The sequence below is a fragment of the Streptomyces sp. SID5469 genome (assembly GCF_009862865.1).
Taxonomy (GTDB): Bacteria; Actinomycetota; Actinomycetes; order Streptomycetales; family Streptomycetaceae; genus Streptomyces; species Streptomyces avermitilis.
The window spans coordinates 6,691,775-6,805,681 of record NZ_WWIN01000001.1; the positions used below are offsets into that span (position 1 = coordinate 6,691,775).

Genomic DNA, 113,907 nt, shown 5'->3' on the forward strand with positions numbered 1-113,907 from the left:
CGAGCTGCCGGACAACGGTGTTTGCGTCCTCGCGGATCACGTTCCAGAACGTGACAGCGCTCAGCCGGCCCCACTTCCACTCGGGGACAGCGATGTCGGGGGAGGCCGCGACCAGCCAGGGCTTGTCCTGGATGCTCTGGTCCCAGACCACACGGAGGTACACCCCGCCGAGGGCGGCCGACATCTCGGCGGCCTCCCGCAGGACGGCGTACGTCGTGTCGTCGGCGAGCTGGTCCAGGCGCTCCTGGGTGGCCGCGTCGTCCACGGTGAGGTTCAGCGGTGCCCCGAAGAGCAGGTTGGCGCTGACGGCGGCGATTGCCCCCGCGAGCGGCACATGGAGCTTGGAGGGCCGCTCACCCATCGGGGTGGGCTGACCCCAGAACCACCGCCCCAGACGGGCCAGGAGGCCCTTCCGGCGCGCGGCGGGCCTGTCGTTCGGGGCGTTGAGGTACGCGTCCGTCAGGCCCTCGGGGGTCCCGGCATACCAGGCGCTCCAGATGTCCTGTTGGGCGAAGACATCGGCGAGTTCCGGAGGAGGCCATGCGGTGCCCATCACGCCACCTCCTCGAAGTTGAGTTCGACGTGGGGACGCCAGATGTGCTGAGTCGTCTTGATCGCGTAGCGGAGGGCATCCACGCTGTGGTCGTCCTGCTTGAGGGGCTTGTCCTCGCCGAGGAGGGACGCCTTGGGGTCCCAGACGTACGAGGCCATCTCGTCCAGCAGGTGAGTGCAGCCGCGATGGATGCGGAGCTTGTCGGCGGCCAGCAGGTTGGCCACGATCCGGATGCCCGACAGGACCTTGTTGTGGGCCCGCATCGAGCCCAGGCCGTCTAGCTGGAGCTGCTTCCGGAGGGAGGCGGCCGACGGGTCAACGATCAGCCGGGGCGGCTCGATCCCCTTGTCCCTGCTACCGGGGACGGTGAGGGTGCGCATCCAGGTCCGGAGGCGCTGGGAGATCTGCCCGTCGCTGAGCTGCTCCTCGGTGTGGCCGTCATGACGCCACTCGTTCGTGACGTAGACGCACCCGTCGGAGCCGATGCCCACCAAGAGGGCGGCCGTGGCGTTGCTCGTTCCGTAGTCGAGTCCGACCCCGAGCCACTGCACGATCTCCGGGACGATGTCGACCACGTGACGTTGGTCGTCGAAGACCTCGTACACCGCGCCCTCGGCTATGCACCACTCACCGAGGATCAGCCGCTTGTACAGCAGCGGCGTGGCCGCGTACTCCGCCTTGCGCTGCTGCACGTACGTCGGCGTCAGGGTGGGGTTGTCGTCGATGACGAACGTCAGCCGGGCCAGGTCCAGGTCGTTGCCGGGCGTCCGGACCTCACCGGTCCTCGTCAGGTGCACCCGGGCCTTGTCGAGGTACTTCTTCTTCAGCCAGTGGTTGGCGCTGTCCGGGTTGCTCGTCCCGATCAGGCGCGGGTTCGCGTCCGACATGCGGGAGGTGAGCATCGAGAAGAAGCTCTCCGGCATGGTGGACAGCTCGTCCACGTACGCACCGACCAGGGAGAGACCCCGGATCTTGTCCTTGCTGCTCTCGTCGTTGCCGCTCGCGATGATGATGCGGCGGCCCAGGAGCGTCAGGACGCCCTTGCCCTCGTTGTACGAGCAGAGCTGGGTGCCGAGAATGCTTACGAGTTCGTCGATGCAGTTCTGGCGAAGGGTCCTGGTGGTCTTCCCCGCCATCAGCAGGTTGCCGGGCGGCCCGTTGCGTACGAAGTCCAGCCAGTCGATCAGGGACGTGATGGTCTTCGCGGAGCGAACCGATCCCTCGTAGATCGTGATCTGGTGCTGACGGCTGATCTGAACACCCAGGCGCTGCTTTGCGGTCAGCGGCTGGAGGTCCACGGCCTACTCGTCCTGCTCGGGACGCTCGCTCAGCATCGCTCCGAGGAAGCGGTCCATGGCCGAGAGGTTCTTGTCGTCGTGCTCCGCGTCGAACTGGGCGAGCTTCAGGGCGCGGTCCAGGGCCTGGGTCGCTGCGGACGTCAGGTCCTTGGTCTCCCGGGCCGGAGGCTCCTGGAGCCACTCGGCAACGGGCGCCCCGGTGTGGGTCCAGCCCGTCACCAGGTACCGGCTCTCGGCACGGTCGAGCTGGTGGTTGAAGAAGTCCATCAGGCGCTGCTGGGCCTGCTGACGCTGGTCCTTCAGATCGACCTGACGGGCGTCCGTGGCGGCCCTGACGGCCTCCCTGTCGAAGGAGAGCCCGAGGCGCCGCGCGTGGTTCGTGATGGTGCCGACGGCGAAGCCCATCTGACGGGCGATGGCGTTGCGGCTGACGCCGTCAGCGTGGAGCTGACGCAGAGTCGCTTCGTCTGCTTCGGAGAAGGTGCGGGCCATGGCCGGCTCACCCCCTCACGTGCGTGTGGTGACGGGTGACCGGTCAGGGGCTGACGGCCGTCAGGAGGTCTTCGCTCCAGAGATTGTTGATGTTCAGGCTCGGGTAGGTCCTGTTCGTAGGGCTTCCAGGAGGGGGCGTAGCGCCGGAAGCTCACCACTGCTCGTCAGACGAAAGGACTGACCGGTTCCTTCCGAGAGTCGGAGGAACCCAGTCGGGCGGGCGTGACCAAGGAACCCAGGCATGTACAGACGTGCCGGGATCTTGGCACGCCTGTTGGCCCAAGGTCCCGGGGAAAGGGACCAAGCAGTGCACACCCTTAACGCGGCTCTTGGTGCAGCCGCCGCAGCCCTCGCGCTCGGAGCCGAGGTCATCCGCTTCCTTCGTGACCGCCGGGACCAGAGGAGGTCCCAGGCGTCCGAGGAGGCTGAGGACGAGAGCTGACTGAGCCGGCCGTCTGGCGCTCCGGGGCAGGGCGTCAGGCGGCCGTCAGATGAGGGTGGTCTTCACGGGCCTGTCATGGCCCCAGGCCTTGAACTCGTCCAGGCTCTCGGCCTTCGCCTCGTCCCGAACCCTCTTGGCGAACCGGGCCAGCTCCAGGAGCGTGCAGGTGACCTTGGAGTCCAGAGGGGTCCGGCTGATGCGCTTGACCTCATCCGGGTACTTCAGCTCGATCTCGCTCACGCGGGCCGATTGGAGGAACTCGTACAGGTTCTGGTTCTCGACGGTGGCCATGGGGCCTCCTTGCTGTTCGCGGGCCGGGTGTGCTGACGGCCGTCAGACGAAACTCACGGCTAGATCACGACTCGGACGTATGTGTAGATCGCATGTATGTCTCATGCATACTCTGTGCCGCCCGACTCCTCGTGCACGACGTAGTTGCCGGTCAGGGCTCCAAGGAGGCTGTCGTGGAGAACCCGTCGCCACTTCCCCCGAACGTTCCCCCGCGCCCGTCTGGCGCTCCTACAGCGCACACCACGGCTAACTCGACGGACTCGCCGGACGGCTGGCGGGACGAGTACGAGAACGACCCGGAGTACCAACGCATCCTGGCGGGGGTGGAAAGGCCTTGGTGGAAGCGGCCGGTGGCCCTGTGGGGTGGCGTTGTCGCCGTTGCCGTTGGTTCGTTCTTCCTGGGCGGTGCAGTCCTGGGGTCCGGCGACAACTCGGGCAGTCCTTCCCAGGATTCCTGGGTGCAGGATCAGGTGGACGACCAGCCGCAGGGCAACCAGCCGGCCGGGATATCCCTCGCGCAGAAGAGTCAAATCCTGAGCAAGTACTGCAATCGGCAGGCTGGCGGTCCGTACAACGTGTCGGAGGCTGCGCTCCTGGAGTGTCTACAGAGCTACGAGGTGACGGACCAGGGCATGGTCATGCCGAAGTAGCCCAGGGCTCCTGGATCAGGCGGCACGGACCAGCACGCGTCCGGCCTTCGCCCTCGTGGCCATCTCGGCCCTCGCGACGTCCAGATGGCGGAAGAGCTTCTGGCCTCGGTGATCGAGGCCCTCGACTTTCAGGTGGCCTCTGCGGATCCACGAGTAGACCGTCTGCGGGCTGACGCCCGTCAGGTCGGATGCTTCTCGGATCGTCAGCCAAATCTCGTCCTCCACTGAAGCCCTCCCGTGCACATGCGAAAAGCCCCGCATCTCCAGAGGAGTCGGGGCCTGCATGAGGACGTACGTGTCCTGTTGATCGCGATTATGCGGTGCACTAGTACAAAGTGCAAGCACCCGTTCTGACGGGCGTCATGACGCCGGACCGTCGTCGTCGGCGTCCTCCTCGCGGGGGTCGACGTTGGCGGGGTCGGGGTCCTGCATCAACTCGAAGCGCCGCCGTTCGGCCAGCTCGTGCTGGGCGGCCCTGCGCTGCTTCTCTTCTGTCCGCTCGGAGAGCGACGGAAGGGGATCGGAACGGATGTAGGCCGACAGGAGGTCGGTCAGCTCGTCCGTCAGCTCCGCGAGCCAGCTCACCGCGAAGAAGTGCCGGACACCGGCGGCCCTGAACCGGCGCATGACGATCAGGAGGGACTTCACGCGGTTGCGGAGTTCCCGGTTCGGGATGCGGGCCACAGCCCTCTCGACGTTCTCCATGTGGCCGAACACGGTGTCCAGGTACGACGCCCGCTCGTCCGTGGGCATCGTGGCGACGTCGCTCCTGACCGAACCCAGGAACTCCCCGAGCGTGATCAGCTCGTTCAGGGCCTTGTCCGCTGCTTCCTGGCCGATCTCCGCGAGGCGGGCCTCCCGGGCCAGCTTCCTCTGGTGGGACAGGGTGAGCCACACGCCCCCGAAGGACGCCGCACCACCCACGAGGGCACCGCCGAAACCGATGAGACCGGAGAGCACTTCAGGTTGCATGACGATCATCATGCCGACGGGGCCAACCTCATGGGGCTGAACCCGTCAACTCCTCCACCGTCGGCCCAGTTGCCGAGGACGGGCCATTTGCACGAGGGACGTCGTGACGGTCAGAGTCGGCTGTCCGCGTCGTAGGCCCAGAACTCGCTGATGTTGCCGATGGCCGTTCTGAAGGCTTCGGTCTCCTCGGGGAGCCGGCGTGCTCCTCGTCGGACTGCACCTATGCAGTCGACGGCGTGTTGGAGTACCTCCCGGATCACCGGAGCGGATTCGGGATACTCGTGACCGCCAGGGCCATCGAAGACCACGTAATGCCAGTCCGCCAAGATGTCGACCGTGGAGTTCAGCCGCTTCCTCAAGTCCTTGTGGTGGAAGAGCGGGATGGTGAGCTTGAGGACATCCACTTGGTCTGTCATGTCGCTCTTCCAGGACTCGGGCGCGTCCCCGCTCACGTACTCGGGCTCCTTCCTGAACAGTCGGAGCAGGGTCAGCAGCGCTCTCCCGCACTCCTTGGTGGCGTGGTCGAGTTGCTTTTCCCGCTCCTGGCGATTTACCTGCCATCGGATGCCCAGGAAGGCCACCACCGCACCGAGGAGCGTCCCTGTGAGGCCCACCAGGGCGACGGTGTAATCCTTGTTCAACCCGAAGAGGGCGATTGTCATGTGATTCACGCCGTCATCATGCCGACGGTGGCACCCTCAAGGGCTGATCCCGTCAACTTTTCCGTACTGGCTCACCGGTTGGCCGACGAGTCCGTCGACTGACGGCTCGGGCGAGGTGCGTCTCATCCGAACGGGTTGCCGCCTTGGGCCTGGACTCCGGCGGTAGCCGCTGCCAGGTAGGCCGCGAAGGTCTCTCGCTGGTTCCACGTGAAGAGGACGGTTCGCGAGTTGTTCGCGATGGCCTTCTGTGCCTCGGCCGTGGCGATCCTGAGCTGTCCCCGGTCCTCCTCGGTGGCGAGCTGTACGTACCCGTTCACGAGTCGAGTCGGCTCCTTGGACTGCACCTTGATGACGTCACCGAGGGGGATCACGGCGTCTTTGGCGCCGGTCACCTTCCCCATGAGCTTGCGCTTGATCTGAGCGCGATCTGCGTAGAGCGTCACGGTCGCGACGTAGCCCTTGAAGATCTGTGCTTCGGGCTTGGGTGCGGGCGCACCCTTCGAGAGGTCGTATGCCATCGGGACAGTGTGCCGCTTTGCCTGTCGCGTTGTGGACGCTATGCCCGAAGCCCTGGCGTCTGCTGGCCGTTCACCCGTTCCTGGAGCGGTCAGCTCTGGTGCGGGCAGCCGGATACCCACCAGCCGCAGGAGGAGCAGTACTGGTACGTCGGGTCGGCTTCGCAGTAGGTGGGTGCGAGGCGGACGAGGATCTTCTTCAGCAGGTTCATCAGCCCTCCTCGTGCGCCTTGATCTCGTTCACGAGGTCCCGAAGCTCCTCGGGGCTCACGCCTCCGGCCTCGGCGGCCTGGGTGGCGGAGACGACGATCGTGTGGGCGTAGTCGGTGGAGCCGTCCGCCATCGCCTGGCGGTACATCGCTGCGTAGTCCATGAACTGTCCTCAGTCTTCGGTGGGCCGGACGACGGTCACGTGCGTCCGGTTGGGCTGTTGGGGGTCGGGGGTGAAGGTGGCCGTAGCCCCTCCCCCGAGGTCGCGGACGTAGGGCGTAGTAGCTGTAGCCGTAGCTGGGTTGACCTGCGGCTCTACGCCTTGGGGAGAGGGGCTCACAGGGGCGGGGGAGGGGCTGCCGGGGATGTCCTGGCGGTGGACCCCCACGGCCACCCCGATGCCCTGCACACGGACGCTGTGGCGCGTGGGGATCCCCGCGGCCTCCATGAGGCGCCGGACGTCCTTGACGCTCCAGGTCCTCCCCGGGGTCTCCTTCGTGAGCTGCTGGGCGACCTGGGAGAGGTGGACTCCCTTGCGGTCTCCGGCCAGCTCCCAGAGGAGATCCGCGAGGTCGTCGGGGTGGAGGTCGGGCTCCTTGGCCTCGGACTTTTCCTGGGCCGGCTGTGCTGCTCGCCAGGCGGCGATGCACCAGATGACCACCAGGAGCCACATGAAGGCCCGGGAGGCGGACAGGAGCCCCCAGAGGACTCCCCCGGGGATCGTGAGGAATATGACGCGGACCACGTAGTCCGAGACCTTCTCGCCCGCCTTGAGCCACGCGGTGATGCCTCGGGCCGTACCGACGGTCAGGGCCGAACTCCCCTTGGCGAGGCGCTCCATGACCTTCCGGAACCTGGTCACAGGACCACGCCCGTGATCTTGTCGCCGACGGTGTTCGTGATCGTCACGAGGGCGACCGAGGCCATCCCGCTGAACCCGGCGCTCAGGCCGAGCATGACGCCCGCCGTGACGCCTGCCGCGATCTTCCCCTTCAGGAGCTTCGCGCCGCTCTTCCACAAGGCGACACAGACCACGAAGTAGATGCACAAGAGTGCGCATCCGCCGGGCGACAGGGCCTTGAGGCCGGACCGCGTCACCTCGGGCGTCACGGTGCCCGTCGCGGCCGTCAGGGACCAGTTGCCGATCAGGCTTCCGGTGTTGAGCAGGAACCCGGCAGCCGTGCCGATCAGTCCTCCGGCAGCCGTGATCGCGATCATTCCGAGGGACATCGAGCTGAGCAGCGGGATCAGGGCCTTCGGGTCCCGGCCTCCTCCGCCACCGGGTCCAGGACCCTTCCCGCCACCGCGCCACCACTTCGTGAGGTGCCAGGCCAGGATCCCCAGGCCGATGGTGACGGCGCCGAGACTGACGGTCGCCGTGGTGACGCTGTTCATGCGGGGCTCCCGGTCATCATGCGGACGAAGGCAGAGAGCAGGGGCAGGGCGCCGACGGCCCCCAGGGCTGCGGTCCACACGAAGACGCGGGTGACGAACCGCTGACGGATGTGGTCGAACCACAGAGCCGCACAGAGGGCCGCTCCGGCCATGAACCAGGCGCCGGGCTGGCCCTGCTCCGTGCGGACGTCCCGGAGGGCTCCGGCCCACCAAGGGGCCGTGATGACGGAGACGAGCAGGCACTTGGTGTTCCGGCCGAGCTGGAGCCAGCGGAAGTCCCAGCGGCTCTCCTCGGGCTGCTCGGTGGTGAGGTGGACGTGGACCTCGGTCGGAGCGCACCCGGCGCTGTACGGCGGGTAGTTCGGGGGATCGGGGATCTTGTCGGTCATGGCGACCTCCGGGCAGGTGGGCGCGCGTGCTCAAGCTGATGGCGAGCGCAGCGCGCCGATGGGTGTGGTTCAGGCCGCGATGGCGTCCGGGAGGTCCTTCAGGTGGGGCTCAGCCAGCTCGACGCGCTTCCTGCTCTCGCGTGCGGTGCCTTCGCTGTTGGGGAGACCCGCGTCAGTCAGGGCCGCCACCATGTGACGGGTGGCCGGACGCCGGTTGCCCAGCTCGTCGTAGAGAGCCCGGATGACCTGGTCGATCCGGTCCCGCTGCGTCAGCTCCTGACGGGGCTTCTCCGGCTCCGTGACGGGCTCCGGCTCCTCCGTCACCTCGGGCTCGTCCTCGGGGGCCTCGTCGGCCTCCTGGGGCTCCTCCGAGGCCTCGTGCTCGTCGGCCTCCATGACGGGCGTCACGAGCGGGACTGACGGCACTGGCGGAGCCGTCAGGGCGTTCTGGCGCGAAGGTTCGGGCGCCACGGTCTCCAACGATTCCTGGACAGCCGGCGCAGGCACGCTGACGGGTTCCTCCACCCTCACGGCCTTGGGCGTCAGGCGCGTCGCGGCGGCCGTCAGGTGCAGCGTGTGAGCGGCCACCAGAGGAGGCACGGCGCTGACCGCCACGACGACGGCGGGGGACTTGTCCAGGTACCCGGCCTCGATCAGGTGGGAGGCGACTTGGGCCGTCATGGCCAGTGCGAGGGCGATCAGGGCACCGGCGTTGGCCTGCTTCCGCTCGGTGCTGCCCTTCGGGAGGGAGCCCGCGATGGCAGCGGCGACGGAGGCGTACAGGCTCAGGACGCCCGGCATGATCAGGGCGAAGCGCCAGTCCCACCCGGCCAGTACGGCGAGGCGGTACTCACCGGGGGCGCTGAGGGCGAGGGCCGCCGCGAGGACGGCAGGGCGTCCACCGGTGATGGCGGCGCGGACGAGTAGGGGTAACGGGGTTGTCGGAACGGCAGTTGACCCTGACGGCGTTAAGGGCGCCAGGGTAGGTTCGAGCTTGGGCACGGGAGGACTCATCTCCGGTGTCTAGGGGGCCGGGCTCAGCCGCCAAGCACGCGCCCGGCCCCCGCTGACGGTCTTCGGTTATCTGTGCAACAGATTAGCGGTATCCGCTGACGGGCGTCAGGGGTTGACGCTCAGGCCGTCAGGCCCTGCGCCTGGCTCTGCACCAAGAGCCGGTAGTCGCGCTCGTCCAGCCGGACCGAGGGACACAGCGCGCACTCAGCCGACCAGTCCCCGGGAAAGTGCCTGACGAGCGTCAGACCTTCGCATGACGGGCACGTGACGCCCCTAAGCAGCTCCTTGCGCGGCTGTGTCATGGTGATCCGCTGGACCGTGTGGACCAACGCCCTGATCTCCTCGGCGAACTCGACAACCCAGGGCTGATCGCAGATCCAGGGGAGGTGGGCCGTCAGCATGGCCGTCATGGCCGTCACGTTCGTCTTGACGTGGTCCAACGCCCTTTCCTCGGAGACCGCCTGGCACCACGATTCCAACAGCGCGAGGAACGGCGTCTCGCCCGTCTGGTCCCGGGCGTCAGTGACGGGCTGACGGCTCGCGGGACCGAGCAGATTCAAGACCCTCTCATCGCCCGGTACAGGGGCGTGCAGACGCTTCGAGGAGCGCCCGTCACCGCCACCGTTCTGTCCCCGCTGACGGCACCCCTCCAGCCCCCGGTACAGCTCGGGGAGGGCGGAGAGGTCACCGCGGATTCGACTCCGGCACCGGTCGCACGTCTTGGCCTCCTGCGGGGTGCCGCAGACGAAGCACTCGTACAGGTTCATGGGTGGACCTCCAGGACGGTAATTCGGGCGATTACACGAACGGCCTAAGCGAAGTGGCGGGCGTCGAAGCGGCTCGCAATCATTTTGACCATGTTCAACGCCGACATCCTGCCCATCTTCATTGCGTCGCCGAGTGATGTGAAGGAAAGGGATTACGTGAGGAGGGTGGTGGCGGAATGGAACGCCCGAAGGTGTTCATTGCAAAAAGTGGCATTCATTCCGATTGCCTGGGAGACGCACGTCTTCCCAGATCTAAGGACTCCCGGCCAGCGTGTTATTGATCAACGCTTGGTAGATACCTCCCATGCATGCGTTGCTCTGTTCTGGATGAAGTACGGCGGAGCCATCGACGGCACATCAGGCACAGAACATGAGATTGACCGGTTCTGTGCGGCAAACAAGCGAGTGATGGCCTATTTCTGCAGACGAAAGAGGGATCCATTCGATGCACATCATTACGCCGACGACATTCGGAGGGTAGAGGAACTGCGCAAGCGGATGCAGTCGCTCGGGATCACGGGAAAGTATTCGTCGCGGCAGGAACTCAAACGGAAGCTCCTTGACGCGCTTGACGACGTAGCGATCGAACATAGCCAACAGAAGGGCAGCAATTCCCCTTAGATGCGTAATGGGTGGACCTCCAGGACGGTCAGGCGGAGCAGGGCGGCGTACTCGCCCCGGGTGGCCCCCTCAGGGATCTCAGGGGTCTGGCTGAGGACCTCATGGATCCGAGCCGGCTGGCCCTGGGCGACCTGGTGGGCCAGGGCCAGGAGGACTCCGAGATGCATGGCGGTCTCCGAGTCCTCCAGCGCGAGGGCGTCAGCCACTGCGGTCAGGTTCATGCGGGTTCGAGGGCCTCGCCCGTGACGGCCTCGACCACCATGGCGACTAAGTCCCGGGCGGCCGGGGGCGTGACCCCGTTGCCGATCAGCTTGACCTTGTTGCGCTTGGACGTCGGCGTGAGGATGTAGCCGTCCGGCAGCGCCATCGCACGGGCGTACTCCGAGGGCTCCAGCATCCTGAACCTCAGGTCCTCGAAGTGCTCGATCTCTCCACCCGGCAGGACCGCGTGACGGTCCAGCGTGGTGACCGTGCCGAGCGGCTCAGCGGCCGGACGGGCCTTGCTCGTGGAGTAGTAGGGCAGCGTCATCGCCGGGGCCTGGACGAGACCGTGGTGAGTGCCGCCCGCACAGACGGCCGCCAGCGGCTCCGTGATGGCCCGGTGGGAAGACGCCCCACCCCGCAGCTCGACCATGTACCGCAGCGCGAGTCCGGTCTCGTTCCGGGTCGTGCAAGTCCTCAACGGCAGATGGGCCGGACGTGCCACCTTGCCCTGACGTCCCTCGACCGGGACGAGCAGGTGGTCGCTGGCGAACGCCTGGTACCCCGCCCTGATCCGTCGGAGCGTCGACTCAGCCAGAGGCCGCTTCCGTTCTCCGAGGGTCTTGGCCGGGAGGCTGAAGTCGATGGCCGCGGCAGCCGCGCGGGCCTTCGGCTCCAGGGCCTGGTCAGCACACGACGTGTACGGGCACCTGAAGGTGTACTGGGAGCGGAACTTCCCGTACAGGCGGTCCGGCCGTTTGAAGCGCTGGACGACTCGCACAGGGCCATGGGTCGGGCACTCGGCCTGGGGCCTCAGCCACTTGTCGAAGTCGGGGGCCCTCTCGCCGCTCCTCCAGAAGATCGCGTAGAAGCGGTCACGGCTCTGAGGAGCGCCGGGCCCGAGGGCCTGGGCGAACATCGAGTTCAGGAAGATCAGGCGGTGCTCGTACCCCCAGGCGCGGATCGAGTCGAGCCAGGCCTTGAAGACCGCTCCGGGCTTCCCCGGCGGCCCCCACTGCATGACCTCGACGACGTTCTCCACGATCATCGCGCGGTACTGGTGGGACTCGGCGAAACGGACGACGTCCCACATGGTCGCGCGGCTTTTGATCGCGGCCTCGTCGATGCCGCTCGTGGCCTTCACTCCGTCCACGTACTCGCCGTGGCCCTGCTTCTTGCCAGAGGCGAGGGAGTGGGCGGTGCAGGCCGGAGAGGCCCACAACAAGTCCGTCCTCGGATACCGGGTCGGCTCCACCTCGGAGATGTCGGCCAAGTCGTGATCGGCGTCCGGGTGGTTGGCCTGGTGGGAGTCGATCGCGTCCCGGGCGTGGTTGGCGGCGAAGGCCACCTGAACGCCCGGGACCATCGCGGCACCGGTGGAGGACCCACCGGCACCGCAGAACAGATCGGTCAAGCTCAGGGTCACCGGGCCCTCCGCATCTGGCGGACGACCGCGGCGATCAGGCCGGTGACGATGCCGAGGGCGAGGAGATGGAGGGCGTAATTGGCGTACTGGATCGCCTGGGTGTGGTTCGCGCTGAACATCAGCCCTGCGCCCCCTCATCCGGGTAGCGCCACTCGATGATCCCGTCCGGGGTATTGAACGGCTCGCCGTAGACCCCGTGCATGGCCCTGACGTCGGAGAAGTGGATAAGTTCGCTGGCGTTGAAGCCCCAGATCGGGTCCAGGTGATCGAAGGGGATCAGCTCCCGCTTGAACTCGTCCTCCGGGAACGTGGGGTCCTCGGGGCAGCCGAGGAGTTCCTTGGCGACCTGGTACGGCACGAGCGGCTCTCCGCAGACGCCGTCTCCGTGGTTCTGGTGGCAGCTCCACTGCTCAGCGACGACGGCATGTCCGACTTCGAGCCACCTGGCCTCTCCACTCGGCACCTGCATGACGCGGTGGTTGGCCCAGAGGTCCTCGGCGATCTCCTCGATCCGGGTCCGGATCAAGTCGTTCAGGCTGACGGTCGGCTGGTTCATCGGTCGTTCCCCCCGCTGATGTCGTTCAATTCGTTGAAGCGCTCGACGTCCTGCCAGAAGGCGGTCAGCGCGCGGTCCTTGTCCGGGCCGAACAGCTCCTTCAGGGAGCGGTCCGCCTGGTACTCGAAGACCCGGATCTCGCGGGTCGTGACGGCCTCGATGCAGCCGTCCTCCAGGACCACCAGGTCCTGGACCATCTCCGGGCCGGAGCAGACGAGGTACTGGTCCAGGGCGCTCACTGGGGCACCTCCGGCAGCCAGACGCCGTTACGCCTGCGGACCAGGCCCCGGTCCTTCAGGGCCCCGATGTGGTGGGAGACCGTGGAGTGGCAGAACCCGAGGTCATGACCGATGGAGCTGCTGTTCTGCGGCTCGGCGGCGACGTTCAGGTACGCCCAGACCAGGCGGGTGGACGGAGCCAGCTCCGTGTCCGTGAGGACCTCACGGATGGCCTGGGCGTTCACGCGGCCACGCCCGAGCCGGCTCGGCGGGCCCGCAGGGAGCGCATGTGGGCGCCGAAGTCCAGAGCAGCGCCCTTGATGTCGTCCAGGGTCATCACGCCGTCCGGGCACTGGAGGTTCAGGACCGACGTGATGTAGTTGACCCCGTCGTCCAGGGCCTTGAGCTGCTCCTTGGTCAGGAAGTCCTTGGCGACCTTCGAGGGCCGCAGATCCCCGGCCTTCGCGCTTCGGTACTCCCGCTTGTAGCGCTCGCCGCTCACCTGAGGCTGGCGCTCGCGGACCGTCTGAGCGGTCATGCCGAACAGCCCGAGGTAGATCATGTTCTGGACGTCCGCGAAGTCGCGGTCCTGACCACCAGCGTCCCGGACGGCCCGGATGATCGAGCGGTAGTCCTTGCGTTCCTGGAGACGGGCCTCCAGCAGCTCGTCGATGGTCTGCTCGACCAGGGGCTTCATGGTCTTGAGCTGCTCGACCGGAGCGCTCGCGTTGACCACGAAGCCCTCGCGCTCGATCTGCTCCAGGAGGTCGAAGACCTGGTCCCGGTACTCGGCGGCCTTCGGGAGGTTGGACCTCATCATCAGGTGGAAGGCCCCGCGCTTGTAGATGACCTTCATGGTCTGAAGCCCGCCAGCGGTCGGGATCAGCTCGTTGCCCACGTAAAGGGTCCGGGAATCTCCCGGACCCTTTACCAGGGACCGGATGAACGACTCGGCGTCGGCCTTGTAGTCGATGGCCTTGCCGAGGTCGGCAGCCACCACGAAAGCCGCCTTGTGCTCGGTGCTGAAGCCCATGCGGAGGGCGGTGTCCGGGAAGATCTCCTGGACCGCCCTGAAGATGCTGGGCAGGTGCGAAACGCTCATTGCAGAGAACTCATCTCGCTCGTAGAACGCCCGGCCGGTAGTCCAGTGGGCGGAGCAGTGATGAGTCAGTTCTCTGGCGGGAGATGCCGCTTGCGGCGACAAATGAAATGTAGCACTAACGGGCCGCCTATTTCTACCCGACCTACATTCTGGGGCCTCCGGGAAATCTCTCGGACTATTCTTCGCACACAGGAAAGTCCGAGTAATTCGGAGGTTCGCCAACGTGGTATCTGGGTGCTTATGCTGGGGCCCAGACGCGACGAAGCCCCCGGGGCTGGTAACCCCAGGGGCCGCGTCAGAGGAATTTAAATTCCTCGGGTCCAGGAGGCTCCTACACCTCTCAGGACCAGCAGTCCCCGCACACCTTCACGAGACGGGAACCACCTTGAAGAACGTTGCCAATTCTAGCGGCTCCTCCCCTTCGGGTCACGTTGACCTTGACGCCGTGAACTCCCTCCACCTCGTCGAGATGGCCGCGCGCTCCGTGGGCCGCTCCGAGACCCTGATCGAGCACCTGCTCTCATGGCAGATCGAGACCCGCCCCTTCCTGTCCGGGACTCGTGGACTCGCCCGTTGGACCAACCTCTCCGACAAGACCGTCCGGGCGACCGTCGGTCCCGAGGGTGGCCTGAGCGAATTTAAGTTCCTCTGGACCAGGACCCGTGGGTCCTCCTCCGCCCTCGCCGAGGAGCGCGACTCCATGGAGGTCCGCTTCCGCTCCAATAGCGGCGGTGACTACCGCAGTACTTCACCTAAAGACCTTCAGGCCCCTGGTGGCCCCCTGGCTGGGGGCCTGGGGGACCTGGACAAGAAGCAGGGGAAGGAAGGAGCTTGGTGGGGTAATGCGGTAGTCACCGCCGCAATCAGCGAGAGGGCCCAGGAGGTCCTGGCCAACGGCTTGAAGACCCTCTCGGAGCTGGACACGATGAAGGGCATGGAGCAGAAGGCGAGGACCCTGCGGGCCCTGGATGCCTCCCTGGACGTCTGGAGCGAGGTGCAGGGCCCGGACGCCCCGGAGTTCGCCCTCGGCCGCCAGGCGTGGAAGCTCGCGGTCCTGTGCGGTCTCCGGGACGTGACCCTCTCCACCGACGACATCGCCGGACTGCTGGGCCTGGCCCCCAAGAGCGTCCGGGACCTCCTGGCCCGGATGACCAAGGCGATCCCCGGTCTCGTCCGGAAGGTCCGTCAGGGCCGCTCGTTCGTCTACGAGATCGCCTGGGCGCAGGTCTTCGACGAGGCCATGGGGGACATGTACGACGAGCGGGTCTCCCGCCACGACATCCGCAACCGCAGGGCGGCCCAGGACAAGGCTCTCCAGGCCACGGCGGCCCGACGGGGCACGGGTGCCGGATACCTCGCGTACCGCCTCTCCATGGCTAATCCGAAGCGCGCCGAGTACCTGGAGCGCAACCCCCTCCCGGAGGGCGCTGACGGGGCCTGGAGGGCCCTCGTGGAGGCCGGGGACGAGCTGGCCCTGTACGAGCACCTGCGGGCCCAGGAGGCCGAGGCTGGACCGGTCCCGAGCACCCCGGCGGTGCTGGTCGAGGAGGCCAAGGAGGTCACCTCGTTGAACCCCCTTCTGGGACAGCCGGCTCAGGAATCCTTGGAGGCTCCGCAGCGGATCGACCCCGAGGTCCTGGCGGCCATGCGGGCCCGCATCTGCGCCAGTACGTACGCGTGAAACAGGGCGGTGACCATCGCTTCGGGAGATGCCGAAGTGATGGCCACCCCTTCCGTACGTAACTACGTAGCGAATTACGTATCGAGTAGGTATTCTGTACGTATGCAGACCTTCACCAGCACCGAGCTGAACCGCAAGAGCGGCGCCATCCTCCAGGCCGCTGAGGAGCAGGGATCTGTCAAGATCCGCAAGGGCTCCAAGGTCTACGTACTGCAATACGTACGTACGGAATCCGAGCCCTCTACGTACGTACGTAACGAGCCCACCCCGCTGGGTGGAGACGAGGTCGTGGAGCTGCTGCGGGAGCAGACGGCTCTGCTGCGGGAGCTGGTGGATCAGGGCCTGCGAAACACAGGCCATGCTCAGGCCGCCGAGGTTGCCACCTCCGGCATCGTGACGGCCCGGGTGGACGAGGAGCCCGCCGCAGAACAGGCCCGTGGTCATCCCGGAGGCCGTGAAGGCCCCGGAGCCGGAGAAGCCCGGCGAGCCCTCCCAGGACGAGCTGAGGGCCGCGTACGACTATCTCGGCCTCCGGGAGACGTCGGAGGGCCTGGAGGTCACTCAGAGGGGCGTCCAGAGCGCCCTGGGCACCGTGAAGAAGATCGCCCGAGAGGACCCCTCCTCGGCCGAGGCCCGGGTGATGGCGATGGGTGCAGCCGATGATGACCGCATCGAGTTCCTGCGGTGCGTGCAGCTCGACAAGCTCTCGAAGGTCATGGCCAAGAGGGCTGCTGGTGACCCCCGCTGGTTGGGCGTCGCGACTCCTCCTCGAATTTAAATTCCGCACTCCTCTCCAGGATTCCTTGGGGTACTAACGGTGACCTTTGAGGGGCACCAACAAAACCTGTACCCTGATTCCCGTAGACCCTCGCCCCACTTCCCCCCGGGCGAGGGTCTCGTGCGTTCCCAGGGGGTGGAATTTAAATTCGGGGAGGTCGTCATGGCGGAGGACCGCTGCGTCTGTGACACCGAGACATGCTGGTGCGGATACATCCCGCCGGGCGGCACCGCAGAACAGGCCATGGCGATGCTCGCCGACGACGAGCCCGAAGTATTCGACGGGGATTGGTGAACGATCGTGCAGCACGTAGCACCGTCCAACTCTCCGTACATCACCTGCATCCAGTGCGAGAGCACGTGGCTGACCGAGACGTACGAGGCGGCCAACGGAATCGGCGGTTCGTACTCCGATGAGTTCACGTACGAATGCCCGACCGACGGATACCACGTCCCGGAATGCACCTGCGCCTGTTGCGTGTACAGCGACTGCGGCCATGACAACGACAAGACCTGTTTCGACCCGAACCGAGAACTGAAGCACTAGGGGGCCGCATGAGTTTGGAATGGACGCAGAAGGCGTATTACGAGGCGAGCGGAGGGGACCGGGTCGGTCTCCTGTCGCTGGATGACGGCCACTCGGCGGTGGTGTGGGCGTATGCCGATCCGCACTGCTCGATGCAGGTGATCTCCTTCGACCCGGACAAGGCCCTGGAGGTCTTCGAGATCTCCCGTAACGGCGCTGAGAACCGCGAGGGTCTGCGGTACGACTCCCGCCAGGCGTGGGACGGGGGTTCCCTGTGAGCGAGCAGCTCTACACCGTCACCGCGTTCTCGAACGACTACGAGCACAAGCCGAGTCGGGGCGTCGTGTACCAGGTGGTCGACGCCACCGAGGAGTACGTGGAGAAGCTGAAGGCCCGCGAGGCCGAGGAGCACCCCGACCGCTGGCTGAAGGTGGAGGCCCAGGGGTGAGCGCCAGGTGCCCCGAGTGTCATGAGCCGGCGCAGGAATCCGCGGCGACCGACATCGCCCCGTGCTGGGGTGCCCCGCCCGCCTGGAGTCACGAGGACGGGAGCGCCTTGTGCCCGATCGTCGGTCCGAACGGATACGAGCCCGCTCAGCCGGAGTTCCTGACGTGAAGGGCCTCGTCGTCATCGACCCGGAGGCCCCCGGCGGCTGCCGGAAGGTCTCGTACGGCCCCGTCGTGAACGGCCGCCCCCTTCGCTCTCCGGCCATGCGGAAGCTCATCGGCAACCTGGTGAAGGACCAGGTCCGTTGGGCCGAGAGGGAGGCCAAGGAGGCCGCCTGGGTCGAGCGTCAGATGGCCACCGCGCCCCCGCTGACCATGGTCCAGACCCAGATGCTCCGCCGGGTGAAGACGGACCTCACCCGGGCTGCCCAGCTCTGAGTTGAGAGCCTTTGTCGGAAAAGGTCATGACGATGTCAGGGTCTACTCGTATCTTCAGACCATGACCGTCACTGCCCGCCGGGAGCTGGTGAGCGCAGCAACCCGTAACGCGTTCCGCTCTCTTGCCACGGATCTGACCATCCGGATCGTGGCCGAGCTGTGGGAGGACCATGGGTTCGCGCCCATCCCGCCCGAGGAGCTGAAGTACGACGACCCCGGGCAGCGGCGGACCACCTTCATGCTCTATGCGGAGGGCGTGGACTGGGGCGATCCTGAGCATGTCCGCCGGGCTCTCCTCGTCTTCGAGGACTTCATTCGCGCGTACCGAGACCCCGACCAGCAGGGCACCCCGAAGTGGCTTGAGGACATCGGTGTTCGACTGGAGCGGGACGGATTCCTGCTCGACAAGAGCGGCCGAATCTCATGGGAGCGAGCGCCGGTCCGTCTCCTGGATCGGGACCTGAGCACCCTGAGTGACGGCTCGGGGATCGCGGTCGAACTGGAGCGAATCAGGCGGGACCTGACGACCGATCCTCACGGGGCGATCGGGGCCGCCAAGCAGCTCATCGAGGCCACGGCGAAGACGGCTCTCCGGGAGCTGAGCATCGAGATCGACAAGAATGCCGCGCTCCCGACTCTGGTCAGCACCGTCCAGAAGGCACTGAAGCTCGACGCCGGTTCGGCTCCCGACGGGCCTGACGGCAGCAAGGCCGTGAAGAAGATCCTTTCCGGCTCGGTGAACATCGCCGTGGGCGTCGCGGAGCTGCGCAACCAGGGCTTCGGTAGTGGTCACGGGCAGGCCAGCGCGCCGTCCGGGCTGGGGGTTCGTCATGCCCGCCTGACCGTCAACGCAGCCGTGACCTGGTGTGAGCTGATCCTCGACACTCTGGCCGACCCGGCCGCGCCGTGGCGCAAGGGCCAGGTCTGACCTACTTCCAGAACACCTCGACCCGGTCCGGGTTCCAGACGTTGAAGGGCCGGGTCGCGGGGTGGATCAGGATCTCTCGGATCAGCCCCCGGTACGTCGACTGCTTCCGGGCGACGGAGTAGTCCTTCCACGCCTTCCGCAGCTCGGCCGCGCTGACCTCGGAGAGGTTGGCCTTGACCCCGTACTGAGCGATCTCCTTGCGGGCCCCGGCCATCCGGCCGTTCAGGGTGTCGATCGCGTCCCGGATCTCCCGGGCCGGGCGGTCGCCGTCCAGGAGTTCGTCCCCCAGCTCCTTCTTCCGCCGCTCCCAGCGGGCGAGCTTGGCCTCCAGCGCTGGGCGGGGGTCGTTGTCGTCCGCCTCGGCCGCCGCCTCGACCTCCTCCAGGCGCTTGAAGAGGAGCTTCTCCAACAGCGGCTCCAGGTCGGGGATCTGGATCGTCCGGCCTCCACAGCCGCCCCCGTCCTTCTTGCACGTATAGATGGGCATGTCCTTGTCCCCGCGCTGCCCCGTGCTCATCCGGTGGTGCTTCTTCCCCTCTTCCTTGCAGGAGCAGGGCTCGCCCGCGACGTGCGAGACCTTGCACGTGCACTTCACCAGGCCGCTCAGCGGGTACTTCAGGGCCGGGGTGTCCCGCTCGCCGTACTCCGCCTTGAACTCCTCGGAGCGCTCGGCGAGTAGGGCTCGGATCATGTCGCTGTCCTCGGGCTCGATGATCTTCGGCCAGACGGCCTGACCGTAGATCTCGCCCCTGTGCTCCTTGCGGCCCGAGATCCGGCCGGACATCAGCAGGAACCGCATGGCCTGGTACGACCAGGCCCCGCCGGTGGACGTCTTGATGCCCGCCTCGTTGGCCTCGGCCACCAGGGTCCCGAGCTTCTCGCCCTCCAGGACGCGGCGGGCCCACTTCTTGATGTGGGCGGCCTCCTCCTCGTTCAGGATCTCGCCCAGGATCTTCCGGCGTGAGCCCTCGCCGTCGAAGAGCCGGGTGTAACCGAAGGGCCGGTGGCCGGAGTTGTGGATCTTCCCGGCCTCGACCAGCTCCTGGATCTTGCGGAGGATGCGCTCCTGCTTGTGCTCGACCTCGTACTTCGCGATGGCCCCGAGCATCCGGGCGACCAACCGGCCCGTGGGGGTGCTCAGATCGAGGTCGCCCGCCTTGACGGTCGCGATCTCGGTCTTGTGGTCCTCCACGATGTTGATCAGGTGCTCCAGCTCCACGGGCTGGCGGTACACGCGGTCCGGGTGCCAGGACACGATGGCGTCGATGCAGCCCATCTCGATGTCGGCCAGCATCCGCAGGTAGTCCTTGCGCTTCTTCCGGCGGTCCGCGGCCGTCACGTCGTTGTCGATGTAGACCTCGATGACCCTCCAGCCGAGGGAGGCGGCGAGGAGTCGGCAGTCGTCCTCCTGGCGCTTGACGCCAAGTCCCCCGCCCTCGCGGTCATCTGAGATGCGGACATAGATCCCGACGCGGCGAACCCGATCTCTGGCGGAGGTCTTCATGCCCTTGACGGTAGCTGAGCTGGTGGGGTCCAAGGAAGGTGTGGCACCATGGCTCGGCCTACCAGGACCCGGAGCTCATACGCAGGGTGGCCCCACGGCTCGCGTTGATCTCGTGCGGCCGGGACAACCCGAAGACTCGTGACTTCCAGTTCTAGCACGTCGCCCCTGGTCAGCGCACTGCTTCGGCCACAGGGGCGGGGGTGCCGAGGGTCCGAGCGCCGCTCATTCACGCGACTACTGAAGTCCTCATCCGCGTAGCCTGATTGGGCCAGAAAGACAGTGCCCCGGCGGGAAGGGTGAAGGCTTCCGCACCGGGGCTTACCGACTGAATTGGAGTCGGCATGACGGAGCCTATCGCCGCTGGAAAGCCCGAGTCCCTGCGCCGCCTACCGTGGACCGGACCCGAGGGCAGCGCGGAATACGCAGCGCCCGAGGACGGCGTCGAGCAGATCGCAGACCGCACCGAGGCACACCTCATCAGAATGGCGCGCAACGATGCCGCCTACGCGCTGACCATGGCGGAGCGACCGGAAGTCTCGCGCACTGATCTCTGCCTGCTGGTACGGAAGTTGGCCGGTGCTGTGGGCGATGTTGCCAGCGTCGCCGAACTGCGCGGTGAACGACTCAACGAACCGATCTACGCCCCTGCGGTTCGGGCACTGGAGGAAGCCTTGCGCGCGGCTCTGAGCCAGCGCTGATCAACCAGTAGCCCCGCAGCGCTCCGGGACGTTCCCAGGGGCGCTACGGGGCCTTTTGCTGCGGTCAGTGCTTACGTGGCTGGACAGGGGAACGGGTGGAAGCATTGCGCCGCCACCACAACCCCTTGCACGTGGACGGAGAGAGGTTGAAGAAGTGCCCGCACTGTGCGCACCAGGGCAACCCGTTCTCGGGGTCTGTAGGGCACTCGGCGGCACAGCGGGGGCACTTCTCCACGGGACCTACTCTCAGGCGCTCAGATCGAACTCTCCGGCCTTGACAGCGTCGGTGAGCGTCACCCACTGGTCGGGCGTCATGGTGACGATGGTCTCGGGGCGCTCGCTGTCCCGCAATGCCACCACGCCCGGCAAGTTCACGGCCACCTGCGGGCAGTTGCCCACTTTCTTGTCACGGCAGGCAGCCGCACTGACGAATTCGTACTCGGGGATCGCGTTCATGGTGCCTATCCCTTCGCTGAACTGCTGCGGGGAAACGGTCCCCGTGCCGTCTTGCAATCCGCCCCGGTGAACGCTCGACCTGTCCGGCGCTCACTGGTGCGGAAGTCAGGCCCGGCGGACGTTGCGCGGGTCGTTCGGATGGCCCCACACCATGTGGACATGCATGGCGCGAACAGTTGCGGCAGCCGCTTTCGGATCACCCGTCTTGACTGCCTCGGTCACGCCCATCCGTAGCAGCGCGCAGACAGGGCACGTCTCCGGGTCGACCCTTCCGGGGCGGGGGGTCCGAAGATCAAAAAGGATCATCGGGGGCACTCGAAATGCCGATAGATAGCGGCCGGTGGACCGGATCGCCTCTCAATGCAGGAGCGGCGGCAGGGCTCAAGGCGGTTGATCGTCTGCTTGCAGTCAGCACACGTGGACCCGGCAGGGGCGTACGTCACGTAATCCGCCGTGTCTACCTCAGTCTTGGGCGCTGCGCTCGCTGCCATGCCGTCCCCTCACGTCGACTGTCCGGCGTTCAGCCTCCGCCTGGGATTGATCAGTGACTAGTGGCCCCCTGTAGGCCCGGTGTCGGCCAGAATTGAGGCATGACCAATGCCATCGGGGCCAACATCAAAAGGCTGCGGGAAGCGCGCGGCTACAGCCAGGCACGGCTAGCCCATGAGGTGTGCCGGGCAGCCGGGGTCATTGGTGATCCGGTCGGCCGCCAGGAAGTCAGCCGGTGGGAGACAGGGAAACGCACGCCGCGGGAATGGCTGCCGTTCATCGCTGCCGCTTTAGGCGTGTCCGCGGATACCCTGCGCGCGCCCCTGGCGCCCCCTGAGCCGCCTTTGCCGACGCTGGCCGACTTCCTGCCCGAGGGTGACCCACTGAGCCCGCTACAGGGCCACTCAGGGCGCCGGATCGGAATGGGCGCAGTGGAGGACCTACAACAGCGGGTGCATGGCCTACGGCTTGCCGACGACGTCCTAGCCGGTGGAGACCTGATCCGCCCCGCGCTGCGTGAACTGCGCTCCGCCGTGAAGCTGTACCGGGAGGGCAGTCACACCAGCGAGGTAGGGCGTCAACTCCTGCGGCAGATAGGGGAGGTGGCACAGATTGCAGGATGGATTGCAAGCGACGCTGGCCAGCATGCGGAAGCTGAGCGGATCTACCGGCTCGGAATCAGCGCTGCGAGGCAGGCGGAGGATCACACCCTTGCCGGGAACATTGCCGGAAGCCTGGCCTACCAACTCAGCAACACAGGCAGGGAAGTTGAGGGGCTGAAACTGGCCCGTGCGGCGGTCAATGAGACTGGTCCCGACGCTCCGCCAAAGGCTCGCGCGCTGTACCTGGACCGGGTGGCATGGGCGCACGTCAAGGCGGGCGGAATAGAGAACGGGCAACAGGCAATGCGGGCCCTGGGGGAGGCCGGGCAGGCACTCAGCGACGACAGCGCCGGTACGGAATCGCCCGCCTATATGTATTGGGTCGACGCTGGCGAACTGCGGGTCATGGAATCTCGCGTCTACACAGAGCTGCACCGGCCCTTGCGCGCCGTGCCATTGCTGCGGGAAGTGCTCAGCGGATACGACGCGACCCATACCCGCGAAATGGCCCTGTATCTGTCATGGATGGCCGTTGCGCTCGCTGATGCCAATGAGCCCGAGGAAGCGGCAGCAGTAGCCGAACGGGTTGTCTCGCTAGCCTCTGACATTCCCTCGGAGCGGACAGCGGAACGGGTCCGGGTGATCCTTCAACGCTTGCGCGAATACGCGGACGTGCCGGAAGTTGCAACGCTACTCGCTGAACACCAGGTCACTTAGCTTGTGCGCACGACGCTGCAACTCCACTTCCCCGCATAATGCCAGGTCAGAGCCACCGAGGGGCGCAGCCGGCTGAGCTTATGATTTCCAATTGCTAACATGTCGTGAATGCAGGAAAGCCCCGACCCTGGAATATCCAGGATCGGGGCACTTGCTATTCCGTCTCGGCCAACTCGGTCACGCGCTCATCAGCCTCAGCGAGTAGGGCATGCGAGTACAACTCAGGATCGGCATTCAGAACGCGACGGCGCGCACGCTGGACCAACGACACATCAAGCGGCGGGAAAGTCCACAGGGGAGCGCTCAATTCCTCAGCGGACAGGGACAGGTAGTGGCGTAGGTCGCTCATTCGCCACCGGCCAGCGCGAGGTACCGGCGTCCGGTCCGCTCGGACACGCTGTAATGGTCGGCCAGCATCCGGCCGGTAACCGGTCGGCCATTGTCCGCAGCGAGTGAGGCCATGACCGTGCGCACGTCCTCGGCGGTCGGGGGAGTGACCGGGTCATCCTGCGGAGCATCCGGCGCGCTGGCTTCGAAGTCCTGCCATAGGTCGGTGTCCGGCCAACTGTCCGGCAGGGGCTCAGTGGCCGCAGGAGCGACTATCGGGGGCGCAGGGTCCGCGGGGACCGGTACGGCCACGGCAGGCGCCTGAGCGGTCACCCATGGCCGGTGCATCCGGTACAGGGTCACGGGGAACACGGCGTGCAGTCCGGCCGAAACCCACGTGTCGACGCTGGCGAGTGATTCCGCGGTCAGCACTCCGGCCACGTTGGCGGACACGGCCACGGCCACGGCGAACAGGACGTCACGGCGTGACCGGACTGCCCAGACTAGGAACAGGTCGACGGCCACCGGCACGGCATAGGACGGCCAGCCTGGAACTCCGTGCGTTTCAGCGAGGTGCTGCTGTGTGGCGAACGATATGAGCATGGACGCCAACAGGGCTGCGTACCGGGCGTAGTTGGTTACTGAATGGCGAGTCAGCAAGAGGTCTCCAGGGCATTAAAAAGGTGCCCCGGCTCAGTGAGTCAAGGCACCTACCAGAACTGGTATGTGATCAGTCGGTGGGGAAGTCATTTAGGCGGCAGTGAAGACACCCTGAGCCCCCAGGCTGAATGCCGAAGTCATGGCGCTCGCAGATGACCCAACCGGCGCCGTCCCGGTCATTCCAGGGGCCGAAACTGGAACGTCTTTCGGAAGTGGCAGGGGCATTTCGCTGCGCTGCTGCTCGACGCCGAGCCTGGCTCACGTGGGCCACCCCTCAAGTGCGTAACCAGCGGCAGACAGGGAGCCGGGAGTCAGTAGAAGGGTCTCGGAAATGCGGCGAACCTCGGTCAGTTGAGCGGCATTCACGCCTGTTCCGAGCGCCTCAAGTTCCACCAAGAGGGCGACCATTCCGACGCATGCGTCATCCCAGAGATTTGCGCTGGGGCCCTTCCAGAGTGACGACCATCGAGACAGCATTCCATCGGTCCAATCCTCGGCTCGCTCGGGAGGCATGGGCACAGGCAGGCTGCATTCAGGAGGTAGAATCACGCGGCTGATACCGGGGCGCGAGCGGCCACGGCGAAGGTTTTCGCTATTCACGTTGAGTCACTTTCGGTTGGTTACTAAGGGGCGTCGCATGCGGTTTTTGAACACGCTGCGTATTTTTCCCCGAGCGCACCAGGCGGAGACCTCCCCTGCGCCTCGGAGGTCCAAGGGCCGAGTTGATCACCCCCCACCCCCCAGGACCCTTTCAGGCACACAAAGTGACGAGTGAAATGGGCCAGCGCTCACGTTCCGTTTCCCTGGTCGCGCATGGTTCGCCTGTTGTGGTGAGCAGTAGTCATTGCCCGGAGATTGGTCCAGTCATGGGCGCGGGGACCCAATGGGCCGAGTCCGTCAATGTGGTCAACGACCTGCGCCCTAGGCCTCAGGATTTCCGGGGTCAACATGCACTCGTCGCATTCACAGTGCCAGTGCTCGCGGAGGAATGCCGTTCGTGTCCGCTGCCATTCCTTGGACCGGTACGCCCTTTGATGCGCTGAGCTATTGCGGTGCCTGCCGTGCGCTCGCTTGCATTCCAGACACTTCCCCTTGGGCACCTGACACGGGCACCTCGGCACGCTGCACACGGACTTGCGGCCGGAGTCCGGAGGCTGGCACGGCTCATGCGCCACGTACTCACCCGGCTTGGCCGCTGGCTTCGCTGTATGGCTCTCAGCGGGCTTAGGTGGTGGCTTGGGTGCTGGCGTCGCATCCTCGGGCCAGACGCCATCAGCAGGCACCACCAAGCCCGTACGGAGCCACTGAGGGGCGCTCTCGTCCGACACGACGAATTCGTCTCCGGGGCCGTGTTCGGTGCCCTGGTAATCCAGGCGGCAGAACGAGCCGACACGCAGCCTCATTAGTGCATTTTCCTTTCTCGGCAAAGGGGCCCAGCGGGAATGCCGGGCCCCATGTCCAGTCGCTCAGTCAGCGGGCAGAAAGGCGCTCAGCGGCTCAGGCATCATCAAGTCGTGCAGCCACGCCAGCGCTGATCAGCTTCTCTGCCGTCTCGGCCGGTAGCTCTCGGATGCGATCGTCAATGCGCACACGGATAAAGTCGCCCGAGTCCACGCTGATGGTGTTGACCTTGAGCCAGTCACGGCCCAACCGGATCAGCGAGCCGTTATCGGCGGGACTGGACGTGAACACAGGGGCGTTGCCCGGCCTGCCTCGTTCCATGTGGTCGACGGCAGACAGCGCAGAGACAGCCGTGCGGATAGCGCCACGGGTTCGGTAGTACTCCCGCTCGGCCTCCTCGGCCTGCGCCTCCGAAGCCTTCAGCGCCTCTACAACCCGCTCTCGCAGTTCGGGCAGGCTCGCCACCCAGGCACGTTGCACGACAGCGCCAGCGGCCCGGATCTGCTGCTCTAGAGCCTCTATCACGCCAACGCCGGTGCCGCGCAGAGCAGTTACCCGGGAAACCTCGGACTCGCCCTTAGGGACTGGCTTACCGGCCAGCGTCGCAGCCTTAGCGGCAGCAGCGTCACGGGCCTGAGCGCGCTCCAGGTAGCCGTCATCGAGAGCGTCGGCGTATTCGATCTGCGCCTCGCCATAACGATCCCAGGCGGCATCTAGGGCAGCCTGCGCCTTCGCGACGGCGTCCGGAATTTCAATGCCAGCGGGTAGGGGAATAGTCATGAGTAATCTCCGATCAATGAAGGCCCCGGGTGATTCCCAGGGACACAATTAGTATTTGGGTCGTTAGGGAGCTAGGCGGACGTCGTGTACGTGCTGTCGGCGGGATTCGCCGCCGTTCCCCAGTCGCACACCGGTACGTCGGACAACTGCCTTGACCTCTCCCATTGGGGCGCTGAGTCCATAGGTGTTCAGCAGGTGGCTACGGACAGCCGCGAAGACGTCAGAGAAAGCGACATGCTCACCGGGTGCCGGTTCGAGCACCTCGGCTAGTGCGTAGGCAATAGCGGCATCGTCGTTCACGCGGAAGCCTTTCGATCACGCTGCACATTCAGCAGAGCCACATACGCAGCGAGTAGGCCCGTAAGTACCTCGACACCATCTAGGTCTATTTCCTCGGCCGAATCCAGCGCGTCGGCCAGGCTGACCACCAGCGCGGAAAGCGTGGTCCGTTCACGTGCGGTCGCGCTCAGCTTGGCGCCGGGCATGTTCGCGGGGGTCGGCACAGTGGCCACCTCTCGGGGTTTGCATTAGGAGAACGGTTGAGGGGGCGGGGCGCAGCGCGCTGATCAGGCACAATGCCCGAGCCGGCTGAGCCCGATCGTTTGCGCACGGAGACAGTGACTAAGCAGCGCGTATCCCGACGCGCCCCGGTTCGGTTAGCAGTGGCGACATGGGAACCTCCCTTTCAGCGGTAGCCGTGAATTCGACCTAGACGCGCGGCAGGCGCACGCACCTTTGCCTCATGCGCTCTCTGTTCATCGGTGACAGCGGACCAGGCGGCCTCACGTAGGCCCTTGACCCGCTTGCGTAGTAGGCACCGGTCGTAGCCGCTCTCGCGGAATGTGCGGTCTAGCTGCCTGTGATGGCGCTGGCACATGGGCCGGTAATGCGACGTGTCGGCGGACCACAGTTGGCGCGCCTCAGCGTCGAAATGCTCATCAGCGTCAGGGTGATGGGTGTAGCTCCAAGAATCGGCAGTGCGCCCGCACCAGTCACAGGGGTGCAGTCGCGCCGACCCATGGAGCCTGCGTAGTCGCTTGTGTACGGAACCGTAGCTGGGTAGGTGAGACATCCTGAGCCCTTTCGGGAATACAAAAAGGCCCTACGGCCTGAGGAACTGAGACCCGGCCGCCAGGACGGGTTACAGCTCAACTCAGGCCGTAGGGCCTTTGGTCTGTGAGCGTGCGCAGGATCGATGCTGGCGGCATCCGTAGCGCACTGCGAGGGGCGTTACCGCTGCCCTCTAATTAGGGTCTGTCGAGTCGATTGCATGGCCCCGCGGGAGGCTCGGTGACAGTGGTTGGGAGTGTAGAAGTGTAGGAACGGAGGCCAGTTTCAGTTTCGCCGCTAGTTATTACTGCGATATCTGATTTAGGTACTCAAACTACACTTCTACATTGAGGAAGTAAAAGACCAGGTCAGAGTAGGTGTGTCTGATGGTGTGTCAGATTCGGGGGTGTAGTTTGCGCCCTCTCCGCTGTCCCGCTACAGCGAAAAGCCCCGCTCGACCGAGTCAGTGACTGGCCGAACGGGGCTGTGTCTCGCTGGCTACGCGGCGAGTTGCTCGGGGAAGCCGCACAGTGCCTGCTGGAGGGCCTCAAGGCGCCCTATCCGCTGCCTGGTGTAGACGGAGGTGTCCCCGGCCCGCATGGCGCCGTACAGGGCTTCCAGTTGGCGCGTGATCCGCTGCCACTCAGCCTTGCGGAACCAGGCGGCCTCTGCGGCTTCCTGTGTCGTCTCCCACTGCTCGCGTGTCATGCTGGTGCCTTCCCATTCAGGGACACCGGTCCGTCTACTCGCCAAAGTCCGGCCGGACCGGTGCCATTCGTTTTCGGTGGTTCAGATAGAGTCAGCCGTTCGCGGCCAATTCGTCTCCCATGGACGTGAGTTCGCTTGCTGCCTCAGCGAAGAATGGGTCGCGGACTGTGAAGTCGACCCGCCGCTCATCCAGCTTGCGCCAGCCGCCCCGAGAACTGCGCTTGACGTTCAGATGCGCCCCGGCATCCTGGAGCATCTTGCGCTTGCCTGCGGTATCTGCACTTGCCCAGATTCGCGAATACGTTTTGCCGGACCGGATTTCCTCAACGCGTGGCGGAGTCTTTTCCCGGCTCTCAAGGTCAGCGAGTCGCGCGTCGAGGGAATCGGCGTGCCGTTGCCATGCCGCCTTGCCTGCGTTGGACTTTTGACGTCCCCTCTGCGCCTGGTGCTCTTCGAACTCAGCGAGGGTGGCGTCAATCTCGGGCTGCGGGTCGTATCCCGGAATGGTGCGGGTGTGCGTTACTTCCAGCGCGCCGAGCATCCATAGGAACTGACGCTCGACGTATTCCTCCGCCCATTCGCGCTTGATGATGGACGGGGCATCGCACTTTTGCCCCCTGGTGAGTGCGCCGCACTTGTACGTCTCCGTCTTGCTGGTGCTCTTGCTGTTGGCGGACGGTCGGTGCAGGTACATGCGCTGTCCGCAGCCTTCGCAATGGATGATGCGGAGCAAAAGCGCCATGGTGTCTACGCGGTCGACCTTTTTGTTATCGACGGATCGCTCGGACAACACTGCGCCGATTGCGTCGAATTCCTCACGGGTGAGGATCGGCTCAGCGGTAGCCATCACGGGCTTACCCTCGCTGTCCCTCACGGGCTTGTTGTCCTGTGTCTTCCAGCCCAACATGCGCTCAGAGGTGAGCAGTTCTTTGATGCTGCCGTGGCGCCACGTGAAGCGCCCACGGGTCACGGTCTCGCCTGCCCGGCCGCCTGTCTTTCCGCCTGTGTCGCGCCCTTTCTTGAGGCTCCAATGGTCGCGGGGGGACGGAATGCCATCCGCGTTAAGTCCTCGGGCGACGTCTGCTGCGCTTTTGCCGAGCACACTCTTACTGGGGTCTCCCATGAGCTCCAGGATGATGCGCTCAATGACTGCCACAGCTTCCGGGTCCTGAGCCAGGGTCCATCCTCCGCCGTCGAGTGGCGCGGGCATGTAGCCGTACGGCGGACGCGAACCACGCCAGCGCAAGGGCATGACTCGCATTGCATCCTGCGCGCTGATGACTCGCTCTCGGATGGACTGAGCCTCGAACTGCGCGGCGAAAGCGAAGATCTTCAAAATCAGTTCGGTAATGAGGTCGACACCGTTACGGAAATCGAGCGTCAACCGTCCGCCCGGTCCCTCGGCAAAGACGATCACTTTCTTGTTTTCTCGCGCCCACTTGACTAGGTCGTCCATGTCAGCCATTGACCGGACGGCACGGTCGAAACGCCAGAAGCACAGCGCGTCGAAATCGTCCGGACGGCGGAGCCACTTGCCCAACTCCGGCCGCTCAAAAGGCGTTGTCTTGCTTGCGCTTACTCCCAGGTCGACGGCTTCCCGGTCGCCCAGGTCGATACCGAGACCAGCGGCGGCAGCAGCGTTGGCAGCGCGCTGACGTTCGGGGCTGGTGGTCTCATCGGTCAGTACGGACAGGCGGAGGACGGACACGCCCCTGAGCTGAGTGGTCACGGGCGTGCTCTGTCGGGTCGATTGCGCGGGGCCGCTGACCTGCTGTTTTGCTGCCACGGTGGGGCTCTCCTAGAACTACTAGTCGAGAGCCTTCGGAAACCCGTACGGCCATCCCGCGCCGAGCACGGTCAAGGCGCTGCGGGACGAGGGCGCGCTGGTGCTGCGGACGGACGAGGACGGGGCGATCGCCGTCGCCGGTGCGGGCGCGGAGCTGCGGGTGGCGAGAGACTGATGCCATGAATTCCGCCCAGGCTGACGCCTACCTCCGTCGTATCGGCGTGACACACCCCGCGTGGCCCACCGTCGATGTGCTGCGCGAGCTTCAACTGCACCATCTGCGCACCGTGCCGTTCGAGAACCTGTCGATCCATCTCGGCGAGGAGATCGTGCTCGACGAGAAGCGGCTGCTGGACAAGGTCGTGGGCGCGCGACGGGGCGGCTTCTGTTACGAACTGAACGGGGCGTTCGGGGCGTTGCTGGAGTCGCTCGGCTTCGACGTGACGCTGCTCGCGGCACGGGTGTACGGGGAGGAGGGTCGGCTCGGAGTGCCGTACGACCATCTCGCGCTGCGGGTGCGGACGGTCGACGGCGGCGACTGGCTGGCCGATGTGGGCTTCGGGGCGCACAGTCACTATCCGCTGGCCTTCGGGGAGCGTGGTGAGCAGGTGGATCCGGGCGGCACGTTCCGGGTGATCGAAGCGGGGGTGGACGCGGCGGGAGCGCGGAGCAGCGGTGGGTCGGCGGCATCCGGGGACCTCGATGTGCTGAGGGACGGCAAGCCCCAGTACCGCCTGGAGACGCGACCGAGGGTGCTCGGGGACTTCGTGGCCGGGCTGTGGTGGCACAGCACGTCGCCGAAGTCGCATTTCACACAGTCGCTGGTGTGCTCGCGGGTCACGGAGGACGGAGGGCGGATCACGCTCAGCGGTCGCAGGTTCACGGTGACGGCGGCCGACGGCCGGAAGGAGGTGTCGGATCTGGGCACGGACGAGGAGGTGCTGGGGGTCTATCGGGAGCGGTTCGGGATCGAGCTCGATCAGGTGCCGACCGTGCAAAAGAGGGGCGAAATCGGGTAATTGGGGTACTCGGCGGAGGGGTGTGCAGGCTGGGGGGCGGGCCTCGCCGAGGTCGGGATGCGGATGGACCAGTAGCGGTCCGCGCCTGCGGCTTCCGTGGCCGACCCGGGCGTCGGTAATGCCGGGCGTAGCGGGAAAATGGCTCCGTGAGTGATGTGAGACATGTGCTGGTGCTGCCCGACCGTGATGCCGCTCAGGAGGCGGCGGAGGCGCTCGGGGAGCGGTTCGCACTCGACGAGGAGCCGCAGCTCGTACGGGATGCGCTCGCTGGTGAGGACGACGCCGAGGATGCCCAGTGGCTCCTCGTGCTACGGGACGAGAGGGGGCGGCTCGATCCGAAGGAGCTGGATGAGTTCGCGGGGGAGTGGGACGGGTGGCGGGAGGAGCCTTAGACCGGGCACTGAACGAGGTGCCCGTCGGCCCGGCGCTGGGCGACGCGGCCGTGGGCCCGGCGCCGGGCGAGGCGGCCGTGGCCCGGATTTGGGGTGAGCCGGGGGAGGTCGGGCGTGGGTGCGTTGTCAGTGGCGCGTGGGATGCTTGGCGCGATGGCCAAGAAGACCGCACATGACGACCCTCTCGCCCCCGTCACGCTTGCCGTGGGCCAGGAGGACCTCCTGCTCGACCGTGCCGTACAGGAGGTGGTGGCCGCCGCCCGGGCCGCCGACGCCGACACGGACGTACGTGACCTGACCTCGGACCAGTTGCAGCCCGGCACGCTCGCCGAGCTGACCAGTCCGTCGCTCTTCGCCGAGCGCAAGGTCGTGGTCGTACGCAACGCGCAGGATCTCTCGGCCGACACGATCAAGGACGTGAAGTCGTACCTGGGGGCGCCCGCGGAGGAGATCACCCTCGTGCTGCTGCATGCGGGCGGCGCCAAGGGCAAGGGCCTGCTGGATGCCGCGCGCAAGGCGGGGGCGCGGGAGGTCGCGTGCCCCAAGATGACGAAGCCGGCGGACCGGCTGGCCTTTGTGCGCGGGGAGTTCCGGGCGTTGGGGAGGTCCGCGACGTCCGAGGCGGGCCAGGCACTTGTCGACTCCATCGGGAGTGATCTGCGGGAGCTGGCGTCGGCGGTGTCCCAGCTGACGGCGGACGTCGAGGGGACGATCGACGAGGCGGTGGTCGGGCGGTACTACACGGGGCGGGCCGAGGCGTCGAGCTTCACGGTGGCGGACCGGGCGGTCGAGGGGAGGGCGGCGGAGGCGTTGGAGGCGTTGCGCTGGTCGCTGTCCACCGGGGTTGCGCCGGTCATGATCACCAGCGCGTTGGCGCAGGGTGTGCGGGCCATTGGGAAGCTGTCGTCCGCTCGGGGTGGGCGGCCGGCCGATCTGGCGCGTGAGCTGGGGATGTCGCCGTGGAAGATCGATCGGGTTCGGCAGCAGATGCGGGGGTGGACGCCGGACGGGGTGGCTGTGGCGCTGCGGGCGGTCGCGGAGGCCGACGCCGGAGTGAAGGGCGGCGGGGATGATCCCGAGTACGCCCTGGAGAAGGCGGTCGTGGCCATTGCTGGGGCGGCGCGGTCTCGACGCGGGTAGGGAGTACGGGGCTGTGGGGCCCGCCTCGTTTGGGGTGAGCGAGCCAGTCGTATGTGCGTGAGCGGGCCGGTCGTATGTGCGTGAGCGAGCCGGCGGCCGTGGTGACGGCTGCGCGGGATTCGCCCCCGCCGCCCCTACCCGTCCCATCCCGTCCCTGGGAGCTGCCGCCCCCAGACCCCCGCTTCGGCCTGCACGGCCTCGTCCTCAAACGCCGGACGGGCTGAAAGCGCCTGAGGCGGCCCGAAAAACGCAAAGGTGTCGGCGGACTGGGTGCAGGAGGCGGCCGAGCAGCGTCAAGGCGTCGGTAGCCCGGGTGGGTATGCGAAAAGCCCCGCGCCCGTCCTGGGGAAGGACAGACGGCAGGGCCTTCGGGTCAAGCTTGTGGGTCCGTACCCGCGTGGCGAACGCAGTCGCGTACAGACCCGGGGTGCTGGACGGGAGCGGATGAGAGGGCCCGCTCTGGTTCCTCCAGCGGTTGGATCAAGTGTCAGCCCTTGAGGGGCGCGACCTTGGAAGCAAGCGCCGACTTCTTGTTGGCGGCCTGGTTCTTGTGGATGACGCCCTTCGAGACGGCCTTGTCGAGCTGACGCGCGGCAGCGCGCTGGTACTCGGTGGCCTTCTCGACGTCACCCGCGGCAGCAGCCTCACGGGCCTTGCGGATCGCGGTCTTGAGCGAAGACTTGACGGCCTTGTTGCGAAGGCGCGCCTTCTCGTTCGTCTTGTTCCGCTTGATCTGGGACTTGATGTTCGCCACGAATGAGCCTTTTCAGGTTCAGGCGCGCGAGGGGATGCCTCACGCACCGTTTGATTTCTTCAGGAGTGCCTCGTGCAGAGAGGGCAGGAGACACAGCCACCCAGGCTACCAGTCCTGGTCCGACCGGCCTAAACCCGAGCTCGGACCCCCTTCAACCAGCCCAAACCGGTCGCACGGCCCCGCCCGTGGGACCATGGAGCCTACGTATCGATCCGACCCGAGGCGACAGGCGCCTCAAGAGACAGGACCCTGCGTGCCCGCGACCCCTAACAATGTGCCCGAGCCGAGCCGTACCGACCCGGCTCTGATCCGCAATTTCTGCATCATCGCGCACATCGACCACGGCAAGTCCACGCTCGCCGACCGCATGCTCCAGCTGACCGGGGTGGTCGACCAGCGGCAGATGCGCGCTCAGTACCTCGACCGCATGGACATCGAGCGCGAGCGCGGCATCACGATCAAGTCCCAGGCGGTACGGCTGCCCTGGGCGCCCACCCAGGAGCCGGGTAACACCCACATCCTCAACATGATCGACACCCCTGGGCACGTCGACTTCACGTATGAGGTGTCGCGGTCCCTCGCGGCCTGTGAGGGCACGGTCCTGCTCGTCGACGCCGCCCAGGGCATCGAGGCCCAGACTCTCGCCAATCTCTACCTGGCGATGGAGAACGACCTCAAGATCATCCCCGTACTGAACAAGATCGACCTGCCGGCCGCTCAGCCGGAGAAGTTCTCCGAGGAGCTCGCCAACCTCATCGGCTGCGACCCGGAGGACGTTCTCAAGGTCTCCGCCAAGACCGGCCTGGGTGTCGAGGCGCTGCTCGACAAGGTCGTCGCCGAGGTCCCGGCCCCGGTCGGTGTCGCCGACGCGCCCGCCCGCGCGATGATCTTCGACTCCGTGTACGACTCCTACCGCGGTGTCGTGACGTACGTACGAGTCATCGATGGTCAGCTCAACAAGCGCGAGCGGATCCGGATGATGTCCACCGGCGCGACCCACGAGCTGCTGGAGATCGGTGTCTCGTCTCCCGAGATGAAGCCGGCCGACGGCCTCGGCGTCGGTGAGGTGGGCTACCTCATCACCGGTGTGAAGGACGTCCGGCAGTCCAAGGTCGGTGACACCATCACCACCCTGAACAAGGGTGCGACCGAGGCGCTCGGCGGCTACAAGGACCCCAAGCCCATGGTCTTCTCGGGGCTGTATCCGCTGGACGGGTCCGACTACCCCGAGCTGCGCGACGCCCTCGACAAGCTCCAGCTCAACGATGCCGCGCTGGTCTACGAGCCGGAGACCTCGGCGGCGCTGGGCTTCGGTTTCCGCGTCGGCTTCCTCGGGCTGCTGCACCTCGACGTGATCCGCGAGCGGCTGGAGCGCGAGTTCGGGCTCGATCTCATCGCCACCGCGCCCAACGTGGTCTACCGCGTCCTCATGGAGGACGGGAGCGAGCACACGGTCACCAATCCGAGCGAGTTCCCGGAGGGGAAGATCAGTGAGGTGTACGAGCCCGTCGTACGCGCCACGATCCTCGCGCCCTCCGAGTTCATCGGCTCGATCATGGAGCTGTGCCAGACCCGGCGCGGCACCCTCCTCGGCATGGACTACCTGTCCGAGGACCGGGTCGAGATCCGGTACACGCTGCCCCTCGCGGAGATCGTCTTCGACTTCTTCGACCAGCTGAAGTCCAAGACCCGCGGCTACGCCTCCCTCGACTACGAGCCGACCGGCGAGCAGGCCTCCAGCCTGGTCAAGGTCGACATCCTGCTGCACGGCGACAAGGTCGACGCCTTTTCGGCGATCACGCACAAGGACGCGGCGTACGCGTACGGTGTGCGGCTGGTCGCCAAGCTGCGCGAGCTCATCCCGCGGCAGGCCTTCGAGGTGCCCATCCAGGCGGCCATCGGCTCCCGGGTCATCGCCCGCGAGACCATCCGCGCCATCCGCAAGGACGTCCTCGCCAAGTGCTACGGCGGTGACATCTCCCGTAAGCGGAAGCTGCTGGAGAAGCAGAAGGAGGGCAAGAAGCGGATGAAGATGGTGGGCTCTGTGGAGGTTCCGCAAGAGGCCTTCATCGCCGTTCTGTCCAGCGACGACAGCGGCGGCTCGGCCAAGGGCAAGAAGTAGCCACCCGGCACCCCCCGTATCCCGGCTTCAAGGGCCCGTTGCGCTCCGGCGCGGCGGGCCCTCGCGCGTCCGCCCGGTGGTTCTTGGGAGGAAGTGACAGGGCGTCGCCCCTTACGCACCGGCCGGACGCGCTCTACTCTGATCTCTGCTCGGTAGTTACTCGCGAGTTAAACAACAGCCGCAACCAGCCAGCCGCACAGCAGTCGATGCAGTCGATCGAGCCAGTCGCACGCACTGTCGCGGGCCCCGGAGGATGTCGTGAGCGACACACAGACCCTGATCGAGAACCGTCCGCCGTCCGTGGCGGCCCTCTTCCTGGAGCGCGTGGCGGCCACGCCGGACGCCGAGGCCTACCGCTACCCGGTACCGTCCCCCAAGCTCTCGGCTTCGCCCGAGCAGGGAGGCGCCCCCGCGGGCCAGGGCCCGGACGACTGGAAGTCGCTGAGCTGGGCGCAGGCCGCCGAACGGGTCTTCGCGGTGGCGGCCGGCCTCATCGAGCTGGGTGTGCAGCCGGAGCAGCGAGTGGCCCTCGCCTCCTCGACGCGGGTCGAGTGGATCCTGGCCGACCTGGGCATCATGTGCGCCGGCGCGGCCACGACCACGATCTACCCGCAGACCAACGCCGACGAGTCCGCGTTCATCCTCGCCGACTCCGAGAGCAAGGTGCTGATCGCGGAGGACGCGGCGCAGCTCGCGAAGGCGGTGGAGAAGCGCGCCGAGCTTCCCGCGCTGACCCATGTCGTGGTGATCGACCCCACGGGCGTGGAGAGCAGTGACTGGGTTCTCACCCTTGCCGAGCTGGAGGCCCGCGGCGCCGCCCACCTGGAGAAGAACCCCGACCTGATCAAGGAGAAGGTCGGCGCGATCACCTCCGACCAGCTCGCCACCCTCATCTACACCTCCGGCACCACGGGCCGCCCCAAGGGTGTCCGGCTCCCGCACGACAACTGGTCGTACATGGCGAAGGCCACCGCCGGGACCGGTCTGATCAGCGCGGACGACGTGCAGTACCTGTGGCTGCCGCTCGCGCACGTCTTCGGCAAGGTGCTCACGTCCGGGCAGATCGAGGTCGGGCATGTCACCGCCGTCGACGGCCGCGTCGACAAGATCATCGAGAATCTGCCGGTGGTGCAGCCGACGTACATGGCTGCCGTACCGCGCATCTTCGAGAAGGTCTACAACGGGGTCGCTGCCAAGGCGCGGGCGGGTGGCGGCGCCAAGTACAAGATCTTCCAGTGGGCGGCCGAGGTCGCCCGCGAGTACGCCAAGGTCAGCCAGGACAACTTCCGCCGTACCGGCGCGGCCTCCGTGCCGTTCGGGCTCGGCGCCAAGTACAAGGTCGCGGACGCGCTCGTCTTCGCCAAGATCCGCGAGGCCTTCGGCGGCAACCTGCGCGCGTGCGTCTCGGGCAGTGCCGCGCTCGCGCCCGAGATCGGCTACTTCTTCGCCGGCGCCGGCATCCACATCCTGGAGGGGTACGGCCTCACGGAGTCCTCCGCGGCCTCCTTCGTGAACCCCGGCGAGGCGTACCGCACCGGCACGGTCGGCAAGCCGCTGCCCGGCACCGAGGTGCGGATCGCGGACGACGGCGAGATCCTGCTGCGCGGCCCCGGCATCATGGAGGGGTACCACGGGCTGCCGGAGAAGACCGCCGAGGTGCTGGAGCCGGACGGCTGGTTCCACACCGGCGACATCGGCGAGCTGTCCCCCGACGGCTATCTGCGCATCACGGACCGCAAGAAGGACCTCATCAAGACCTCGGGCGGCAAGTACATCGCGCCCGCCGAGGTCGAGGGCCAGTTCAAGGGTGTGTGCCCGTACGTCTCCAACATCCTGGTGCACGGCGCCGACCGGAACTTCTGCACGGCCCTCATCGCCCTCGACGAGCCGTCCATCCTGGAGTGGGCCAAGGAGAACGGCCTGGCCGGCAAGTCGTACGCCGACGTGGTCGCCGCGCCCGCGACGGTCGCCCTGGTCGAGGGCTACGTCACGGAACTGAACGGTGGCCTCCAGCGCTGGCAGACCATCAAGAAGTTCCGCCTCCTGCCGCGCGACCTCGACATCGAACACGGCGAGATCACCCCGAGCCTCAAGCTGAAGCGCCCGGTCGTCGAACGCGAGTACAAGCATCTGATCGACGAGATGTACGCGGGGTCGCGGGAGGCTTAGGCGTCGGGTTCGGGTGGTCTCGGGGTCGGCTGGGGGTGCGGGGGTCGTCCCCCGCGGTGATGCAGCCGAGCACCTGATCGATGAGATGTACGCGGGGTCGCGGGAGGCCTGAGCGGCCCTGGAGGGGCGGGGGGTCACACACCCCGCCCTGAGCGCAGGTTCGTGGAGGGGCGGGGCGTCAGACGCCCCGCCCCTGGCGCATCCCCCGTAACAGCTCCTCCATCTGTTGCACGTGGTGGCGTAGCTCCAGGACCTCCTGGTGGTCGCTCGACGCCACCCGTGTCCCTATCTCTCTCAGGCGGGCCGCCAGCTCGTCGAACCGTTCCTGTTCGCGGGCGAGCATCCGTTCCAGTTGGCGGTTCTTGCGGTGCAGGTCGAGGAAGACGCTCACCTTGGCGCGCAGCACCCAGGGATCGAAGGGCTTCGTCAGATAGTCGGCCGCGCCGGTCGCGTATCCGCGGAACGCGTAGCCCGCGTCGGCGTCCGTACCCGTCAGGAAGATGATGGGGACGTCCTTGGTCTGGTCGAGCCGTTTGATGTTCGCGGCGGTCTCGAAGCCATCCATACCGGGCATGCGGATGTCGAGCAGGACGACGGCGAACCGCCGCCGCAGCAGCGCCTTCATCGCCTCCTCGCCCGACCGTGCGCGTATCAGCGGCTCGTTGAGGGACCCCAGGACGGCCTCCAGCGCCATCAGGTTGTCCTCCATGTCGTCGACCAGGAGGATGCTGGCGCGCTCGTCGGTCGTTTCCTCAGCGCTCATGGTGACTGTGCCTCACTCCGTCAGCGGCGGGACCGCGGGCTCCCCGGATGTGACCGGCCCCGGATCGGTGGGTTCGGCGAAGTCGTCCCGCTCCTCGGCGTCCGCGCCCTCGGGGTCCAGGAGCGCGCAGACGACGGTCAGCAACTGATCGACGTCCACCGGCTTCGGTACGTAGTCGTTGGCGCCGCGCGCGATGGACTTCTCGCGGTCTCCCGGCATCGCCTTCGCGGTCAGCGCGACGATGGGCAGGCCCGCCCAGCGCGGGGTGCGGCGGATGACGGAGATGGTCTCGTAGCCGTCCATCTCCGGCATCATGATGTCCATCAGGACGAGTTCGACGTCCGGATTGCGCTCCAGCGTCTCGATGCCTTCGCGGCCGTTCTCCGCGTACAGGACGGGCATGCCGACGCGGCCCAGCACATGGGTGAGCGCGAAGACGTTGCGGATGTCGTCGTCCACGATCAGCACCCGCCGGCCGGGCAGCACCTGCCCCGCGCGCCCCACCTGCCACTCCTCCAGCTTGGTGGGCGCAGGCCAGGAGTCCTCCGGATCGTGGGTGATGTACGACTCGGTGGACAGCTGCTCGGGCGTCGGCAGCGGACGTTCCTCGGGCGCCGGCCCGGTCGCCGCGTGGCCCGGGCTGACGACCGGGACGTACAGCGTGAAGGTGGACCCCTTGCCGGGGACGCTCTCGGCGATGATCCGGCCGCCCAGCAGACCGGCGATCTCCCGGCTGATGGACAGCCCGAGCCCCGTACCGCCGTACTTGCGGTTGGTCGTGCCGTCGGCCTGCTGGAACGCCTCGAAGATCACCGGGAGTTTCTCCGGCGCGATGCCGATGCCGGTGTCGGAGACCGCGAAGGCGATCACTTCCTCGCTGTCCTCGCGGGTGTAGCGGTGCTCGGGGTCCTTGACCCGGCCCACGCGCAGCTCGACCCGGCCGCTCGCGGTGAACTTGATCGCGTTGGACAGCAGATTGCGCAGGATCTGCTGGAGGCGCTGCTCGTCCGAGTACATCTCGCGCGGTACGTCCTCGCCGACCGCGACGTCGAAGGCGAGCCCCCGGTCGATCGTGAGCGGGCGGAACGTGGCGTGGACGTAGTCGAGCAGCTTGATCAGCGGGAGCTTCTTCGGGCGTACGTCCATCCGGCCGGCCTCGATCTTCGACAGGTCGAGGATGTCGTTGATCAGCTGGAGCAGGTCGGAGCCCGAGCGGTGGATCGTCGTCGCGAACTGCACTTCCTGGTCGGAGAGATGGCCGTCCGGGTTGTCGGAGAGCAGGCGGGCCAGGATCAGCAGCGAGTTCAGCGGCGTACGCAGCTCGTGCGACATGTTCGCCAGGAACTCCGACTTGTACTGGGACGATGTCGCCAGCAGGGCCGCCTTCTCCTCCAGTTCTGCGTTGGAGCGCTGCAACTCCGCCTGCTGGGACTGGAGTTCGTCCGAGCGGTCCTGGAGCTGGATGGCGAGGCGCTGGGACTCGCCGAGCAGGGACTCCGTGCGGGAGTTGGCGATGATGGTGTTGATCGCGACGCCGATGGTGTTCACGAACTGGTCGAAGAACGCCAGGTGGACATCGGAGAAGCGGGAGAAGGAGGCGAGTTCGATCACGCCGAGGAGCTTGTCCTCGAAGAGGATCGGGATGATGACGACGCTCGCGGGGGCCGCCTCCCCCAGACCGCTGTTGATCTTGATGTAGTCGGGTGGGGCCTCCTCCACCAGGATCCGCTTCTTCTCCCGCGCGGCCTGGCGGACGAGGCCGTGGACCGGCATGCCGCCCGTGTCGACGGTCACCGAGTGCGCCGAGCCGTATCCGGCGATGAACGCGAGCCCCTTCGCGGGGACGGTCGTGCGCAGAGAGGCGCCGTCCTCGTCGGGATCGGCCAGGAAGAACGCGCCGTACTGGGCGTTCACCAGCGGCGTCAGCTCGCGCAGGATCAGGTCCGCGACCTCCATCAGGTCCCGGTGACCCTGCATGAGCGCGGCGAGACGCGCCAGGTTCGACTCCAGCCAGTCCTTCGCGCGGGTGGTCTCGCGGAGGTTGGCCACCATCAGGTTGATGTTGTCCTTCAGCTCGGCGACCTCGCCACGCGTTTCCACGGAGATGGACCGCGACATGTCGCCCTGCGCCACCGCGGACGCCACCTCGGCGATCGCGCGGACCTGGGTGGTGAGGTTGAGCGCGAGCTCGTTCACGTTCGTCGTCAGGCGCTTCCAGGTGCCGTACACGCCCTCGACCCGTGCCTGGCCGCCGAGCTGGCCCTCGCTGCCCACCTCGCGGGCCACCCGTGTGACCTCCGAGGAGAAGGAGGACAGCGTGTCGACCATCGTGTTGATGGTGGTCTTCAGCTCCAGGATCTCGCCGCGCGCGTCCACGTCGATCTTCTTGGACAGGTCGCCCTGGGCCACGGCCGTCGCGACCTGCGCGATGTTCCGCACCTGCGAGGTCAGGTTGTCGGCCATGTAGTTCACGTTGTCGGTCAGATCGCGCCAGACGCCGGAGACGCCCAGCACCTGCGCGCGCCCGCCGAGCCGCCCGTCGGTGCCGACCTCACGGGCCACGCGCGTCACCTCGTCGGCGAAGGCGCGCAGCTGCTCCACCATCGTGTTGACGGTGTCCTTCAGTTCGAGGATCTCGCCGCGGGCGTCGACGGTGATCTTCTTCGACAGGTCGCCGTTCGCGACGGCCGTCGTCACCTGCGCGATGTTGCGGACCTGCGAAGTCAGGTTCAGGGCCATGAAGTTGACGTTGTCGGTGAGGTCCTTCCAGACGCCGGACACGCCCCGGACCTGCGCCTGACCGCCCAGGTTGCCCTCCGTGCCGACCTCGCGGGCCACCCGGGTGACCTCGTCGGCGAAGGCGGAGAGCTGGTCGACCATCGTGTTGATCGTCGACTTCAGCTCCAGGATCTCGCCCTTCGCCTCCACCGTGATCTTCTTGCCGAGGTCGCCCTGGGCCACGGCGGTCGACACCAGCGCGATGTTGCGGACCTGCGAGGTCAGGTTGTCCGCCATGAAGTTGACGTTGTCGGTGAGGTCCTTCCATACCCCCGACACGCCTCTGACCTGGGCACGGCCGCCCAGGTTGCCTTCGGTGCCGACCTCGCGGGCCACCCGGGTGACCTCGTCGGCGAAGGCGGAGAGCTGGTCGACCATCGTGTTGATCGTCGACTTGAGTTCGAGGATCTCGCCCTGTGCGTCGACCGTGATCTTCTGGCTGAGGTCGCCGTTGGCCACGGCCGTGGTGACCTGGGCGATGTTGCGGACCTGCGACGTCAGGTTCGACGCCATGAAGTTGACGTTGTCGGTGAGGTCCTTCCAGACCCCCGACACCCCGCGCACCTGCGCACGGCCGCCCAACTGGCCCTCCGTGCCGACCTCGCGGGCCACCCGGGTGACCTCGTCGGCGAACGCGGAGAGCTGGTCGACCATCGTGTTCACGGTGAGCTTCAGTTCCAGCAGCTCACCCGTCGCCTCGACGGTCACCGTTCGGGTCAGGTCGCCGCGGGCCACCGCCGTGGTCACCAGGGCGATGTCGCGGACCTGCGCGGTCAGCCGGGACGCCATCGTGTTGACCGCCTCGGTCACATCCCGCCAGCTCCCCGACAGGCCCTGCACCTTGGCGCGCCCGCCGAGCCGCCCCTCGGTGCCGACCTCGCGGGCCACCCGGGTCACCTCGCCGGTGAACAGCGACAGCTGGTCGACCATCTTGTTGACCGCCCGGCCCAGGCGGCGCAGATCTCCGCGCAACTGCCGGTTGCCGTCGTGCAGATCGACCCGCTGGGTCAGATCGCCGCCCGCCACCGCGTCCAGAACCCGCGTCGCGTTCGCCGCCGGAGCCACCAGCGCGTCGAGCAGCTGGTTCACATCGCTGACCCGGGCCGCCCAGTAGCCCTGCCCCGGGCTCGCCGACAGCCGCTCGTCGAGCCGGCCGTGCCGCACCAGCTCCCGCCGTACGCGCTGCACTTCCGAGTTGAAGTGGGCGTTCCGGTCCATGATCTGGTTGAAGGCCGTGCTCAGCTCGGCCACCAGGCCGTGCCCCGTCTCCGGCACCCGGGTGAAGATTCCGTCCCGGGCGGCGGTCATGGCGGCGAGCAGCGGACGCAGATCCGATGCTCGAATCTGTCCGTCTTCGAGCACTCGCGTAGCACTGTTCTCACTCATGGCGGCCCACTTCGGTAACTCGACGCTTATGGGCGCGGCCAGTCTGTCACTCTGTCCGCATCAACTGAGGTGTATTCGTCCGATCTGCTCGGGGAGCTGTCCATGGGGGCCTTTCCCACGCAACGGGAGACGCAGCGGGACGCGGTATCCCGCGCCCCCGGCGCGCCCGCGCACCAGGGGGCGGGACGGCGCACGACTGTGCGTACGACGCTGCCCGGCGGTTCTCTCGCGCCCGGCGCCGCCCGCCGCTTCGTCCGCGAGGCGCTGGCCGACTGGGCCGAACTCGGCCTGTCCGGCGCCGCGTCACTGCCCGGCCGGCTCTCCGACGACGCCGTGGTGGTGGTCAGCGAACTCGTCACCAACGCCGTCGTGCACGCCGGTACGGACGTCGACCTGGTGTGCCGCATCGACGAGTCCGAGGAGGAGCCGGCCGGGCTGGTCGTCGAGGTCTCCGACCGCCACCCTTCGCGTGCGGTACGGGACGAAGCCGCGGGCCACCCCTACGGCACCGCGGCCGCCGAACGCCCTTACGGCACGCCCGAGTACGGGCGCGGCCTGCGGCTCGTCTCCGCGCTCTCCGAGGCCTGGGGCATCACGTACCGCACCGGCGCCAAGACCGTCTGGGCCCGGCTGCCCGTCGACGGGGCGCTGCCTGTCGACGGGGCGCCGGCCGGCGACGGCGTGCTGCCCGTCGAGGGGACACCGGTCGTCGAGGACGGGATCGGGGCGTACGCCGGGGAGCGCTCCCTCGGACGCGGGCTGCGGGCGGACGAGATATTCGGGCCGGAGCACCCCGGGTATCCCGGCCATTTCGGGCACGTCGGGGGCTCCGAGCACTTCGAGCCCTTCGAGGGCCCCGAGCACCCCGACCGCTCCGGGCTCGATTCCGGGCTCGATTCCGGGCTCGGTATCGGGCTCGGTATCGGGTTCGCCGAGAATTCCGGCCACCCCGAGGCCTCCGGTCCACGCGGCACGCAGGACCACGACTGGCTCAACCGGGGCGCGCTCTCCTTCCTCGCCGAGGCCTCCGACCTGCTGGCCGGACAGCTCGACGAGGACCTGGTCGCCGCGCTCGCCGGCCAGCTCCTCGTACCGCGGCTCGCCGACTGGTGCGCGGTGTGGCTGGAGGACGAGGCGACGGGCTGGCGCGGCCCCGAGACGGGCATGGCTCCGGGGCCGCGGCTCGCCCGCGTCTGGCACGGCAGCGAGAACCGCATCGAGGACCTGCGCCGGGCGCTGGAGAGGCACCCGCCCCGGCTGCCCGAGTCGGTGCGCACCCGGCCCGTGCCCGCGCCCTGGCCCGCCGAGGCACTGGGCCCGCACGGCGCGAGCGGCTCGGCGCTCGCGTACCGGCTGATCGCCGGCGGCCGTCCGCTCGGCACGTTGGTCATCGGGCGGGCCGGGCTGCTGCGCTACCCCGACGAGATCACCGGCCTCGTGGAGGACCTGAGCCGCCGGGTGGCCCTCGCCATCGGGGCGGCCCGCCAGTACGCGCGCCAGGCCACCATCAGCCGGGTCCTCCAGCGCGGACTGCTGCCCGGCGCGGTCGCCGAGATCCCCGGGGTTCGCAGCGCCCTCGTGTACGAGCCGCTCGACAAGGGCGGACCCAGCGGTGACTTCTACGACCTGTTCCCGGCCGGGGACGGGCGCTGGTGCTTCGCCGTCGGCGATGTGCAGGGCAAGGGGCCCGAGGCCGCCGTGGTGATCGGGCTCGCCCGGCCCTGGCTGCGGCTCCTGGCGCGCGAGGGCTACCAGGTCGCGGACGTCCTGGACCGCCTCAACCAGCTCCTCCTCGACGACGCGACCGAGGCGGCGGACGCGGCGGCCAGGGCGCTGGTGGCGGCGGGCGGACCCGGTCTCGGCGCCGACGAGGGCCCGCAGAACCGCTTCCTGTCCCTCCTCTACGGCGAGCTGGTCCCCTTCGAGGGCGGGGTGCGGTGCACGCTCGCCTCCGCCGGGCATCCGCTGCCGCTGCTGCTGACCCCGGACGGCGACGTACGGCCCGTGGCTCAGCCGCAGACGCTCCTCGGGGTCGTCGAGGACGCGACGTACACCTGCGAGACCTTCGAGCTGCACCCCGCCGACACGCTGCTGTGCGTCACGGACGGGGTGACCGAGCGGCGCAGCGGCTCGCACCAGTTCGACGACGGCGACGGTCTCGCGGCGGCGCTGGCGGGGTGCGCGGGGCTGAGCGCCGAGCTGATCGCGGAACGCATCAGACGGCTGGTGCACGAGTTCGGGGCGCGCCCGCCGGAGGACGATCTGGCGCTGCTGGTGTTACAGGCGGAGCGCGGAGCACCGAGCCGGGGAGAAGGAACGTAAACGGGCATCCCCGCCGGTGCTGGACAATGGAAGGCATGCCTTCCGCACTTCCCGACGGCGAACCCGTCCCCGACGACGGTTCGCTGCCCGCGCACGCCCTGGCCGGGGCTGCCGAGCGTCCCCTCGGGTTCTACCTCCATGTGCCGTACTGCGCGACCCGCTGCGGCTACTGCGACTTCAACACCTACACGGCGACCGAGCTGCGCGGCACGGGAGGCGTTCTGGCCTCCCGCGACAACTACGCCGAGACGCTGATCGACGAGGTACGCCTGGCCCGCAAGGTGCTCGGTGACGACCCCCGCCCGGTGCGCACGGTGTTCGTCGGCGGCGGTACGCCGACGCTGCTGGCCGCCGACGACCTCGTACGGATGCTGGGGGCGGTCCGCGACGAGTTCGGCCTCGCCGACGACGCGGAGGTCACGACGGAGGCGAACCCGGAGTCGGTGGACCCGGCGTACCTCGCGACCCTGCGGGCCGGCGGCTTCAACCGTGTCTCCTTCGGCATGCAGAGCGCCCGGCAGCACGTACTGAAGGTGCTCGACCGCACGCACACGCCCGGCCGTCCCGAGCGGTGCGTCGCGGAGGCGCGGGCGGCGGGCTTCGACCACGTCAACCTGGACCTGATCTACGGCACACCGGGGGAGACGGACGACGACTGGCGGGCCTCGCTGGACGCGGCGCTCGGCGCGGGCCCGGACCACATCTCCGCGTACGCCCTGATCGTCGAGGAGGGCACACAGCTCGCCCGCCGCATCCGCCGCGGCGAGGTCCCGATGACGGACGACGACGTCCACGCCGACCGGTACCTGATCGCCGACGAGATCCTGTCGTCGGCGGGCTTCGACTGGTACGAGGTGTCGAACTGGGCCACCTCCGAGGCGGGCCGCTGCCTGCACAACGAGCTGTACTGGCGGGGCGCCGACTGGTGGGGCGCGGGACCCGGCGCGCACAGCCACGTGGGCGGGGTGCGCTGGTGGAACGTGAAGCACCCGGGGGCCTACGCGGGCGCCCTGGCGGCGGGGAAGTCCCCGGGCGCCGGACGCGAACTCCTCTCCGAGGAGGACCGCCGCGTCGAACGCGTTCTTCTCGAACTGCGGCTGCGTGAGGGCTGCCCGCTGTCGCTGCTCCGCCCCGACGGCCTGGCCGCCTCCCGCCGGGCACTGTCGGACGGCCTCCTGGAGCCCGGCCCGTACGACGCCGGCCACGCCGTTCTCACGCTGCGGGGGCGGCTGCTCGCGGACGCGGTGGTCAGGGACCTGGTGGACTGAGCCGTCGGCGGCCGGGGTCCGGCGCTTGTCCGGGGGTCAGGCCGGACCTCCGGCCGTGACGAAGTCGATCAGCTCCTCCACCCGGCCCAGGAGCTCCGGCTCCAGATCCTTGTAGGAGCGCACGCGGGACAGGATGTGCTGCCAGGCCGCGCCCGTGTTCTCCGGCCAGCCGAGCGCGCGGCACACGCCCTTCTTCCAGTCCTGGCCGTGGGGGACACGGGGCCAGGACTGGATGCCGACCGACGCCGGCTTCACCGCCTCCCACACGTCGATGTAGGGGTGGCCCACCACCAAGGCGTACTCGCTCGTCACCGACTCCGCGATGCGGGACTCCTTGGTGCCGGGGACCAGGTGGTCGACCAGGATGCCGAGGCGCGCGTCCGGGCCCGGGGCGAAGTCCGTGACGATCCGTGGCAGGTCGTCGACGCCCTCCAGGTACTCCACCACCACCCCCTCGACGCGCAGATCGTCGCCCCACACCTTCTCGACCAGCTCCGCGTCGTGGCGGCCCTCGACGTAGATGCGGCCGGCGCGGGCCACCCGGGCGCGGGCGCCGGGGACGGCCACCGAACCGGAGGCGGTACGGGTGGGGCGTACGGGAGCGTTGCCGGACGGGCGGACGAGGGTCACCACGCGGCCCTCCAGCAGAAAGCCCCGCGGCTCCAGCGGGAACACCCGGTGCTTGCCGAAGCGGTCCTCCAGCGTCACCGTGCCCGCCTCGCAGCGGATCACCGCCCCGCAGAAGCCGGTGCCGGGCTCCTCCACCACCAGACCCGGGTCCGCCGGGACCTCGGGCACGGGCTTGGGCTTCTTCCACGGCGGGGTCAGATCCGGCGAGTACTGGCGCATTCGCATGACGATAGGAGAAGCGCGGCGGGAGACGGAGGAGCGGGGCGCCCCGACACGCCGGGAGTCCCGCAATCCGGCGTGCCCACGCCGTCCCGAAGCGGGTCGCTACGCGATGCCGAAGCGGGCCGCCAGTTCGTCCCGCTGGGTCCGGACGAATGCCGCGTCCACCGTGGCTCCGTGGCCGGGGACGTACACAGCGTCCTGTCCGCCCAGGTCCAGCAGCCGGTCCAGGGCCGCCGGCCAGTGTGACGGGATCGCGTCCGGCCCTGCCTGGGGCTCGCCCGACTCCTCCACCAGGTCGCCGCAGAAGACGACCTCCGGCGAGGAGGACACCAGGACGGCCAGGTCGTACGCCGTGTGACCGGGACCCACGTTCGCCAGCAGCACCTGCACCTCGCCGCCCAGGTCCAGGGTCCACTCGCCGAAGACATGGTGGCGGGGGCGTACGAGCAGGTCCGCGGCCCCCTCCGCCGCGCGCGGGTCCAGGCCGTTGCGCACGGCGTCCGCGCGCAGCTCCTCGCGGCCGTGCGCGAGGGCCGTGTCCAGGCCGACCGCGCCGAAGACCTCCACCCCGGAGAACGCCGCCGCGCCGAAGACATGATCGAAATGGGGGTGTGTGAGCGCGAGATGCGTCACACGGCGGCCGGGTCCCAGCAGCCGCTGCGCCTCCGCCCGCAGCAGCGCGCCCTCCCGCAGACTCGACCCCGCGTCGATCATGAGGGCCGCGCTGTCGCCGATCACCAGCCCGACCGTGCAGTCCCACCCCGGAAGCCGGCGCCGCCCGACGAACGGCGCCACGCTCTCCCATCCCGCCTCTTCCCAAGTCACCCGCATACGGAGACGCTAGCCCCAGCCGCCCCGCCCGGCAGGACACCACCGGACAGGTCGGTCACCTCGGCACGACTTCGCAGGACCGCCCTTGCCGGGGCCGTACCTCACAGCCGTACACTGGGCGCGGGGATGCTGGCACTCGCGCGCGCTGAGTGCCAGGAGAAACGGCGAGCGGACGACTGGAGGTGTGCGCGATGCTCAGTGAACGCAGGCTCGAGGTGCTGCGCGCCATCGTCCAGGACTACGTCGGCACCGAGGAGCCGGTGGGTTCCAAGGCGCTCACCGAGCGGCACAACCTCGGAGTCTCCCCGGCGACCGTGCGCAACGACATGGCGGCGCTGGAGGACGAGGGCTACATCGCGCAGCCGCACACCAGTGCGGGCCGCATCCCCACGGACAGGGGCTACCGCCTCTTCGTCGACAAGCTCGCGGGCGTCAAGCCGATGACCGGGCCCGAGCGGCGCGCGATTCAGAACTTCCTCGACGGCGCCGTCGATCTCGACGATGTCGTCGGCCGGACCGTGCGGCTGCTGGCGCAGCTCACCCGGCAGGTCGCCGTCGTGCAGTACCCGTCGCTGACGCGGTCCACCGTGCGGCACGTGGAGCTGCTGTCGCTCGCCCCCGCGCGCGTGATGCTGGTACTGATCACGGACACGGGCCGGGTCGAGCAGCGGATGATCGACTGCCCGGCGCCGTTCGGGGAGACGTCCCTCGCGGATCTGCGCGCGCGGCTCAACAGCCGGGTCGCCGGCCGTCGCTTCGCGGACGTGCCGCAGCTCGTGCAGGACCTGTCCGAGGCGTTCGATCCCGAGGACCGGGGTACGGTCACGACCGTGCTCTCCACTCTTCTGGAGACGCTCGTCGAGGAGACCGAGGAGCGGCTGATGATCGGCGGCACCGCCAATCTCACCCGCTTCGGACATGACTTCCCTCTCACGATCCGGCCGGTCCTCGAGGCGCTGGAGGAGCAGGTCGTGCTCCTCAAGTTGCTTGGTTCGGCCGGGGATTCGGGCATGACCGTACGGATCGGTCACGAGAACGCGTATGAGGGACTCAACTCCACGTCCGTGGTCTCCGTCGGCTACGGTTCGGGCGACGAGGCAGTAGCCAAACTCGGCGTGGTCGGACCGACCCGCATGGATTACCCGGGAACGATGGGAGCGGTACGCGCAGTGGCACGGTACGTCGGACAGATCCTGGCGGAGTCGTAAGTGGCCACGGACTACTACGCCGTACTCGGCGTGCGCCGCGACGCGTCTCAGGACGAGATCAAGAAGGCATTCCGGCGGCTCGCTCGCGAGCTGCACCCGGATGTCAATCCCGATCCGAAGACGCAGGAGCGCTTCAAGGAGATCAACGCCGCCTACGAGGTGTTGTCGGACCCGCAGAAGAAGCAGGTCTACGACCTCGGCGGTGACCCGCTCTCGCAGAGCGGCGGCGGAGGCGCGGGCGGCTTCGGCGCCGGTGGCTTCGGCAACTTCTCCGACATCATGGACGCGTTCTTCGGCACGGCGTCGCAGCGCGGACCGCGCTCGCGCACCCGCCGGGGCCAGGACGCCATGATCCGGGTGGAGATCGAGCTCGACGAGGCGGCCTTCGGCACGACGAAGGACATCCAGGTCGAGACGGCCGTCGTCTGTACGACGTGCAGCGGCGAGGGTGCCGCCCCGGGGACGAGCGCGCAGACCTGTGACATGTGCCGCGGCCGCGGTGAGGTCTCGCAGGTGACGCGGTCCTTCCTGGGCCAGGTCATGACGTCCCGCCCCTGCCCCCAGTGCCAGGGCTTCGGCACGGTCGTTCCGACGCCGTGCCCGGAGTGCGCGGGCGACGGCCGGGTGCGTTCCCGCCGGACCCTGACCGTGAAGATCCCGGCCGGTGTCGACAACGGCACACGGATCCAGCTCGCGGGCGAGGGCGAGGTCGGCCCCGGCGGCGGTCCGGCCGGTGATCTGTACGTCGAGATCCACGAGCTGCCGCACCAGACCTTCCAGCGGCGCGGCGACGACCTGCACTGCACGGTCACGATCCCGATGACGGCGGCGGCCCTCGGCACGAAGGTCCCGCTGGAGACGCTGGACGGCATGGAGGAGGTCGACATCCGCCCGGGCACGCAGTCCGGTCAGTCGATCCCGCTGCACGGCCGGGGCATCACGCATCTGCGGGGCGGCGGCCGGGGCGATCTGATCGTCCACGTCGAGGTCACCACGCCGACGAAGATGGACCCCGAGCAGGAGCGCCTGCTGCGTGAACTGGCCAAGCTGCGTGGCGAGGAGCGGCCCACGGGGCAGTTCCAGCCGGGGCAGCAGGGACTGTTCTCGCGGCTGAAGGACGCGTTCAACGGCCGCTGACATGGGTGCGGTCCGGTGGCTGCCGCCCCGGACCGACGGACGGGGCGCGAGTACGGTCGCAGGGCCGGATGGCCTGATCTCGCCCCCGAAGGACGGTGCCCGCGCCGCCTGACGCGAGCCCATTCCGCCGGCCTATGCCAGCAGCACGGCCGGATTCGGACTTGTACGGAGGACGTGACAACATGCCGTCATGTCCTCCGCGCTGACCGATCTCTTCCCACATCCGATCGTGCAGGCCCCCATGGCGGGCGGCGTCTCCGTGCCGCAGCTCGCCGCCGCCGTGTCCGAGGCCGGCGGGCTCGGGTTCCTCGCCGCCGGGTACAAGACCGCCGACGGCATGTACCAGGAGATCAAGCAGCTACGCGGGCTGACCGGCCGCCCCTTCGGCGTGAACCTCTTCATGCCGCAGCCCGAGCAGGCGGACCCCGCCGCCGTCGAGGTCTACGCCAACCAGCTCGCCGGCGAGGCGTCCTGGTACGAGACCGAGCTCGGCGATCCCGACAGCGGCCGCGACGACGGCTACGACGCCAAGCTCGCCGTCCTCCTCGACAACCCGGTGCCGGTCGCCTCCTTCCACTTCGGCTGCCCCGCCCGCGACGTCCTGGAGGCCCTCGCCCGCGCGGGAACCTTCACCCTGGTCACCGCGACCACCGTCGACGAGGCCCTCGCCGTGCAGCGCGCGGGCGCCGGCGCGGTGATCGTCCAGGGCGTGGAGGCCGGCGGCCACCAGGGCACCCACCGCGACAACCCGGAGGCGGACGGGGCGGGGATCGGCCTCCTCTCGCTCCTCGCGCAGGTCCGCGAGGCCGTGACGCTCCCGATCGTCGCCGCCGGCGGCATCATGCGGGGCAGCCAGATCGCCGCCGTCCTCGCGGCCGGCGCGAGCGCCGCCCAGCTCGGCACGGCGTTCGTCGCCACGCCCGAGTCCGGCGCCAACGCCCTGCACAAGCAGGCGCTGACCAACCCGCTCTTCGTCCGCACGGAGCTGACCCGCGCGTTCTCCGGGCGTCCGGCGCGCGGCCTGGTCAACCGCTTCATGCGCGAGCACGGGCCGTACGCGCCCGCCGCCTACCCCGAGGTCCACCACCTCACCTCGCCGCTGCGCAAGGCGGCGGCCAAGGCGGGCGACGCGCAGGGCATGGCGCTGTGGGCCGGCCAGGGCCACCGCATGGCCCGCGAACTGCCCGCCGGACAGCTGGTGCGGACCCTGGCCGACGAGGTCGAGGCCGCGAAGACAGCGTTGTCGGGCGGTGGCGCGCGATGACCGCACCGGTGTTCGTGGTCGAGCATTTCAACGCGGGCGGTGGCGGACACTACGTGCTCGACGGCGCCGAAGGACGGCACGCCGTCTCCGTGAAGCGGCTGCGGCCCGGTGAGGACGTCGTCCTCACGGACGGGGCCGGACGGTGGGCGGACTGCGTGGTGCTCGGCACCGAGGGCAAGGACCGGCTGATCGTCCAGATGGACTCGGTGACCGAGGAGCCGCCGGAGGAGCCGCGCATCACCGTCGTCCAGGCCCTGCCCAAGGGCGACCGGGGCGAACTGGCCGTCGAGACCATGACCGAGACCGGCGTCGACGCGATCGTCCCGTGGGCGGCCGCCCGCTGCATCACGCAGTGGAAGGGCGACCGGGGCCAGAAGGCGCTCGCCAAATGGCGGTCGACGGCGCGCGAGGCCGGCAAGCAGTCCCGCCGGGTCCGCTTCCCCGAGGTCGCGGGCGCGATGACGAGCAAGCAGGTCGCCGCACTTCTCGCCACGGCGGATCTGGCGGCGGTGCTGCACGAGGACACGGAGCACGGCACCGAGCCGTTCGCGACGGCCCAACTGCCCACGTCCGGGTCGATCGTGCTGGTGGTCGGCCCCGAGGGCGGGATCTCTCCCGAGGAGATCGAACTCTTCACCGGGGTGGGCGCGAAGACGTTCCACCTGGGGCGCACCGTGCTGCGCACATCGACCGCCGGGACCGTGGCGACGGCGCTGCTGCTCGCCCGTACGGGCCGCTGGTCCTGACCTCCGCGGGGGACAGCGTGGAACTCGCCCAAGTACGGCTGCTCGTCGCGGACTGTGCCGCCTGCCTGCACCCATGACCGACCGCAGGCGCGGCGCCCACCTCAAGGACCCCGAGGGCACGGGTGGGCGGGGCGGGGCGAGACTCGATTGTGACGTGGGCGCGCCCCGAGTGGCCGCATGCGGTCTACCGCGACGCGCGGGACGGTGGGAGGCTGCCCTCCATGGGGGCATTGAGGCTGATTTGGCGGCGTCCACTCAGGCAGCGTCCGCTCACGCAGCGTCCAGGCGGGCGGCGATCGCGCGGGCAGCGCCCGCCCGGGCGCCGGCTGGCCGCGGCGGCCGGACTCGCGGTGGTCGCCATGGGCGGTGCCGTCGCGTGCCAGCCCGGCGATCTGAGCACGGCCGCGGTGGCGTACACGACCGACCGGACCGCGACGACGGAACTCGAACGGCAGCATGTGAACGTCCGCTGGCTCAGCTGCACGGCCACGTACGGGAACGGCAACAAGGCCTACACGCCCGGCAAGTCGTCCTCGCCGACCGCGAGCACGAACACCGTCGCCACCGTCGACTGCCGGGGGCAGACCTCGGACGGCAAGAAGATCACCGTCAAGGGGAAGGTCACCCGCGCGGTCGACGGCAAGTGCGTCCGCGGAAACCTCACCGCCACGGTCGGCGGCAAGGAGTGGTTCCACGTGAACGGCCTCGGCAACTGCGACGCCGCCAGTACGCCCACGTACACCCCGCCCGTCACCTACCGGCCGAGCCCCGGACAGCCGGGCCCCACCGTCACCGTGACGAGGACCATCTGGTGCCAGGGCGACCCCACCTGCTGGCCGGTCCAGGGGAAGTGACGTGCGGAGCCGATGAGGGCAAGTGATCCAAACCCCTCCCCGAGGGCGCGGTCGCTGCTTAGGGTGATTGGGTGACACAGCCCGCATCGCCCGCGTATCTCCGGTTCCCGCACCTCCATGGCGAGTTGGTCGCCTTCACCGCCGAGGACGACGTGTGGGTCGCCCCCCTCGACGGCGGCAGAGCCTGGCGGGTGAGCGCCGACAACGTTCCGGTGACCCACCCCCGTATCTCCCCCGACGGCACGACCGTCGCCTGGACCTCCACCCGCGACGGCGCCCCCGAGGTGCACATCGCCCCGGTCGACGGCGGCCCCGCCCGACGCCTCACCCACTGGGGCAGTTCGAGGACCCAGGTGCGCGGCTGGACCCCAGCGGGACAGGTGCTCGCCATCAGCACGGTCGGGCAGGCCTCACTGCGCCGCAGCTGGGCCCGCGCCGTCCCGCTCGACGGCGGCCCCGCGACCACCCTGCCGTACGGGCCCGTCGGCGACGTCTCGTACGGCGGCCCCGGCGTCCTCCTGCTGTCCGCTCCCATGGGGCGCGAGGCGGCCTGGTGGAAGCGCTACCGCGGCGGTACGGCGGGCAAGCTGTGGATCGACCGGGACGCCGAGGGGGAAGAGGCCGGCGAGTTCGTACGCCTCCACGCGGACCTGGACGGGAACATCGAGTACCCGTCCTGGGTGGGAGAGCGCGTCGCGTTCCTCTCCGACCACGAAGGCGTCGGGGCGCTGTACTCCTCCCTCGCGGACGGCTCGGACCTGCGCCGGCACACCCCGATCGACGGCTTCTACGCCCGGCACGCGGCCACCGACGGCACCCGCGTCGTCTACTCCTCGGCCGGTGAGCTGTGGCTCCTCGACGACCTCGACGGGGCCGAGCCGCGACGCCTCGACATCCGGCTCGGCGGACAGCGCGCCGACCTCCAGCCGCACCCCGTGAGCGCGGCCCGCTGGTTCGGGGCCGCCGCGCCCGACCACACCGGACGCGGCAGCGCGATCTCCGTCCGCGGCGCCGTCCACTGGGTCACCCACCGCTCCGGGCCCGCCCGCGCCCTCGCCGCCGAACACGGCGTACGCGCCCGGCTGCCGCGCACCTTCCGCGTGGACGGCGAGGAGCACGTGGTGTGGGTGACGGACGCCGAGGGCGAGGACGCCCTGGAGTTCGCCCCGGCGACCGGTGCCGCGCCCGGCGCCATCCCGCGCCGGCTCGCCGCCGGGCAGCTCGGCCGTGTCGTCGGGCTCGCGATGGCCCCCGACGGCAGCCGGGCCGCCGTCGCCTCGCACGACGGGCGGGTGCTGCTCGTCGAACAGGAGACCGGAGAGGTGCGGGAGGTCGACCGCAGCGAGGACGGGGACGTCACCGGCCTCGTCTTCTCACCCGACTCGGCGTGGCTGGCCTGGTCGCACCCCGGTCCGCGACCGCTGCGCCAGCTCAAGCTCGCCAACACCGCCGACCTGTCGGTGACCGAGGCGACGCCGCTGCGGTTCCGGGACTACGCGCCCGCGTTCACGCTCGACGGCAAGCACCTCGCCTTCCTGTCGGCACGCTCCTTCGACCCGGTCTACGACGAGCACGTCTTCGACCTCGCCTTCGTCGGCGGCTCGCGCCCGCATCTGATCACCCTCGCCGCCACCACCCCGTCCCCCTTCGGGCCGCAGCGGCACGGACGCCCCTTCGACGCGCCCGACAAGGACGAGACGCCCGACAGCGAAGGCGCCCCGAGCACCCGGATCGACCTGGACGGGCTCGGCGACCGCATCGTGCCGTTCCCCGTCGAGGCCGCCCGCTACTCGGGCCTGCGGGCCGCCAAGGACGGCGTGCTGTGGCTGCGCCACCCGGTACGCGGAGTGCTGGGCGCCTCCCGCGCCACCCCGGACGACCCGGACCCGAAGACCGAACTCGAACGCTACGACCTCGCCCAGCAGCGCATCGAGCACCTCGCCGCGGACGCCGACCACCTCGCGGTCAGCGGCGACGGCAAACGGGTCCTGCTGTGGACCGACGGCAAGCTCAAGGTCGTACCCAGCGACCGCCGCGCCTCGAACGACGACGAGAGCGACACCAACATCACGGTGGACCTGTCCCGGGTACGGCAGACCGTCGACCCGGCCGCCGAGTGGCGGCAGATGTACGACGAGGCGGGCCGCCTCATGCGGGACAACTTCTGGCGGCCCGACCTGGCCGGGGTCGACTGGGAGGGCGTACTGGCACGCTACCGGCCGGTCCTCGAACGGGTCGCGACACACGACGACCTGGTCGATCTGCTCTGGGAGGTACAGGGCGAGCTCGGCACCTCGCACGCCTATGTCTCCCCCGCGGGCGGAGGCTGGGCCGGCGACCGGCAGCAGGGGCTGCTCGGGGCGGACATCTCCCGGCACGAGGACGGGAGCTGGCGCGTCGACCGGGTGCTGCCCTCGGAGACCTCCGACCCCGACGCCCGCGCCCCGCTGGCCGCGCCGGGCGTCGCGGTGCGGGCCGGGGACGCGGTCATCGCCGTCGGCGGGCGGCCGGTCGACCCCGTGACCGGGCCGGGGCCGCTGCTCGTCGGGACGGCGGGCAAGCCGGTCGAGCTGACGATCTCGCCGTCCGGCGGCGGGGATCCGCGGCACGCGGTCGTGGTGCCCATCGCGGACGAGGAGCCGCTGCGGTACCACGCGTGGGTCGCCGACCGGCGGGCGTACGTCCACGAGAAGTCCGGCGGACGGCTCGGGTACCTGCACGTGCCCGACATGGTCGGCTCCGGATGGGCGCAGCTCCACCGCGACCTGCGCATCGAAGTCGCCCGGCAGGGACTGGTCGTGGACGTCCGCGAGAACCGCGGCGGCCACACCTCCCAGCTGGTCGTCGAGAAGCTGGCGCGCCGGATCGTGGGGTGGGACCTGCCGCGCGGGATGCGGCCGTACAGCTACCCCGAGGACGCGCCGCGCGGACCGGTCGTCGCCGTCGCCAACGAGTTCTCCGGATCCGACGGCGACATCGTCAACGCGGCGATCAAGGCCCTGGGGATCGGACCCGTGGTCGGCACGCGGACGTGGGGCGGCGTGGTCGGGATCGACAGCCGGTACCGGCTGGTCGACGGGACGCTGGTCACCCAGCCCAAGTACGCGTTCTGGCTGGAGGGTTACGGCTGGGGCGTGGAGAACCACGGCGTCGACCCGGACGTCGAGGTCGTCCAGACCCCGCAGGACCACGCGGCCGGCCGGGACGTCCAGCTCGACGAGGCGATCCGGATCGCCCTGGCCGCCCTCGAGGAGAACCCGGCGAAGACGGCCCCGTCGTTGCCGGAGTCGTAGCGCACGCGGCGCCGGGGTGACCGCCCTTGGGAGTGGTCGCCCCCCGCGCTCGATACGATGCCGAGGTAACGATCATCCGGTTCGAGGGAGGCACGCACATGGCGGGAGAGCCGCAGGACGACTGCCTGTTCTGCAAGATCGTCGCGGGGCACATTCCGGCGACCCTCGTGAGGGAGACGGAGACCACCGTCGCCTTCCGCGACATAAACCCCCAGGCACCGACCCACGTGCTGGTCATCCCCAAGGTGCACCACCCCGACGCCGCCGCCCTCGCCGCCGCCGAACCGGCGATCGCCGCCGATGTGCTCCGCGAGGCCGGCGAGGTCGCCCGGGACGAGAAGCTCGAGAGCTACCGGGTCGTCTTCAACACCGGCAGCGGCGCCGGACAGACCGTCTTCCACGCCCACGCCCACGTCATCGGCGGGCGCGGCATGCAGTGGCCGCCCGGGTAACTCGACATGTCCGTACGTGAGTTGGTGGTCCTCGGCACCGCGAGCCAGGTTCCCACCCGGCATCGCAACCACAACGGCTATCTGCTGCGCTGGGACGGCGAGGGCATCCTCTTCGACCCCGGCGAGGGCACCCAGCGGCAGATGCTGCGCGCGGGGGTCGCCGCGCACGATCTGCACCGGATCTGTGTCACGCACTTCCACGGGGACCATTCGCTGGGGCTCGCCGGGGTCATCCAGCGGATCAACCTCGACCGGGTGCCGCACGAGATCACCGCGCACTATCCGGGCTCCGGGCAGCGGTTCTTCGAACGGCTGCGGTACGCCACGGCGTACCGGGAGACCGTGGCGCTCACCGAGGCGCCGGTCGCCGCCGACGGCGTGATCGCCGACACGCCCGCGTACGTGCTCGAGACCCGCAGGCTCTCCCACCCCGTCGAGTCCTTCGGGTACCGGCTCGTCGAGCCCGACGGGCGGCGGATGCTGCCCGAGCGGCTCGCCGCGCACGGGATCAAGGGGCCCGACGTCGGGAGGATCCAGCGGGAGGGGGCCATCGGGGGCGTCTCGCTCGAGGACGTGAGCGAGGTCCGGCACGGGCAGCGGTTCGCGTTCGTCATGGACACGCGGCTGTGTGAGGGCGTGCACGCGCTCGCCGAGGGGTGCGACATGCTCGTCATCGAGTCGACGTTCCTCGACGGGGATCACCAACTCGCCGAGGACCACGGGCACCTGACGGCAGGCCAGGCCGGGCGGGTGGCGAAGGACGCGGGGGTACGTCATCTCGTACTGACCCACTTCAGCCAGCGCTACTCCGACCCCGACGCATTCGAGCGGGAGGCGCGGGCCGGCGGGTTCGAGGGTGAGCTGACCGTGGCGCACGATCTGCTGCGAGTGCCGGTTCCGAAACGCCACTAAAACGCCCGTACGATACGTCGATGCCCCTCCCCAAAGCTGAACTGCACCTCCACATCGAAGGCACCCTGGAGCCCGAGCTGGCCTTCGCGCTGGCCGCGCGCAACGGTGTCCCGCTGCCGTACGCGCACACGGACGAGCTCCGCAAGGCGTATCAGTTCGACGACCTTCAGTCGTTCCTGAACCTGTACTACGAGCTCATGGCCGTGCTGCGGACCGAGCAGGACTTCGAGGACCTCGCGAACGCGTATCTCCCGCGGGCCGCCGCGCAGGGCGTGCGGCACGCGGAGATCTTCTTCGACCCGCAGGCCCACATCGCCCGGGGGGTGGCGATGGGGACCGTCGTCGAGGGGCTGTGGCGCGCCCTCGGCAGGAGTACCGAGAACCACGGGGTCTCCACCCAGCTGATCATGTGCTTCCTGCGGGACGAGTCCGCCGAGTCGGCGCTCGAGACGCTGGAGGCCGCGAAGCCCTACCTCGACCGGATCATCGGCATCGGTCTCGACTCCGCCGAGGTCGGGCACCCGCCGGCCAAGTTCCGCGAGGTGTACGAGGCCGCCGCGGCCCTCGGTCTGCGCCGCGTCGCGCACGCCGGGGAGGAGGGGCCGCCCGAGTACATCACCGAGGCGCTGGACGTGCTGGGTGTCGAGCGGATCGATCACGGCCTGCGGTGCATGGAGGACGACGCGCTCGTCGAGCGGCTCGTCCGGGAGCGGGTGCCGCTGACGCTGTGCCCGCTGTCGAACGTGCGGCTGCGCGCCGTGGACGTCCTCGCGGAACACCCGCTGCCCGCGATGCTGGACGCCGGGCTGCTGTGCACGGTCAACTCCGACGACCCCGCGTACTTCGGCGGGTACGTCGCGGACAACTTCCACGCTGTACGGGACGCGCTGGGGCTGGACCAGGAACGGATGCGGGAGTTGGCCCGCAACTCGTTCGTCGCGTCCTTCCTGGAGCACGACGAGGAGCGGCGGGCGCGGTATCTCGCCGAGGTCGAGGCGTACGACTTCCCGGGCCGGCCGTAGCGGGGCGCGTTCTCAGGAGGCTCCGGGCCCCGGTGCGGCTGCTGCCTGCCGGGGCCCTGCTGTGTCGTACGCGCCCCGGTTCGGCACGGCCGGTGTGTCCAGGGGGATCTCCAGGACCGCCGGCTGCGCCGGGGCGCCGCCGCGGCGGCGGATCGTGCTGGGCAGGAGCGGGCGGCCGCCGGTGTGCAGGGCCACGGCGGTCAGCGGCAGGGCGACCACCAGCAGGCCGACGGCCAGGATCGCGCCCATGGCGGGGTAGCCCGCCCGCGCGGAGAGCAGGCTGCCGGCGAGGGGGCCCGCCGCCGTGCCGAGCGAGGAGGCGGAGCCGACCAGGACCGCCCAGCGGCCGCGCGGGTCGAGCGAGGCGGCCAGGCCGATCAGGTACGACAGCACGACCGGGTAGAGCGCGTTCCAGGCGATCTCGCCCGTCGCGAAGGTGCGGAGATCGGTGGCGGAGGCGCTGACGGCGATGCACACCGCGATGAGCGCGGTGCCGGCGCCGATGGGCAGGGCGCGGCCCAGCCGCGGGCCGAGCGCGCCCGCGGCCGACACGCCGAGGAGTCCCGCGCCGAGCGCTGCCGCGAAGACCGCGCCGACCGTGACCTCGGTGAGGCCGGCCTGGGTGAGGCCGATGCGGCCGCTGACACCCCACAGGGAGTTCTGGGAGAGGGACCAGAACAGGATGCCCGTGGCGAGCAGCAGGCCCGAACGGGGGTGGGGCAGGCGGCCCGTCCCGCGGGGCGCGGTGTGCGGGGTGGGTGCGGTGGCGGGGAGACGGTGGGTGGCGGGCCAGGTGAGCAGTGCGGTGAGGGCGAGCGCGGCGAGCGGGAGGCCGTGGCCCGGGCCGAGGTGAGGGATCGTCAGATAAAGCGCGCCGGCCAGGGCGGAGACGCTCAGGAGGCCGAGGGTGGAGGCGCGGTGGGGGTCGTGCCGGGCGGCGATTCCGGTGGCCGCCACGGTGGTGGCGGTGCCGGAGCCGAGCCCGCCGAGGACCGCTCCCGCGATGACCGCGGGGACGGTGTGGGTGAGGGCGGCGGTGCCGTAGCCGGCGGCGGCGAGAAGGAGGCCGGCGCGGGCGAGGCGCCGGGGACCGCCGGGGAAGCGGTCCACCTTGGCGGCGAGGACGAAGCCGGCGGTGGCCGAACTCAGCAGCAGGGCGCTGCCGATGGAACCGGCTTGGGTGGCGGAGAGGGGGAGACCGGCGTCGAGTCTGCCGACGGTGGTCGGCAGCAGGTACGCGGCGAGGTACCCGGCCGTGAAAAGGGCGACGAGGGGCCAGGGCGTGGTGGTGCGGGCGGACACGGGCGTTCCCAGGGCATGCGAAATGAGCGGCTCAAGAAGGGGGGTTGGGCGACGCCCGTCGACGGACAGGAACGCGCGGGCAATTTGTATCAAGCACGCGGTGGGGGGAGAAGGGCGGGGGGTGTGATGTGGGGCACATTGCGTTTGGGGTGGGGGTAGCCGGGTAAATGCGCCCGTTTTGGCTGGTGGGCGGCCGGGGCCGGGCCGGGGTGCCGGACGGCGAAGTCCCGGTCACCGCCAGCGTGGTGCCCCTGCCGGGCCCGGGGCCGCCGCCTCCGCCTTCGCCCGGATGTCGCGCATCACCGTCACGATCTGCTCCTCGTGTGCCGGGGTCAGCCGGGCCACCGGCACCGAGCAGCTGATCGCGTCCTGGGCGGGAGTGTCGTAGCGCAGGGCGAAGCCGAAGCCGACGATGCCGAGGACGCCCTCCTCGCGGTCGACGGAGTAGCCGCGGGCCCGGGTGCGGGCCAGGTCGGCGGCGAGGGCCTCGCGGGTCGTGAGCGTGTGGGGTGTGGCCTGCTCGTACGGGCCCTCGGGCAGTGCCTCGTCGGGGCGTTCCGCCAGGAGCGCCTTGCCCAGGGCGCCGACGTGGGCGGGGAGACGGCGGCCCACCCGGCTGATCGTGCGCAGGTACTCGTGCGACTCGCGCGTGGCCAGGTACGCCACGTCGGTGCCGTCGAGGCGTCCCAGGTGGATCGTCTCGCCGAGCGCCTCCGAGGCCTCGTCGAGGTAGGGGCGTACGACGCGGACGCGCGGGTCGGAGTCCAGATAGCTCGTGCCCGTCAGCAGGGCGTGGATGCCGATGCCGTACAGGGAACCCGTGACGTCCGTGCGGACCCAGCCCCGGGTGACGAGGGTCTGGAGCAGTGCGTACATCGAGCTGCGGGGGACGTCGAGTTCGTCCGCGAGTTCCGTCAGGCGCGCGGGGCGGTCGCCGCGGGCGGCAAGGAGTTCCAGCAGGTCGACCGTGCGCGCGGCCGACTTGACCTCGCGCACGCCGCGCTCGTCCGTGGGTTCCGGCATGCGGCGATCGTAAACGCGGGGGCGAGGCGCCATTGACGGTCGGTGTTCGCGTATCTAATCTCCATCTCCATATATGGATGACATCTACATACGGAGATGATCCGGAGATGATGACGGCGGTGAGGGTGAGCGCGGACACGGATACGGACACGGATACGGGCACGGGCACCGGTCCCGATACCGATACCGGTACGGCGGCCGTCGTCGAGCGGCTGCGCGGCGGGATGGCCCGCGGGGTGCTGTCGTTCCCGCTGACGAGCTTCCACGACGACGGCTCCCTCGACCTCGACGGCTTCCGCGCGCACCTGGAGACGCAGCTCGCCGCTGGACCCGGCGCCGTCTTCCCCGCCTGCGGCACCGGCGAGTTCTTCTCGCTGGACGAGGACGAGTACCGGCAGGTAGTGACCGCGGCGGTCGAGCTGACCGCGGGGCGGGTCCCGGTCGTCGCCGGTACGGGGTACGGGTGGGCCCAGGCCGCCCGGTTCGCGCGGATCGCCGAGGACGCGGGGGCCGATGCCCTGCTCGTGCTGCCCCACTACCTCGTCGCCGCGCCGCAGGACGGGCTCGTCGGGCAGCTGGAGCGGCTGGCGGAGCGGACCCGGCTGCCGCTCATCGCGTACCAGCGTGGTCAGGTCACCTACAGCGTCGAGTCGCTGCGGCGCATCGCCCGGATTCCGGGGGTCGTCGGGCTCAAGGACGGGCACAGCGATCTCGACCGGTTGCAGCGCCTCACCCTGGCCGCGCCCGAAGGGTTCCTGTTCTTCAACGGGGCTGCCACCGCCGAGATCCAGGCACGTGCCTACGCGGCCGTCGGCGTCCCCGCCTACTCGTCCGCCGTGCACGCCTTCGCCCCCGAGATCGCCGGCGCCTTCCACGCGGCCCTGCGGGACGGGCACGGCAAGGCGGTGGAGAAGCTGCTGCGTGAGTTCTACGTTCCGTTCGTCGAGCTGCGCGACCGGGTGCCCGGCTACGGCGTGTCGCTGGTGAAGGCGGCCGCCCGGCTGCGCGGCCGGCCGGTGGGGCCCGTACGCGCCCCCCTCACCGACCCCTCGGCCGCCGATCTCGCCGACCTCACCTCCCTCCTGAGCACCGGACTCGACCTCGTAGGAGCCGCCCTGTGACCCGCGACCTGACCATCACCGAAGTCCGGCTGACCCCGATCCTGGTCGCCGACCCGCCCCTCCTCAACACCCAGGGCGTGCACCAGCCGTACACCCCCCGGCTGATCGTGGAAGTGGTGACCGCGGACGGGCTCACCGGAGTGGGTGAGACGTACGGCGACGGCAAGTACCTGGAGCTGGCCCGGCCGTTCGCGGACAAGGTGATCGGCCGTCAGGTGTCCGATCTCAACGGGCTGTTCACCGTCGCCGACGAGGTCGCCGTCGATCAGGCCCGGGTCGACCACCAGGTCGACGTCGGCGGGCTGCGGGGCGTGCAGACCGCCGACAAGCTGCGGCTGTCCGTCGTCTCCGGGTTCGAGGTCGCCTGCCTGGACGCCCTGGGCAAGTCCCTCGGGCTGCCCGTGCACGCGCTGCTCGGCGGCCGGGTGCGGGACGCCGTCGAGTACAGCGCGTACCTGTTCTACAAGTGGGCCGGCCATCCCGAGGGGGTCGCCTGCGAGAAGGACGACTGGGGGGCCGCCGTCGATCCGGCCGGAGTCGTCGAGCAGGCACGGAAGTTCACCGAGCGGTACGGGTTCACGTCCTTCAAGCTCAAGGGCGGTGTCTTTCCGCCCGAGGAGGAGATCGCCGCCGTACGGGCGCTCGCCGAGGCCTTTCCCGGGCAGCCGCTGCGGCTCGACCCCAACGGGGCCTGGTCCGTGCGGACGTCGCTGAAGGTCGCTGAGGAGCTCGGAGACGTGCTCGAGTATCTGGAGGACCCGGCGCTCGGGACCCCGGCGATGGCCGAGGTGGCCGCGGGTACGTCCGTGCCGCTCGCCACCAACATGTGCGTGACGACCTTCGCCGAGATCAAGGAGGCGTTCACGCGCGACGCCGTCCAGGTGGTGCTCTCCGACCACCACTACTGGGGCGGGCTGCGCAACACGCGTGAACTGGCCGCCGTCTGCCGGACGTTCGGCGTCGGCGTCTCCATGCACTCCAACACCCACCTGGGGATCTCCCTCGCCGCGATGACCCATGTCGCGTCGACCGTCCCGAACCTCCACCACGCCTGCGACTCCCACTACCCGTGGCAGTCGGAGGACGTGCTCACCGAGCGGCTGACCTTCGAGGGCGGCAAGCTCGCCGTCTCCGACGCGCCCGGCCTCGGCGTCGAACTCGACCGGGACCGGCTGGAGTTCCTGCACCGGCGCTGGCTCGACGACGACGGCTCCCTGCGCGACCGCGACGACGCGGCGGCGATGCGCGTGGCCGATCCGGGGTGGGTCACGCCTGCGGTGCCGCGCTGGTACGGGGCTGCGGGCTGCGGGCTGCGGGCTGAGGGGCTGCCGGTGGCCCGTGGCCGGTGGTTCTTGGGGGCCGTGGATCCGGGGGCCGGTGGGCCGGTGCCCGGGGGCCAACGGACCCCGTGCCCGGGGGCCCGAGGGCCAACGGAACCGGCCGCCCGGCCCCGTCCCCCGGGACCGGCGGGGGCCTCCGCCCCCTCCGCCCCGCGGGACGGTACCGGCGTGACCGGCGCCGCCCCGCGAGGCGTTTGGTGCACACTGGCCTGGATCCGCACCACCCCAGGGAGCGCACCGTGATCGCGTCCAACGGAGAGGGACCGCACCGCCAGACCCACGTGGACCCGCTGGCCGCCGTGCGCGCCCCGGGCGACCCGCCCTGGGACGTCTACCTCACGGGCCCGGTCTTCCTCGACATCATCTTCACCGGGCTGGACTCCGCCCCCGTGCGCGGGACCGAGTCCTGGGCCCGCGGGATGGGGTCGAGCCCCGGCGGCGTCGCGAACATGGCGACCGCGCTGGCCCGCCTCGGTCTGAAGACCTCCCTCGCGGCCGCCTTCGGCGACGACCACTACGGGGAGTACTGCTGGGACGCGCTCGCCCAGGGCGAGGGCATCGACCTCTCCCCGTCGCGCACGGTGCCCGGCTGGCACTCGCCGGTGACCGTCTCGATGGCGTACGAGGGCGAGCGCACGATGGTCTCCCACGGCCACGAGCCGCCCCCCGAGGAGACCGCACCGGACTGCCCGCCCAGGGCACGGGCCGCGGTCGCCTCCCTCGCGCCGGGCAGCCGGGCCCCCTGGATCGCGCAGGCCGCGAGCGAGGGCACCCGGATCTTCGCGGACGTCGGCTGGGACGACACCGGCCGCTGGGACCTGGCGGGGCTCGCCGACCTCGGACACTGCGAGGCGTTCCTGCCCAACGCGGACGAGGCGATGCGCTACACCGGCGCCGACTGCCCGAGGGCGGCGGCGCACGCGCTGACCGAGCACGTACCGCTGGCCGTCGTCACCCTCGGCGCCGACGGGGCGTACGCCGTGGACCGCCGTACCGGCGAGGCCGCGGAGGTTCCGGCGATCGCCGTCGAGGCCATGGACCCCACGGGCGCCGGCGACGTCTTCGTGGCGGGCTTCGTCACCGGCACGCTCGCCGGCTGGCCGCTGGCCGACCGCCTGGCCTTCGCCGGCCTGATCGCCGCCCTGTCCGTACAGGAGTTCGGCGGCTCCCTGTCGGCCCCCGGCTGGTCCGAGATCGCCGCGTGGTGGCGCCGGGTCCAGTCGTACGACGACCAGGATCCGACGGCGCTGCGCCGGTACGCGTTCCTGGAGGGGCTGATCCCGGAGGTGACGCGCCCGTGGCCGCTGCGGCGGGCGGTACCGACGATCGGGTTCGGCCGCTCGGCGTGAGCGGGCGCCGGCCGACACCGGCAGGAGTGAGAAGCCCCGCGCCTGTCCACACCGGCCCGGGGGAAATGCCCTGCGCCCGCCCATACCGAAAACTCCTACGGCACTGTCACTCCCGCGTCGTACTCTTGGAACGCGAGGCCGCTCACAGCTACGCGGCCGTGACGAGGAGGAACCGCAGGCCTCAAGAGCCGGCCCATGACTCAGACACCCACAGCTCAGACCCCCGCGCAGGGGCAGGCACGAGCGCACTTCACGGTCCCCGCGAAGCACCCCATGGTCACCGTGCTGGGATCCGGCGACGCCCTCCTGCGCGTGATCGAGAAGGCCTTCCCGGCGGCCGACATCCACGTCCGGGGCAATGAGATCAGTGCGGTCGGCGACGCCGGTGAAGTCGCCCTCGTCCAGCGCCTGTTCGACGAGATGATGCTGGTGCTCCGCACGGGGCAGCCGATGACGGAGGACGCAGTGGAACGCTCGATCGCCATGCTCAGGGCGAGCGAGAACGGGGAGGGCGACGGCCAGGAGACTCCGGCCGAGGTGCTCACGCAGAACATCCTGTCCTCGCGCGGCCGCACCATTCGCCCCAAGACGCTCAACCAGAAGCGGTACGTCGACGCCATCGACAAGCACACGATCGTCTTCGGCATCGGCCCCGCGGGCACCGGCAAGACCTACCTGGCCATGGCCAAGGCGGTCCAGGCCCTTCAGTCCAAGCAGGTCAACCGCATCATCCTGACCCGCCCGGCGGTGGAGGCGGGAGAGCGGCTCGGCTTCCTGCCCGGCACGCTCTACGAGAAGATCGACCCCTACCTCCGCCCGCTGTACGACGCGCTGCACGACATGCTCGACCCGGACTCGATCCCCCGCCTGATGGCGGCGGGGACGATCGAGGTGGCGCCGCTCGCCTACATGCGCGGACGTACTCTCAATGACGCCTTCATCATCCTGGACGAGGCGCAGAACACGAGCGCCGAGCAGATGAAGATGTTCCTCACCCGTCTCGGCTTCGACTCGAAGATCGTGATCACGGGTGACGTGACGCAGGTCGACCTCCCCAGCGGGACGAAGTCGGGTCTGCGGCAGGTCCAGGAGATCCTGGAGGGCGTCGACGACGTGCACTTCTCGCGTCTCACGTCGCACGATGTCGTCCGGCACAAGCTGGTCGGCCGTATCGTCGACGCGTACGAGAAGTACGACAGCGAGAACGGCTCCGAGAACGGCTCCCACAAGCCCCGTGGCAAAGCCGGACACAAGGGGTTGTGACATTTAGCAGCAGGAGACAAGCCAGCACCATGTCGATCGACGTCAACAACGAATCCGGAACCGAGGTCGACGAGCAGGCGATCCTCGACATCGCCCGCTACGCGCTCGCGCGGATGCGCATCCACCCGCTCTCCGAGCTCTCGGTGATCGTCGTGGACGCGGACGCCATGGAGCAGCTGCACATCCAGTGGATGGACCTGCCGGGCCCGACGGATGTCATGTCCTTCCCGATGGACGAGCTGCGCCCGCCCATGAAGGACGACGACGAGCCCCCGCAGGGCCTGCTCGGCGACATCGTGCTCTGCCCCGAGGTCGCCGAGCGGCAGGGCAAGGAAGCACCCACGCAGCACTCCATGGACGAGGAGCTCCAGCTCCTGGCCGTCCACGGAGTGCTGCACCTGCTCGGTTACGACCACGAGGAGCCGGACGAGAAGGCCGAGATGTTCGGCCTCCAGGCCGCCATCGTGGACGGCTGGCGCGCGGAGAAGGGCCTGACCGGCCCGTCCCCGGCCCCGACCGTGTCATGAGCCCCCAGCTCGTCATCGGCGCCATCGCCCTCGTGGTCGTCGCCTGGCTCGCCGCCTGCGCGGAGGCGGGCCTCGCGCGCGTCTCCAGCTTCCGCGCCGAGGAGGCCGTACGGTCCGGGCGGCGCGGCAGCGCGAAGCTCGCGCAGATCGCCGCCGACCCCACCCGCTATCTCAATGTCGCCCTGCTGGTGCGCGTGGCGTGCGAGATGGCGGCCGCCGCGCTCGTCACCTACGCCTGCCTGAAGGAGTTCGACCGGACCTGGCAGGCGCTGGCGGTCGCCATCGGCGTCATGGTCCTCGTGTCGTACGTGGCCGTCGGCGTCTCCCCGCGCACCATCGGCCGCCAGCACCCGCTGAACACGGCGACGGCAGCCGCGTACGTGCTGCTCCCGCTGGCCCGGATCATGGGCCCGATCCCGCCCCTGCTCATCCTCATCGGCAACGCGCTCACCCCCGGCAAGGGCTTCCGGCGCGGCCCCTTCGCCTCCGAGGCCGAGCTGCGTGCGATGGTCGACCTCGCCGAGAAGGAGTCCCTCATCGAGGACGAGGAGCGCCGCATGGTGCACTCGGTCTTCGAGCTGGGCGACACGCTCGTGCGCGAGGTCATGGTGCCGAGGACGGACCTGGTGGTCATCGAGCGCTACAAGACCATCCGCCAGGCGCTGACCCTGGCCCTGCGCTCCGGGTTCTCCCGCATCCCGGTCACGGGCGAGAGCGAGGACGACATCGTCGGGATGGTGTACCTGAAGGACCTGGTCCGCAAGACGCACATCAGCCGGGACGCCGAGTCCGAGCTGGTGTCCACCGCGATGCGCCCGGCCACCTTCGTGCCCGACACCAAGAACGCGGGCGATCTGCTGCGCGAGATGCAGCAGGAGCGCAACCACGTCGCGGTCGTCATCGACGAGTACGGTGGCACGGCCGGGATCGTCACCATCGAGGACATCCTGGAGGAGATCGTCGGCGAGATCACCGACGAGTACGACCGGGAGCTGCCGCCCGTCGAGGACCTGGGCGACGACCGCCACCGGGTCACCGCCCGCCTCGACATCGGCGACCTCGGCGAGCTGTACGGCATCGAGGCCTACGACGACGAGGACGTGGAGACGGTCGGTGGACTGCTCGCCAAGGCGCTCGGGCGGGTCCCGATCGCCGGTGCCTCCTCGGTCGTCGAACTGCCCGACGGCCGTGAACTCCGCCTGACCGCGGAGACGTCGGCGGGCCGCCGGAACAAGATCGTGACGGTCCTCGTGGAGCCGATCGACCCGGCCGGACCCTCGGCGGAGGGGGCGAAGGAGGAATGACCCCGCAGGAACTGCGCGCGTTCTGCCTGTCCTTCAACGCGACCGTCGAGGACTTCCCCTTCACCCCGGAGACCTCGGTCTTCAAGGTGCAGGGCAAGCTCTTCGCGCTGACCCGCCTGGACGCGCGGCCCCTGACGGTCAATCTGAAGTGCGACCCGGATGACGCGGTGCGGCTGCGGAGCGAGTACGAGGGACTGATCATCCCCGGCTACCACATGAACAAGCGGCACTGGAACACCGTCACGGTGGACGGCGAGCTCCCGGACCGTCTGGTCCGGGAGCTCGTCGAGGACTCGTACGACCTGGTGGTCGCGGGCCTACCGAGAGCCGACCGCCTCCGCCTCGACCGCCCCTGAGGCCGCGCCCGGGGCCGTCGCGGGCCGCCGGCCCAGTCCCACCGCGATCAGTACCGCCGCCGCCAGGACGATCACGGCGTCCAGGGCCAGCACCGTGTGCACCCCGGCGAGCAGGTCCGAGGACGTGGTGGCCAGGACGCCCAGGAGCGGGATGCCGATGGTGATGCCGACCTGCTGGGTCGACGTCACCAGGCCGGTGGCCAGGCCCTGTTCGTCGTCGGGCACGCCCGAGGTGACCGTCAGGCCGTACGAGATGATCGCGCCCAGGTGGCACATGCTGGCCAGGGACACCGCGGCGGTGGCGAGCCACACGGACCAGCCGCCGTCGCCGAGAGCCACCAGCGTGGCCACGAACGCGCCCTGTCCGGCCAGGGAGACCACCAGCGTACGGCGGGCGCCGAGCCGGCCGATGACCTTGGAGGCGTTCGCCCCCGCCACCGCCGACAGCACGCCCTGGACCCCGAAGACCAGGCCCGTCTCGAAGGCCGAGAGGCCCAGGGTCTCCTGGAGGTACAGGGTCAGGACGAAGACCACCGTCGACATCATCGAGAAGGTGATCAGACCGCCCAGGTTGCCCCAGGCCACCGTGCGGCGGCGCAGCATGGGCAGCGAGACGAGGGGTGCCTCGGCGTGGGACTCGACGGTCACGAAGGCCGCCAGCAGGAGTACGCCCGCGACCAGCGTCGCGATGACGTCGGTGCCGCCGAAGCCGCGTTCGGCGGCCGTCGACAGGGCGTAGATCAGGGACAGCAGTCCGCCGGTGACGGTGACCGCGCCGGGGATGTCCAGCCGCGGGCGGTCCGGGGTGCGGGACTCGGGCAGCAGCCCGGGCGCCAGCGGCAGCACGATCAGCGCGAAGAGGGTGAGCAGCCCCATGGTGGAACGCCAGCCGAACGCGTCCGTCAGTACGCCGCCCGCGACCATGCCGACCGTGAAGCCGAGCGACAGCAGCGTGCCGGAGATGCCGAGGGCGCGGTCGCGGGCGGGGCCCTCCGGGAACGTCGTGGTCAGCAGCGACATGCCGGTCGGCACGATCGCCGCCGCGCCGAGGCCCTGGAGGGCGCGGCCCGCCAGGAACGACGCCGGGTCCCAGGCGAAGGTCGCAAGGAGCGAGGCCGTGCCGAAGAGGGCCAGGCCGGTCAGGAACAGCCTGCGACGGCCGTAGAGGTCGCCGATGCGGCCGAAGAGGAGCAGGAAGCCGCCGGAGGGCAGCGCGAACGCGGTGACCGCCCACTGGAGCGCGGACTGGCTCATGCCCAGGTCCCTGCCGAGGACGGGCAGGGCGACGTTGAGTACGGAGAAGTCGAGCGCGACCATGAACTGCGCCGCGCACAGGACGAAGAGCACGAGCTTGTCGCGGGTCGACAGCCGGGTGTCGAGAGGGGGTTGCGGTTCGTGGACGGGAGCGGATGAGGTGGTGTCGATCGCCATGGCAAGAGCTTCGGGCGATCGGAATATCCGTGGGGAGTCAGAACTTATGGTGGTGCTGGCACCACCAGGCACCACCAGGCACCACCAGGCACCGTCAGGCGCCACCAGGCACCCCACACGTGCCACCAGCACACCGCCAGGCACCGCCGAGAGACAGCACACACATCGCACGCGCAACGCGCGCACATCGCAAGGGGGATGCGTACGTGGCCGAGGACGCGCTCAAGACCCATCGGCTGCGGGAACTGCGCGAGTTCCTGATGAGCCGCCGGGCCCGGGTCACACCCGTGGAGGCCGGTCTGCCGGACGGCGGCGCGCGGCGCCGCACCCCCGGGCTGCGCCGTGAGGAGGTCGCCGTGCTCGCCGGCGTGGGTGCCTCCTGGTACCAGTGGCTGGAGCAGGGGCGGGACATCTCCGTCTCCCCGCAGGTCCTGGACGCCGTCGCCCGCGTGCTGCGGCTCAGCAACGCCGAGCGACGCCATCTGTACGTCCTCGCCGGCCTGAACCCGCCGGCGCCCGAGCCCGCGAGCAGGGACGACTGCGAGGGGCTGCGGCGGCTGATCGACACGTGGATGCCGTATCCGGCGCACATCATGGACATCTACTACAACTGCGTGATGTACAACGACGCGGCCGGTGTGGTGCTCGGCATGCGGCCCGAGAACACGCAGAACTGCCTCATCGACTTCTTCACCGACCAGCTCTACCGGGGGCGTTCCCACAGCTGGGAGCGGAACGCGCGCACGGTGGTCGCCCAGTTCCGCGCGACGTGCTCCGCCTGCCCCGACGACGAGGGGTTCCAGCAGGTGCTGGCGCAGGCGAAGGCGGCGAGTGAGGAGTTCGCCGCGCTGTGGGACGAGCGGGACATCCAGGACGCCGGGCTGATCCGCAAGGAGCTGGAGCACCCGGTGGTGGGCCTGCTGTGCGTGGAGTCGACGGCGATGAAGGTGCCGGCGCGGCCCGATCTGACGGTAGTGCTGCACACACCGCTGCCGGAGGCGAACACCGCGGCGAAGCTGGAGTGGCTGGCGTCGCCGGAGGGGCGGCGCGGGACGATGTACCCCGTCGCCGGGTAGCCGCTCGCTCTCGCCGCACCGGTTCTTCGTATGCTCGGGGCATGACCGAAAGCAGCGCGCTTGACCCCGAGGACCGCAAGATCGTCACCCTGGCCCGCTCGGCGCGGGCCCGCAACGGTGTGCCCGAGGGGGCGGCCGTACGGGACGAGACGGGCCGTACGTATGTGGCCGGAACCGTGGCCCTCGACTCGCTGAAGCTGAGCGCGCTCCAGACCGCTGTCGCGATGGCCGTGGCGTCCGGGGCGAAGTCCCTGGAGGCGGCGGCGGTGGTGACGGAATCCGCCGAGGCGTCCGCGGAGGACCGGGCGGCGGTACGTGATCTGGGCGGCCCCGGGACGCCGGTGCTGGTGGCCGGTCCGGACGGGGCCGTGCGGGTCACGGTGACGGCGGGCTGATTCCGCCCTTGCCCCCAGCCCTCGCCGCCCCAGCCCGTCCCATCCCCGGGGCCGAAGCGGGGGTCTGGGGGCGGCAGCCCCCAGGGACGTAACCCTTCCCGCGTCACCGACAGCGTTCTTCGGCCACTTTTTCCAACCCCTGGAAGAATCCGTCGGCATCTCTTGCAATCCCACGCCCCCGGCGCCTCAATGGAATCGTCAATTCCGACGGACCGTCAGATTCGCCGCCGCGTGGCGTGCCGCACCCCGCTCGCGGGCGGTCCGCGTACACCTCTCCCCGCACCCGTCACCGTGCCCCGGCGACGCGTTCGTGTGCGCGGTCCACGGCGGGCCCCAGGTCCGTCCCCCCACATGGCAATTCCCGTATCAGGGAAGGGAATCCGATGAGAAGCAAGCGACTCGGGACAGGCGTGGCGCTGGCCGCGGGCACCTTGGCGGTGGCCGGCCTCGCCTTCGCGCCCACCGCTCAGGCCGTCACTCCCCAGACGGCCACGATCGTCGCGGACTGCGGCACCTACGGCGGTGGTGAGGCCACCCTCACGGCCACCCAGAGCGGCACCGCCGCCACCATCACCCTCTCCTCCTCCGAGATCACCTCTCCACTGGCGCTCTCCCAGGACTCGATCACGTCCACGCTCACCCTGGTGAAGGCGAGCGGCGGCACCACGGCCTTCACCGGCACCAAGAACCCGGCCGTCGCCGCCGGTGCCGGCGTCACGGTCGGCCCGCTCAGCGGCACCGTGGCCGCCGGCGACAGCCTTCAGGCGTACGGCGGCTCCCTCAAGATGGTGATCTTCGGGTTCGTCACCATCACGTGTACGGCGCAGGGGCTCCAGTCACCCGGGCCGTTCGTGTACGAGTAGGCCACCGCGGTAACCAAGCCCGCACGTACGGACCGGTGCCGCCCGCGCACGTCGCGGCACCGGTTCCTTCAACTTGCCTGCGGGCAAGCCAAGTTGGCGACATACGTGACATTGACAGAACCTGATGGCCCATCAGTCGGTGTGCGGCGGGTCCATTGACTATTCACACAACCTGCACATCAATGACCCCCTGTCGGCGCAGAAAGAGCCGCTGCGCCCGCATCTCCCAAAAGGGGGCAACATGGCTGCCAGAACCCGAAGACACCGCTGGGCGGCGGTGCTCGGAGCGACCGCGCTCGCGCTCGCCGGGGGAGGGGCGCTGGCCTGCCCGGCCGGTGCCGTCTCACAGCAGGTGGACTTCGCCACGCACTGCATACCGCCCGCGATCGCGGGCATCCCGCCGATCGACGGCACGACCGCCGCGAAGATCGACGTCGACAACACCGCGCCCAAGGTGGGCGACACGGTCACCGTGACCTACACGGTGGTCACGCCCGCCGCGAGCAACCCCACCGACCTGGCTCTCCCGGCCGACATCATGACGCCCACCGGCAAGGTCACCCTGGGCGGCGCGCAGACCGGCGCCGTCACGGTCACGGGACCCAAGAAGAACGATCCCGTGCCGGGCAAGGGTGCCTTCCCGTCGTTCAGCATGACCGGCACCTTCACGGTCACCTCACCCGGCGCGATCACGCTCGCGCCCGGCGACTACAACATCCACACCAGCTACATCCTGGAGCTGGACACCCCCTGCACGGTCATCAGCCCGCCCGCGCCCGTCTCCCAGACGATCACCGCCGCCGACACCACGCCGGTCAACAACCGTGCCATCACGCTCGGTTCGGCCTCCGGGAAGCCGGGGGACGGCGTCACCGTCACCGGCAGCAACTTCACCGCGGGCGCGACCGTCACCCTCGCCGGGCGGGCGGGGACGGCCCAGACCGCGGACACGGCGACCGTCACCGCCAACGCGCAGGGCGCCGTCAGTGGCTCGCTCGTCGTGAACGACAAGGCGACGACCGGTGTCGTGGCGTACGAGGGCAGTGCCTGGAGCGACACCAAGGGCGCGGGCCCGGCCGCGTACGTCGTCATCGACGACACGCCGGTCCCGGCCGGCAGCCAGAAGATCAACACCAAGGTCACGGCGGGCACCCTGTCCATGTCGCAGGCCGGTGACACCGTCGACCTCGCGGCGGTCGACTTCGGCAAGGGCGGCTTCTCGCGCGGCTCGCTGCAGACGGTGACCGTCAAGGACTTCCGCGGCGGCGCGGCGGGCTGGTCCCTGACCGGCAAGGTCACCGACTTCACCGGACCCGGCGGGGCGAAGATCGACGCGGCCAAGCTGGGCTGGACCCCGGTGTGCCTCACCAAGGCGGGCAGCCCGAGCACCTGCGCGGCCGGTTCGCCCGGTTCCGTGGGCAGCGCCGGAGCGACTCTGGCGTCCGCTCCCAACGGCACGGTCACCGGCGGTGAGTTCACCGTCGACGCCCGGCTCTCGCTGAACGTGCCGGCGTTCACCCCGGCCGGTTCGTACTCCGGTGTGCTGACACTCACGCTCACCTGAACCGGCCCGTCCCCTAGTGCCGTGACAGGCAACGTTCGCCCCGTCGCGGGCAAACATTGCCTGCCACGGCACTAGGTGGGCCGGGCGCGCACCCGCCCGCCCACCATGTCGTCGACGTCTGCCTCCGGGGGCCCGCACCCATGCTGCGCAAGCCGTACGTCCTCCTCCTGACCGCCCTGCTCGCCGCCGGCCTCGCCACGCCCTCGTACGCCGCCGACAACGGCAGCTGGTCCGTCTTCCCCGTCGCGACGCAGCTCGCCTCGCGCCCGTACTTCTACCTCTCCGCCGACCCCGGCACCACCATCAAGGACAAGGTCGAGGTCGCCAACAAGACCGGGAAGCCGCTGACCTTCCGGCTGTACGCGGCCGACGCCTACAACACCGCGCGTGACGGCGGCTTCGCGGTGCGCACGAGGTCGGAGCGGCAGCGGGGGGTGGGGGCCTGGGCGAAGCCCGCGCGCTCCCGGGTGACCGTCCCACCGCACGACACGGTCACCGTGCCGTTCACACTGCGCGTACCGGAGCGGGCCGAACCGGGCGACCACCCGGGCGCGTTGGTCGCCCTGGACGAACGCGTCGACCGGGGCGACGGCTCGGTCGCGGTCGGGGTGCGGCGGGCGGTGGGCGCACGCGTCTATCTGCGGGTGAACGGCCCGACCGTCCCCGCCGTCGCCGTCGAGAACGTCCGCTTCAGCCACCATCAGCCGCTGATCCCCGGCACCGGAGCCGGCACGGCGACGATCTCGTACACCCTCCGCAACACCGGCAACGTCACCCTCGGCCCCAAGGTGCGGCTGACGGCGAAGGGCCTGTTCGGCCGTACGCTCCTGTCGCGCGGCCTGACGAGGATCCCCGCCGAGCTGCTGCCGGGACAGCGGGTGCGGCTGACCGAGCCGTGGCGCGGATCCCCTCAACTCGACTGGGGCGACGTGACCTTGACGGCCAGCGCCCCGCACACGCGGGAGTCGGCGAGCGTCTCGTTCTTCGCGCTGCCGTGGCCGGCGGCGGTGGTGCTCCTGCTGACGGCGGCCGTGGGGGCGGCGCTGGTGATCAGAGCGCGTCGGGGCCGCGCTCGCCCGTCCGGACCCGTACCACCGTCTCCACCGGAACCGACCACACCTTCCCGTCCCCGATCTTCCCCGTCTGCGCGGCCTTCACGATCGCGTCGATGACCGCGTCCGAGTCCGCGTCCTCGACGACGACCTCGATACGGACCTTGGGGACGAGGTCGACCCGGTACTCGGCGCCGCGGTACACCTCGGTGTGGCCGCGCTGGCGCCCGTACCCGCTCGCCTCGGTCACGGTCAGGCCGTGCACGCCGAGTTCCTGGAGGGCCGTCTTGACCTCGTCGAGGCGGTACGGCTTGACGATCGCGGTGATGAGCTTCATGCCTGGCTCTTGACCTTCTGCGCGGTGGGGACGACGGACGCGGAGCTTGGGGCGCCGTGCCCCAGAATCCCGTGATCGTAAGCGGTCTCGGCGTGCACCGTAAGGTCCAGGCCCTGGTGCTCGTCGTCCTCGGCCGCCCGCAGGCCCATGACCTTGTCGATCAGCTTCCCGAGGCCGTAGGTGACGGCGAAGGCGTACGCCCCCACGGCCACGACCGCCACCAGCTGCTTGCCGAGCTGTCCGAGCCCGCCGCCGTAGAGCAGGCCCTCGGTGCCGCCCGTCATCTCCTTGGCCGCGAAGACCCCGATCAGCAGGGTGCCGATGATCCCGCCGACCAGGTGGACGCCGACGACGTCCAGCGAGTCGTCGTAGTTCAGCTTGAACTTCCAGCCCACGGCGTACGAGCAGACGACACCGGCGGCGAGCCCCACGACCAGCGCGCCGAGCAGGGAGACCGCGCCGCAGGACGGGGTGATGGCGACCAGGCCCGCGACCGCGCCGGAGGCGGCGCCCAGCGTGGTCGGGTGGCCGTCGCGCTTCTGCTCCACGAAGAGCCAGCCGAGCAGGCCGGTGCAGCCGGCGGCGAGCGTGTTGAGGAAGGCCGCGGCGGCCAGTCCGTTGGCGCCGAGCGCCGAACCCGCGTTGAAGCCGAACCAGCCGAACCACAGCAGACCGGCGCCCAGCATCACCATCGGCAGGTTGTGCGGGCGCATGGCGTCCTTCTTGAAGCCGAGGCGCGGCCCGAGGACCAGGCACAGGGCCAGGCCCGAGGCGCCCGACGTGATCTCGACGGGGAGTCCGCCCGCGAAATCGAGGGCGCCGAGGCGGTCGAGGATCCAGCCGCCGGGGCCCCACACCCAGTGGGCGACGGGAACGTATACGAGCAGCGCCCAGAGGGGGACGAAGACCAGCCAGGCCGCGAATTTCGCCCGGTCCGCGATGGCGCCGCTGATGAGGGCGGCGGTGATGATCGCGAAGGTGAGCTGGAAGGTGGCGAAGAGGAGGGTGGGGACCGTGCCGTGGACGTCGGCGGGACCGAGGTCCGCCAGGCCGGCGTGGTCCAGGCCGCCGATGAGTCCGCCCGCGAGGTCGTCGCCGAACGCGAGCGAGTAGCCGGCGGCCAGCCACACGACCGTGACCAGGGCGATCGACACGAAGCTCATCATCAGCATGTTGAGGACGCTCTTCGTGCGGACCATGCCGCCGTAGAACAGGGCCAGGCCGGGGGTCATCAGGAGAACGAGCGCGGTGGCGGCGAGCAGCCATGCGGTGTCGCCGGTGTCGATCCGGGCGGCGGCCAGGGTCACGGTCTCTCCAACGGTGTCGGGGCGTCGTCAGAGCGTCACCGGCGCGCGTTTCGGGTCGGGCACGTACGCGTTTCCGGCGTGTTTCGTGTTGCGTGGGCGTTTCCGTCCCCTCACCGTGCGCCTCCGGAACGCACGGCGTGCGGCGGGCGCTCGACGATCAGGGACAATGGGCGCCATGAGCGTTCGTACCCAGTCATCCGAGCCGTCCGAGGGTGGGGGCACCTCCCACGCCACTAAGGCAGTGGGGGACCACCGCGCCGGCTTCGCCTGCTTCGTGGGCCGCCCCAACGCGGGCAAGTCCACCCTCACGAATGCTCTGGTCGGCCAGAAGGTGGCGATCACCGCCAACCAGCCGCAGACCACGCGGCACACGGTGCGAGGCATCGTGCACCGGCCCGACGCGCAGCTGATCCTGGTGGACACGCCTGGACTGCACAAGCCGCGCACGCTGCTCGGTGAGCGGCTGAACGACATCGTGCGCACCACCTGGGCCGAGGTCGACGTCATCGGCTTCTGTCTGCCCGCGAACGAGAAGCTGGGCCCCGGCGACCGTTTCATCGCGAAGGAGCTGGCGTCGATCAAGAAGACGCCGAAGATCGCGATCGTCACGAAGACCGACCTGGTGGACGGCAAGACGCTGGCGGAACAGCTCATCGCGATCGACCAGCTCGGCCAGGAGCTGGGCTTCGAGTGGGCGGAGATCATCCCGGTGTCGGCGGTCGGTGACAAGCAGGTGGACCTGCTCGCCGACCTGATCGTCCCGCTGCTGCCGGAGGGGCCCGCGCTCTACCCCGAGGGCGACCTGACCGACGAGCCCGAGCAGGTCATGGTGGCCGAGCTGATCCGGGAAGCCGCCCTGGAGGGCGTGCGCGACGAGCTGCCGCACTCCATCGCGGTGGTGGTCGAGGAGATGATCCCGCGCGAGGACCGCCCCGCGGACAAGCCGCTCCTGGACATCCACGCCTTCGTCTACATCGAGCGCCCGAGCCAGAAGGGCATCATCATCGGCCCCAAGGGCAAGCGCCTGAAAGAGGTCGGCATCAAGTCCCGCAAACAGATCGAGGCGCTCCTCGGCACGCCGGTCTTCTTGGACCTCCACGTCAAGGTGGCGAAGGACTGGCAGCGGGACCCTCGGCAGTTGCGGAAGCTGGGGTTCTGAGGGGCTGCGTCTTCCGCTCGGAGGCCACCCGCGTCGACGACCTCGACGCGGGTGGCCCGTAGCCGCTACTCGGCGGGCCCCGCGGGCTCCTCGGGCTCCGCAGGCTCCTCGGGCTCCGCGATGAGGGCCGTGGCCACCCGGGTGAATCCCAGCCGGCCGTACATACGGGCCACGTCCTCGTCCCCGGCGGACAGGAACAGCGTGTCCACGCCGGCCGCCCGCGCGTCGGCCACCAGGGCTGCGGTGACCGCGAGGCCGAGCCCGCGCCGTCGCGCCGAGGGCAGCGTGCCGACGCCCGCGATCTCGCTCACCCGGCCGACCGGCAGATGCATCCCGGAGCAGAGCGCGACACCGTCCTCGACGGCCGCGGCCAGTACCGTGCGCCCCGCGCGGATACGGTCCGCGGCGCCCGGGACCTCACCGGCGCGGTCGGTGATCGCCGCGGCCAGTTCGGCGAGCCCGGCCTCGCCCACCGCGGTGCCGGGGGCCGCGAAGGCCACGTGCGGGACGGCCAACGCGCTTGCCAGGAAAGGGTCCTCGGGGCCCAGGACGCGGACGAGCGGATGCGGTTCGGGCAGCGGCAGGTCCTCGGTCAGGACCATCAGCGGGTGCGCGTGCACCCGCAGCCCCGTCGCCGCGACCGCCTCCCGCAGTCCCGGCGACACCTCCGCCACCCACTCGAACGCCTCGGGCACGCCCAGTTCCCGCTGCCGCTCCCGGACCCGCTCGACGTCCTTCGCGGTGGCCGCGGGGCCCGTCCAGTCCAGGGTCGGCCGCGCGTAGTACGGCCAGCCCGCCGTCTCCCGTACGAAGAGGGTGAGCGGTCCGAAGTCCTCGGCCCGGCCGGCTGCGCGGGGCACGGAGTCGTAGTAGCCCTCGAGCAGGTCGAGGGGCTGGTTCTGAGTAGTCATCGCGGCCATCCAACAGGTAACTCGCCGCCACGGCACCTGAATTCAGTCGACCCCGCGAATCCGCCCCACCAGCACGGCCCCCGCCAGTCCGATCACCGCCGCCACCAGATACAGGACCCGGTAGCCGCCGAGGTACGTGACGATCGGCGCGGCGAGGGCCGGGGCGGCCACCTGGGGGAGGGCGTTGGCCACATTGATGACGCCCAGGTCCTTGCCGCGGTCCAGGGCCTTCGGCAGGACGTCCGTCATCAGCGCGAAGTCGACCGAGGCGAAGACGCCGAAGCCCACGCCGAGCACCGCCGCCGCGACGACCGCGCCGGGCCAGGTCTGCCAGGCCGCCAGGGCCGCCGTCGCCACCGCCATCAGGACGCCCGACCAGATCACGAAGGGCTTGCGGCGGCCGACGCGGTCCGACCACACCCCGCCGACGACGACCGTGGCCAGGAGGGTCACACCGTTCACCGCCGTCAGGATCAGCACCCCCTGTCCGGGGTCGTCGTACCGCAGGCGGTCCCGCAGGTAGTAGAGGAGGTAGAGGAGCACGAGCGCGTTGCTCAGGTTGATCAGGAAGCGGGTCAGCCAGGCCCAGCCCAGATCCGGGTGGCGGCGCGGGCTCAGCCAGAAGGAGGTCACGAAGGCACGCCAGGACCAGGGCGGGCGCGCGGCACGGGGCAGCCGCAGGTCCCGGTACCTCAGTACGTACGGGAGGACCCCGGCGGCCGTGAACAGCGCGCACGCCGCATACCCCGCGCCCACCCCGCCCGCCACCGTCGCCAGCCCCGTGCCCCCGACCACACCGAGGATCTGCGCCGCCCCGAGCCAGCCGCCCACCGCGCCGCGCTGCCGTCTGGGCACCCGGTCGGGCACGGCGGCCGTGACCGCGGCGAACGCCGCGTTCAGCGTCAGCTGGACCAGACACCAGCCCGCCGCCATCGTCCACACCCCGCCCGCGCCCGCGAGCAGCAGCAGCGACAGCGCACCGCCCGCCGCCCCGGCCACGATCCACGGCGTACGGCGGCCCCGGCGCGCCGTCGTGCGGTCCGACAGCGCCCCGAAGAGCGGATTCGCGACCAGCGACACCACCGCGCCCGCGCCCGTGACCCACGCCAGCATCGTCTCCTTCGACATGCCGGTGCCGGGCGCGAAGTCCTCGGCCTGGGAGGCGAGCAGGATCTGGAGCGGGCCGTACCAGCCCACCCAGATCGCCCCGTTGGCGAGTGAGAGCGCGAAGGCCCAGCCACGGCCGACCCGCTCGACGGGCTCGGCGAGGGCCTCCACGGAGGAGGTGACGGGCTCGGCCGCGGTCATCTCCGCGCCCGCAGCGCGTCCCGCAGCCAGCCGTACGAGGCCTTCGGCGTCCGCTCCAGGGTGTCGTAGTCGACGTGTACGAGCCCGAAGCGGCGCTCGTACCCCTCCGCCCACTCGAAGTTGTCCAGCAGCGACCACACGAAGTAGCCGCGCACGTCGACGCCCGCCTCCACCGCGCGGTGGAGCGCCCGCACATGGCCGTCGAGGTAGGCGATCCGCTCCTGGTCGTCGATGCCCTCGTACGAGCAGCCGTTCTCGGTGATGACGATCGGCGGGAGCCGGTCGCCGAACCGCTCACGGAAGCCCGTCAGCAACTCCGTCAGCGCCTGAGGCACCACCGGCCAGCCGAAGTCCGTCACCGGGTGACCCTCGATCTCCCGTACGGAGAAAGGGAGTTCCGCGGGAAGGGTGAGCCCGCCGAACTCGATCTCCGCGCCCTGGGGAGCGCCCACCTTCGTCGGCGCGTAGTAGTTGATGCCGTACCAGTCGATCGGCTCCGCGATGACCTTCAGATCGGACTCGATGCCTGCTGAGCCTTTGGGCATCAGCTCACCGATCCCCTCCGGGTACCGGCCGAGCAGCAGCGGGTCGGAGAACAGGCGGTTGAGGAGGAGGTCGTAGAAGGCCGCCGCCTCCAGGTCCGCCGGCTCCTGGGAGGCCGGCCAGGTCGGTCCGTGCGAGTTCGCGATGCCGATGTCGGTGACCCCGGCCGCGCGCAGCGCCCGTACCGCCAGACCGTGGGCGAGGAGCTGGTGGTGGGCCGCCGGCAGCGCGTCGAAGAGCAACTGCCTGCCGGGGGCGTGCGCACCGAGCGCGTGGCCCAGCAGGGTGTGCTCGGCGGGCTCGTTGAGGGTGATCCACTTCGTCACCCGGTCGCCGAGGCGCTCGGCCACGCGTGCCGCGTACTCGGCGAACCGCGCCGCCGTGTCCCGGTCGAGCCAGTCCAGCGCGAGGGGCAGATCCCAGTGGAAGAGCGTCGGCACGGGGCGGACGCCCGCCGCGCACAGCTCGTCGACCAGGCGGTCGTAGAAGTCGAGGCCGCCGGGTGAGTTCACCCGGGGCCAGGACACGGAGAAGCGGTACGCGTCCACGCCCAGGTCGGCGAGGAGCGCCACGTCCTCGGCGTAGCGGTGGTAGTGGTCGCAGGCCACCGCCGCCGTCGAGCCGTCCTTCACCCGGCCCGGCTCGGCCGTGAAGGCGTCCCACACGGAGGGCTCGCGCTCGTCCGCGGCTCCCTCGATCTGGTGGGCCGAGGTGGAGACACCCCACAGGAAGCCGGCCGGGAACTGAGATATCGGGTTCGTCGCCATGCGCCGGATCATCCGTACCGGCGGTAACGTAAGTCAACGCCCCGGCGTGAACTGCGAGTTACGCCCCTTCCTTGAGTACCCGCGAGACCAGTTTCCGCTGCTCCTCGGTCAGCCGGGGATCCGCGGCGTACACCGTTGTCCCGTCCACGGTGATCTCGTAGCCGAAGCCGTCCGGCACTCCGATCGGGGGCGTGCCCCGGCCCGCGGCGACCGCCCGCTCGGCCAGGGCATGCCACTCGGGTGCGTCGGCCCGCCCCGAGGTGTCCACCTCGGCGTGGCGCTCGATGCCCGCGAACCCGCCCGTACGCTTCACCTGGATACGCATGGGTCCTGTCTAGTACGCGGCGGCCCGAAGAGCTACGACGCAGGCCCGAAGAGCTACGACGTCGGCACGCCGACCTGCTCCCACGCCTTCAGCACCCCCTGCTGCTCCTCGCCGTCCCCGTACCGCGCCTTCGCCGCCGCCACCGTCAGCTTGGCGAAGTCCGCGAAGCTCGCCTGGGACTGGAGCTCGCCGCCGGTCAGCACGTCGTACCAGATCTGCCCGGCCCGCTCCCAGGCGTGCCCGCCGAGCGTGTTGGCCACCAGGTAGAAGGCGTGGTTGGGGATGCCGGAGTTGATGTGCACGCCGCCGTTGTCGCGGCCCGTGCGCACATAGCCGTCCATCGTCCCGGGCTGCGGGTCCTTGCCGAGCAGGTCGTCGTCGTACGCGCTGCCCGGCTCCTTCATCGAGCGCAGCGCCGTGCCGGTGACGCGCGGCGCGAGCAGCCCGGCGCCGATCAGCCAGTCGGCCTCGGTGGCGGTCTGGCCCAGCGTGTACTGCTTGATCAGCGAGCCGAAGACGTCCGACATGGACTCGTTGAGGGCGCCCGGCTGGCCGAAGTAGGTGAGGTTCGCCGTGTACTGCGTGACGCCATGGGTCAGCTCGTGCCCGATGACGTCGACCGGGATGGTGAAGTCGAGGAAGATCTCCCCGTCACCGTCGCCGAACACCATCTGCTCGCCGTTCCAGAAGGCGTTGTTGTAGTTCTCGTCGAAGTGCACGGTCGCGGTCAGCGGCAGGCCCTCGCCGTTGATCGAGTTGCGGGTGTAGGCGCTCAGATAGAGCTCGAAGGTCGCGCCGAGTCCGGCGAACGCGCGGTTGACCGTGGCGTCCTTGCCGGGCTTGTCGTTCTCGCCGCGCACCTTCTTGCCGGGCAGGTCCTGGTGGTGCCTGGCGTCGTAGATCGTGCGCTGCGGCTTGTCCGCGGCCGCGTCCCTGGGCGGGGCCACGGTGGGCGCGCCGAGGACCGTGGTCAGCCGGCGGTGGGTGCGCTCGAGGGCGTCGCGCTCCAGGGTGCGGCGCGCGGGCTCGGCGACCGCGGGGTCCTCGTGCTGGGCGAGCGTGTCGAGGACGTGCGGCGGGACGATGGTGCAGAAGACGGGCTCGAAGCCCCCGTTGGTGGTCATGTCCGGCACCCTTGCACTGGGTGACGACTCTGTCACCACCCGCAACCATGATTGGTGAAATGCGGAGATAAGGAACCCCGGAGTCCGCCCGGGAGTGGTATCGGGGCCTCCGCGGTGGTGCGGGAGCCCTCCGTGGCGGTGCGGAAAGTGGCATTGCGCACTATTTGTCCTATTCCTGGCCACGGTCCCGCATACTGATACGGGCCACGCGCATCCGGCGCGGCTCGGCTAGCATGCGGAGCATCATGCGTTTCGGGCTGCTCCTCCTTAGCTGCCGCGGCGAGGGCCTGTAAGCAGAGGCCGACCCCCTCCCCGCGGAGTCTGGCGTTGCGCCGTCGGCCGTCCTTCCGGACACCACGAGGAGCCCACGCATCATGGCGAACCGCCAGCAGCCCACGTCCATGCCGATCCACAAGTACCGCCCGTACGAGCAGGTCGACATCGCCGACCGCACGTGGCCGGACAACCGGGTCACCGTCGCTCCGCGCTGGCTCTCCACCGACCTGCGCGACGGCAACCAGGCCCTGATCGACCCCATGTCGCCCGCCCGCAAGCGCGAGATGTTCGACCTGCTGGTGAAGATGGGCTACAAGGAGATCGAGGTCGGTTTCCCCGCCTCCGGGCAGACGGACTTCGACTTCGTGCGGTCGATCATCGAGGACGAGACCGCGATTCCCGACGACGTCACGATCTCCGTACTGACCCAGGCCCGCGAGGACCTGATCGAGCGGACCGTGGAGTCCCTGGTCGGCGCCAAGCGCGCCACCGTGCACCTGTACAACGCGACGGCCCCCGTCTTCCGGCGGGTCGTCTTCCGCGGCTCCAAGGACCAGATCAAGCAGATCGCCGTCGACGGCACCCGGCTGGTCGTGGAGTACGCGGAGAAGCTGCTGGACGAGCGCACCACGTTCGGCTACCAGTACAGCCCCGAGATCTTCACCGACACCGAGCTGGACTTCGCCCTGGAGGTCTGCGAGGCCGTCATGGACGTCTGGCAGCCCGGACCGGACCGCGAGATCATCCTCAACCTGCCTGCCACCGTCGAGCGCTCGACGCCGTCGACGCACGCGGACCGCTTCGAGTGGATGAGCCGCAACCTGTCCCGCCGCGAGTACGTCTGCCTGTCCGTACACCCGCACAACGACCGCGGTACGGCGGTGGCGGCGGCCGAGCTGGCCCTGATGGCCGGCGCCGACCGCATCGAGGGCTGTCTGTTCGGGCAGGGCGAGCGCACCGGCAACGTCGACCTGGTCACCCTGGGCATGAACCTGTTCTCGCAGGGTGTCGACCCGCAGATCGACTTCTCGAACATCGACGAGGTCCGCCGCACCGCCGAGTACTGCAACCAGATGGAGGTCCACGCCCGCCACCCGTACGTCGGCGACCTCGTCTACACCTCCTTCTCCGGCTCCCACCAGGACGCCATCAAGAAGGGCTTCGACGCGATGGAGGCCGACGCGGCCGCCAAGGGCGTCACGGTCGACGACATCGAATGGGCCGTCCCGTATCTGCCGATCGACCCCAAGGACGTCGGCCGCTCCTACGAGGCCGTCATCCGCGTCAACTCGCAGTCCGGCAAGGGCGGCATCGCGTACGTCCTGAAGAACGACCACAAGCTGGACCTGCCGCGCCGGATGCAGATCGAGTTCTCGAAGATCATCCAGACGAAAACGGACGCCGAGGGCGGCGAGGTCACGCCGAAGGACATCTGGGCGGTCTTCCAGGACGAGTACCTGCCGAACCCGCGGAACCCGTGGGGCCGTATCCAGGTCAAGACCGGCCAGACCACGACGGACAAGGACGGCGTGGACACGCTGACGGTCGAGGCCTCGGTCGACGGCGTCGACACCGTCCTGACCGGCAGCGGCAACGGTCCGATCTCCGCGTTCTTCGACGCGCTGCAGTCCGTCGGCATCGACGTACGTCTGCTCGACTACACCGAGCACACGATGAGCGAGGGCGCCTCCGCGCAGGCCGCCTCCTACATCGAATGCGCGATCGACGGGCAGGTCCTGTGGGGGATCGGCATCGACGCGAATACGACACGCGCGTCGCTGAAGGCCGTCGTCTCCGCGGTCAACCGCGCCGCCCGCTGACGTCTCTGACCGGCACTTTTCCGGCCCCGTCCGCCGTTTTACGGCGGGCGGGGCCGTGTCGTATCCCGGCCAATCACCGGCCCGGTCACGAACGGGTCTCGCCCGAGGTACTGACTCCGCATCAACAATGTGGCTAACATCACGCCAACGCGGCGATGTTGCCGCGGCGTTACGGAGGTGCGACGTGCTGCCAGGACGGGGACGAAACGGCCGGGTTGTCCTGAGAGGCCGCGTGCCACAGATCCTTGGCATCCGTACGTCGATCCTCGGCACGCGGACGTCCTGGACTCCCGTCGGTGACGGCGAGTTCTTCTGCCCGGGGTGCGGGGGTGACCGCAACTACCAGCGGCTCACCGGCCGCCGCCGCTTCACGCTCGTCGGCGTCCCCGTACTGCCGCGCGGTGAGACCGGGCCCGTCGTCGAATGCGCGGCCTGCCGCCACCACTACGGCAACGACGTCCTCGACCACCCCACCACCGTCCGCTTCTCCGCGATGCTGCGCGAGGCGGTCCACACGGTCGCGCTGGCCGTGCTGGCCGCGGGCGGCACCTGTGCCCGCGCGTCCCTGGAGACGGCCGCGTCCGCGGTGCGCTCCGCGGGCTTCGAGGACTGCACGGAAGACCAGCTCAGCGCGCTGGTCGAGGCCCTCGCCGCCGACACGGGCCGCGTCTTCGGCGGCCCCTGCGACCCAGGTCTGGCCATAGAGCTCCACGAGGCCCTGGACCCGCTCGCCCCGCACCTCGCCGCCACGGGCCGGGAGGCGATCCTGCTCCAGGGCGCCCGCATCGCCCTGGCGGACGGCCCCTACACACCGGCCGAGCGGGATGCGCTGGCCACGGTGGGCGCGGCGCTGACGATCTGCTCGGACGACGTGACACGGTTGCTGGCGGCGGCGCGCACGCCTTCCTGACCCGCGCCTCCGCCGCACCGCGGGTTCCCCGGTCCCGGGGCCCCCTCGCGCTGCGCCGAGCGCCTACGGCCGGAGTACTCCCCGGGGAGTAAGCCCGCCCGGGGGCCGCCCGCCGGAGTAGGCGACAACTCGCCCTCGCGCCGGAGGAATCCCCCCTCCCGCGACGGAAGTCTGGTGTGTGTCCAGACACCGTCCAGAGGGAGTTCAGTCCATGGGGGCCAGAAATACGAGTGTGACGCGTTCACGGCGGCGGGCCGTGCCCTGGCTGGTGCTCGGGCTGTGGGTGGCCGCGCTGGCCGCCGTCGGACCGTTCGCGGCGAAGCTCGCCGAGGTGCAGCACGACCGGGTCGTCGACTATCTGCCCGCGAGCGCCGACTCCACCCAAGTGGCCAGGATCCAGGACCAGTTGCCCGGCGGCGAGACCACCGAGCTGGTGCTCGTGTATCACCGTGAGGGCGGGCTGACCGCCGCCGACCGGACCGTGGCGGGGGAGCAGGTCACCGAGATCGCCGGGCGGCACCGGCTGACCGGGACACCCCGCGGGGTCCCGTCGACGGACGGTACGACCCTCATGTACCCGGTCGCCAGCAACGAGCCCGGTGCCGACGAGGACGAGCGGGACGCCCTCGTCGACGACATACGCCACATCGCCCACGGTGAAGGCGGGCTGAGCGTCGAAGTCGGAGGGACGGCCGCACTCGCCACCGACGCCGCCGGGGTCTACGCCTCACTCGGCGGGCCCCTGCTCTACACGACCGTCGCCGTCGTCGCCGTGCTGCTCGTTCTCATTTACCGGAGCCCGGTGCTGTGGCTCGTACCGCTCGCCGTGGCCGGTGTCGGCGACTATCTGGCCATGGGCGTCGCGTACGGGCTCCACCAGGCCTTCGGGACGACGATCTCGGGGCAGAGCCAGGGCATCATGACCATCCTCGTCTTCGGCGCGGGGACGGACTACGCGCTGCTGCTCGTCTCCCGCTACCGGGAGGAGCTGCGGCGCTTCGAGCGGCCCTACGAGGCCATGCGCGCCGCCCTGCGCGGCTGCGGGCCCGCCGTGCTCGCCTCCTCCGGAACCGTCGCCGCCGGGCTGCTGTGCCTGCTCGCCGCCGACCTCAACTCCAACCGGGACATGGGGCCGCTGGGGACGGTCGGCGTGCTGTGCGCGCTCGTCGCGATGCTGACGCTGCTGCCCGCCGTGCTCGTGCTGCTCGGACGTCGGGTGTTCTGGCCGCTCGTGCCCGCGTACGGGAGTGAGCCGAAGGCGCGGCGGTCACTGTTCGCCGCGATGGGCTCCTCCGCCGGGCGGCGGCCCCTGGCGGTGCTCGCCGGCGGTGCCGTGCTGCTCGGCGCGCTCGCCCTGGGCGCGCTGAACCTGCCCGGTCCGATCAAGCAGCAGGACACCTTCGTCGACAAACCCGAGTCGATCGCGGCGATGGAGACCCTCGCCGAGGCCTACCCCGAGCGGTCGACCCAGCCGATCGCCGTGATCACACCGGCCGGACGCGCGGACGGGACGCTCGCGCGGATCCGTACCGTGCGGGGTGTCGACAGCGTGCGGGAGGGGCGCACGGGGGACGGCTGGACCGAGATCTCCGTCATCGCGAAGGACGTGCCCCAGTCGGCGGGTGAGACCGCGACCATCGAGCGGCTGCGGCACGCGCTGACGGGCTCGTACGTCGGCGGGCCCAGCGCCCAGCGGATCGACCTGTTGGACACCAACGCCCGGGACCGGGGGGTCGTCGTACCGATCGTGCTCGCCTCCGTGCTGCTGATCCTGGTCGCGCTGCTGCGCGGCCTCGTAGCGCCGCTGCTGCTGGTCGGCGCCGTGGTCGCGGTGTGGGGTGCGGCGCTCGGCATCGGCGGGCTGGTCTTCGGGCCGCTGTTCGGCTTCGAGGGCACGGATCCGGGGCTCGGGCTGCTGTCCTTCGTGTTCCTGGTGGCGCTGGGCGTCGACTACGGGATCTTCCTCATGCACCGGATGCGGGAGGAGTCCACGGCGGGCGCGGAACCCGCGGCGGCCGCGCTCACCGCCCTGCGGACCACCGGGGGTGTCATCGCCTCGGCCGGTCTCGTCCTCGCCGCCACCTTCGCCGTGCTGACGAACATGGGGCTGGTGCAGCTCGTCGAGCTGGGCTTCGTGATCGCGGTCGGGGTGCTGCTCGACACGTTCCTCGTCCGTACGTATCTGGTGACCAGCGCGAGCGTGGCGCTGGGCCGGAAGGTGTGGTGGCCGGGCGGGCTCTCCAAAGAACCCGATCCACCGCGGCCCGAGCGTCAGCCGGAACCCGTATGAACCCTCATGAACACGCATGACACCGCATGAACTCCTGTGAATCTCCATGGATTTCTATGAGCCACCGGGCGCCCCTCCCTGCCGGAGGGGCGCCCCCCTGGCGGAGGATGGACCCGTGCAGGCAACCACCACAGCGGCGCGGCCCCGCCGGGGCGAGCGGATCATGGCGGCGGTCAACCGCGACCCCCGGACCGCCCCGCACGCCCTCCGCAACGACGCGCTGCTGGCCGTGGCGGTCGCCGTCCTCGGCACGGCGCTCGCCCTGTTCACCGACGAGGGCCGCCGGCCCGACACGCTCGGCTGGGTGCTGCTGCTCGCCGCCCAGGTGCCGCTGGTGTGGCGGCGGCGCCACCCGATGCTCGTCCTGGCCGTGGTGGTGGCGCTGGTCGTGCCCTATCACGCCCTCGACAACAACCACGCCGCGCCGACCCCGGCCTCGTACGTCGCGCTCTACACGGTCGCCGTCACCGGCCGCCCGCTGCGCACGCTCCTGACCGGCATGACCGTCCTCGCCATCTCCGTGAGCGTGATGCTCACCGTCAACACCCACCAGGCCGTCGAACTGCTGCGGATCTCCGGCTGGATCGTCGCCATGCTCTTCTTCGGCGTCGACGTCCGCTTCTACCGTCAGTACGTCGCCTCGATCGTCGAACGCGCCGAACGCGCCGAACGCACCCGCGAGGAGGAGGCCCGCCGCCGCGTCGCCGAGGAACGGCTCCGCATCGCGCGCGACCTGCACGACCTGCTCGCGCACAGCATCACCCTGATCGGCGTCCAGACCTCCGTGGCCGCGCACGTCCTCGCCGCCGACCCCGAGCGCCTCGACCGGGCGGCGGTCGCTAAGGCGCTGGACGACATCGCGGAGACGTGCCGTTCGGCGCGGGGCGAGTTGCGTACGACGCTGGAGGTGCTGCGGGAGCACACGGCGGACGACTCCTGGCAGGCCCCGTACGGCGCGCACGGACCGCTGCCCGGCCTCGACGGCCTGCCCGACCTCGCCGGGGCCGCCCGGGCCGCCGGCGCCGAGGTCGAGCTGTCCGTACGGGCCGACGGTGTCCCGCCCGCCGTGGGCGCCGCCGCCTACCGGATCGTGCAGGAGGCGCTCACCAACGCGGTGCGGCACGGGGGCCGCGCGGACCTCACGGTGCGGGTGGGCGTGGCCGACCGGGACGGCGCCCTGCGGGTGAGCGTCACCGACGACGGCGCGGGCACCGGCGGGGGCACACCCGGCTTCGGGCTGGTCGGGATGCGGGAGCGGGCGCGGAGCGTGGGCGGCACACTGGACGCCGGGCCGGGTCCGGAGGAGGGGTTCGAGGTGCTCGCCGTACTACCGCTGACCAGGGGCGATGTCCCATCGGCCCGCACAGCGGGGCCATTGCGCCCGGAAGGAGTCCGATGACCCCGCCGACCGTGCCGCCCACGCCCGTCCGGGTACTCCTCGCCGACGACCAGACCCTCGTCCGCGCCGCCTTCGCGATGCTCGTCGAGTCGGCCACCGACATGGAGGTCGTCGGGCAGGCGGGCACGGGACGGGAGGCCGTGCGGCTGGCCAGGTCCGAGCGGGCCGACGTCGTCGTCATGGACCTGCGCATGCCCGACCTGGACGGCATCGACGCGACCCGGCTGATCGCCGCCGACGACGACCTCGCCGGGGTCAGGGTCCTCGTCCTCACCACGTACGACACCGACGAGTACATCGTGGAGGCGCTGCGCGCCGGCGCCTCCGGCTTCCTCGTGAAGGACACGAAACCGGCCGAACTCCTCGACGCCATCCGTACGGTGGCCGCCGGCGAGGCCCTGCTCTCCCCGGGCCCCACCGCCCGCCTGATCGCCCGCCTGCTGCGCACCCCCGTCCCGCCCCCGGCGGCGGCCGTCGGCCCCGAGTGCCTCTCCGGCCGGGAGCGCGAAGTGCTCACGCTGGTCGCGCGCGGGCTCAACAACACGGAGATCGCCGAGTCGTTGGGACTCAGCCCGCTCACCGCGAAGACCCATGTCAGCCGCATCATGGGCAAGCTGGGCGCCCGGGACCGGGCCCAGCTGGTGATCGTGGCGTACGAGTCGGGGCTGGTCACACCCGGTACCGCCCAGGGCTGACGTCACTTCAGAACATCAGTGCCGTACGGCTCTTGTCGTGTCACGCGGGACGCCTTACGTTGCCCGGGACATCCTACGTCCCATGTCCGCCGCGCCCCCGGGGAGAGCCATGTCCGTCAGGAGCCGTACGACCCTGCTCGCCGCCGCGGTGGGGCTGGTGACCGCCCTCGCGGTCACCGGCACGGCGGGCCCGGCCGCGGCCGCCCCGCCGCCCTCCCGCGGCTGCACGTCCTCCGTGCCGTACACCGCGGGCCAGTACGGCTACGACACCTACCGCATCCCGGCGACGCTCAGGACGAGGGCCGGCACGCTCCTCGCCTTCGCGGAGGGACGGCGAGGCGGCGCGGGCGACACCGGCAACATCGACGTGGTCCTCAGACGCTCCTTCGACGGTGGCTGCGCCTGGGGCCCGCTGACGGTCGTCGCGGCGGGCCGGGGCGACACCCGGGGCAACCCCGCGCCGGTGGTGGATTCGAGGACCGGCCGGATCGTCCTGGTCACGTCCTACAACGGCGGTGCCGTGACCGAGGCGCAGATCATGCGCGGGGAGGTGACCCCCGAGCAGAGCCGCCGCGTCTTCGTCCAGACGAGCCGCGACGACGGCCGGCACTTCTCCGCGCCCCGTGACATCACGGCGCAGGTCAAGCCGGCGAACTGGCGGTGGTACGCGACCGGCCCGGGCCACGCGGTGGCCCTCACGCGGGGCCCGCACGCCGGCCGCCTCGTCGTCCCCGCCAACCACTCCGCCGCGCCGCCCGAGGGTTCGGCCGACACCGGGCGGGAGGCCAGGTACTACGGCGCGCACGCGATCTACAGCGACGACGGCGGGCTCACCTGGCGGCTCGGCTTCGTCGACGACTCCTACGACGGCGTCGACAACGCCAACGAGAACGCCGCCGCCGAACTGCCCGACGGACGGCTCTACTTCAGCGCCCGCGACCAGAACGGCACGAGCGCCGGCAACCGGCTGGACACGTACTCCGGCGACGGCGCGCAGACCCTGGACCGCCCGTACGCCGTCCAGCCCACCCTGAACGACGTCCCGGTCGTCCAGGGCAGCGTGCTGCAACTGACGGGGAACGGGGCGCCCCTGCTCTTCTCCGGGCCCTCCGTGCCGACCGCCCGCCGGTCGATGGCGATCCGGCGGAGCGAGGACGGGGGCGGGACGTTCGTGACGGTGAAGACCCTGTCGGCACTGCCGGCGGCGTACTCGGACCTGGTGCAGGTGAGCGCCACGAAGGTCGGGATCCTGTACGAGACCGGGGTGGCCGGGCCCTACGACTCGATCGAGTTCCGGCGGGTGCCGGTGGGGGAGCTGTGAGGGGCCCACCTGCCGGACGGGCTGGGGGACTCACAGCAATCCCGCCGCCGCCAGATGCTTCCCCACCCGCTCCACCTCTTCCTCCGAGAGCGGCACCTGCGGCTCCGCCGTCGCCGCGCACGCGATCACTCCCCGCAGGAACAGCGCCGCCTTGAACGCTCCGAGTGCCGACGAACTCCCGCCCATCCGCGCCGGATCCCCGGCCCCGACCATCCCGTACAGCGCGCACAGCCGCTCCTGCTCGGCCCGCGCCCGCTCCCCGTCGCCCGCGCGGCACAGACGGTCCAGGCGGACGTACCCCTCGGGGTCGACGTTCGCCAGCCCGGGCACCGCCCCGGCCGCGCCCAGGGCCAGCGCCGAGTCCACGAACAGCTCCGACCCCGTCAGAACGCTGAAGCCGGTGATGTCGGGACGCGCGCGGGCGCCGGTGACGACGGCGCGGAAGCCGCCCAGGTCGCCGCTGGAGTCCTTCAGGCCGGCCAGGACGCCCTCGGCCGCCAGCTCGAGGACCAGCTCGGGGTCCAGTTTCGTGTGCACGGCGACCGGGAGGTCGTACGCGAAGACCGGTACCGAGGAGCGGGCCGCGATCAGACGGTAGTGGCGGGCGATCTCCGCCGGGTGCGTCCGCGTGTAGAAGGGCGCCGTCACGACGATCGCGTCCGCGCCGGCCGCCGTCACGTACTCCACGTGGTCCAGCACCCGGGGCGTCGTCATGTCGATCGCCCCCGCCAGGACGGGGACGCTCCCGCCGACATGCGCGGTCACCGTCTCCACCACCAGCCTGCGGTGGCGGTCGGTCAGGTACGCCGCCTCCGAGGACGAGCCCAGCACGAACAGGCCGTCCACACCCCCGTTCACCAGGTGGTCCACGAGCCTGATGAGCGAGGGGACGTCCACCTCGCGATCCGGTGTCAGGGGGGTGCAGACGGGCGGTACGACACCGGTCAACGGGGTGGGCAGGGTCATGAAGGCTCCCGGGGGACGTGCTGGACGGGTACGTCGGCCATGGCGGTGGCCGGGGAGGCGGACGCGGCCTGGCCCACGAGGTCGTGGGTCGACTCGCCCTCCTGCACAGGATGGTGGCAGCGGAACCGGTGCTCCGGACCCGACACGGCCGTGAAGTCCGGCATCTCGCCGGCGCACCGGGCGTCGGCCTTCCAGCACCGGGTACGGAACGGGCAGCCGCTCGGCGGGCGCGTCGCCGACGGGACCGGACCCACCAGCGGGATCGGGTCGATCGGGTCCAGCAGGCCGGGCGTCGCGGAGAAGAGGGCGCGGGTGTACGGGTGCCGGGAGCCGTCCGTGACCTCGTCCGCCGGCGCCTCCTCGACGATCCGGCCCAGATACATCGTGATCACCCGGTCGCTCATCCGGCGTACCGTCTGGATGTCGTGCGAGACGAAGACCAGGGCCAGCCCGAGCCGTTCCTTCAGGTCCAGCAGGAGATTGAGGATCTGCGCGCGTACGGACACGTCCAGCGCGCTCGTCGGCTCGTCCGCGACCACCAGATCCGGGTCGAGCGCCAGGGCCCGGGCGATGGCGACACGCTGCCGCTGGCCGCCGGAGAGCTGGCCGGGCAGCCCGTCGGCCAGGGCGCGCGGCAGACCCACCAGCGCCATCAACTCCCGTACCCGGTCCTCCCGTTCGGCGGGCGTGCCGCGCCGGTGGACGTCCAGGGGATCGCGCAGGATCCGGCGGACCGTCAGACGGCGGTTCAAAGCCGTCGAAGGGTCCTGGAAGATCATGCCGGTGCCGCCGCCGACCACCGTCCTGCGCTCGGCCGGCTTCATCGACCACAGGTCGCGGCCCCCGAAGGACACCGTCCCGGACGTCGGCCGTTGCACCCCCACCAGCACCTTCGCCAGCGTCGACTTGCCGCATCCGGACTCGCCCACCACGCCCACCGTCTCGCCGCGGGCGACGGCGAGGTCGGCGCCGGTCAGCGCGTGGACCCGGTCCCGGGTGAACAGGCCGCCGCTGCGCGCCTTGTGAACGACATGGACGCCGGACAGCGAGACCAGCCCGGTCACGTCACCGCCTCGCTCTCCGTGGTCACCAGGTCGACGGCCGGATGGTGGCAGGCCGCCGTGTGCGTACGCGTCCCGGCCAGACCGGGTGCCGTCGTCCGGCACACCTCGCTCGCCAGCGGGCAGCGGTCGGCGAAGCGGCAGCCCGCCGGGAAGTCCGCGGGGGCGGGGACGACGCCCTCGATCTGTGTCATCCGCCGGGCCGCCGACTCCAGGGACAGCACGCTGCCGAGCAGCCCGCGCGTGTAGTGGTGGGCCGGTGCCTCCACCAGGTCCGCGGTCACCCCCGTCTCCACGATCTGACCGCCGTACATCACGACCACCCGGTCCGTGACGTCCGCGACGAGGGCCAGGTCGTGCGAGACGAGGATCAGTGCGAAGCCCAGCTCCGCCCGCAGCCGCAGCAGCAGCTCCATGACCTGCGCCTGCACCGTCACGTCCAGGGCGGTCGTCGGCTCGTCCGCGACGATCAGCCTGGGGCTGCGGGACAGCGCCATGGCGATCAGCACGCGCTGGCGCTGGCCGCCGGACAGCTCGTGCGGATAGCTGCGCAGGGTGCGCTCGGGGTCGAGGCCGACCAGCTCCAGCAGGGCCGCCGGGGACCGCTTCCCGCCCCTGCGCACGACCTGCTTCAGCTGCGCCCGGACGGTCATCGCGGGGTTCAGGGACGACAGCGCGTCCTGGTAGATCATCGCCATCTCGTGGCCGAGGAGCCTGCGGCGCACCCGCATCGGCTCGCCCACCAGTTGCCGCTGACGGAAACGGACCTGGCCGCGGACCCGTGCCCCCTTCGGTTCCAGGCCCATCACCGTCAGCGCCGTCAGCGACTTGCCGCAGCCCGACTCGCCCACCAGGCCCAGGACTTCGCCGGGGCGCACCTCGAAGCTGATGCCGTCGACGATGTCCACGCCGCCGTGGCGGGCGTCGAAGCCGATGGCGAGGTTCTCCACGGCGAGGACCGGCCGGCCCTCGGGCAGGGGCCGGGCGCGGGAGCGCAGCCGCAGGGCCGCCTCCGTCAGGCCGGGCAGCCGCAGCACCTCCCCGCTGCCGGGCCGAGGCGTCTCCAACCGGTCGTCACGCCCCTGCACGTCCCGGGCGGCCGGGGCGGCCCAGGCGTCGGAGACACCCTCGGAGAGGATGTTCAGCGACAGGACGGTGACCAGCATCAGCAGACCGGGGAAGACGGTCGCCCACCAGCCACCGGTCAGCACCATGTTCTTGCCGTCCGCGATGACACTGCCCCACGACGGGTCCGGGGGCCGTACGCCCGCGCCGATGAAGGACAGCGACGCCTCGAACACGATGGCCTCGGCGACCTGGACCGTGCAGAACACCAGCACGGGCGCCGCGCAGTTGACGGCGACGTGCCGCAGCACGATGTGCGGGGTGCGCGCGCCGATGACCTGTTCCGCGGTCACGTAGTCCTCGCCGTACTGGTCGAGGACGTTGGCCCGTACGACCCTGGCGACCGGCGGGGTGAACAGGAACGCGATCGCGCAGATCAGGACCGTGACGCCGCCGCCGAACACCGCGACCAGGACCGCCGCGAGCGCGATGCCGGGGAACGCCATCACGACGTCCAGGCACCGCATCAGCGTCTCGTCGACCGCCTTGCGCGAGGTCGCCGCGACCGCGCCGAGGAGTGCTCCCACGAGGAGGGCGAGCGCGGTGGCGCCGAGGCCGATGGCGAGGGACCAGCGGGCGCCGTACATCAGCCGGCTGAGGATGTCCCGGCCGAGGCTGTCCTGCCCCATCCAGTGCCCGGCGGACGGGTGCCCGCTGCCGTCGGCCGGCGGCTGCTGGTCGAGCGGGTCGTGCGGGGCGAGCAGCGGGGCGAACAGGGCCGCCAGGACCACGACGGTGAGGAGCCCGAGGGCGATGCGCGAGAGCGGGGGCAGTCGGCGCAGCCGGACGCCGGGCCGGGACAGGGCGTGGGCGAGGCGCGTACGAGTGATCATCGGGCCGCATCCCTCAGTCGCGGATTGACCAGCAGATACAGGATGTCGATGACGAGGTTCACCACGACGAAGCCGGTGGCCGTCGTCAGCACGACCCCCTGGACGACCGCGGGATCGCCGTTCTGCACGGCGTCGATCATCAGTTTCCCCATGCCCGGCAGGGAGAAGATCGTCTCGATGACGACCGCGCCGCCGAGCAGATAGCCGACGCGCAGGCCGAGCACGGTGAGCGGATTGATGAGGGCGTTGCGCAGGACGTTGCGGCCCACCACGACCCTCGGCGGCAGCCCGCTCCCGATCGCCGTCCGTACGTAGTCCTTGTCGAGCTCCTCGACGACGGCCGTGCGCACGATGCGGGTGAGCTGTGCCGCGACCGGCAGGGACAGCGCGAACGCGGGCAGCGTCATCGTCCTGAGCCAGCCGCTCGGCGAGTCGGCGGGGTTGATGTAGCCGCCGGTCGGGAACCAGCCCCGGTCGACCGCCAGGTACTGGATCATCAGCAGCGCCAGCCAGAAGCCGGGGGCGGCGACGCCGGTGAGCGAGACCACCCGGACCAGCTGGTCGGGCAGCCGGTCGCGGTAGATGGCGGCGGTCACTCCGCCGGTCAGGGCGAGCACCACCGCGATGCCGAGGCCCAGGAAGGTGAGCTGGAGCGTGAGCGGCAGCGCGGTGGTGACCTGCTCGACCACCGGCGCCCGGGTCAGCGCGCTGATGCCCAGGTCGCCGTGCAGCAGGTCGCCCACGAAGTGGACGTAGCGCACCGGCAGCGGGTCGAGCAGGCCGTTCTGCTGCCGGAAGTCGTGCAGTTGCCGCGGTGTGGGGTTCGCGCCCTGGAAGAACGCGGACGCCGGGTCGACGTCCGAGAACCGCATCACCAGGAACACGAAGAGCACGATGCCGAGCATCAGCGGGACGAGCAGGACGACACGGCGGGCCAGGATTCTGGCGATGGCGATCACTGCGGCGACTCCCCTGTACTTACGCCCACTTGGCCTGGAGGAGATTGACGCCGGGGTAGGGCTGGGCCCTGATCCCGCTGAGCTTCTCCGGGTCCCAGGCGGTCATCAGCTCGTTGTGGACGACCGGGTAGAGCACGGCCTGTTCGGCGACGACGTCGATGTAGTCCTGGATCATCAACTTCTTCTTCTCGGCGTCCGGCTGCCGGGTGGCCAGGTCCATGTCCCTGAAGAGCTGCTTGGCGACGGAGTCGCCGGCCCAGCGGGCGTACTGCATCCACAGGTTCTGGGGGCCGTAGTTGTAGTGCATGATCAGGTCGGCGTCGAGGCCGAACTGGTTGGGGTTCGAGGCGGCGGCGACGACCTGGTAGTCCTGCTTCTGGTCCATCTTCGTGAAGACGGCCGTGGTCTCCTGCGGGGAGAGCGTGGTCCGCACGCCGATCGCGTCCCAGGACGCCTTGATGGTCGGCAGACAGTCCACGATCCAGCTGACGTTCACCGAGAGGATCTCGATCTCCAGTCCCTTGACGCCGGCCGCCTTCAGAAGCTCCTTGGCCTTCTCGGGGTCGTAGTCGTAGACGGTCTTCGCCTTGCGGTAAGCCGGGTTGCCCTCGTTGAGGAACGAACTCGAGGGCTTGCCATGGCCTTTGAGGGCGACCTCGACCATCTTGCCGGTGTCGATGGCGTAGTGGAGGGCCTGGCGCACGCGCACGTCGTCGAACGGCTTGTGTTTGGTGTTGAACATCAGGAACAGGTTGTTCATCCCTGCCCCGCCCTCGACGGTCATCCCGTCCTTCTTCAGCTGCTGGATGTTGGCGTACGGGATGTTGTCGGCGAGCTGCGCGCCGGCGCTCGCGCCGGAGACCTTCGCGACGCGCGGGGCGGCGTCGACGATGGTCAGCCAGTTCATCTTCTTGAAGGCCGGCTTGCGCGGGCCGTTGTAGCCGGCGAACGCCTCGAACGTGGTGTTGGACTTCGGGTGGTGCGCGGTCTGCCGGTACGGCCCCGAGCCCACCGCCTTGCCCTTGATCGCGTCCTCCCAGGCGCCCGGCCGGGAGAAGACGTGCCGGGGCATGATCTTGGCGAGCGTGAGCCGCGAAACCCCTTCGGGGAAGGGGAACTTGAGCACCAGCTCGACGTTCTGTGCGTCGATCTTCCGGACGTCCTTCAGCCAGCTCGCGAAGAACCCCTTGACGAGGGTCTGGGTCTTCGGGTCGAGGATCCGGCCGAAGACGAACACCACGTCGTCGGCGGTGACCGGCTTCCCGTCGTGGAACGTGGCCCCGGAGCGCAGCGTGAACTTCCATGACGTGCCGCCGAGATCCTTCGGCACCTGGGTGGCGAGCGCCGCGTAGGGCTCGCGGGAGATCGGATCGGTGTCGAGCAGGCCCTCGTAGATGTGGTTGTTGGCGGCCATGCTGAAGGCGGACGCGGTCTGTGTCGGATCCCAGCTGCCGTCGTTCCCATAGCCGATGACGGCGGTCAACGTCCGGTTCCCGCCGCTGCCCCCGCCGCCGGTGTCGTTGGTGGACTCCGGGCCCGAGGAGCAGGCGGCCAGCGACGAGGAGAGCGCGGCGGCCGCGCCCAGCGCGCCGGAGTACTTCAGGAACGAACGGCGGTGCAGCGCCGGTACGTCGTGGGTCGCGTCGCGCACGGTTCCTCCAGCGGGAGAGTCTGGAAAGGGTGAGGAGATACGACGTCCTACGTCCTGGGTCAGCGTGACCATAGGAGGGGCCGTGAGGGCGGTCAAGGGCTCGCACACGAATGGCGTATCTGCCACAGGTGCGACCAATGACGGTGCGGACGGACGGGAGTTGACGCCGGATCCACGGAGTCCGGACCAGAGGTGGGACGTGGGACGTCCGGCGCGCGTACGATGCGGCGCATGTCCGAGGAGACCGGGAACAGTCGGATACGGCGCGAGGTCGTGCAGCTGATCCTCGACCGCAGGCTCCGGGCCGGCGCGCCGCTGCCCACCGAGACGGAGCTGATGGAGGATCTCGGTGTCAGCCGCAACTCCGTGCGCGAGGCGCTGAAGGCGTTGCAGGCCCTGGACATCGTGGAGATCAGACACGGCTACGGCACCTACGTCGGACGTGCCTCGCTGACCCCGCTGGTCGACGGCCTCACCTTCCGTACGCTCTCGCGGCCCGACGACGACACGGACGCGCTGGCGGAGATCCTCCAGGTCCGGGAGGTCCTGGAGGAGGGTCTGATCCGCCGGGTCACGGCGACCCTCTCCGAGGCGGAGCTGGACCGGCTGGAGTCGGTGGTGGCGCGGATGGAGACGGCCGGCCGGGCGGGCCGTTCGTTCGCCGAACTGGACCGGGAGTTCCACGAGTTGCTGTACGCGTCCCTCGGCAACGCCTTTGTGCCGCAGCTCCTCGGCGCCTTCTGGACGGTGTTCCGCCGGGTCGCGGGCGCCCGTGACTGGACGGACGACCCGGCCCCGGCGGTGACGGCCCGCCGCCACCGCGACATCCTCACGGCCCTGCGGGCCCGGGACGTCGAGGGCGCGCAACGGGCGATGGCGGACCACTTCAGGGGCATCGAGGCGCGGGCGGCGGAGGAGTCGCGGGGGGTGGGGTGAGCGGGGGAGTGCCTAGGCTGGGCCGATGACCGACACCTGGAGTCCCACGGACGTGGGTGTGCTGCGGCTGCCGTCAGGGCGCCTGGTCCGCGGCCGAGGCCTGCGCCGCCCTCTTCCGGAGGGGCAGGAACCGACGTACGCCGTGTATCTGCTCGGCAAGCGGCCGCCCGAAGTCCCCTGGGAGGCGCACTGGTTGCGCTGGCCGGACTTCCGCCTGCCCAGCAGCCGTACACAGGCCCGGGAGGTGCTGACCGACGCCTGGCGGCGGGCCGCCGCCGAGCGCGTGGAGATCGCCTGCGGCGGGGGCCGGGGGCGGACCGGTACGGCCCTCGCGTGCCTGGCGGTACTCGACGGCGTACCCCCTCAGGAGGCCGTGGCGTACGTCCGCGCCCACTACGACCGGCATGCGGTGGAGACGCCCTGGCAGCGGAGGTACGTACGACAGGCGGGCTGCTGGTAGCGGTCCCGGCCCACCCCGCGCTCACCACGGGTGCGGTCACCCCGTATGCGGTCAGGTCGCCGTGAGGGGAGTGTGCCGGGCGGATCGGGTGGTGAGGGACTGCGCGTAGCGGCGCAGGAGGAGGACGGCGGTGGTGGCGAGGCCGGTGAGGAGGCCGAGCCAGATGCCCAGGGTGTCGAGTTCCAGGGCGTAGGCGAGGAGCCATGCGGCGGGGAGTCCGACGGCCCAGTAGCCGATGAGGGTGATGCGGAAGCCGCTCCTGGTGTCGTCGAGGCCGCGCAGGAGTCCGACGCCGATGTTCTGGGCGCAGTCGAAGAACTGGAGGAAGGCGGTGACGACGAGCAGGTGGGTGGCGATCGTCAGGGCCTGCCCGGAGCCGGATTCCAGGAACGGGGCCAGGACCAGCTCGGGGAGGGTGAGGTAGACGACGCCGACGACGGTCATGACGGCCGCGGCGCAGGCGAGCGCCGTGTTCTTGATGCGGCCGGCGTCTTCGTAACGGCCTACGGCGAGTTCACGGCTGACGTTGATGGACGCGGCGTGCGAGAGGCCCACGGCGACCTGGAAGACGATGTAGACGAGCTGGTTGACAGCGGTGTGCGCGGCCAGAGCGGCCGGTCCGAAGGATCCGGCCATGAGCGCGGTGAGGGAGAAGAACCCGGCCTCCGACCCGTAGGTCGCGGCGATCGGCAGCCCCAGACGCAGCAGCCGCCTGAGGACGGCCGGGTCGGCCTTCATGACGTCCAGGGCGAGCAGCGGGGCGAGCGCGCCGTCCTTCCTCGCCGAGACGTAGAGGGCGATGCAGGTGAGGACGTACACGCTGGAGGTGGCGACACCGACGCCGGTCAGCCCCATGCGGGGCAGGCCCCAGGTGCCGTGGATGAGGACCCAGTTGAGGCCGGCGTTGACGGCGACGGAGGCGACGGTGATCCGGAGCAGGGCCTGGGGGCGCCGCATTCCGACCGTGAACTGGCGGATCGCCTGGAACCAGAGACAGGGCAGCAGGCCGGGAGCGAGCGCGAACAGCATCGTCTGGGCCCGGTCGGCGACCGCGGCGTCCTGGCCTAGCCAGGGGAGGGCCTGCCCGATGAGGATCATGAGGACGGCACCGGCGAGGCCGGCGAGGGTGGCCAGCGCCAGGCTGGCGCGCACGATGCCCCGCATCTCCTCGTGTGCCTCTTCCTGCGCGTGGCCCCGGCCGTCGTCGTCACGGCCGGCCGTCCGCTCGGCCTCGGCCTGCTCGGCCTGTTCTGCCCGGGCCCCGGCGGCGGCGATCTGGTTGCCGACCGAGGTGACCAGGCCGACGCCCATGGTGCGCAGCTGGTTGAAGATGACGAGGGCCAGCCCGCCCGCCGCCAGCTCCCGGGTGCCGAGCAGACCCATCATCACCGTGTCCGTGGTCGTCAGGGCGACCTGCGCGAGCTGGGTGAGGATCAGCGGGACGGCGAGGGCGGCGAGCGCGCGGCTGTCGCGGAGGAGGGTGGTGAGCATGAGGGTCATCGGTTCCCGCGGAGCTTGGTGAGGAGTTCGTCGACTTCCCGTTCCGCCGCGGGATCGAGGAGGTCGCGGGCCCGCATCCAGTCGTCGTTGAAGACGGTGTCCATGTACTTCTCCCCGCCGTCATTGATCAGGGCGACCATAGTCGTGCCGGGCGGAAGTCCGGGCAGGCGGGTCAGGGCTTCGTGGACGACGCCGCCGGCGGAGCCCCCGATGAGCAGGCCGGTGCGGGCCACGGCCCGGCAGGTGGCGAACGCCTCGACGTCACCGACCTTGGCCCCTTCGTCGATGAGGCCGAAGTCGACCAGAGCACCGATCGGGGCGCCCTCGGGCGTGCCGGTGCCCGACTGGTAGTAGTCGTGCGCCGGGCCGCCGAACGCGATCGACCCCTTCGGTTCGACGCCGATGGTGGTGAAGCCGGGTATGAGGGTGCGCAGTTCACGGGCCGTGCCGCACAGGCCGCCGCCGGTGCCGACGGCCCCGACGAGGACGTCGAGGCGGCCGTCGAGTGCCTCGTGGAGTTCGTGGGCGACGGGGAAGTAGCCGACGCCGTTGCTGGGGTTGTTGTGCTGCTCGGTGAAGATGGTGTTGTCCTGGCCGCGCGCCATCTCCTCGGCGAGTTCCTCACGGGCGGCGGTGGCGAGTTCGTCGGTTCCGTCGTCCACGACGTGGACCAGTTCGGCGCCCAGGGCCTTCATGGCCCGCAGCTTGTCGACGGCGGCGTGGTTGTCGACGACGGCGGTGAAGGTGTAGCCGCGTTCGGCGGCGATGACGGCCAGGCCCAGGCCGGTGTTGCCGGAGGTGGACTCGATGATCCGGCCTCCCGCGCGCAGTTCGCCGCGCTCCTCGGCATCGGTGATCATCTGGCGGGCCATGCGGATCTTCGCGGTGCCGGTGGGGTTGAACATCTCCAGCTTCAGCAGCAGGCGGCTGCCGGTCTCCGTGGCCGCGAGTTCCAGCAGCGGGGTGTAGCCGATGAGGTCGGACACGCGGGAGACCACGGACGGGCGCCGCAGGGATCCGGGCATCGAAATTCTCCTGGGGAATCGGTGGGGGACGTCGGCTCGGGATCAGGGGGCGTGACGGTCGAGGCGCCAGCGCGGGCGGGCCCGGTCGGTGTGGTCGATGACCACCTTGGGCGGCAGCGCCAGGTCGTGGAAGGGGGACTCGTTGGAGTCCATCTGGTAGCCGGCGGTGTTCGGGTAGACCAGCAGGTCCCCGGTGCGCGGTCTGCGGGGGAAGGGGACCTTGCGCCACGTGAGCATGTCCGATTCCAGGCAGGTCGCGGCGCCCACGGCGGCCGGCCACACCGCGTCCGGTGTGTCGGGGTGGGCTGACAGCAGGTGCGGGTCGGGCAGGTACTCGCTGTTGAACCACTGCTCGGACAGGCTCAGGCTGGTGCCGTTCACCGTCAGGAGCTGGTATCCGTCCCGGTCCTTGACCCCCTGGACACGGAAGACGGTGCCGCCGGCCCGGTCGAGCAGAGCGCGTCCGGGCTCCAGCAGAAGCGTGATGCCGGCGTCGTTCAGCAGCGCCGCGAGGCTTGGACGGTGCCCTTCGGGGCGCGTGGCCAGGATCCGGCGCAGGGCGTCCGCCCCGGCGACCGGTGAGTGGTAGGGGTAGAAGCCGTCGGGGTCGAACGTCCTGTCCGCGTGGTAGTGGCCGCCGTTCTGTCGCGTCAGGAAGGTGTTCCAGTCGGCGGCGGAGCTGTAGCTGACCGGCAGGCCGCCGCCGATGCTGATGCGGTCGGCCTCCAGTCCGAGGACGCGGGCCTTGAGGCACAGTTCGACGAGGTGCCCGGCCAGGTCGGCGCGGAGCTTCACGTCGTATCCGGACAGGTGGAAGCTGAAGCCCTCCATACGGACCGCTTCGCCCGCCGTGACACAGCGCTCCAGGGCGAGGGCCACTTCGGCCTCGCCCAGGCCGAAACGGCTGTGGGGCTGAGCGGGCGGCAGGCAGCGCAGCAGCAGCCGGGCCGGGCGCGTGCGGTCCCCGGACACGGTGGTGATGAGCGTGTCGAGTTCGTCGAGCGCGTCCACGGCGATCAGGGCACCGTGCCGGACGGCCAGTCCCAGCAGTGCCAAGTCCTTGGCCGGACCGGTGACCACGAGGTGCTCCCCGCGCACACCGTGCCCCAGGGCCTGGCGCAGTTCGGCGGCGGAAGCGACGTCGACTCCCGCCCCGCCGGCGGCGGATCGTTCCGCCCACACGGCTGCCTTGTTGGCCTTCTTCGCGAAGTACACGAAACCGTCGACGCCGGTCTCGTCGAGGACGCTGTGCAGGGCGCGCAGGTTGGCGTCGAAGGCGTCGGGCAGCAGGAAGTGGAACGGGCCGCCGAGCGCGTAGGCGAGTTCCTCCAGCAGCCCGCTGCCCAGCACGGCGTCGGCGGCCGGGTCGGGCAGGGCGGGAAGGGTGGGAAGGGCGGGGGGCCCGGTCACCGCCACAGTGCCACCTCGGTGCCCAGGCCCTGTTCGAGGGCGAGCTGTGCGAAGCGGTGCCCCAGCGCGATATCGGTGACGACGAGTCCGCTGTTGTAGGCGAAGATCCGCTCCGTCGCGGTGCGGCGGCCCGCGGTGTCGCCGGTGATCACGGGCGGGAACTCGGCGTCGACCGCGCGGAGTTCGCCGTCGGCGTCGGCCATGTCGATGCCGGTGACCTTCATCTGGGCCTCGCTGGTGGCGATCACCCGGTCGGCCCGGTGCAGGGCCGACGGGGCGAGACCGTGGCCCACGAGGATGGACAGGGAGCCCGGCTTGAGCCGGTCCGCCCCGACCGCGGCCGGGGTGTGGCCGCCGGCCGTGGCCACGATGATGTCGGCCTCCGAGGCCGCGGCCCCCGCGTCGGTGACGATCTCCACGTCCCGGTCCGGGAAGTGCGCCCGAAGCCGCTCGCGCACCGCGGTGACGCCCTCGGGGTGGGTGCCGAAGAGCATCAGCCGGTCCAGCCCGGGCAGCGTCGTCAGCAGGAAGGGCAGCGCCAGACGGCCCTGGGTGCCCGTACCGATGACCAGGGCGCTGCGCGCACCGGGGGCGGCGCATTCGCGGGCCAGCAGCGCGGAGACCGCCGGGGTGCGCAGCGATCCGATCCGGGAGCAGTCCATCATCGCCACGGGCAGCCCGGTGACATCGTCGTAGAGGGTCAGCGTGGTGTAGTAGTGCTGCTCCTCGCGCCCCTTGTCCAGGCCGTGCTTGTAGGAGGTCTTGACGGCGACGACGTCGCGGGAGCCGTCCCGGCCGAGCATCGCGTACGCGACCGAATGCCCGTCCCGCGGCTTGACGGTGAGCTTGCGGGGGTTGTCGGACTCACCGGCGTGCAGGGTGCGGTAGGCGTCCTCCACGGTGGACACCACGTCGGCCAGGGAGATGTCGATCCCGGCCAGATCGCCGGTCGAGAGGATCCGCAGGTGCCGGTCGGCGCGGGGTATCGGTTCGGCGGCGGCGGTGGTCGAGGCGTCAGGCATGGTCATTCCTCCAGGAACGGGGCGGGGTTCAGCGCGCGTGGGCTTCGATCGCGCTCTGGCCGTAGCCGTGCTCGTGGGCTTCTGTCAGGGGGCGGGTGCGGCGCCCGGGAACGCGGACGGAGGCGCGCTTGAGCCACCGGTCGGTGCCGTCGTAGCGGGCCTGGAAGGGAACACGGCCGTGGACGACCAGGTCGTTGTCGACGACCAGGACCTCACCGGGAGCGAGGCTGACCGCGACGGAGACACGGGCCAGTTCTTCCCCGAGCCGCCCGTACGCGCTCCGGTAGGCGTCGTCCGCCTGGTCGAGGGGGGTGTAGGCGGGGTCGAAGCGCAGCGTGATCCCGTCCTCGCTCGCGAACAGGGCGGGCACGGGCGGCGGCTCCTCGGCGTAGCCCTGGGCCTCGGCGTAGGCGTCGTCCGGCAGGATGGGGAGCACCGGGCGGGTCAGGGTGCGCACGTCCCGCTCCGACAGCCGCGTCTTGCGGACGCTCGCCGCGGTGGTGGCGATGTCGTCGTGGTTGCGCATGCAGCCGAGCATCAGCAGGTGGGCGCGGCCGGGGTGGAAGGCGTCCTCGGTGTGGGGGCTGAGCAGCACGGTGCTGCTGGCGCCGGTCTGCTCGGTCTCGTGGCCGGGCGAGGGCACGATGTTGTGGACGAAGCGGCCGTCCTGCTGCCCCTCCCAGGCGATCGGGTTGCCCATCACGGTGGCCAGCAGCAGGAGCGTGATGTCGTGGGCCGCTCCGCTGTCTCCGGCCGTGGCCCAGCTGTCCGGCGTCGGACCGGCCGCGGCGTCGTCGATGTCGAGGCCGCGCAGGACGAACAGTCCGTCGTCGGTGTCGACGGGGCGGCAGTGGTGACGCAGGCCGTCGCCGAACGCGTTCGCGGTCGTCGCGATCCGCTTCAGCAGCGCGGGGGTCGTCGCCGAGGTGCCGAATTCGGCGTGTATGTGCTCTGTGGCTTGGCGGAGTTCACTCACGGAGTCGGGGTCGAGCTGACGGGCAGGTGCGGCTGCCGTGCTCATGGCGAAGTGGTCCGTTTCGTGTGGGGGCAGGGGTGTCGGGCGCCGTACGTCCTGAAGGTGCGGCGACGGTCAACCAGTAGGAGGGCAGCAGGAGTTCGGCCCACGCGGCGGGCGGCTCAGCTCTCGGGGGGGCGTTCGAACGCTAACACCGAACTTAGGTTAGGCATACCTAATTCACAGGCCATATGATGTGGCCGGAAGCCGGCGGGGGGATGCGGCGGGGCGCCCCTGTGAATGCACGCGCCCGGCGTGCGCCCCGTATGCCCAGCGCGCACCCTGCATGCCGAGATCCCCTTGCGGGAACGATTGTCATTAGGGTAGGCAAACCTAAGCACCACTGGGGTGCTCGGGACGGGGATCGGGGACGTACGTGAACATCAACAGGCGTCAAGTGCTGCTGGCCGGCGGGGCGATGGGCGCGTCGGCGCTGCTGGCCGCCTGCTCCGGGGGCGGGGACGACACGTCGGCCGCCTCCTCCGACAAGGGCGGCAAGCCCCGCAAGGGCGGCACGCTCCGCATCGGGGCGCTCGGCCGCGCCGGCGCCATCACCCGTGACCCGCACGGCACTCAGGGCAACGAGAGCGACTACCTGATCCTCGCCCTCGTCTACGACACCCTCACCGTCCCGGGCGCCGACCCCAACACCAAGCCTCGGCTGGCCGCTTCGTGGGAGCCGTCGAAGGACCTGAAGACCTGGCGCTTCAAGCTGGCCGAGGACGCCGCCTTCCACGACGGCAGCCCGGTCACCGCCGACGACGTCGTGTGGTCGCTGCGGCGGCTGCGCAACACCCCCTCCGGGGCCGCCCGCCTGCCCGGCATCAAGGCCGAGAACATCACCGCCGACGGGAAGGACACGGTGGTGCTGGTCTCCGACTACGCGAACGCCGAACTCCCGCCCCTGACCCGGCTGACGACGTTCGTACTGAAGAAGGGCACATCGGACAAGGAGTTGGCGAAGGCGCCGGGCACCGGGCCGTTCAAGCTCGACCGGTACCGCGCCGGCAACGCGCGCCTGGTGCGCAACGACCAGTGGTACGGCGGCACCGTGTACCTCGACGCGATCGAGGTGACGATGTTCGAGACGCCGCAGGCGATGGCCAACGCGCTGCTCGCCGGGCAGATCGACGTCGCCTCCAACGCGGGTGCGGTCGCCGCGCGCACGGCAAAGTCCCGCAAGGACGTCCAGGTGGTGCGCCGCCCCGACGACATGTCGATGCCCCTCGTCATGCGCACCGCGGACGGCCCGTTCGCCGATGCCCGGGTGCGGGAGGCGATGCGTCTGGTGGTGGACCGCGAGGCCATGGTCAAGCAGGTCCTGTCCGGATACGGAACCGTCGCCAACGACATCATGGGAACCGGCGACCCCGGCTACGCCAAGGACGTCCCGCAGCGGGAGCGTGACCTGGCCGAGGCCGAGCGGCTGCTCTCCGAGGCGAAGTTCGACCTGTCCAAGACCTACGAGCTGGTCACCACCGAGGACATCTCGGGGCTCGCCGAGTCCGCCACCCTGTTCGCCTCCCAGGCCCGCGAGGCCGGAATCAAGATCAAGGTCGTCAAGCAGGAGTCCGGCGCGTTCTACGAGAAGACCTGGCTCAAGGGCGACCTCTACACGACGTACTGGGGCACCAACGACTCGGTGGTGTTCTTCGCGTCCAAGACCCTGGTCAGCGAGGCCGGGCAGAACGAAGCCGGCTTCGCGGACAAGAAGTTCGACGCGACCTACCGCAAGGTGATCGCCACCGCGGACCCGAAGGCCCGCGCCGAGGTACTCAAGGAGCTCCAGCGGATCGAGTACGACCGGTCCGGCTATCTGCTGTGGGGCATGGCCGACGGCATCGACCTGGCCGCCTCCAAGGTCCGTGGTCTGCCCGAGCTCGCCGGCTACGGCCGCGTCCAGCTCGAGAACGTGTGGCTGGGTTGAGCCGGTTGTCCAAGGATGGCGTGACGGCCGCCCCGCCGTGGGCGGCCACCGTGTCGCGTCGCGTGCTGCCGCCGCTCGCCCGCGCGGGTGCGGCGCTGGCCCGCCGGGTACTCATGCTCGCGATCCTGATCGCGGCCGTGTTCGCCGCGGTGGAGCTGTTGCCCGGGGACGCGGCGAACGCGACCTCCGAGCGTGGGGACAGCGCCGCGGATGTCGCGGCACGCCGTCATCTGCTCGGCCTGGACCGGCCCCTGTGGGAACGCTTCGCCGACTGGATGACGGGTCTGCCCACCGGCGACCTGGGCACCAGCGCCCGCGGCCAGAAAGTCACCGACCTGCTGGCCGACCCCTTTCCCAACACCCTGCTGCTGGCGACGGTCGCCTTCGTCCTCACCGCCGCGCTCTCGCTGGCGCTCGGCTGCTGGACCGCCGCCCGGCCGGGCTCGATGACCGACCGGATCGTCGGCCACGCCGCCACCTCGGCGTTCGCCATCCCCGAATTCGTCGTCTCCGTCGGCCTGCTCATCGTGCTGTCGCTGTGGACGGGCTGGCTGCCCGCCGTGACCCTGACCGGTGCCGACGGTGCCCCCGCCACCTGGACCATGCTGATCATGCCGGCCCTCGCGCTGGTCATCCCGCAGACCGGATGGAACACCACCATCGTGCGCGGGGCGCTCGCCGACCAGGCGGCCACCCCGCACGTCGAGGCCGCCCAGCTCGACGGCCTGTCGCCGCACCGCGTCATCTGGCGCCACGCGCTTCCCGGAGCCGTCCCGGCCGTCGCCACCGGCCTGGCCACCTCCACCGGGATGCTGCTGGGCGGCGCGGTGGTGGTGGAGACGCTCTTCAACTACCCGGGCATCGGCAGTGTGCTGGCCGGCGCCGTCGCCAACCGCGACACCCCCCTCATCGCCGGCGTCGTCGTCTGCGCCGGCGCCGCCATCAGCCTGGTCCTGCTGGCCGCCGACGTCATCCGCGCCCGAGTCCTGGGAGCCTCCTCATGAGCGTCGCCACGACGGGCCGCAGGCCGGCCACGGCCGACGGGCGAGGCCGTGTGCTGCCCCGCGTCACGCCCGCCATCCTCCTGGTCCTGCTCGCCCTGACCGGCCCGTACCTCGCCGCCCACCCCCTGGACAAGCCCGTCACCGCCCCCTTCGCTCCCCCCGGCGACGGGGCGCCGCTGGGCGGGGACCAGCTCGGCCGCGATGTGCTCAGCCGACTGCTCCACGGCGGCACCGCCCTGATCGGCAGCGCCCTCCTGGTCGCCTTCGTCGTCACCCTGCTGGCCGCCCTGATCGGCTGTTTCGCCGTCCTGCACCCCGTCGTGGGACGCGCCGTGGAGCGGACCGCCGACGTGTTCATCCTGCTGCCGCCCGTCCTGGGCATCATGCTCATCGCACTGGCCTGGCCCGGCGGCGGTCGATGGGCCGTCATCAGCGCAGCCACCGTCCTGGGCATCCCGTACGCCGTACGCGTCGTCGCAGGCGCCGCCGCCCCCCTGGCCACCGCCGGATACGTCGAAGCCGCCCTGGCGCGCGGGGAAAGCGTCACCTACACCGCCACCCGCGAACTCCTGCCGAACCTGCGGGGCACCGTCCTCGCCCTGTTCGGCCTGCGCTTCGTCGAAGCCGTCTACGTCATCTCGATGGCCGGCTTCCTCCAGATCGGCCCCCAGCCCCCGGCCGCGGACTGGGCGCTGATGATCCGCGAGAACGCCCCGGGCATCCTCCTCAACCCGTGGGCCGTCGTCGCCCCCAGCCTGACCATCGCCCTGCTCGCCATCAGCGTCAACCTCGCGGCCACCTCCCTCGCGCCCCGCTCCGCACGCAAGGCGGTGACCACCCCGTGACCACGCCCACCCCCGCTCCGGCCACCGGCCACACCCCCGACACCCCTGCCTCCGGCGCGGCCGGAACACCCGCGACCCTGGTGACGGCGACCGACGTCGGCATCCGCATCCCCGACGGTCCCGTCCTCCTGCCCCCCACCAGCCTGACCGTCCGCGCCGGCGAGATCACCGCCCTGACCGGGGCCTCCGGTTCCGGCAAGACCACTCTGCTGCGCGCCCTGATCGGCCACCTGCCCGCCCGAGCCGCACTGGCCTGCACCGCGCTGGACGTCCTCGGCCACCACGTCCCCGGCCTCTCCCCGGCAGCACTGCGTGCACTGCGCCGCAGCAGGATCGCCTACGTCGGCCAGGACCCCGGCTCCGCGCTCAACCCGCGCATGACGATCCGCCGGCTCATCGCCGAGACCGCCACGGACGCCGGCGACCACGTCGTGCCCGACCTGCTGCGCGAATGCCGCCTCCCCACCGTGGACGGATTCCCCGACCGAAGGCCCACCGCGCTCTCCGGGGGCCAGCAGCGCCGCGTCGCGCTCGCCCGCGCCCTCGCCCGTACCCCGGACATCCTGCTTCTGGACGAGCCCACGGCCGGACTCGACGCCGCCCTGCGCGACGACATCGCCGACCTGCTGCGCCACCTGGCCACCGCACGCGGTCTGGCCATCGTCATGGCCTGCCACGACCCGAAGCTCGTCGACACCTGCGCCGACCACGTCGTACGCCTGACCGCCCCCGCACGGCCCGCCTCCGTGGCGCCTGTCTCCGTGGCGCCTGTCTCCGCGGCGCCCGCCCCCGCACCGCCCCGCGTCCCGGGCCGGCGCAGGCCGGCACCGGCACCGGTGGTGGCGGCAGGCCCGGCGAGCGCCGCGGACGAGGGGATCGCCGCACGGTCGGTCAGCGTGGTGTTCCGCGGCCGATATGGCGTACAACAGGCTCTCGACAGCGTCGACTTCACCGCTCCGCCCGGCTCGGCCACCGGGATCGTCGGGCCTTCCGGCTCGGGCAAGACCACCCTGCTGCGGGTCCTGGCCGGCCTGCACCGCCCCGACTCCGGGACGCTCACCCTCGAAGGGCAGCCGCTCGCCCACACCGCCCGCGGGCGCAGGCCCGAACATCACCGGCGCATCCAGTTCGTTCCGCAGAATCCCCTCGCCGCCCTCAACCCGTCCCGCACCGTCGGCGCCGCCCTGACCCGGCCCCTTCGCCGGCACACCCGCCTCGCCAGGGCGGAGATACCCGGCCGGATCACCGCGCTGCTCGAACAGGTGGAACTGCCCGCCGACTTCGCCCGCCGCTACCCGGCCGAACTCTCCGGCGGACAGCGCCAGCGCGTGTCCATCGCCCGGGCCCTCGCCGCCGAGCCCGACGTCCTGCTCTGCGACGAGATCACCTCCGCGCTCGACCCGGACACCGCCGTCGCCGTCATGGAAGTCCTGCGACGCCTGCGGACGGAACGCGACATGACCGTCGCCCTCGTCAGCCACGAGATACACCTGGTGGCCGCGTACACCGACACCGTGCACCTGCTCGACGCCGGACGGGTCACCGCGTACGGACCCACCGCGGCACTCCTCCCGACGGCCTGAGCACCACCGGGTGCCCCCAGTGGCCGCCCGCCTCACACATCCCGCAGGTCCACGACCACCGCCGTCACCGCCGCCGCGCCCTCCGCGGACAGCACCGACGTCAGACCGACGGCCTCCGGGGTGCGCCGCCTGCAGTCCAACGGCACGGCTGTCGACCCTGGTTGTACGTCCGCGGTCCGATGACCGCCCGCGACGGCGCGCCTACGATCGCCGTATGTCCGCCACACCGCCGCTTCCCCTGCTCAAACGCCTGCCCCCGGCTGTCTGGGTGGCCGTGACCTGGTGCGCGAGCACGCTGTTCACGCTCCTGACGACCGTCAGGTTCCCGGGCGAGACGGAGCCGGGCAAGTGGCCCGCGGCGCAGCTGTACCGCTGGGACGGCCTGACGTTCCTGGTGCTGGCCGCCGCCCTGGTCCTGACGGGCAGCCGCCGGCTGCCCGGACGGCCCCTGACCGCCCTCGCCCTGCTGCTCACCGCCGCCGGACTGGTCACCACCACCCTGGGCGTGGGGGAGGTCCCGCTGGCCCAGTTCCTGGTGGTCGACGTCGCCCTGTACTTCATCGCGGCCGGCCACCGACGCCGCACCGGCGTCATCGCCCTCTCCATGGCGCTCGCCATGCTGGTGACATGGATGGCCGTACGCCTCCTGAGTAGCTGGGACGTCGGCATGTCGGCCGAACTGGCCGTCGCCCTCGTGACCGTCATCGCCTGGCTGCTCGGCAACGCCACGCACCGCACCCGCGAGTACGCCGACAAGCTCAGCGCCCGGGCCGCCGAACAGGCCGTCACCGCCGAACGGCTGCGCATCGCCCGCGAGATGCACGACATGGTCGCCCACAGCATCGGCATCATCGCCCTCCAGGCGGGCGCGGCGGCCCGGGTCGTCACCACCCAGCCGGAGGCCGCGCGCGAGGCGATGACGGCCGTGGAGAACACGGGCCGCGAGGCACTGTCGGGGCTGCGCCGCATGCTGGGCGCCCTCCGCCAGGCCGACCACGGCGAGGCCCCGGAGGCGGCGGGTCTCGCGGACGTCGACGGCCTCGCCGCCGCGACGACGGCCGCGGGCGTCCGCGTCGACGTCCGCCGCCTGGGCGAACGCCGTCAACTCCCGCCGGACATCGACCTGTCCGCCTTCCGCATCATCCAGGAGTCCGTCACCAACGTCGTACGGCACGCCGCCACCGACTCCTGCGAGGTCTCCATCGACTACGGCGACGACGACCGGCTCTCCATCGAGGTCGCCGACCGCGGCCGTGGCAGCGGCACCCGCACCGACACCGGGTTCGGCCTGTCCGGCATGCGTGAGCGAGTCGCCCTGCTGCACGGCGAGTTCACCGCCGGCCCGCGCCCCGAGGGAGGCTTCCGGGTGACGGTCCGCCTGCCCGTCCCGGCGCCTGCGGCGGCACGATGAGCGCCGTCCGCGTCGTCCTCGCCGACGACCAGCAACTGATCCGTACGGCACTGCGCATGGTCATCGCCGACCTCGCGGACATGGACGTGGTGGGCGAGGCGGCGAACGGCGAGGAAGCGGTACGCCTCGCCGACGAACTCCGCCCCGACGTCGTCGTCATGGACATCCGCATGCCCGGCACGGACGGCATCGAGGCGACCCGCCGGATCACGGAGGCCCCCGGTGACGTCCGCATCCTCATGCTCACCACCTTCGACGACGACGACTACGTCTACGGGGCGCTGCGCGCGGGCGCGTCCGGATTCCTGGTCAAGGACATGGGTCTCGACGACATCCTGGCGGCGGTGCGGGTGGTGGCGGCGGGCGACGCGCTGATCGCCCCGGGCGTGACCCGCCGGCTGATCCAGGACTTCGTCGCCAGTCCCGAACAGCCGCGCGCCCGGCGCGAGTTGACCGAAATCACGGAACGGGAGCGGGAGGTCCTGACCCTCGTCGGCACGGGCCTGACCAACACGGAGATAGCCGAGCGCCTGTTCATCAGCGTGGCGACGGCGAAGACGTATCTGACCCGGCTGCTGGCGAAACTGGACGCGCGGGACCGGGTGCAGCTGGTGATCATCGCCTACGAGGCGGGCCTGGTGGCCCCGGCTCGCGGCGGGCGGTCCGACGATCACCGGGGAGCGGGCGGTGCGGTCACGCCGTTACGGCGCCGATGAAATCCGTCCAGGAGGCCGAGCCGATGAGGAGGACCGGGCCGTCCGGCACCTTGCTGTCGCGGACCGGGACGACGCCGGGGACTCCGTCGGCGACCTCGACGCACTCGCCGCCGTTGTCGTCGCTGTACGTGCTCTTGCGCCAGCGGGCGGCGCCGATGAAGTCGTACGCGACCTCGACGCACTCGCCGCCTTCGCCGTTGCTGTACGTGCTCTTGCGCCAGCGGGCGTTGCTCAGGTCGTACTCGCGCATCGTCTGTAGTCCTCAGCCGCCGATTCGATCAGGGCTAGGGACGTCTTCGGCGACAGCGCGGCGCCCCTGAGCAGATCGTATGCGCGCTGCGCTCGCTTCACCACCGCCGGGTCGTCCAGCAGTTCGCCCGAAAACGACGTCTCTGTATAGAGGGTTGGGGGAGCGTCGTCGAACTCCATGAGCTGCATCATCGCCGCCATTGACGCGCAGGCCCCCTCCTCGCGGGGGACCACCGTCACCAGCACCCTCCGCCCGTCCGCCAGCGCAGCAATGTGCTCCAGCTGCATGACCATGGCTGCGGGGCCTCCCACGGGTACTCGCAGGACGTTCTCGTGCAGGATCGCCCAATACTCGGGCCTTGTAGCGTCCTTGAGGATGCGGGCCCGCTCCAATCGGGCGGAGACCTTCTCTTCCACATACTCGTCGGTGACGAACGGGTTGGCCGCGATGGTCACTGCCCGCGCGTACGCGGCCGTCTGCAACAACCCTGGGATCACCGACGGAGCGAACTGACAGATCTTCGTCGCCGCCCGCTCCAGCTCCACAACCTCCGCGAAGTAATCCGCGTACCGCTTGTCGTCAATCAGCTTTCGCCATGTGCGTTCGAAAAAACCGTCGGTTTGCAGGATCTCGTCGATCCGCTGTGCCACATCCAACTGCGGTTTGCGAATGGCCTGTTCGAACTGTCCGATGTAGCCGCCCGAGACGAAGACCCGTGATCCCAACTCCACCTGGGTGAATCCCGCGTCTTCCCGGCGTCGTTTCAGCTCCGCTCCGAAGAACTCCCACGCCGCCTGTCGCGAACCGTTGGCCATGGCCAACCCCCCTTTGTGCTGCCCCGCATTTGTAGAGCACAGACTCCTGTCGAGTCTAAGCGCAGAGCGTCACCATGGAGATGCGAAGAGTGAAACCTGAAAGGGAAGGGGAGCACGGTGACGGCAGAACACACACCACTCGGGGGACGACACTCGGCGCTCTGCGTCGAAGAGGCGGAGGAAGCAGTGCAGGAATTGCGGGCAGCACTCGCAAATGTCGGAATCACGTTGCCCTCACTGCGGCTCGACCCGGCAGTCCTTGCGCGAGAGGCACCCTGCTCGCTCGTCGAACTGGGCGGCTGTTCCGTCGACGTCGCCGTCCGGCTCGCGGCGGCGCTGCGGTGAAGCCACATAGCTCACGGAACCCGCGGAACCCGCAGGACTTACGGAACCCGCAGGACTTGCAGAACCCGCAGAACCCGCCGATCGGCTCGTACGCCGTCGACACCAGAAACGGAAGAGTGGGCATCGTCATGGGGTACGAGGGACCGTACGTACAGCTG

The 113,907-nt window shown here is 70.1% G+C and carries 110 protein-coding genes and 2 pseudogenes (2 of these 112 only partly in view); 57 read left to right on the forward strand and 55 right to left on the reverse strand.

What is annotated here, in order from left to right; all coding sequences use genetic code 11:
* From GTY58_RS28840 to GTY58_RS28855, 4 genes are all read right to left on the reverse strand, one after another.
* Positions 1-553: the start of a phage portal protein gene (locus GTY58_RS28840; RefSeq protein ID WP_048894245.1), read on the reverse strand. 1,022 nt of this gene lie to the left of the window's left edge; the window shows 553 of its 1,575 coding nt (coding positions 1-553); the start codon lies at positions 551-553; its stop codon lies beyond the left edge, outside the window.
* Entirely contained in the window at positions 553-1,851 is a 1,299-nt protein-coding gene (locus GTY58_RS28845) for a PBSX family phage terminase large subunit (RefSeq protein WP_010986923.1), read from the reverse strand. Before GTY58_RS28845 ends, GTY58_RS28840 begins: the two co-directional genes overlap by 1 nt.
* A 3-nt stretch (positions 1,852-1,854) precedes the next feature.
* Entirely contained in the window at positions 1,855-2,343 is a 489-nt protein-coding gene (locus GTY58_RS28850; protein WP_010986924.1) for a helix-turn-helix domain containing protein, read from the reverse strand.
* Positions 2,344-2,830: 487 nt separating this feature from the next.
* On the reverse strand, positions 2,831-3,076 hold the full coding sequence (locus GTY58_RS28855; protein WP_010986925.1) for a hypothetical protein: 246 nt from the start codon (positions 3,074-3,076) through the stop codon (positions 2,831-2,833).
* Positions 3,077-3,249: 173 nt separating this feature from the next.
* Here GTY58_RS28855 and GTY58_RS28860 point away from each other — a divergent pair, with 173 nt between their 5' ends.
* On the forward strand, positions 3,250-3,726 hold the full coding sequence (locus GTY58_RS28860) for a hypothetical protein (RefSeq protein ID WP_010986926.1): 477 nt from the start codon (positions 3,250-3,252) through the stop codon (positions 3,724-3,726).
* 15 nt (positions 3,727-3,741) lie between these two features.
* Here GTY58_RS28860 and GTY58_RS28865 read toward each other — a convergent pair whose 3' ends face one another.
* The 10 genes from GTY58_RS28865 to GTY58_RS28910 all read right to left on the reverse strand — a co-directional run bounded on the left by GTY58_RS28865 (position 3,742) and on the right by GTY58_RS28910 (position 9,650).
* Complete coding sequence (locus GTY58_RS28865) at positions 3,742-3,951, reverse strand: helix-turn-helix domain-containing protein (RefSeq protein WP_010986927.1); 210 nt, start codon at positions 3,949-3,951, stop codon at positions 3,742-3,744.
* 135 nt (positions 3,952-4,086) lie between these two features.
* Complete coding sequence (locus tag GTY58_RS28870; RefSeq protein WP_237528901.1) at positions 4,087-4,698, reverse strand: hypothetical protein; 612 nt, start codon at positions 4,696-4,698, stop codon at positions 4,087-4,089.
* A 110-nt stretch (positions 4,699-4,808) separates the two neighbouring features.
* Complete coding sequence (locus GTY58_RS28875) at positions 4,809-5,369, reverse strand: hypothetical protein (RefSeq protein ID WP_010986929.1); 561 nt, start codon at positions 5,367-5,369, stop codon at positions 4,809-4,811.
* 113 nt (positions 5,370-5,482) lie between these two features.
* Positions 5,483-5,878 carry a hypothetical protein gene (locus GTY58_RS28880; RefSeq protein ID WP_037645384.1) on the reverse strand — a complete coding sequence of 132 codons (396 nt, stop codon included), beginning with the start codon at positions 5,876-5,878 and terminating at the stop codon, positions 5,483-5,485.
* Between the two features lie 208 nt (positions 5,879-6,086).
* On the reverse strand, positions 6,087-6,248 hold the full coding sequence (locus GTY58_RS28885; protein WP_010986931.1) for a hypothetical protein: 162 nt from the start codon (positions 6,246-6,248) through the stop codon (positions 6,087-6,089).
* A gap of 9 nt (positions 6,249-6,257) precedes the next feature.
* On the reverse strand, positions 6,258-6,947 hold the full coding sequence (locus GTY58_RS28890) for a hypothetical protein (protein WP_037645387.1): 690 nt from the start codon (positions 6,945-6,947) through the stop codon (positions 6,258-6,260).
* Positions 6,944-7,480: a hypothetical protein gene (locus tag GTY58_RS28895; protein WP_010986933.1), complete on the reverse strand. Its 537-nt coding sequence runs from the start codon at positions 7,478-7,480 to the stop codon at positions 6,944-6,946. Before GTY58_RS28895 ends, GTY58_RS28890 begins: the two co-directional genes overlap by 4 nt.
* A complete protein-coding gene (locus GTY58_RS28900; RefSeq protein WP_010986934.1) occupies positions 7,477-7,869 on the reverse strand; it encodes a hypothetical protein in 393 nt (130 codons plus the stop codon). The genes GTY58_RS28895 and GTY58_RS28900 overlap by 4 nt, the downstream gene beginning before the upstream one ends.
* A gap of 69 nt (positions 7,870-7,938) precedes the next feature.
* Entirely contained in the window at positions 7,939-8,670 is a 732-nt protein-coding gene (locus GTY58_RS28905) for a hypothetical protein (protein WP_052082294.1), read from the reverse strand.
* Between the two features lie 332 nt (positions 8,671-9,002).
* Positions 9,003-9,650, reverse strand: coding sequence for a hypothetical protein (locus tag GTY58_RS28910; RefSeq protein ID WP_010986936.1), 648 nt, complete (start codon positions 9,648-9,650; stop codon positions 9,003-9,005).
* 90 nt (positions 9,651-9,740) lie between these two features.
* Here GTY58_RS28910 and GTY58_RS28915 point away from each other — a divergent pair, with 90 nt between their 5' ends.
* Positions 9,741-10,271, forward strand: a complete 531-nt coding sequence (locus GTY58_RS28915; RefSeq protein ID WP_137865177.1) for a hypothetical protein — start codon at positions 9,741-9,743, stop codon at positions 10,269-10,271.
* Here GTY58_RS28915 and GTY58_RS40950 read toward each other — a convergent pair.
* From GTY58_RS40950 to GTY58_RS28940, 7 genes are read right to left on the reverse strand one after another with little or no spacing between them, the layout of a single operon-like run.
* Positions 10,268-10,477, reverse strand: a complete 210-nt coding sequence (locus GTY58_RS40950; protein WP_037645388.1) for a hypothetical protein — start codon at positions 10,475-10,477, stop codon at positions 10,268-10,270. The genes GTY58_RS28915 and GTY58_RS40950 overlap by 4 nt on opposite strands.
* An 11-nt stretch (positions 10,478-10,488) precedes the next feature.
* Positions 10,489-11,898 (reverse strand): DNA cytosine methyltransferase, encoded by a 1,410-nt coding sequence (locus GTY58_RS28920; RefSeq protein WP_037645390.1) that lies wholly within the window; start codon positions 11,896-11,898, stop codon positions 10,489-10,491.
* Positions 11,895-12,017 (reverse strand): hypothetical protein, encoded by a 123-nt coding sequence (locus tag GTY58_RS41400; RefSeq protein ID WP_255222028.1) that lies wholly within the window; start codon positions 12,015-12,017, stop codon positions 11,895-11,897. Before GTY58_RS41400 ends, GTY58_RS28920 begins: the two co-directional genes overlap by 4 nt.
* A complete protein-coding gene (locus tag GTY58_RS28925) occupies positions 12,017-12,454 on the reverse strand; it encodes a hypothetical protein (RefSeq protein WP_010986939.1) in 438 nt (145 codons plus the stop codon). Before GTY58_RS28925 ends, GTY58_RS41400 begins: the two co-directional genes overlap by 1 nt.
* On the reverse strand, positions 12,451-12,693 hold the full coding sequence (locus GTY58_RS28930) for a hypothetical protein (protein WP_010986940.1): 243 nt from the start codon (positions 12,691-12,693) through the stop codon (positions 12,451-12,453). Before GTY58_RS28930 ends, GTY58_RS28925 begins: the two co-directional genes overlap by 4 nt.
* A complete protein-coding gene (locus GTY58_RS28935) occupies positions 12,690-12,917 on the reverse strand; it encodes a helix-turn-helix transcriptional regulator (protein ID WP_010986941.1) in 228 nt (75 codons plus the stop codon). The genes GTY58_RS28930 and GTY58_RS28935 overlap by 4 nt, the downstream gene beginning before the upstream one ends.
* Positions 12,914-13,774, reverse strand: a complete 861-nt coding sequence (locus GTY58_RS28940; RefSeq protein WP_010986942.1) for a Bro-N domain-containing protein — start codon at positions 13,772-13,774, stop codon at positions 12,914-12,916. Before GTY58_RS28940 ends, GTY58_RS28935 begins: the two co-directional genes overlap by 4 nt.
* 445 nt (positions 13,775-14,219) lie before the next feature.
* Here GTY58_RS28940 and GTY58_RS28945 point away from each other — a divergent pair, with 445 nt between their 5' ends.
* The 8 genes from GTY58_RS28945 (at position 14,220) to GTY58_RS28975 (ending at position 18,570) form a co-directional block, all read left to right on the forward strand.
* The gene (locus tag GTY58_RS28945) at positions 14,220-15,455 is read left to right on the forward strand and encodes a hypothetical protein (RefSeq protein ID WP_037645392.1); all 1,236 of its coding nucleotides are present in this window, start codon (positions 14,220-14,222) and stop codon (positions 15,453-15,455) included.
* Between the two features lie 436 nt (positions 15,456-15,891).
* Complete coding sequence (locus GTY58_RS28950; RefSeq protein ID WP_010986944.1) at positions 15,892-16,233, forward strand: hypothetical protein; 342 nt, start codon at positions 15,892-15,894, stop codon at positions 16,231-16,233.
* 162 nt (positions 16,234-16,395) lie between these two features.
* Complete coding sequence (locus GTY58_RS41405) at positions 16,396-16,527, forward strand: hypothetical protein (RefSeq protein WP_255222029.1); 132 nt, start codon at positions 16,396-16,398, stop codon at positions 16,525-16,527.
* 6 nt (positions 16,528-16,533) lie between these two features.
* On the forward strand, positions 16,534-16,779 hold the full coding sequence (locus tag GTY58_RS28955) for a hypothetical protein (RefSeq protein WP_010986945.1): 246 nt from the start codon (positions 16,534-16,536) through the stop codon (positions 16,777-16,779).
* An 8-nt stretch (positions 16,780-16,787) separates the two neighbouring features.
* Entirely contained in the window at positions 16,788-17,036 is a 249-nt protein-coding gene (locus tag GTY58_RS28960) for a hypothetical protein (RefSeq protein WP_010986946.1), read from the forward strand.
* On the forward strand, positions 17,033-17,206 hold the full coding sequence (locus GTY58_RS28965; RefSeq protein ID WP_154696737.1) for a hypothetical protein: 174 nt from the start codon (positions 17,033-17,035) through the stop codon (positions 17,204-17,206). Before GTY58_RS28960 ends, GTY58_RS28965 begins: the two co-directional genes overlap by 4 nt.
* A 163-nt stretch (positions 17,207-17,369) precedes the next feature.
* A complete protein-coding gene (locus GTY58_RS28970) occupies positions 17,370-17,642 on the forward strand; it encodes a hypothetical protein (RefSeq protein ID WP_037645395.1) in 273 nt (90 codons plus the stop codon).
* A gap of 61 nt (positions 17,643-17,703) precedes the next feature.
* On the forward strand, positions 17,704-18,570 hold the full coding sequence (locus GTY58_RS28975) for an abortive infection family protein (RefSeq protein ID WP_037645398.1): 867 nt from the start codon (positions 17,704-17,706) through the stop codon (positions 18,568-18,570).
* 1 nt (position 18,571) lies between these two features.
* Here GTY58_RS28975 and GTY58_RS28980 read toward each other — a convergent pair whose 3' ends face one another.
* Complete coding sequence (locus GTY58_RS28980) at positions 18,572-20,074, reverse strand: recombinase family protein (protein WP_010986950.1); 1,503 nt, start codon at positions 20,072-20,074, stop codon at positions 18,572-18,574.
* A 341-nt stretch (positions 20,075-20,415) separates the two neighbouring features.
* Between GTY58_RS28980 and GTY58_RS28985 the strand changes: the two genes are divergently transcribed.
* Positions 20,416-20,772 (forward strand): hypothetical protein, encoded by a 357-nt coding sequence (locus tag GTY58_RS28985; RefSeq protein ID WP_010986951.1) that lies wholly within the window; start codon positions 20,416-20,418, stop codon positions 20,770-20,772.
* A gap of 246 nt (positions 20,773-21,018) precedes the next feature.
* Here the strand turns inward: GTY58_RS28985 and GTY58_RS28990 are convergent, their stop codons facing one another.
* A complete protein-coding gene (locus tag GTY58_RS28990; RefSeq protein ID WP_037645400.1) occupies positions 21,019-21,228 on the reverse strand; it encodes a DUF397 domain-containing protein in 210 nt (69 codons plus the stop codon).
* Positions 21,229-21,818: 590 nt separating this feature from the next.
* Between GTY58_RS28990 and GTY58_RS28995 the strand changes: the two genes are divergently transcribed.
* Complete coding sequence (locus GTY58_RS28995) at positions 21,819-23,036, forward strand: helix-turn-helix domain-containing protein (protein ID WP_010986953.1); 1,218 nt, start codon at positions 21,819-21,821, stop codon at positions 23,034-23,036.
* 345 nt (positions 23,037-23,381) lie between these two features.
* Here GTY58_RS28995 and GTY58_RS29000 read toward each other — a convergent pair whose 3' ends face one another.
* The 5 genes from GTY58_RS29000 to GTY58_RS29020 all read right to left on the reverse strand — a co-directional run bounded on the left by GTY58_RS29000 (position 23,382) and on the right by GTY58_RS29020 (position 29,691).
* A complete protein-coding gene (locus GTY58_RS29000; protein ID WP_237528903.1) occupies positions 23,382-23,888 on the reverse strand; it encodes a transfer protein spdA in 507 nt (168 codons plus the stop codon).
* A gap of 1,632 nt (positions 23,889-25,520) precedes the next feature.
* Positions 25,521-26,204 carry a hypothetical protein gene (locus tag GTY58_RS29005; protein WP_010986955.1) on the reverse strand — a complete coding sequence of 228 codons (684 nt, stop codon included), beginning with the start codon at positions 26,202-26,204 and terminating at the stop codon, positions 25,521-25,523.
* A gap of 296 nt (positions 26,205-26,500) precedes the next feature.
* On the reverse strand, positions 26,501-26,689 hold the full coding sequence (locus tag GTY58_RS29010; RefSeq protein WP_137865176.1) for a hypothetical protein: 189 nt from the start codon (positions 26,687-26,689) through the stop codon (positions 26,501-26,503).
* Positions 26,690-27,752: 1,063 nt separating this feature from the next.
* Positions 27,753-27,962, reverse strand: a complete 210-nt coding sequence (locus GTY58_RS29015) for a hypothetical protein (protein ID WP_037645407.1) — start codon at positions 27,960-27,962, stop codon at positions 27,753-27,755.
* A 91-nt stretch (positions 27,963-28,053) separates the two neighbouring features.
* Positions 28,054-29,691 (reverse strand): recombinase family protein, encoded by a 1,638-nt coding sequence (locus GTY58_RS29020; RefSeq protein WP_159029003.1) that lies wholly within the window; start codon positions 29,689-29,691, stop codon positions 28,054-28,056.
* 236 nt (positions 29,692-29,927) lie between these two features.
* Here GTY58_RS29020 and GTY58_RS29025 point away from each other — a divergent pair, with 236 nt between their 5' ends.
* The 3 genes from GTY58_RS29025 (at position 29,928) to holA (ending at position 32,299) form a co-directional block, all read left to right on the forward strand.
* Positions 29,928-30,767 carry an arylamine N-acetyltransferase gene (locus GTY58_RS29025; protein WP_010986958.1) on the forward strand — a complete coding sequence of 280 codons (840 nt, stop codon included), beginning with the start codon at positions 29,928-29,930 and terminating at the stop codon, positions 30,765-30,767.
* Positions 30,768-30,913: 146 nt separating this feature from the next.
* Entirely contained in the window at positions 30,914-31,159 is a 246-nt protein-coding gene (locus tag GTY58_RS29030) for a hypothetical protein (protein ID WP_010986959.1), read from the forward strand.
* A gap of 153 nt (positions 31,160-31,312) precedes the next feature.
* Complete coding sequence (holA, locus tag GTY58_RS29035; RefSeq protein WP_179121647.1) at positions 31,313-32,299, forward strand: DNA polymerase III subunit delta; 987 nt, start codon at positions 31,313-31,315, stop codon at positions 32,297-32,299.
* A 487-nt stretch (positions 32,300-32,786) separates the two neighbouring features.
* Here the strand turns inward: holA and rpsT are convergent, their stop codons facing one another.
* A complete protein-coding gene (rpsT, locus tag GTY58_RS29040) occupies positions 32,787-33,053 on the reverse strand; it encodes a 30S ribosomal protein S20 (protein ID WP_010986962.1) in 267 nt (88 codons plus the stop codon).
* 253 nt (positions 33,054-33,306) lie between these two features.
* Between rpsT and lepA the strand changes: the two genes are divergently transcribed.
* Positions 33,307-35,175, forward strand: a complete 1,869-nt coding sequence (lepA, locus tag GTY58_RS29045; protein WP_010986963.1) for a translation elongation factor 4 — start codon at positions 33,307-33,309, stop codon at positions 35,173-35,175.
* Between the two features lie 258 nt (positions 35,176-35,433).
* Positions 35,434-37,344 carry an AMP-dependent synthetase/ligase gene (locus GTY58_RS29050; RefSeq protein ID WP_010986964.1) on the forward strand — a complete coding sequence of 637 codons (1,911 nt, stop codon included), beginning with the start codon at positions 35,434-35,436 and terminating at the stop codon, positions 37,342-37,344.
* A gap of 178 nt (positions 37,345-37,522) precedes the next feature.
* Here the strand turns inward: GTY58_RS29050 and GTY58_RS29055 are convergent, their stop codons facing one another.
* Positions 37,523-38,107 carry a response regulator gene (locus tag GTY58_RS29055; RefSeq protein ID WP_010986965.1) on the reverse strand — a complete coding sequence of 195 codons (585 nt, stop codon included), beginning with the start codon at positions 38,105-38,107 and terminating at the stop codon, positions 37,523-37,525.
* A 12-nt stretch (positions 38,108-38,119) separates the two neighbouring features.
* Positions 38,120-42,271 (reverse strand): HAMP domain-containing protein, encoded by a 4,152-nt coding sequence (locus GTY58_RS29060; RefSeq protein ID WP_010986966.1) that lies wholly within the window; start codon positions 42,269-42,271, stop codon positions 38,120-38,122.
* Between the two features lie 102 nt (positions 42,272-42,373).
* On the opposite strand from GTY58_RS29060, the gene GTY58_RS29065 reads away from it, so the two are divergent.
* Both GTY58_RS29065 and hemW read left to right on the forward strand, forming a co-directional pair.
* The gene (locus GTY58_RS29065) at positions 42,374-44,593 is read left to right on the forward strand and encodes a SpoIIE family protein phosphatase (RefSeq protein ID WP_010986967.1); all 2,220 of its coding nucleotides are present in this window, start codon (positions 42,374-42,376) and stop codon (positions 44,591-44,593) included.
* Positions 44,594-44,628: 35 nt separating this feature from the next.
* Positions 44,629-45,861 (forward strand): radical SAM family heme chaperone HemW, encoded by a 1,233-nt coding sequence (hemW, locus tag GTY58_RS29070; protein ID WP_010986968.1) that lies wholly within the window; start codon positions 44,629-44,631, stop codon positions 45,859-45,861.
* 36 nt (positions 45,862-45,897) lie between these two features.
* Here the strand turns inward: hemW and GTY58_RS29075 are convergent, their stop codons facing one another.
* On the reverse strand, positions 45,898-46,710 hold the full coding sequence (locus GTY58_RS29075) for a DUF3097 domain-containing protein (protein ID WP_010986969.1): 813 nt from the start codon (positions 46,708-46,710) through the stop codon (positions 45,898-45,900).
* A 105-nt stretch (positions 46,711-46,815) separates the two neighbouring features.
* Positions 46,816-47,544, reverse strand: a complete 729-nt coding sequence (locus GTY58_RS29080) for an MBL fold metallo-hydrolase (RefSeq protein WP_010986970.1) — start codon at positions 47,542-47,544, stop codon at positions 46,816-46,818.
* A 191-nt stretch (positions 47,545-47,735) separates the two neighbouring features.
* On the opposite strand from GTY58_RS29080, the gene hrcA reads away from it, so the two are divergent.
* The 9 genes from hrcA to GTY58_RS29125 all read left to right on the forward strand — a co-directional run bounded on the left by hrcA (position 47,736) and on the right by GTY58_RS29125 (position 58,432).
* A complete protein-coding gene (gene hrcA / locus GTY58_RS29085) occupies positions 47,736-48,752 on the forward strand; it encodes a heat-inducible transcriptional repressor HrcA (protein WP_010986971.1) in 1,017 nt (338 codons plus the stop codon).
* A complete protein-coding gene (gene dnaJ / locus GTY58_RS29090; protein WP_010986972.1) occupies positions 48,753-49,889 on the forward strand; it encodes a molecular chaperone DnaJ in 1,137 nt (378 codons plus the stop codon).
* 190 nt (positions 49,890-50,079) lie between these two features.
* Positions 50,080-51,153, forward strand: coding sequence for a nitronate monooxygenase (locus GTY58_RS29095; protein WP_010986973.1), 1,074 nt, complete (start codon positions 50,080-50,082; stop codon positions 51,151-51,153).
* Entirely contained in the window at positions 51,150-51,899 is a 750-nt protein-coding gene (locus GTY58_RS29100; protein WP_010986974.1) for a 16S rRNA (uracil(1498)-N(3))-methyltransferase, read from the forward strand. Before GTY58_RS29095 ends, GTY58_RS29100 begins: the two co-directional genes overlap by 4 nt.
* 359 nt (positions 51,900-52,258) lie before the next feature.
* Positions 52,259-52,753: a hypothetical protein gene (locus tag GTY58_RS29105; protein ID WP_037645730.1), complete on the forward strand. Its 495-nt coding sequence runs from the start codon at positions 52,259-52,261 to the stop codon at positions 52,751-52,753.
* A 71-nt stretch (positions 52,754-52,824) separates the two neighbouring features.
* A complete protein-coding gene (locus GTY58_RS29110) occupies positions 52,825-56,046 on the forward strand; it encodes a S41 family peptidase (RefSeq protein WP_010986976.1) in 3,222 nt (1,073 codons plus the stop codon).
* A gap of 98 nt (positions 56,047-56,144) precedes the next feature.
* Positions 56,145-56,498 (forward strand): histidine triad nucleotide-binding protein, encoded by a 354-nt coding sequence (locus GTY58_RS29115; RefSeq protein ID WP_010986977.1) that lies wholly within the window; start codon positions 56,145-56,147, stop codon positions 56,496-56,498.
* Between the two features lie 6 nt (positions 56,499-56,504).
* Positions 56,505-57,410: a ribonuclease Z gene (locus tag GTY58_RS29120; RefSeq protein ID WP_010986978.1), complete on the forward strand. Its 906-nt coding sequence runs from the start codon at positions 56,505-56,507 to the stop codon at positions 57,408-57,410.
* A gap of 20 nt (positions 57,411-57,430) precedes the next feature.
* Positions 57,431-58,432, forward strand: coding sequence for an adenosine deaminase (locus GTY58_RS29125; protein WP_010986979.1), 1,002 nt, complete (start codon positions 57,431-57,433; stop codon positions 58,430-58,432).
* Positions 58,433-58,444: 12 nt separating this feature from the next.
* Here GTY58_RS29125 and GTY58_RS29130 read toward each other — a convergent pair whose 3' ends face one another.
* Together GTY58_RS29130 and GTY58_RS29135 are read right to left on the reverse strand one after the other, a co-directional pair.
* A complete protein-coding gene (locus GTY58_RS29130; protein ID WP_010986980.1) occupies positions 58,445-59,734 on the reverse strand; it encodes an MFS transporter in 1,290 nt (429 codons plus the stop codon).
* Between the two features lie 231 nt (positions 59,735-59,965).
* Positions 59,966-60,757, reverse strand: a complete 792-nt coding sequence (locus GTY58_RS29135; RefSeq protein ID WP_010986981.1) for an IclR family transcriptional regulator — start codon at positions 60,755-60,757, stop codon at positions 59,966-59,968.
* A gap of 224 nt (positions 60,758-60,981) precedes the next feature.
* On the opposite strand from GTY58_RS29135, the gene GTY58_RS29140 reads away from it, so the two are divergent.
* The 7 genes and pseudogenes from GTY58_RS29140 to GTY58_RS29170 all read left to right on the forward strand — a co-directional run bounded on the left by GTY58_RS29140 (position 60,982) and on the right by GTY58_RS29170 (position 68,017).
* On the forward strand, positions 60,982-61,878 hold the full coding sequence (locus GTY58_RS29140; protein WP_237529588.1) for a 5-dehydro-4-deoxyglucarate dehydratase: 897 nt from the start codon (positions 60,982-60,984) through the stop codon (positions 61,876-61,878).
* A pseudogene (locus GTY58_RS29145) lies at positions 61,875-63,167 on the forward strand (glucarate dehydratase family protein); the annotation flags it as partial. The gene GTY58_RS29140 and the pseudogene GTY58_RS29145, both read left to right, overlap by 4 nt.
* 290 nt (positions 63,168-63,457) lie before the next feature.
* Complete coding sequence (locus tag GTY58_RS29150; RefSeq protein ID WP_010986984.1) at positions 63,458-64,567, forward strand: PfkB family carbohydrate kinase; 1,110 nt, start codon at positions 63,458-63,460, stop codon at positions 64,565-64,567.
* A gap of 195 nt (positions 64,568-64,762) precedes the next feature.
* On the forward strand, positions 64,763-65,830 hold the full coding sequence (locus tag GTY58_RS29155) for a PhoH family protein (RefSeq protein WP_010986985.1): 1,068 nt from the start codon (positions 64,763-64,765) through the stop codon (positions 65,828-65,830).
* Between the two features lie 29 nt (positions 65,831-65,859).
* The gene (gene ybeY / locus GTY58_RS29160) at positions 65,860-66,357 is read left to right on the forward strand and encodes an rRNA maturation RNase YbeY (RefSeq protein WP_010986986.1); all 498 of its coding nucleotides are present in this window, start codon (positions 65,860-65,862) and stop codon (positions 66,355-66,357) included.
* Positions 66,354-67,661, forward strand: coding sequence for a hemolysin family protein (locus GTY58_RS29165; RefSeq protein WP_010986987.1), 1,308 nt, complete (start codon positions 66,354-66,356; stop codon positions 67,659-67,661). Before ybeY ends, GTY58_RS29165 begins: the two co-directional genes overlap by 4 nt.
* Positions 67,658-68,017 carry an MmcQ/YjbR family DNA-binding protein gene (locus GTY58_RS29170; RefSeq protein ID WP_010986988.1) on the forward strand — a complete coding sequence of 120 codons (360 nt, stop codon included), beginning with the start codon at positions 67,658-67,660 and terminating at the stop codon, positions 68,015-68,017. The genes GTY58_RS29165 and GTY58_RS29170 overlap by 4 nt, the downstream gene beginning before the upstream one ends.
* Here the strand turns inward: GTY58_RS29170 and GTY58_RS29175 are convergent.
* Positions 67,979-69,448, reverse strand: coding sequence for an MFS transporter (locus GTY58_RS29175; RefSeq protein WP_010986989.1), 1,470 nt, complete (start codon positions 69,446-69,448; stop codon positions 67,979-67,981). The genes GTY58_RS29170 and GTY58_RS29175 overlap by 39 nt on opposite strands.
* Positions 69,449-69,654: 206 nt before the next feature.
* Here GTY58_RS29175 and GTY58_RS29180 point away from each other — a divergent pair, with 206 nt between their 5' ends.
* The 5 genes and pseudogenes from GTY58_RS29180 to GTY58_RS29200 form a co-directional block, all read left to right on the forward strand.
* A complete protein-coding gene (locus tag GTY58_RS29180; RefSeq protein ID WP_010986990.1) occupies positions 69,655-70,524 on the forward strand; it encodes a helix-turn-helix transcriptional regulator in 870 nt (289 codons plus the stop codon).
* A gap of 41 nt (positions 70,525-70,565) precedes the next feature.
* Positions 70,566-70,919 (forward strand): cytidine deaminase, encoded by a 354-nt coding sequence (locus GTY58_RS29185; RefSeq protein ID WP_010986991.1) that lies wholly within the window; start codon positions 70,566-70,568, stop codon positions 70,917-70,919.
* Between the two features lie 383 nt (positions 70,920-71,302).
* On the forward strand, positions 71,303-71,782 hold the full coding sequence (locus tag GTY58_RS29190) for a hypothetical protein (RefSeq protein ID WP_010986992.1): 480 nt from the start codon (positions 71,303-71,305) through the stop codon (positions 71,780-71,782).
* A gap of 241 nt (positions 71,783-72,023) precedes the next feature.
* Positions 72,024-73,346 (forward strand): beta-xylosidase, encoded by a 1,323-nt coding sequence (locus GTY58_RS29195; protein WP_010986993.1) that lies wholly within the window; start codon positions 72,024-72,026, stop codon positions 73,344-73,346.
* Positions 73,347-73,489: 143 nt separating this feature from the next.
* Positions 73,490-74,500 (forward strand): annotated as a pseudogene (locus GTY58_RS29200) (DUF916 domain-containing protein); the annotation flags it as partial.
* On the opposite strand, the gene GTY58_RS29205 reads toward GTY58_RS29200, so the two are convergent.
* Together GTY58_RS29205 and GTY58_RS29210 are read right to left on the reverse strand one after the other, a co-directional pair.
* On the reverse strand, positions 74,397-74,735 hold the full coding sequence (locus GTY58_RS29205; protein WP_010986995.1) for a P-II family nitrogen regulator: 339 nt from the start codon (positions 74,733-74,735) through the stop codon (positions 74,397-74,399). The pseudogene GTY58_RS29200 and the gene GTY58_RS29205 sit on opposite strands and share 104 nt — an antisense overlap.
* Positions 74,732-76,042: an ammonium transporter gene (locus GTY58_RS29210; protein ID WP_010986996.1), complete on the reverse strand. Its 1,311-nt coding sequence runs from the start codon at positions 76,040-76,042 to the stop codon at positions 74,732-74,734. Before GTY58_RS29210 ends, GTY58_RS29205 begins: the two co-directional genes overlap by 4 nt.
* Positions 76,043-76,208: 166 nt before the next feature.
* Here GTY58_RS29210 and era point away from each other — a divergent pair, with 166 nt between their 5' ends.
* Complete coding sequence (gene era / locus GTY58_RS29215) at positions 76,209-77,201, forward strand: GTPase Era (RefSeq protein ID WP_010986997.1); 993 nt, start codon at positions 76,209-76,211, stop codon at positions 77,199-77,201.
* A 65-nt stretch (positions 77,202-77,266) separates the two neighbouring features.
* Here the strand turns inward: era and GTY58_RS29220 are convergent, their stop codons facing one another.
* Genes GTY58_RS29220 through GTY58_RS29240 form a run of 5 tightly spaced genes read right to left on the reverse strand, consistent with a single transcriptional unit; the run spans position 77,267 to position 82,179 of the window.
* Positions 77,267-78,112, reverse strand: coding sequence for a GNAT family N-acetyltransferase (locus GTY58_RS29220; RefSeq protein WP_010986998.1), 846 nt, complete (start codon positions 78,110-78,112; stop codon positions 77,267-77,269).
* 42 nt (positions 78,113-78,154) lie between these two features.
* Positions 78,155-79,420: an MFS transporter gene (locus GTY58_RS29225; RefSeq protein WP_010986999.1), complete on the reverse strand. Its 1,266-nt coding sequence runs from the start codon at positions 79,418-79,420 to the stop codon at positions 78,155-78,157.
* Positions 79,417-80,730, reverse strand: a complete 1,314-nt coding sequence (locus tag GTY58_RS29230) for a GH1 family beta-glucosidase (RefSeq protein WP_037645446.1) — start codon at positions 80,728-80,730, stop codon at positions 79,417-79,419. Before GTY58_RS29230 ends, GTY58_RS29225 begins: the two co-directional genes overlap by 4 nt.
* Positions 80,731-80,788: 58 nt before the next feature.
* Positions 80,789-81,055, reverse strand: coding sequence for a protealysin inhibitor emfourin (locus GTY58_RS29235; protein WP_010987001.1), 267 nt, complete (start codon positions 81,053-81,055; stop codon positions 80,789-80,791).
* 53 nt (positions 81,056-81,108) lie between these two features.
* A complete protein-coding gene (locus tag GTY58_RS29240) occupies positions 81,109-82,179 on the reverse strand; it encodes a M4 family metallopeptidase (protein WP_010987002.1) in 1,071 nt (356 codons plus the stop codon).
* 374 nt (positions 82,180-82,553) lie between these two features.
* Between GTY58_RS29240 and leuA the strand changes: the two genes are divergently transcribed.
* From leuA to GTY58_RS29275, 6 genes are all read left to right on the forward strand, one after another.
* Complete coding sequence (leuA, locus tag GTY58_RS29250) at positions 82,554-84,275, forward strand: 2-isopropylmalate synthase (RefSeq protein ID WP_037645454.1); 1,722 nt, start codon at positions 82,554-82,556, stop codon at positions 84,273-84,275.
* A 184-nt stretch (positions 84,276-84,459) separates the two neighbouring features.
* Positions 84,460-85,185 (forward strand): TerB family tellurite resistance protein, encoded by a 726-nt coding sequence (locus GTY58_RS29255; protein WP_010987004.1) that lies wholly within the window; start codon positions 84,460-84,462, stop codon positions 85,183-85,185.
* Positions 85,186-85,396: 211 nt separating this feature from the next.
* Positions 85,397-87,475 (forward strand): MMPL family transporter, encoded by a 2,079-nt coding sequence (locus GTY58_RS29260; protein WP_010987005.1) that lies wholly within the window; start codon positions 85,397-85,399, stop codon positions 87,473-87,475.
* A gap of 115 nt (positions 87,476-87,590) precedes the next feature.
* A complete protein-coding gene (locus tag GTY58_RS29265) occupies positions 87,591-88,874 on the forward strand; it encodes a histidine kinase (protein ID WP_037645458.1) in 1,284 nt (427 codons plus the stop codon).
* On the forward strand, positions 88,871-89,569 hold the full coding sequence (locus tag GTY58_RS29270; RefSeq protein WP_037645460.1) for a response regulator transcription factor: 699 nt from the start codon (positions 88,871-88,873) through the stop codon (positions 89,567-89,569). The genes GTY58_RS29265 and GTY58_RS29270 overlap by 4 nt, the downstream gene beginning before the upstream one ends.
* A 109-nt stretch (positions 89,570-89,678) precedes the next feature.
* A complete protein-coding gene (locus tag GTY58_RS29275) occupies positions 89,679-90,890 on the forward strand; it encodes a sialidase family protein (RefSeq protein WP_010987008.1) in 1,212 nt (403 codons plus the stop codon).
* 30 nt (positions 90,891-90,920) lie between these two features.
* On the opposite strand, the gene GTY58_RS29280 is transcribed toward GTY58_RS29275, so the two are convergent.
* The 5 genes from GTY58_RS29280 to GTY58_RS29300 are packed head-to-tail and all read right to left on the reverse strand — an operon-like array spanning position 90,921 to position 97,485.
* Positions 90,921-91,856, reverse strand: coding sequence for a dihydrodipicolinate synthase family protein (locus tag GTY58_RS29280; protein ID WP_010987009.1), 936 nt, complete (start codon positions 91,854-91,856; stop codon positions 90,921-90,923).
* The gene (locus GTY58_RS29285; RefSeq protein WP_010987010.1) at positions 91,853-92,920 is read right to left on the reverse strand and encodes an ABC transporter ATP-binding protein; all 1,068 of its coding nucleotides are present in this window, start codon (positions 92,918-92,920) and stop codon (positions 91,853-91,855) included. Before GTY58_RS29285 ends, GTY58_RS29280 begins: the two co-directional genes overlap by 4 nt.
* On the reverse strand, positions 92,917-94,875 hold the full coding sequence (locus tag GTY58_RS29290) for a dipeptide/oligopeptide/nickel ABC transporter permease/ATP-binding protein (protein WP_010987011.1): 1,959 nt from the start codon (positions 94,873-94,875) through the stop codon (positions 92,917-92,919). The genes GTY58_RS29285 and GTY58_RS29290 overlap by 4 nt, the downstream gene beginning before the upstream one ends.
* Positions 94,872-95,834, reverse strand: a complete 963-nt coding sequence (locus GTY58_RS29295) for an ABC transporter permease (protein ID WP_010987012.1) — start codon at positions 95,832-95,834, stop codon at positions 94,872-94,874. The genes GTY58_RS29290 and GTY58_RS29295 overlap by 4 nt, the downstream gene beginning before the upstream one ends.
* A gap of 19 nt (positions 95,835-95,853) precedes the next feature.
* Positions 95,854-97,485: an ABC transporter substrate-binding protein gene (locus GTY58_RS29300; RefSeq protein WP_010987013.1), complete on the reverse strand. Its 1,632-nt coding sequence runs from the start codon at positions 97,483-97,485 to the stop codon at positions 95,854-95,856.
* Between the two features lie 231 nt (positions 97,486-97,716).
* Here GTY58_RS29300 and GTY58_RS29305 point away from each other — a divergent pair, with 231 nt between their 5' ends.
* Positions 97,717-98,421 carry a FadR/GntR family transcriptional regulator gene (locus GTY58_RS29305; RefSeq protein WP_107082953.1) on the forward strand — a complete coding sequence of 235 codons (705 nt, stop codon included), beginning with the start codon at positions 97,717-97,719 and terminating at the stop codon, positions 98,419-98,421.
* 25 nt (positions 98,422-98,446) lie between these two features.
* Positions 98,447-98,881 carry a protein-tyrosine phosphatase family protein gene (locus GTY58_RS29310; protein ID WP_010987015.1) on the forward strand — a complete coding sequence of 145 codons (435 nt, stop codon included), beginning with the start codon at positions 98,447-98,449 and terminating at the stop codon, positions 98,879-98,881.
* A gap of 51 nt (positions 98,882-98,932) precedes the next feature.
* Here GTY58_RS29310 and GTY58_RS29315 read toward each other — a convergent pair whose 3' ends face one another.
* The 5 genes from GTY58_RS29315 to GTY58_RS29335 are packed head-to-tail and all read right to left on the reverse strand — an operon-like array spanning position 98,933 to position 104,859.
* Positions 98,933-100,372 carry an MATE family efflux transporter gene (locus GTY58_RS29315; RefSeq protein WP_010987016.1) on the reverse strand — a complete coding sequence of 480 codons (1,440 nt, stop codon included), beginning with the start codon at positions 100,370-100,372 and terminating at the stop codon, positions 98,933-98,935.
* A gap of 5 nt (positions 100,373-100,377) precedes the next feature.
* Positions 100,378-101,406, reverse strand: coding sequence for a cysteine synthase family protein (locus GTY58_RS29320; protein ID WP_010987017.1), 1,029 nt, complete (start codon positions 101,404-101,406; stop codon positions 100,378-100,380).
* A 42-nt stretch (positions 101,407-101,448) separates the two neighbouring features.
* Complete coding sequence (locus GTY58_RS29325) at positions 101,449-102,816, reverse strand: Y4yA family PLP-dependent enzyme (RefSeq protein ID WP_306292878.1); 1,368 nt, start codon at positions 102,814-102,816, stop codon at positions 101,449-101,451.
* Complete coding sequence (locus GTY58_RS29330; protein ID WP_107082960.1) at positions 102,813-103,838, reverse strand: ornithine cyclodeaminase; 1,026 nt, start codon at positions 103,836-103,838, stop codon at positions 102,813-102,815. The genes GTY58_RS29325 and GTY58_RS29330 overlap by 4 nt, the downstream gene beginning before the upstream one ends.
* 28 nt (positions 103,839-103,866) lie before the next feature.
* Positions 103,867-104,859 carry a TauD/TfdA family dioxygenase gene (locus GTY58_RS29335; protein WP_010987020.1) on the reverse strand — a complete coding sequence of 331 codons (993 nt, stop codon included), beginning with the start codon at positions 104,857-104,859 and terminating at the stop codon, positions 103,867-103,869.
* A gap of 370 nt (positions 104,860-105,229) precedes the next feature.
* Here GTY58_RS29335 and GTY58_RS29340 point away from each other — a divergent pair, with 370 nt between their 5' ends.
* The 6 genes from GTY58_RS29340 (at position 105,230) to GTY58_RS29360 (ending at position 112,339) form a co-directional block, all read left to right on the forward strand.
* The gene (locus GTY58_RS29340; protein WP_010987021.1) at positions 105,230-106,780 is read left to right on the forward strand and encodes an ABC transporter substrate-binding protein; all 1,551 of its coding nucleotides are present in this window, start codon (positions 105,230-105,232) and stop codon (positions 106,778-106,780) included.
* A gap of 113 nt (positions 106,781-106,893) precedes the next feature.
* Positions 106,894-107,784 (forward strand): ABC transporter permease, encoded by an 891-nt coding sequence (locus tag GTY58_RS29345; RefSeq protein ID WP_010987022.1) that lies wholly within the window; start codon positions 106,894-106,896, stop codon positions 107,782-107,784.
* Positions 107,781-108,629 carry an ABC transporter permease subunit gene (locus GTY58_RS40955; protein ID WP_010987023.1) on the forward strand — a complete coding sequence of 283 codons (849 nt, stop codon included), beginning with the start codon at positions 107,781-107,783 and terminating at the stop codon, positions 108,627-108,629. Before GTY58_RS29345 ends, GTY58_RS40955 begins: the two co-directional genes overlap by 4 nt.
* Positions 108,626-110,212: an ATP-binding cassette domain-containing protein gene (locus GTY58_RS29350; protein WP_010987024.1), complete on the forward strand. Its 1,587-nt coding sequence runs from the start codon at positions 108,626-108,628 to the stop codon at positions 110,210-110,212. The genes GTY58_RS40955 and GTY58_RS29350 overlap by 4 nt, the downstream gene beginning before the upstream one ends.
* Before the next feature lie 214 nt (positions 110,213-110,426).
* Positions 110,427-111,623, forward strand: coding sequence for a sensor histidine kinase (locus GTY58_RS29355; protein ID WP_010987025.1), 1,197 nt, complete (start codon positions 110,427-110,429; stop codon positions 111,621-111,623).
* The gene (locus GTY58_RS29360) at positions 111,620-112,339 is read left to right on the forward strand and encodes a response regulator transcription factor (protein WP_010987026.1); all 720 of its coding nucleotides are present in this window, start codon (positions 111,620-111,622) and stop codon (positions 112,337-112,339) included. The genes GTY58_RS29355 and GTY58_RS29360 overlap by 4 nt, the downstream gene beginning before the upstream one ends.
* On the opposite strand, the gene GTY58_RS29365 is transcribed toward GTY58_RS29360, so the two are convergent.
* Both GTY58_RS29365 and GTY58_RS29370 read right to left on the reverse strand, forming a co-directional pair.
* Complete coding sequence (locus GTY58_RS29365; protein WP_010987027.1) at positions 112,317-112,589, reverse strand: DUF397 domain-containing protein; 273 nt, start codon at positions 112,587-112,589, stop codon at positions 112,317-112,319. The two genes, GTY58_RS29360 and GTY58_RS29365, sit on opposite strands and share 23 nt — an antisense overlap.
* Positions 112,571-113,404: a helix-turn-helix transcriptional regulator gene (locus GTY58_RS29370; protein ID WP_010987028.1), complete on the reverse strand. Its 834-nt coding sequence runs from the start codon at positions 113,402-113,404 to the stop codon at positions 112,571-112,573. The genes GTY58_RS29365 and GTY58_RS29370 overlap by 19 nt, the downstream gene beginning before the upstream one ends.
* A 117-nt stretch (positions 113,405-113,521) precedes the next feature.
* Between GTY58_RS29370 and GTY58_RS41725 the strand changes: the two genes are divergently transcribed.
* Both GTY58_RS41725 and GTY58_RS39845 read left to right on the forward strand, forming a co-directional pair.
* Positions 113,522-113,749: a hypothetical protein gene (locus tag GTY58_RS41725; RefSeq protein ID WP_079121373.1), complete on the forward strand. Its 228-nt coding sequence runs from the start codon at positions 113,522-113,524 to the stop codon at positions 113,747-113,749.
* A gap of 56 nt (positions 113,750-113,805) precedes the next feature.
* A protein-coding gene (locus GTY58_RS39845; protein ID WP_010987029.1) for a hypothetical protein crosses the window boundary here: on the forward strand, positions 113,806-113,907 show its 5' portion. Its footprint extends 126 nt past the window's final position; 102 of the gene's 228 nt are visible here — the first part of the coding sequence; the start codon lies at positions 113,806-113,808; its stop codon lies off the right edge, out of view.

Coding starts and splice junctions, on each gene's coding strand:
- GTY58_RS28850 (WP_010986924.1), bottom strand. CDS start 2,343: ATGGCCCGCACCTTCTCCGAAGCAGACGAAGCGACTCTGCGTCAGCTC.
- GTY58_RS28855 (WP_010986925.1), bottom strand. CDS start 3,076: ATGGCCACCGTCGAGAACCAGAACCTGTACGAGTTCCTCCAATCGGCC.
- GTY58_RS28870 (WP_237528901.1), bottom strand. CDS start 4,698: ATGCAACCTGAAGTGCTCTCCGGTCTCATCGGTTTCGGCGGTGCCCTC.
- GTY58_RS28880 (WP_037645384.1), bottom strand. CDS start 5,878: ATGGCATACGACCTCTCGAAGGGTGCGCCCGCACCCAAGCCCGAAGCA.
- GTY58_RS28885 (WP_010986931.1), bottom strand. CDS start 6,248: ATGGACTACGCAGCGATGTACCGCCAGGCGATGGCGGACGGCTCCACC.
- GTY58_RS28895 (WP_010986933.1), bottom strand. CDS start 7,480: ATGAACAGCGTCACCACGGCGACCGTCAGTCTCGGCGCCGTCACCATC.
- GTY58_RS28900 (WP_010986934.1), bottom strand. CDS start 7,869: ATGACCGACAAGATCCCCGATCCCCCGAACTACCCGCCGTACAGCGCC.
- GTY58_RS28905 (WP_052082294.1), bottom strand. CDS start 8,670: ATGCCGGGCGTCCTGAGCCTGTACGCCTCCGTCGCCGCTGCCATCGCG.
- GTY58_RS28910 (WP_010986936.1), bottom strand. CDS start 9,650: ATGAACCTGTACGAGTGCTTCGTCTGCGGCACCCCGCAGGAGGCCAAG.
- GTY58_RS28915 (WP_137865177.1), top strand. CDS start 9,741: ATGTTCAACGCCGACATCCTGCCCATCTTCATTGCGTCGCCGAGTGAT.
- GTY58_RS41400 (WP_255222028.1), bottom strand. CDS start 12,017: ATGTTCAGCGCGAACCACACCCAGGCGATCCAGTACGCCAATTACGCC.
- GTY58_RS28925 (WP_010986939.1), bottom strand. CDS start 12,454: ATGAACCAGCCGACCGTCAGCCTGAACGACTTGATCCGGACCCGGATC.
- GTY58_RS28940 (WP_010986942.1), bottom strand. CDS start 13,774: ATGAGCGTTTCGCACCTGCCCAGCATCTTCAGGGCGGTCCAGGAGATC.
- GTY58_RS41405 (WP_255222029.1), top strand. CDS start 16,396: ATGGCGGAGGACCGCTGCGTCTGTGACACCGAGACATGCTGGTGCGGA.
- GTY58_RS28960 (WP_010986946.1), top strand. CDS start 16,788: ATGAGTTTGGAATGGACGCAGAAGGCGTATTACGAGGCGAGCGGAGGG.
- GTY58_RS28975 (WP_037645398.1), top strand. CDS start 17,704: ATGACCGTCACTGCCCGCCGGGAGCTGGTGAGCGCAGCAACCCGTAAC.
- GTY58_RS28980 (WP_010986950.1), bottom strand. CDS start 20,074: ATGAAGACCTCCGCCAGAGATCGGGTTCGCCGCGTCGGGATCTATGTC.
- GTY58_RS28985 (WP_010986951.1), top strand. CDS start 20,416: ATGACGGAGCCTATCGCCGCTGGAAAGCCCGAGTCCCTGCGCCGCCTA.
- GTY58_RS28990 (WP_037645400.1), bottom strand. CDS start 21,228: ATGAACGCGATCCCCGAGTACGAATTCGTCAGTGCGGCTGCCTGCCGT.
- GTY58_RS28995 (WP_010986953.1), top strand. CDS start 21,819: ATGACCAATGCCATCGGGGCCAACATCAAAAGGCTGCGGGAAGCGCGC.
- GTY58_RS29005 (WP_010986955.1), bottom strand. CDS start 26,204: ATGACTATTCCCCTACCCGCTGGCATTGAAATTCCGGACGCCGTCGCG.
- GTY58_RS29010 (WP_137865176.1), bottom strand. CDS start 26,689: ATGCCCGGCGCCAAGCTGAGCGCGACCGCACGTGAACGGACCACGCTT.
- GTY58_RS29015 (WP_037645407.1), bottom strand. CDS start 27,962: ATGACACGCGAGCAGTGGGAGACGACACAGGAAGCCGCAGAGGCCGCC.
- GTY58_RS29025 (WP_010986958.1), top strand. CDS start 29,928: ATGAATTCCGCCCAGGCTGACGCCTACCTCCGTCGTATCGGCGTGACA.
- holA (WP_179121647.1), top strand. CDS start 31,313: ATGGCCAAGAAGACCGCACATGACGACCCTCTCGCCCCCGTCACGCTT.
- GTY58_RS29055 (WP_010986965.1), bottom strand. CDS start 38,107: ATGAGCGCTGAGGAAACGACCGACGAGCGCGCCAGCATCCTCCTGGTC.
- GTY58_RS29060 (WP_010986966.1), bottom strand. CDS start 42,271: ATGAGTGAGAACAGTGCTACGCGAGTGCTCGAAGACGGACAGATTCGA.
- GTY58_RS29065 (WP_010986967.1), top strand. CDS start 42,374: ATGGGGGCCTTTCCCACGCAACGGGAGACGCAGCGGGACGCGGTATCC.
- hemW (WP_010986968.1), top strand. CDS start 44,629: ATGCCTTCCGCACTTCCCGACGGCGAACCCGTCCCCGACGACGGTTCG.
- GTY58_RS29075 (WP_010986969.1), bottom strand. CDS start 46,710: ATGCGCCAGTACTCGCCGGATCTGACCCCGCCGTGGAAGAAGCCCAAG.
- GTY58_RS29080 (WP_010986970.1), bottom strand. CDS start 47,544: ATGCGGGTGACTTGGGAAGAGGCGGGATGGGAGAGCGTGGCGCCGTTC.
- hrcA (WP_010986971.1), top strand. CDS start 47,736: ATGCTCAGTGAACGCAGGCTCGAGGTGCTGCGCGCCATCGTCCAGGAC.
- GTY58_RS29095 (WP_010986973.1), top strand. CDS start 50,080: ATGTCCTCCGCGCTGACCGATCTCTTCCCACATCCGATCGTGCAGGCC.
- GTY58_RS29100 (WP_010986974.1), top strand. CDS start 51,150: ATGACCGCACCGGTGTTCGTGGTCGAGCATTTCAACGCGGGCGGTGGC.
- GTY58_RS29105 (WP_037645730.1), top strand. CDS start 52,259: ATGGGCGGTGCCGTCGCGTGCCAGCCCGGCGATCTGAGCACGGCCGCG.
- GTY58_RS29115 (WP_010986977.1), top strand. CDS start 56,145: ATGGCGGGAGAGCCGCAGGACGACTGCCTGTTCTGCAAGATCGTCGCG.
- GTY58_RS29120 (WP_010986978.1), top strand. CDS start 56,505: ATGTCCGTACGTGAGTTGGTGGTCCTCGGCACCGCGAGCCAGGTTCCC.
- GTY58_RS29125 (WP_010986979.1), top strand. CDS start 57,431: ATGCCCCTCCCCAAAGCTGAACTGCACCTCCACATCGAAGGCACCCTG.
- GTY58_RS29135 (WP_010986981.1), bottom strand. CDS start 60,757: ATGCCGGAACCCACGGACGAGCGCGGCGTGCGCGAGGTCAAGTCGGCC.
- GTY58_RS29140 (WP_237529588.1), top strand. CDS start 60,982: ATGGCCCGCGGGGTGCTGTCGTTCCCGCTGACGAGCTTCCACGACGAC.
- GTY58_RS29155 (WP_010986985.1), top strand. CDS start 64,763: ATGACTCAGACACCCACAGCTCAGACCCCCGCGCAGGGGCAGGCACGA.
- ybeY (WP_010986986.1), top strand. CDS start 65,860: ATGTCGATCGACGTCAACAACGAATCCGGAACCGAGGTCGACGAGCAG.
- GTY58_RS29165 (WP_010986987.1), top strand. CDS start 66,354: ATGAGCCCCCAGCTCGTCATCGGCGCCATCGCCCTCGTGGTCGTCGCC.
- GTY58_RS29170 (WP_010986988.1), top strand. CDS start 67,658: ATGACCCCGCAGGAACTGCGCGCGTTCTGCCTGTCCTTCAACGCGACC.
- GTY58_RS29175 (WP_010986989.1), bottom strand. CDS start 69,448: ATGGCGATCGACACCACCTCATCCGCTCCCGTCCACGAACCGCAACCC.
- GTY58_RS29185 (WP_010986991.1), top strand. CDS start 70,566: ATGACCGAAAGCAGCGCGCTTGACCCCGAGGACCGCAAGATCGTCACC.
- GTY58_RS29190 (WP_010986992.1), top strand. CDS start 71,303: ATGAGAAGCAAGCGACTCGGGACAGGCGTGGCGCTGGCCGCGGGCACC.
- GTY58_RS29195 (WP_010986993.1), top strand. CDS start 72,024: ATGGCTGCCAGAACCCGAAGACACCGCTGGGCGGCGGTGCTCGGAGCG.
- GTY58_RS29205 (WP_010986995.1), bottom strand. CDS start 74,735: ATGAAGCTCATCACCGCGATCGTCAAGCCGTACCGCCTCGACGAGGTC.
- era (WP_010986997.1), top strand. CDS start 76,209: ATGGGCGCCATGAGCGTTCGTACCCAGTCATCCGAGCCGTCCGAGGGT.
- GTY58_RS29220 (WP_010986998.1), bottom strand. CDS start 78,112: ATGACTACTCAGAACCAGCCCCTCGACCTGCTCGAGGGCTACTACGAC.
- GTY58_RS29225 (WP_010986999.1), bottom strand. CDS start 79,420: ATGACCGCGGCCGAGCCCGTCACCTCCTCCGTGGAGGCCCTCGCCGAG.
- GTY58_RS29230 (WP_037645446.1), bottom strand. CDS start 80,730: ATGGCGACGAACCCGATATCTCAGTTCCCGGCCGGCTTCCTGTGGGGT.
- GTY58_RS29235 (WP_010987001.1), bottom strand. CDS start 81,055: ATGCGTATCCAGGTGAAGCGTACGGGCGGGTTCGCGGGCATCGAGCGC.
- GTY58_RS29240 (WP_010987002.1), bottom strand. CDS start 82,179: ATGACCACCAACGGGGGCTTCGAGCCCGTCTTCTGCACCATCGTCCCG.
- leuA (WP_037645454.1), top strand. CDS start 82,554: ATGGCGAACCGCCAGCAGCCCACGTCCATGCCGATCCACAAGTACCGC.
- GTY58_RS29260 (WP_010987005.1), top strand. CDS start 85,397: ATGGGGGCCAGAAATACGAGTGTGACGCGTTCACGGCGGCGGGCCGTG.
- GTY58_RS29270 (WP_037645460.1), top strand. CDS start 88,871: ATGACCCCGCCGACCGTGCCGCCCACGCCCGTCCGGGTACTCCTCGCC.
- GTY58_RS29275 (WP_010987008.1), top strand. CDS start 89,679: ATGTCCGTCAGGAGCCGTACGACCCTGCTCGCCGCCGCGGTGGGGCTG.
- GTY58_RS29280 (WP_010987009.1), bottom strand. CDS start 91,856: ATGACCCTGCCCACCCCGTTGACCGGTGTCGTACCGCCCGTCTGCACC.
- GTY58_RS29290 (WP_010987011.1), bottom strand. CDS start 94,875: ATGATCACTCGTACGCGCCTCGCCCACGCCCTGTCCCGGCCCGGCGTC.
- GTY58_RS29305 (WP_107082953.1), top strand. CDS start 97,717: ATGTCCGAGGAGACCGGGAACAGTCGGATACGGCGCGAGGTCGTGCAG.
- GTY58_RS29310 (WP_010987015.1), top strand. CDS start 98,447: ATGACCGACACCTGGAGTCCCACGGACGTGGGTGTGCTGCGGCTGCCG.
- GTY58_RS29315 (WP_010987016.1), bottom strand. CDS start 100,372: ATGCTCACCACCCTCCTCCGCGACAGCCGCGCGCTCGCCGCCCTCGCC.
- GTY58_RS29320 (WP_010987017.1), bottom strand. CDS start 101,406: ATGCCCGGATCCCTGCGGCGCCCGTCCGTGGTCTCCCGCGTGTCCGAC.
- GTY58_RS29330 (WP_107082960.1), bottom strand. CDS start 103,838: ATGCCTGACGCCTCGACCACCGCCGCCGCCGAACCGATACCCCGCGCC.
- GTY58_RS29335 (WP_010987020.1), bottom strand. CDS start 104,859: ATGAGCACGGCAGCCGCACCTGCCCGTCAGCTCGACCCCGACTCCGTG.
- GTY58_RS29345 (WP_010987022.1), top strand. CDS start 106,894: ATGCTCGCGATCCTGATCGCGGCCGTGTTCGCCGCGGTGGAGCTGTTG.
- GTY58_RS40955 (WP_010987023.1), top strand. CDS start 107,781: ATGAGCGTCGCCACGACGGGCCGCAGGCCGGCCACGGCCGACGGGCGA.
- GTY58_RS29355 (WP_010987025.1), top strand. CDS start 110,427: ATGTCCGCCACACCGCCGCTTCCCCTGCTCAAACGCCTGCCCCCGGCT.
- GTY58_RS29360 (WP_010987026.1), top strand. CDS start 111,620: ATGAGCGCCGTCCGCGTCGTCCTCGCCGACGACCAGCAACTGATCCGT.
- GTY58_RS29365 (WP_010987027.1), bottom strand. CDS start 112,589: ATGCGCGAGTACGACCTGAGCAACGCCCGCTGGCGCAAGAGCACGTAC.
- GTY58_RS29370 (WP_010987028.1), bottom strand. CDS start 113,404: ATGGCCAACGGTTCGCGACAGGCGGCGTGGGAGTTCTTCGGAGCGGAG.